Raw genomic sequence first — 111414 nt, 5'->3', positions numbered from 1 at the left:
GTACCAACGGGACTTGAAGTCCGTGGTAATGCCGAGCCGGAACCCGTGCGGGTTTACCTTCTGGCCCATTACCGGGTTCCTTCCTTGCTGCTGACGACCACGGTGATGTGGCTGGTCCGCTTACGGATCCGGTAGGCACGGCCCTGTGCACGCGGACGGAACCGCTTCAGGGTCGGGCCCTCGTCCACGTACGCCTCGCTGATGACCAGCGAAGAAGCGTCCGGGTGGTCGTAGTTGTGTGCAGCGTTGGCGATGGCGCTGTCAAGCACCTTGCCAACCGGCACGCTCGCGGCCTGCGGGGCGAAACGCAGGACCGCCTGAGCCTCCGTGGCATCCATGCCACGGATAAGGTCCACCACTCGGCGGGCCTTCATGGGCGTGACGCGGATGTACCGCGCCTGGGCCCTGGCTTCCATGGTTGTCCCTTCGGTGTCGTTCATAGTCTTCGCACCCCGCCTTAGCGGCGCTTCGACTTGCGGTCGTCCTTGACGTGGCCGCGGAAGGTGCGGGTCGGCGCAAACTCGCCGAGCTTGTGGCCGACCATCGACTCGGTGACGAACACCGGGACGTGGATCTTGCCGTTGTGCACCGCGATGGTGTGACCCAGCATGCTGGGGATGATCATCGAGCGCCGGGACCAGGTCTTGATGACGTTCTTGGAGCCTGCCTCGTTCTGTACGTCCACCTTCTTGACAAGGTGTCCGTCGACGAAAGGCCCCTTCTTGAGACTGCGCGGCATCTAAACCCGCTCCTAGCGCTTCTTGTTCGACTTGCGGCGGCGGACGATGTACTTGCTCGAAGCCTTCTTCGGCGAGCGAGTACGACCTTCCTTCTGACCCCACGGGGAGACCGGGTGGCGACCACCGGAGGTCTTACCCTCACCACCACCGTGCGGGTGGTCGACCGGGTTCATCGCAACACCGCGAACGGTCGGGCGAACGCCCTTCCAGCGCATGCGGCCGGCCTTGCCCCAGTTGATGTTCGACTGCTCGGCGTTGCCGACCTCGCCAATCGTGGCGCGGCAGCGGGCGTCGACCAGGCGGATTTCGCCGGAAGGCATACGAAGGTGGGCCATGACGCCCTCCTTCGCCAGCAGCTGCACGGAGGTACCGGCGGAGCGTGCGAACTTCGCACCGCCACCGGGACGCAGCTCGATGTTGTGGATGGTGGTACCCACCGGGATGTTGCGCAGCGCGAGGTTGTTGCCCGGCTTGATGTCGGCCCCGGGGCCGTTCTCAATCCGGTCACCCTGCGACAGGCCACGCGGGGCGAGGATGTAACGCTTCTCGCCGTCCGCGTAGTGCAGCAGCGCGATGCGCGCGGTGCGGTTCGGGTCGTACTCGATGTGCGCGACCTTGGCCGGCACGCCGTCCTTGTCGTGACGACGGAAGTCGATCACGCGGTAGGCGCGCTTGTGGCCACCACCCTGGTGGCGAACGGTCACACGACCGGCGTTGTTACGGCCGCCCTTGCTGTGCAGAGGGCGGACCAGCGACTTCTCCGGCGTGGACCGCGTGATCTCGACGAAGTCGGCTACGGAGGAGCCACGGCGGCCCGGCGTAGTCGGCTTGTACTTGCGGATTCCCATTTCTCAGTCCTCGTCCGATTTCGGACGATCCAGACCGCCGTCAGGCGGTCGGACCGCCGAAGATGTCGATACGGTCGCCCTCGGCGAGGGTCACGATGGCGCGCTTGGTGTCAGCGCGCTTGCCGAAACCGGTCTTGGTCCGCTTGCGCTTCCCCTGCCGGTTGATCGTGTTGACCCCCGTGACCTTGACCGAGAAGACCGCTTCCACGGCCTGCTTGATCTGGGTCTTGTTGGAGCCGGGCGCGACGATGAACGTGTACTTGTTCTCGTCGAGCAGCGCGTAGCTCTTCTCGGAGACAACCGGCTTGACAAGAATGTCGCGGTGGTCCGTGAAGGTCTTGCTGGTAACGATCGCGGTCATCAGGCGTCGCTCCCTTCGGTCTCATCGGCCTTGGGGCCAGACACGAAGGACTCGAAGGCGGCCTTGGTGAAGACCAGGTCGTCCGAGACGAGCACGTCGTACGTGTTCAGCTGGCCCGGCTCCAGGATGTGCACCTGGGGCAGGTTGCGGGCGGAGAGCCACGCGGCCTCGTCCGAACGCTCGGCAACCAGGAGCACGTGCTTGCGCTCGCTGACCTTGCCCAGCAGGGACTTGGCGGCCTTCGTGGAAACCGCACCGTCGACCACGCCGGTGACGACGTGGATGCGCGCGTTGCGGGCCCGGTCGGTGAGGGCACCGCGCAGAGCGGCGGCCTTCATCTTCTTCGGGGTCCGCTGCGAGTAGTCACGCGGCTGCGGGCCGTGGACGACGCCACCGCCTGCGAACTGCGGGGCGCGGGTCGAACCCTGACGGGCGCGGCCGGTGCCCTTCTGGCGGTACGGCTTGCGACCGCCACCGCGGACTTCGCCGCGACGCTTGGTCTTGTGCGTGCCCTGGCGGGCAGCGGCCAGCTGAGCGACTACGACCTGGTGGATCAGCGGAATGCTGACCTTGGCGTCGAAGATCTCCGAAGGGAGTTCGACGGTCCCGGCCTTGTCACCTGCCGGCGAAAGGATGTCAATGGTGCTCATCGGTTCCTCAAACCCCCTTGGCCGCGGTGCGGACCAGGACGAGGCCACCGTTGGGGCCGGGGACGGCGCCCTTGATGAGCAGCAGACCCTTCTCGGCGTCAACGGCGTGGACGGTCAGGTTCTGGGTGGTGACCCGGTCGTGACCCATGCGACCCGCCATGCGCATGCCCTTGAAGACACGGCCGGGGGTGGCACAGCCACCGATGGAACCAGGCTTGCGGTGCACGCGGTGGGCACCGTGCGAGGCCTTGCCACCGGCGAAGTTGTGACGCTTCATCACACCGGCGAAGCCCTTGCCCTTGCTCGTGCCCGTGACGTCAACCTTGACGCCGGACTCGAACACCTGGGCAGTGATCTCCTGGCCCAGCGTGTACTCGCTGGCATCCGGGGTGCGCAGCTCCACGAGGTGGCGGCGCGGGGTCACGTCGGCCTTGGCGAAGTGACCCTTGAGGGGCTTGTTCACCTTGCGCGGGTCAATCTCGCCGAAGGCGATCTGGACCGACTCGTAGCCGTCGTTGTCGTTCGTACGTACCTGCGTCACGACGCACGGACCGGCCTTGACGACGGTCACCGGGACAACCCGGTTGTTCTCGTCCCAGACCTGGGTCATGCCGAGCTTCTCGCCCAGGACGCCCTTGATGTTCTTGCTCATCTCGGCCCGTCCCTTCAGAGCTTGATCTCGATGTCGACGCCCGCCGGCAGGTCGAGACGCATCAGCGAGTCAACCGTCTTCGGAGTGGGGTCGAGGATGTCGATGAGGCGCTTGTGCGTGCGCATCTCGAAGTGCTCGCGAGAATCCTTGTACTTGTGCGGCGACTTGATGACGCAGTACACGTTCTTCTCAGTGGGCAGCGGCACCGGGCCTGCGACCGACGCACCAGTGCGGGTCACCGTCTCGACGATCTTCTTCGCCGAGGAGTCGATGACCTCGTGGTCGTAGGCCTTGAGCCGGATGCGGATCTTCTGTCCCGCCATGGCTACTAGTAGTCCTGTCTCTCATAACGCTCTGGAACCCGGGAAGCTGCGCTCTGCATGCTCAGCACCGCTCTCCTCCGACCCACGCGGTCGGGCGTGTCGCATCCTCGCCAGCATGAAATCCCATAGGAATTCCCTGCTTGTAAGGGATGCGGTCCGCAACCGCAAATCGGGGGAGAACACCCACCGGGTGCCTGGTCAGCACCGCACTAACACTTCCCGAAAGATTCCCGTACGTCCGCTCCAGCGCTGCCCAGGGGGCAGTTGGGGCGACGAGTACTGTGGGACTCGCTTCCGGTCCTCCCGGCGGGAGGCGTGCAGCATCGATACTCAACCGAGCAACCCCGACAGTCTGCCATACGGGGCACGGGGCGCGCCAATCGGGCGGAAGAGATTACCCCGAGGGTGACGAAGGTCAAACCCGGCGCACGTTTCCGGGGGCGCCGGGGGCGGGGTGGCCTCCCTGCGGGTCCGCCGTGGCTGGTCGCGCAGTTCCCCGCGCCCCTAATGGGGCGCCGACGAGCGTGGGGGCGGTCAGCGGGCGTACGGGGCCTGCGCGAGGAAGCCGGCCCAGGCGGCGGGGGTGAGGGTGAGGCGGGGGCCGTCGGGGGCCTTGGAGTCGCGGACGTGAACCGCGTCCGAGGTGGCGGCCACCTCGACACACTCGTTGCTGTTGCTGCTGTCGCTGTAGCTGCTCTTGAACCACTCCAGTCCGGAGGCATCTCCGGCAGAGGTCTTGCGGGTCATGTTTCTCCCAGCACTTGCTCGATGAAGGCCAGCGACTCCCCCGGCGTGAGGGCCTGCGCCCGGATGATGGCACACCGCAGCTCGATGATCCTGAGGTGCTTGAGGTCAGTGACTGGACGGCTTCCGAAGGCCCCCTCGGAACGTCCCACGGCCGAGCCGTCTGCGAACTTCAACACCTGCATCTCCCCTCCCATCCCGGCGTGATCCTCGCGGGCCGTCGGCATCACTTGAATCTCGACGTTCCGCAACTTCCCCAACTCCAGGAGTCGTTCGAGCTGCCTCTGCAAAACCATTCTGCCCCCGAGGCAGCGGCGCAGTGTCACCTCCTCCTGAATGAAGCTGAGCTCCGGTGCGGGCATACGGTCGAAGATGGACTGGCGAGCCACTCGCGCAGCTACCAGTCGCTCAACCTCGTCCGAGGAGAACGCGGGCCGCCTCATCCCGAACAGTGCGCGTGCGTACTCCTCCGTCTGCAACAGCCCATGGATGTTGTGGGTGCCGTACGCGGAGAGCTCCACCGCCCGCGCCTCCAGCTTCGCCAGGTCCCGCACCTTCTTCGGGTACCTGACCTCCGCAACGTCGTCCTTCATCGCGGAGACCTTGCCGCCCGCTCCCACCGCCTCGTCGACCTTGTCCAGGTACTCCGGCCTCGGAATCCGTCGACCGCCCTCCACCTTGTAGACCAGGTCCTCGCCGTACCCGATCGCCACCCCGAGCTCCCCTGCCCGCAGCCCCGCCGCCTCACGCCACAGCTTCAGCTGTCGGCCGACGGTCGCGACCACTGCCGCGCCCTGTTCGTCGTCCGGGTCGACGTCCCAGCCGGGCTCGTCCACGTTCTCGGTCATCCGCGTGCCACCTCCGACATGCCGTTCTTCGTCAACGGGACCTGTCCCCCACCGGGCACCCCGGACATCCGGGACAGGACTGGACAGCGTCGGGACAGTCTCCGTACGCAAGGGCGATCTCCCTGTTCACCGTACGCACGCACCACCACGCTGAGTGACGTGAACCAAGAAACCCGCACGCTCACCCAACCCCCCGCTCCCGTACGGCAGTTCGCCGTTCAGCTGTCCGCCACCCGGCGCGGTGCCCGCCTCGCCCGGCTGCTCGCCGTGGAGCAGTTGCGCTCCTGGGGGCTGCCCCTGGACGACCCGGCGCACATCGTCGCCGAGCTCGCGGCCAACGCCGTCACGCACGGTCGCGTACAGGGCAGGGACTTCCGGCTCGTCCTGACCGTGGACGCCACCGAAACGCTGCGTATCGAAGTGACCGACGCCCGCGCCGACCGCCTGCCCGTACCGGCGACGGAGGGCGCGGAGGCGGAGTCCGGGCGGGGGCTGCTGCTGGTCGGGGTGCTCGCGGACCGGTGGGGCGTCGTCCCCGGCCCGTACCCCTGCAAGACGGTGTGGGCGGAGATCGACGGTCCGGGAAATGCGCTGGTCAGGTAGGTGAGGGCGGCGGAATACTCCACCCGTGGCGATCTTTGGGTGCGTGGGGTGCGGGGAGCCGCTGACCGCGCCCGTGTCGGAGGTGGTGCTGCCTGCCGGGGCGCGCAGCCAGGTGGGGAACGGGATTCTGCTGCCCGTGCTGATGGTGGCGGGGACGTTCGCCGTCGATCCGGAGCCCTCTGGACCGCCGTGGCGGGTGTGGGAGGAGATCGACGCGGCGAAGGCGGCGGCCCGTGGGGTGTTCGCGCCGGTGTACCACCTGTCGTTCGGTGCGCCCGGAGCGATCGTCATCGCGCCGGGTGACACGCGCGGCACCGTCCTGGTCCCGGAGTGGTGCGAGGGCTACTGCTGCGGGCTGACCGAGGGCGCCACCCCGAACATGGCGTGCGCGCGGTGCGGGCGGCCGGTGGCGACCCGGGTCGACGACTGTTCGCTGTGGCAGGCGGTGTGGCTCGATCCGGGCGCGGTGCGCCGGCTGCCGGGCGGGGCGGGTGACGAGCCGGTCGTCGACTGGGACACGTGGGTACGAGAACGGGGGCGCGACCCGCAGCCGGACCCGGTCGCCCGGTCGTACTGGCGATGGGGCGCGGCGGCCGGGGCGGCGCTGGCTCATCTGCTGGTGGCCTCCGGGGGCGCCCCGCTGGAGCTGCCCGAAGGCCCCGCCGCAAGGGCGTTCGCGCCCGCGCTGCGTGCCCTGCTTCCCGCCGGGCCGCCGTCCAAGAGGGTGGTTCTGGCAGGCCCCGGGCTGCCCCGGTACGACTCCGCCGACCTCGCACTCGTACCGCAGCACCCGCAGACGGGGGAGGTCTGGCAGCCGCACGACGACACCACGGCGGTCCCGCTGGCCGCCGACGCCTGGCTGTACCTGGCCTTTCCGGACCCGCACCAGGTGCCACCCGCGACCGGTGGACTCCCGCCTGGGGTGTGGCGCGATGATCCTGCGCTGCCGCACCCGGGCGCGCTCTGTCCCGACCGGGGGATATTTCTCCGCACGCTCGCCCGCCTGCCCGCCGTGCGGGAACCCTGGCTGCGCAAGATCCACGGACTCGGCTGGAGGGCCTGGTAGGCGCATTCGGGCTGGTCGGACCGGGTCGCGGTGTACCGGGTTCTGGTGCACCAGCGCTTGGCGACACCGGACGCTTAAACACTTCAAGTACTGCGGGAGCTAAAGACCCCACCCAACCCCACCAGCCTCCCGCCGTGAGCACCGCAAGCACCGCAAGCGCCGCTCATGCCGCGAAGCGGCTCGTCACCCACACGGGTGATTCGGGCCAACTGGGCTGGATTTGCTGGTGCTTGGGTGGCATATGCTCGCCCCGATCCGTTCATGGATCACCCCACAACTCCAGACATACGTCGGCCCCCGGCCGGGACTGCGAATCCCGATCGAGGGCCTGACCATAAGAGGAAGCAAGACCTTCCCTATGGATACGAACGAGCTTAACGCGCCCCCGCGCGCCAAGTCCCGCGTACGGCGCTCTGCCACCCGATCCGGTGGCGGTGTCACCCACGAGAAGTCCCGCCACCGCGACCGTTTCACCGTCGTAGGCAACCACCTGTCCCAGCACCCCGAGCTGAGCCTGATTGCCATCGGCCTGGGACTGCACATCCAGTCGCTGCCGGACGGAAAGAACATCGGGATCAAGTTCCTGAGAGTCCGCTTCCCGGAGGACAGCGAGGCGCGGATCGCCGCCGGGCTGCGGGAGCTGGAGGCCGCCGGGTACCTCTCGCGGGACCGCGTACGGCTGCCGAACGGGCGGATCGTCACCCACACGGTGTACCGCGAGCGGCCCGGAGCCGCGCCGCTGGAGGATCAAACCCCCAGGACATCCCGGGCGCCGCGAGCCCCGCAGTCGCCGCGCAAGGCTCCCTCCCCGCGCCCGGCCGTGCGGCTCCCCAGACCGGTGCGGGCCGCCGCCGTGACACCACCGCCGCACCCCGGCCACGTACCCCCGCAGGAGGAGCGGCCTCAGCCACTGCCGTACGGCGAACTGCCCCCACTCTGGGCCGAGTTCGAGGACGCACCCCCGCCCTCGGAAGCCGAAGCGGTGGACACCCTCCCCACACCACCCCGCCCCAGGCCGGTCGAGGCCCCCGTACCGCCCAAGGCCGAGTCGAAACGCCCTCTGCCGACCCCACAGACCTTCGATCCCGAGCGCGACCAGGCCGCCCGCGACCTCCTCGTCTCCCTACGCGCCGACGACACCCGGCTCACCCTCGCCGACCGGGACGTACATCAGCTGGCACCCGGTGTGGCCGCCTGGCTGGAGCGGCAGGTCACCCCGGACGCCGTACGCCAGGCGCTCACCGTTCGCCTCCCCGAGACACCCGCCAACGCCCGCGCGCTGCTCGCCTACCGGCTCGCGCAGAACATGCCGGGGCCGCTCCCGGCCGCGCCCGTCGCCGAACGGCCGGACCCCTGGCAGGACTGCGAAGGACCGTGCGGCCGCCCGTTCCGCGCACCGGAGCCGGGGCACTGCAGAGACTGCCGGACCGGAGACACCGGTCCGGGAGCGGTGAACGAGGAGGCCGGCCATGGAACAGAACACAGCGCGGCAGAAGGCAAGCATCCGGTATCGGATGATGCGCGACTTCGTCGAGTCGGCTGACGACCGTCTGCCGGGCAAGCTGGAATCGGCCGGAACGGGCTCGTGCACGACCTGATCGCACCGAACGGCAAGCACGAACTCACCGTGGCGAAGCTCAGCAGGCGCCTCGAAGCGCTCCTCCCGGAAGGACTGCTGGCGCACACGGGACGGCCCGACGTGGAGAACGAGGCCGAGGAGATCCTGCGCCGACCGGATGTACTCGACCCCCGCACGGGCACCGGCGCCGTCCTCACCGACATCCGCTCTGGAGGGAAATCATGGCCGTCGACCTCTCCTTCTTCCGCTCGGAGACCGCACAGAAATTGCGTGCGGAGGGCCGCGTGGAGGGTGAAGCACGGGGCGAAGTGAAGAGCCTGTTGCTCATCCTCGGCCAGCGCGGCATCGCCGTCCCCGACGACGTCCGCGAACACATCCAGGCCTGCACCGACCACGACGTCCTCACCACCTGGACCATCCGCGCCCTCACCGCCACCACGGTCGGCGACCTCTTCGACGAGTCGGAGAACGAGCCCGAGAACGAGCCGGAGAGCGCGGGCGGAGCCGGGGTGTAAGGCATTCCCTCCAGCCCCCGAGCAACCCCCCGCCGCCGCCCTCCGTCTAGCTGAACGCAGCGGGCCGGCTGTGGCGTGGACACGTCGCTCGCCGCCCGGAACGACCTTGACGCAGCGAGGAACGATCGCCCGCTGCCGGGGAAGCGGACGGAGAACCACCACTCATGAGCCCAGTGCCCGGACCCCGGCTGCCGAGACGCACCCTCCTCGCTGCCGCCGCGAGCGGGGCAGGGGCGCTCGCCCTGGGCGCCTGCACCGTTCCCCCGCCCCGCCGCCGCGACCCGGTGGCCGATCCCGCCCCCGGGCAGCCCATCGCGCACACCGATCGGTCGCTGCTGCTGCAGTTCCTCGCGCACCCGGACGACGACCTGTACTTCATGAACCCGGACACCCGGCGGATGCTGGAGGCCGGCACCCCCGTCGTCTCCGTGTACGTCACCGCGGGCGAGGCCAACGGGGTCAACCACGCGCCGGGCCACCCGCGCCCCGAGCCCGACAAGAACGCGTACGTCTCCGCCCGCCAGCAGGGCCTGCGGCAGGCGTACGCCACCCTGCTGGGGCTGCCGAAGTTCACGCGGTGGACGCGGACCGTGCTGGAGCTGCGCGGCGGCAAGCAGGCCGAGCTGAACACCCTCGCGCACGGCGCACGCCGGGCCGACCTCGTCTTCCTCGACATCTCCGTGAACTCCTCCCGCGAACGGCCCGCCCTGCCCGCCCTGTGGGCCGACCGGGGAATGCGGCAGCGGACCGTGGTGGCCGACAACTCCCCCGTAAAGAAGGCGAGTTCGTACGACTACGACGAGCTCGTGGACGCGCTGACCGGGCTGCTCGACCACTACCGGCCCACCGTCGTGCAGACCCTCGACCCCGATCCGGACATCCAGCACAGCACCGAGCACGTACGCCGCAAGGACAGCGAGCAGCGCGGCTACTCCGACCATCCCGACCACACGGCCGTCGCCTGCTTCAGCTGGGCGGCACTGATCCGCTGGGTCGCGGAGAACGCCGAGCAGCACAGGCCCCTCCCGCGCTTCACCACCACCGCCTTCCGCGGCTACTACAACCGGCACTGGCCCAAGAACCTGCCGCCCGCCGTACTGAAGAAGAAAGCCGAACCCCTCGTCGAGTACGGCGGCGACCCCGACTGGGAGTGCGGCAATCCGGCCGGCTGCGGGGACTACAGCGTGGGCCAGGGCCGCCCGCTGACGAACTGGAAGGGCTGGGTGCGGTCGACCAACTACCGTTATCCGGGGCCTCAGTTGGTGACGCACGAGCAGGCGGGCGGCCTCTTCGCGTACGGCGTGCTCGGGTTGCGTCTGGCCCGCTGGCGGGCCGCCCCCGACGGCACCTTCGGCGCACCCGAGGACCTCGGCGGCGGGCCTCTCGCCCCCGTACTCGGGCAAGCGGCCCCCAAGGACGGCGGCCTGCTCCTCTTCGCCCTGCGGATCGCCGCGCTCGGCGGGCACGGCGGTGCCAACACCCGCGAGATCGTCCAGCACGACGGCCGCGCCTGGACCAGCCTGGGGAACCCGGAGAGGATCGCGGACCGCGGGCGCAGGATCGGTGTCCCGGTGGCGGTTACGGCGGGCGACGGACAGATTCATCTCTTCGTACGGAACGCGGCGAAGAGCGTCAGCACGCGCCTGCGGGACGCGAGGGGCCACTGGGGCCCGTGGCGCGACCTGGAGGGCCCCGACGGGGACGGCAGGGGCGACGGCGACGGCATCCAGGACGGACTGTCGGCGGTCATCGACGGCCGGGGCCTGGTCCACCTCTTCGCCGCGGCCCGCAAGACCGTGCGGCACTGGGCCCAGGCGTCCCCCGGCTCACCCGTCGCGCTGCGGGACGGTGGACACATGCCCGCGCCGGGCGACGTCCCGCGCGCCCTCGCGTACCGGGACGGCTCGCTCGGCGTGCTCTACCGCGGCCCGCACTCCGCCGACCTCACCGCCGTCCGCCCGGACGGCACGCCGCTCCCCCGTACGTCCTTCCAGGGGTACGGCCCGGTGGCCGCGGCAGCGGGCCCGGCGGGGCCCGTCCTGGCGGGCCGCGACGAGCACGGGGCCGTCCAACTCCGCGACGGCAAAGGGCAGTTGAAGCGGTACCGCGTGGTCTGCGTCGGAGCGCCGACCCTGACCCGTACGACAGGACAGCGCCCGGCGGTCGTCGGCCTGGGCCCGGACGCGGCACCCTGGCTCTGGCGGCCGTAGGCCCCGTACCGGACTCGCGGCCGTAGGCCCCGTACCGGAACAGGCACAGAAACAGAAAGGGCCCCGGCACCCACCGCTTGCGCGGCAGGGCCGGGGCCCTTCCCTTTGAACTTGGAGCCCACTGAGTGAGCCACCAGGTCAAACCATCAAGTAATTACTTGATGATCTTGGTGACCTGGCCGGCGCCCACGGTCCGGCCACCCTCACGGATGGCGAACTTCAGGCCCTCTTCCATGGCGACCGGCTGGATCAGCGCGACGTCCATGAGGGTGTTGTCACCCGGCATGACCATCTCGGTGCCCTCGGGAAGGGTCACAACGCCCGTTACGTCCGTGGTACGGAAGTAGAACTGCGGGCGGTAGTTGTTGAAGAACGGGGTGTGACGGCCACCCTCGTCCTTCGACAGGATGTAGGCCTGGGCCTGGAACTCGGTGTGCGGCGTGACCGAACCCGGCTTGATGATGACCTGGCCGCGCTCGACGTCCTCGCGCTTGATGCCACGAAGCAGCAGACCGACGTTCTCACCGGCCTGGCCCTCGTCGAGCAGCTTGCGGAACATCTCGATGCCGGTGACCGTGGTGGTGACCTTCTCGGTCTTGATACCGACGATGTCGACGGTCTCGTTGACCTTGAGGACACCACGCTCGATACGACCGGTGACGACCGTGCCACGACCGGTGATCGTGAAGACGTCCTCGATCGGCATCAGGAACGGCTTCTCGACGTCACGCTCGGGCTGCGGGATCGACTCGTCGACGGCGGCCATCAGGTTCAGGACCGACTGGCCCCACTCCTTGTCGCCCTCAAGAGCCTTGAGCGCCGAGACCTTGACGACCGGAAGGTCGTCGCCCGGGAACTCGTACTCGGAGAGGAGCTCACGAACCTCGAGCTCGACGAGCTCCAGGATCTCCTCGTCGTCCACCATGTCGGCCTTGTTCAGGGCGACGACGATGTACGGAACGCCGACCTGGCGGGCCAGGAGCACGTGCTCCTTGGTCTGCGGCATCGGGCCGTCGGTCGCGGCGACGACGAGGATGGCGCCGTCCATCTGCGCCGCACCCGTGATCATGTTCTTGATGTAGTCAGCGTGACCCGGGCAGTCGACGTGCGCGTAGTGACGCGACTCCGTCTGGTACTCGACGTGCGCGATGGAGATGGTGATACCACGCTGACGCTCTTCCGGCGCCTTGTCGATCTGGTCGAAGGCCGAGGCCTCGTTCAGGTCCGGGTACGCGTCGTGCAGCACCTTGGTAATGGCGGCCGTGAGGGTCGTCTTACCGTGGTCAATGTGACCGATGGTGCCGATGTTGACGTGCGGCTTAGTCCGCTCGAACTTTGCCTTCGCCACTGGGTCCTCCTGCGGAGTGGTTCTGTACGCCTTGCTTCATCGGCGCCAGGTGATCTTTGCTGGGATGCCGGCGCCCGGGGCACTCAGCACGGATTGCGCTGAATGCCCCAGTGGCTCCGGTGATAAGCCTAAAGCGTGTGCTCATACGGGTCGGAACCCGCACTCGCGATGAGCAACTCGGTGAGAGTCGCCCGGTTGAGTGACTCGGGGAGTTACTCGCCCTTGGCCTTCGCGATGATCTCCTCGGCGACGTTCCGCGGAACCTCGGCGTAGGAGTCGAACTGCATCGAGTAGCTTGCGCGACCCGAAGTCTTGCTGCGGAGGTCTCCGACGTAGCCGAACATCTCCGAGAGGGGCACGAGGCCCTTCACGACGCGAGCGCCGCTGCGCTCCTCCATGGCCTGAATCTGGCCACGGCGGGAGTTCAGGTCGCCGATCACATCGCCCATGTAGTCCTCGGGCGTGGTGACCTCGACGGCCATCATCGGCTCAAGGATCACGGGAGAGGCCTTGCGGGCACCCTCCTTGAACGCCTGCGAACCGGCGATCTTGAAGGCGAGCTCCGAGGAGTCGACCTCGTGGTAACCACCGTCGAGAAGGGTGACGCGGACGCCGACCATCTCGTAACCGGCCAGGATGCCGAACTGCATGGCTTCCTGGGCGCCCGCGTCCACCGACGGGATGTACTCCCGGGGGATGCGGCCACCGGTGACCTTGTTGACGAACTCGTACGACGCGTCGCCACCCTCGATGGGCTCAAGGGCGATCTGCACCTTCGCGAACTGGCCGGTACCACCAGTCTGCTTCTTGTGCGTGTAGTCGATGCGCTCGACGGCCTTGCGGATCGTCTCGCGGTACGCGACCTGGGGCTTGCCGACGTTCGCCTCGACGCGGAATTCGCGCTTCATGCGGTCGACGAGCACCTCAAGGTGAAGCTCGCCCATACCACCGATGATGGTCTGGCCGGTCTCCTCGTCCGAGTGGACCTGGAAGGACGGGTCCTCCTCCGAGAGACGCTGGATGGCTACACCCAGCTTCTCCTGGTCACCCTTGGACTTCGGCTCGATGGCGACCTCGATGACCGGGGCCGGGAAGTCCATCGACTCCAGGATGACCGGGGCCTTCTCGTCGCACAGCGTCTCACCGGTGGTGGTCTGCTTGAGACCCATGACGGCGACGATGTCACCGGCACCCACCGTGGGGATCTCCTCACGCTTGTTCGCGTGCATGCGGTAGATCTTGCCGATGCGCTCCTTCTTGCCCTTGACCGAGTTCAGCACGGAGCTGCCGGCCTCGAGGCGGCCCGAATAAATCCGGACGAAGGTGAGCTTGCCCAGGTGCGGGTCGCTCATGATCTTGAACGCGAGGCCCGAGAAGGGCTCCTCGTCCGACGGCTTGCGCAGAACGACCTTCTCCGGGTCCTTCACGTCGTGGCCTTCGACAGCCTCGACGTCCAGGGGAGAGGGCAGGTAGCGCACGACGGCGTCGAGCAGGGGCTGGACGCCCTTGTTCTTGAACGCCGTACCGCAGAACACGGGGCTGACGGTGACGGAGTCGGCGCTGCCCTTCGACGCGAGGGTGATGCGACGGATAGCCGCCATCAGCTGGTCCTCGGAGGGCTCCTGGCCCTCGAGGTACAGCTCCATCATCTCTTCGTCGTGCTCGGCGACCGTCTCAAGCAGCTTCCCGCGCCACTCGTCGGCAGCCTCGGTGTGCGTGTCCGGGATGTCGACCGTGTCGTACATCTCGCCCTTGGCGGCCTCGGCGGACCACACGAGCGCCTTCATCGACACGAGGTCGACGACGCCCTTGAAGTCGGCCTCTGCGCCGATGGGGAGCTGCATGACGAGCGGGACCGCACCGAGGCGGTCGACGATCATGTCGACGCAGCGGTGGAACTCGGCACCCGTACGGTCGAGCTTGTTGACGAAGCAGATACGCGGCACGCCGTAGCGGTCCGCCTGACGCCAGACAGTCTCGGACTGGGGCTCGACGCCGGCCACACCGTCGAACACGGTGACAGCGCCGTCGAGGACGCGGAGCGAACGCTCCACCTCGACGGTGAAGTCGACGTGACCGGGGGTGTCGATGATGTTGATCGTGTGATCGACATCATTGAGCGGCCAGTGGCAGGTCGTCGCGGCAGACGTGATCGTGATGCCGCGCTCCTGCTCCTGCTCCATCCAGTCCATCGTGGCAGCGCCGTCGTGGACTTCACCGATCTTGTAAGACACACCGGTGTAGAAGAGGATCCGCTCGGTGGTGGTCGTCTTGCCCGCGTCGATGTGGGCCATGATCCCGATGTTGCGGACCTTGGCCAGGTCAAGCGAAGTGGTGGCCATAAGGCTCAATCTTCTCTCGGTCTCGAAGTGGGTAACGACTACCAGCGGTAGTGCGCGAAGGCCTTGTTGGACTCGGCCATCTTGTGCGTGTCCTCGCGCTTCTTGACAGCAGCGCCAAGACCGTTGGAGGCGTCGAGCAGCTCGTTCATGAGGCGCTCGGTCATCGTCTTCTCGCGGCGGGCGCGGGAGTAACCCACGATCCAGCGGAGCGAGAGGGTGGCGGCGCGACCGGGCTTGACCTCGATCGGCACCTGGTAGGTGGCGCCACCGACACGGCGGGACTTGACCTCGAGCGAGGGCTTGACGTTCTCAAGCGCGCGCTTCAGCGTGATGACCGGGTCCGCGTTGGTCTTCTCGCGGAGGCCCTCCATCGCGCCGTACACGATGCGCTCGGCGGTGGAACGCTTGCCGTCGAGCAGGATCTTGTTGATCAGCGACGTGACAAGAGGAGATGCGTAGACCGGGTCAATGATGACCGGGCGCTTCGGGGCGGGGCCCTTACGAGGCATTCTTACTTCTCCTTCTTGGCGCCGTAGCGGCTACGAGCCTGCTTACGGTTCTTGACGCCCTGCGTGTCGAGGGAACCGCGGATGATCTTGTAACGAACACCCGGAAGGTCCTTCACACGGCCGCCACGCACGAGCACGATCGAGTGCTCCTGCAGGTTGTGGCCCTCACCCGGGATGTAGGCCGTGACCTCGATGCCCGAGGTCAGACGCACACGCGCGACCTTACGGAGCGCCGAGTTCGGCTTCTTCGGGGTGGTCGTGAACACACGCGTGCAGACGCCACGGCGCTGGGGCGAACCCTCAAGCGCGGGCGTCTTGTTCTTCTCGACCTTGTCCTGTCGGCCCTTTCGGACCAGCTGCTGGATCGTAGGCACTACTTCTCCGTTTTCTGTGTGCCGATCACTGTGAAACTAACCTGGAACAACCCCCGACCCACGCGGTCGGGTGTGTCGGACCCGGCACACTCCAACGGAAGCGGAGGATGACGCGGATCACGGTGGCCCACATAAAGACGGGCTCGCGTTGCGGCTATAGACACGCACACGAGCCCAGGCACACCCCAGGCACAGGTCCGAGCGTACCTACCTCATCGACCTGGGTCAAAACAAATGCTGACCGCCCCTGGGAGAGCCGCCTTTCAGAGCTCCGTCCTCCGCCTGGAAGGCAGCCGGGGGATCGTGGGGACCTTGGATCCGGGGTTCTTGGCGACCAGGCCCGGCGCGGCGCCGGCGTCCTGCCCGGACCGCTGTTCGGCGGCGTCCTGGCGCGGCGGGCGCTGCCCCCGTTCGGGGCGCGGCTTGCGACGGCGGGTGCGGCGATCCGCGGTTTCGGGCCGAGAGGGCGGGGCGGCCCGGTCCGGCTGCTCGGAGGGGGAGGCGCCTTCCGTTGCCGCCGCGGCATCCGGCTCCTCGCGGGCGGGCCGGGCCCGGGGGGAGGGGGGCTCGCCCGCGGGGAAGGGGATGACGGCAGCCTGTTCCTGCGCACGGGAGACCAGGGAGAGCCGGTGCGCCCGCGCGGTCCGCCACTGGTCGGGGTCGTAGGCGCGGTCCGGCGTGCACGCGTCGCCCTTGTCGTACGCGTGGTCCTCTTCGTACGCGGCGACGGCATCCCCCCAGCCGCTCGCGTACGCGCGCAGTTCGCGTCGCTCCAGCTCCGCGCGCAGCAGGACGACGACTTCCTGGGGCATGTGCTGCTCCAGATACCTGCCGAGGGATCCGAGCAGTTCGGGGAGGTCCTGCCGGTCGGGCCGGAGCGGATCCGCCGACTGACCGTGCCGGCCGTGCCGTTCGCCGTCGTGGCCCTGGGGGGTGGCATCCGGCTCGCCGTCGGGCCGGGAGCACTCGCCGCCCTCGCCCATGCGCTTCTCCCCTTCCTCCGCGTACCGCCGTTTCCCGGCGCGTGGGCCTACGGCGGGCGGTGCCACCTGCGCGCACAAGGAGGTCGGGGCGTGCCGAAGCAGCTTACTCGTCGCCCCGTCGGCTACTCGGCCGCCTGCCGCCGCCCCCGCTGCTGGGCGGCCCGGGGGAGGAACTGCCCGGCCACCCTCATGAACATCTCCCGCTGGTCGTCCGGGACGCCCAGCCCGGCCGCCGCCTCCTCCAGGGTCAGCCGGTGTGCCCCGCCGTCCGCGGCTGCGGCGCGGGGCCGCTCGGGGAGGGGGAGGTCCTCCTCCGTCAGCCGTCCGGACCGGATGAGCATGTCCCGTACTGGGACGCCCAGGACGTGGGCGAGCCGACGGGTGGTCTCCAGATCGGGCATGCTCTGGCGCTGCAGAAGTCTCGTGATGGCGGCGCGATGCACGCCCGCCTCGTCCGCGAGGCGGGACTTGCCCCCGCCGCGTGGGCTGTCGATGTCGTATCCGCGCTGCCGGATCAGGTCCTCGACCCAGTTCGCGAAGTGTTCGATCTCACCGTTGGTCATGACATGCGCCCCCTTCCGAAGCAGGCAACATCCTAACGCTCTCGCACGCACGGAAGGATGTTGGGCGCACAGGACTCCTGGACCCCTGAGATCGTCTGGCATCCCGACTGAAGAGTCGATACCCCTTGTGGTTGCAGCGTGTCACCCACACACCACCATCCGCATCGGGCGCAGACACTCCTGTTTTTAATTGCGCGCTCGCGCGCAACATGTCAGGGTGTCGCCATGACCTCACCGATCTCTCAGCCGCCCGGGGGCCGCGATACGTGGACGCCGTGGTGGCGAGCCGCCGCGTGCTCCGGGCTTCCGCCGGAAGTCGTCTTCGCCCGTCGGGAGAGGGAAGCGGCGCCCGCGCTGCGCGCCTGCGCCCGCTGCCCCGTCGCACGCCGCTGCGAGGAGACGGTCGCACCGGCCGACAGCTGGTTCGACGGGGTCTGTGCGGGACGGCTCTGGCGCAACGGTCGCGCCGTCACCCGCACTCCCCACACCCGGCACCGAAGGGAACGTCGATGACCCTCCCCCTTTCCGCCCCCACCCGCGACACCGCGCTCTGGCTCGGCCTCCTGGTCCGTCAGCTTCCGGACCTGCACGCCGAGTTGGCCCCGGGAACGGGCGCCCGTGCGTGCGACAGGCCGGCACCCGACGCCGCCGAGCTCGCCTCCCGCGACGCCCTGATCCGGCAGGAGCGCGGTGAGGCCCTTCGCAACGAAGGGGCACACGGCCTCACCGCACCCGGCCACTCCGCCGCACCGCTGCGCCTGCACGTCTCGGACGCGCTGCGGGACATCGGTGACGGCGTGCGGGAACTCGACGAGGCCGTACACGACAAACTGGGCATCGGCCGTCCGCGCCGGGCAAGCGTGCCCCAACGACTGAGGCGGATCGGCGGGCTGCTGCCCCGCATCGAGGCCCACCCGGTGTTGGCGGCCCACGTTCGCGACGAGGCCCGGCGGATGGCCAGGCGCTGCGGGCGCGCGCTCGGCGACACGGAGACCCTGGTCCGGGTCGGCGGCCGGTGCCCGTGGTGCGATTCGGTCTCGCTGCGTGCGTTCCCCGCCCGGCGCGCCGTGCTGTGCGTGAACCCCGGCTGCCGCTGCTCCGGGGCGGAGTGCGACTGCCGTACGGATCCCGCCTTCCGCCACGTCTGGCGCGAGGAGGCCTGGGTGGCGCTGGCGAGCGGCGGTGCCGACACCGAGGAGTTGGGCGCGGCGATGGAGGAGAGCGCGCCCCGAGAGCCTCTGGCGAGGGAGGGCCGATGAGCCGCGCCCGCACGTCGCCACTGATCACGGGGGCGTTGGCCGCGCAGGAGGTGGCGGTGACACCGGCGACGATCCGCAAGTGGGTGCAGCTGGGCCACCTGTCCCCCGCAGGGCGGCAGGGGCGGACCCAGCTCTTCCTCCTGGAGGACGTGTTCGCGGCCGAGCGTGCCGCGCACCGGCGCTGAACGCACGAAGAGCGAGACGGCCGCACCCCGGTGGAAGGGGTGCGGCCGCCTCGCGTGCGCTCGCGGCGCGGGGGGATGAACGTATGGGCATCGTGGGCGTGGGGGGGCGGGCGCCCGCGGGCCTTGTTGTTCCTCCCAGGGCGGGGCCGGCCGGTCCTGGCCGGTGCGACCGGGCCCGTCGAGTCCGGTGCGCTCGTGCAGGGCGCGTGCTGTTCAACCGGACAGGTCGCGTCCTGTCCGCCCGGGCCAGTCCTCGTCGGGGTGCTGCTTGAGCTCGAGCGACACCGGATCGGGCGACGCGTCGGCCGAGGCGGCCGGGGCCGCGACGCGCGCCGGCTTGTCGCCGTGCTCGCGGTCCGGGCACCGGCCCGTCCCGTCGACGCCCCGGCCCCTCCCCTCGCCCGCCCCGCGATCCGCCTCGCCCCCGGACGTCTCCCGCTCCGTCCACGCGTCCCCGGACGCTCCGTCCGCACGGCCCCGGACCTCGTACTCCCGCTCATCGCCTTCCGCCCGGTCCGCTTCTCGGGCCCCCGCCCGGCCCTCCGGCGTCGAGAGGCGGAGCAGCCTGGGCCGCCCGGGCTCCCGTCCGGATGCCACGTCCATCGCCTCGCGCCAGCCGCTGGAAAATCCGCGGACCTCCGCGTCGATGGCGACACGCACGGCGACCTTCCGCACCACCGCGGTCACGGCGTCCGCCACGTCCGCGTTGTACCGCCCGGTCTCCCCGGCCTCGGCGGCCGCCTCGACCGCCGCTGCCACCACGTCGGCGAGCCTTTCTCCGGCGCTGCTGACCATCACTCCTCCCCTTCTGCCGCACGCATCCGGTGCTGCGCCCGGAGTCGCCACACTCTCGAAAATACGTTCGATACAGGCAGGATAGCGCTGCGCGCCCGGGGCGCGCGGGCTCACAGCGACCCGGCCCCGAATTGCGGCCTCGCGCACCCTGATTGCGCGCTCGCGCGCTCAGTCGGCGCGGCCGGGCTCGCGGTGACCCCGAGGCGGCGACCCCGAGGCGGCGACCCCGAGAGTGGCGTCGTACCCCTGAAACCGGTACCCCACGCGCCGCGCACCGCCCCGCGTCTCAGCGCGCCGAGGCCTGCCACAGCGTGACGGCCAGGGCCGCGCACGACGTCAGCGCGGCCAGTGACGGCAGCGGCCACCGGTTGCGCTCCAGCGCGTCCAGCCGCTCCTCGTGCTCGCCGAGCACCTTGTCCGTCTGGTCGGCGCGCTGCAACAGCAGCGCCAAGTCACCCCGGGTCGTGGCGAATCCGACGTCCACCGACCGGCGCAGCCTTTCCAGTTCCACGACCACACCTCGTTCTTCGTACTCCCGCATCATCCGCGGGCCTCCTCCCGTTCGGTCGCGGTCCGCCCCGAAGGTCCGGACTGCCGCAGCCACGGCGGCAGCCAGCGCTGCACCGCCGGCGCGGACATCGCCCGGCTCAGCGCGGCCGCGAACGTGGCGGCACCGGCCAGGACGGGAACGTCCCGTACCGCGGGTTCCTCCGCCAGCAGCGGTGCGGCGGCGAGCAGGGCACAGCCGGCCTGCGCGAAGGTGCGCAGCGCGCGTCGTGTCGCATCGGTCATGGTGGAACACCTCATCTCTCGTTCCGGCCGTGTTTTCTCCGGCTCTTCCCCGCTCGTCCGCAAAGGCCCGGCTCAGCCACGCGGCACCCGGAGCTGCTCCCAGCTCCTGGCTCCCGGCGTGCCGTCCGCGTCCTTGCCCCGGTAGCCGAGCTTGCACTGCCAGGCGGCGTACGAATCCCGGTCGGCGGAGCCCCAGACGGGGCCGGGCCCGACCACGTACCGCCCGCAGCCCACCTGCACCAGACGCCGACCGACCTGCGTGAACAGCGGGTCGCGGCGCCCCGGTACGAAGAAGGCGCTGCCCGGGAACGGCATGGAGGCGCCGGGGACCGGCCAGCCCGGCGGCTCGGGTTCGGGGCGCGTGCCGAGCCGGGTGCCGATCCGGCCGCGCATGCCGTCCATCGGGAAGGAGGGGTCGATCTTGCGGCGGGTCCATTCCTTGTGTCCGACGACGCTCGCCGCCGACCAGCCGTGCGCCCGGCACATGGCGGCCGACAGCCGCTCGACCGCGTCGAGTTGCGCGGCCGGGTACAGGTCCCGGCCCGTGCCGAGGTTCTCGATCTCGAAGCCGTAGAACCGGGAGTTCCCGTCGACGGCGTCCTTGCCGGGCGCGGGCAGTGTCCGCTCCTCCCGGACCGCGTCCAGCACGGCCGAACTGCCGCTGCCGGCGTGGTTGGTGCGCCCGTATCCGACCAGGTGCACCGTGCCGTCCTTGGCGATCACGCCGATGCACAGCGGGCCGGGCAGGTCGGAGGTGCCCCGAAGACAGAAGTCGACGCTCCGGGATCCGGCGGTGTGGTGCAGCATCACACCGTGCACCGGGCCCCAGGCGCCCTTGTGGTTGCGGTTGTGGGTGGCCCAGCCGGGAGTCTCGGTGAGCCGGACGCCTTCGGCGCGGAGCGCTCTGGCGAAGTCGTGGGCGGACAGGGGTGCTGACATCGGTGCCTCCTGGGTTCGGTTCTTGCTGGGTTCGGTTCTTGCTGGGTTCGGTTCTTGCTGGGTTCGGTTTCTCCTGCGGTTCACGCCCGAAGGGCCCCGGCCCGCCGCGGGGGAGGCGGCGGACCGGGGCCCGGAACGCCTCAGGTGAGAGGCGGTGGGGTGAGCGGTGCGGTCAGTGCACGGGGTCGATCCGCAGGAAGCGGTTGGCGAAAGTGGCGGTGCTGGTGGTCGCCGACGAGCGATAGGCGGGCGTCATGGTGTAGGAGACCCCGCCGGTCAGACCGCTGACCTGGAACTGGGCGGAGACCGAGTTCTGCGCCGTGCCGCCTGAGATCGCCGCCCTGGCGTCCGCGGACGCCACGGTGACCGTGGTGCCCTGCTTGACCACGACCGACATGTACGCGGCGCCCGCCGCCACACTGGAGCTGACCCGGGCGCCGACCGTGACGATCGCTGTGCCGGACGGCGGTGTCAGGAAGCCGGTGACCATCGTCTCGCCTGTGGAGCCGGTGAGTGTCTCCGTGTAGGCGGCCGACGCGGTGGTGCCCGGGGTCGCGTTCTGCTTGAGGGCGGGGCGGGGGACGACCGGGCTCCAGTAGCTGCCGGTGTAGTAGTGGAGCTGCCCCGGGTTGAGCACGTGGGCGAGCATCCCCGCGGTCGGCGAGGCGATCGACGAGAGGGCGACGGCGTTCGCGACCCGCAGCACCGTACGGTTGTCGAGCGCGGTGGCCAGCGACTGAAGGTGGTAGGGCACGTTCGCCACGTCGGTGGGCTGCGGGTAGGGAAGGCTGCTGAGCGGGGTGAGCTGAACCATGGCTGGACTCTCCTGATACGGGAAGACTCTCCTGATACGGGAAACGCAAAGGGCCGGCGCCCGACGGGGCACCGGCCCGAAGGCCTCACGTCCGACGGGACGCCTCAGCCGAGCGGCGGCGGCAGGATGTCGAACGGCATGCCGCCGTCGTCCTCACGCGACGCCGGATCGTCGATCGGCACCGGAACCGGGGCGGGCCCCTCCGGAGCCGGACGGGTCGGGTCCAAGATCACGCCCCCGGAGTCCTCCCCCTCGCCCGGAAGTGCCTCATCCGGCAACGCCTCGCCCGGTAGTGCCTCGACCTGAAGCGCCTCGCCCGGATGTGCCTCATCCGCAAGCACCTCTTCCGGCGCCTCGGGGTCCTCTCCGCGTGCCGAGAGCTCCGCCGCGTCCACGGCCGTGCCCCACACATCCGCCTCCCGGTTCGTGGCGTTCATGCCGCGCCTCCCAGCGTGTCGATCAAGGTCCGGTAGGTGAGCTGCTCCGCCGTCAGGTCCGCGAGGGTCGCGTACTGCGCGGTCACCATCTGGTACGTCCGCTGCCTGCCGTACACCGGGTCCAGCGGCGTGTCGGGGACGAGCCCCTCGTCGAGCGGAACGCCGTTGTACCCGGTCCCGCGCAGGGTGAGGACCTGCTGCGGCACGGCTCCGGAGGTGTACGTGGTCCGCGTCCCGACCACCCAGGCCAGCGTGTCGAGCCTGGCCCCGGCCGAGTCCACCACCCGCACCACGTCGCCGAGCTGGAGCCGCGGATCGTGCAGCACCTCCACCTCTCCGAGCACCGGCACCGGATAGCGTCCGGCGTCGAGCATGGCCTGTGCGAGTTCGTACGCCGACAGCGCCGACTGCACCCACTCCGAGGCCGCCGCCAGGTACTGCTGCTTGCCGTAGTACGCCTGGCTGGCCGGACTCCAGCGGGCCCAGACCCGCTGCCGGGGGTCCGCGGACCGCTTGAGCGGGTCGATCTGCACGGACGGCTTGCCGTCCTTGGTGACCGTCCACGCGCTCTGCGTCCCGGTGTTCGTGAACCGGACGATGTACGCCGGCCCCTCCCGCCGGGAGCTCACCACGACCTGGCCCTTGACCGCGGTGCCGCCCGTGGCCGTACTGCCGAACCGCACCCGGTGGGTGGCGGTCGACGCGGTGGTGTCGTCCACGATCGTCAGCGGGCCGATGTCGCTCTCGTCGTCGGCGATCGCGTACGTCACCTCCACCGGGATGCCGGGCTTGATCTCCCGGATCTGGGTGTCGGGCTGCGGCGTGCCGTGCACCAGGCCGATCCCCGCCCAGTCCTGGTAGGGCTGCTCGCAGTGGTTGCGGCAGGCGTCGATCTCCTCGCTGACGGTCAGCGAGGAAATGTCCCGCACCGTGGTGACGGTGGCGTCCGGGCGGGCGGGCGCCCGGGTGAACCGGGAGGGGCCGCGCCAGCGGAAGACGCCCTGTTCGTCGAACTCGGCCGTGGACATCGACGCGCGGGCGATCTCCGTGATGGCCTCCCACTGGGACCCGGAGACCTTCGGGACGTCGTAGAGCGGCAGCGCGGCCTCGTCGAGCTCGGCGCCCTTGCGCCACTGGTCCTTCTGCTCCCACTCCGTGCGGGGGTAGGCGTCGACGGCGCCCGTCCACACCCGGTCGGTGACCTGGAGGCACTCCACCGGCATGTCGGTGACGAGGTCGATCTGCTGGAGCTCGGAGCGCGGGTGGGCGCCCGCCGGATCCACGTAGGTGGCCTGCGGGCCCAAGTGGTTGCCACCGTCGGGGCCGGTCATCCTCGGGGTCACGGTGGGCAGCACCGAGCCGCCCGCTCCCCGGGTGTCCACCATGAACCCCAGGTGCCAGTTGCCACGCAGGGCCGCCAGCTTGGTGAAGGTCCAGTCGAAGTTCCAGTACCCGCCGCCGACCGTCCCCGAGGTGATCCGCACCAGGCCGGTGGAGATGTCGAACAGCCCGCTCAGATAACCGGCGGCACCACCGCTGCGGTCGAAGACCGCCTTCAGCTCGATGGTGTTGCCCTTGGCCAGCGCGGTGTTCACCCAGCACTCGACCTGGAACACGCCGCCCGGCGTGACGAAGCGCGAGCGTGGCATCCAGGAGGCCCGCAGCCCCGGCTTCTCCGGCATCAGCGCCATCTCGAAGGGGGCGCCGTCTCGTATCCACCGGTAGTCGGCGGTGCTGGGCACCACCTCCGGCTGCCCGTACGACGCGTTGAAGCCGCCGTGCAGCGAGGCGTACAGCACCGTGAACGGTTCCACGTCCGAGGTGTCCGCCAGTGGTGCGCGCGGCGGCGGGCAGGTGTCGATGCCGCCCTGGCGCAGCAGTTCGTCGACGCACCAGGTGGCCGTGGCCACCGGCCGGCCGTAGTAGAAGCCGTGGTACGGACGCGGCAGCGACGCCGGGCCGCGCAGCCGCTCGGCGCCGTCCAGGGCCTGGACGGTGACGCTGTCGCTGCCGGACGCTGCGGAGCGGGACCTGACCGTGCCGCGGAAGGCGGGCAGCGTCCGCCCGTTGAGGCCCGCGGCGTGCACCACGGATTGGCCGGGACGCACTGTGTCCCCGGACGCGCGGTCGGCCCACGCCGAGTACAGGCGGGGCGCGGCCTCCCCCGCCGCCCCGCCCAGCAGGACCTCCAACTGGGCGGAAGCGCTGCCGGACACCGCGCGCATGGCTTCGGGCAGATCGGTGTTGTAAGCCCGTTCCACCTTCCAGGACTGGACCTGACCGCCGAGCTCGCGCCCGCCGAGGCGGGTGGAGTGCGCGGGCACCCGCTCCGGCGCGGCGAGCTCCGCGTCCAGCCGGTCGTCAGTTGGCTGCACCGCGCACCTCCACGAGATCGATTTGGATGTTGCGGTACGGCAGCCTGGCCGACGGCACGTCGGTCAGGCCGGTGACCGCCATCGACGGGCAGCCGTCGCCTAGCGCGTACGCGACGGGGTCCTCGCCCACCGTCAGGCAGGCCCCGGCCAGCGCGGTCGCGCCGAGCGCACCGGGCCGGCCGACCGGGGTGGCGAAGGCGGCACCGGCGGGCGCCGTCCCCGTGACCACCCGACCGGCTGCCGAACTGGACGCCAGGTAGGAGCCGTCCGCTGCCTTCCAGTCGACCTGTGCGGAGCACACGGCCGCGTCCCACTCCGGCGGGACCAGCCACGACACGCTCATCCCCGGAGCGACGGGCCAGCCCGGCCAGTTTCCGTGCGTCCAGCCGATCGAGGTGGTCACGTCCTTGCAGTCGCCGCCGAAGACGTCGCCGTAGGCCGGGCGCAGGGTGATGTCACCGCTGACCGTGAACCAGTGGTCGCCGCCGCTCGGCACGCGGCTCTGCCCGGCCGCCTGGAGCGGGTCGAGCAGGTTGACCGAGGCGGGGTCCAGCAGGACGACGGGGCCGCCTGCGTAGACGTTCTGTCCGAGCATGCCAGGGCCGTTGACCCGCCGGGCCAGCCGGACGAGGTGCTGGGCATCCGCCGGTTCCAGCCATTCGAAGGAGAGCTTCGTGCGGCGGGTGGTCCTGGTGGGGGCGACGAGGGTCACCTGCCCCTCCAGGGACCGGAATTCGCTGGTGTTCAGGTCCGTACTGCGGTCCCAGCTCTTCGCCGCCTGGGAGATCTCCCGCAGCAGACCGGGCTTGCCTATCCAGAGGTTCCTTGCCATGTCTGCCTACCTCCGGGCGAGTTGACGCTGTCCGACGAGGACGGCACGGGCGATGGTCTGGGAGTCCACCTGGACGTGGACGGGACGCTCGGCGAGCCGCTCGACGGCGTCCGCGAGCCGGGCGATCTGGGCGCGGCTCGCACCGGAGCTGATCATCCGGTCGAGCCTGCTGAGCGGGATGACGGCCTCGGACTCGCCGGCCTCGCCGACCAGGGCGAGGGTGCCGCCGTTGCGGGCGGGCACGACACCGCCCTTGGCCAGGTGCGGGACCGGGATCTTCGGCAGGTTGATGGAGAAGGACCGACCGCCGAAGACGGGCACCCAGCCGGGGATGCTGACCTTGAAGCCGTTCAGCGCACCGATGACGGTGTTGATGGCGCCCGCGAACCCGCGGAACGGGGCCAGCAGGATGTTGCCGATCCCGCGCAGGATCGGCCCGATCGCCTTCATCGCCGCCGAGGTCGCCGTGGAGATGGCCTTCATCCCCGCCTTGAAGCCCTTCTGGACGAAGGCGACGATCTTGTCAATCTTCACGAACTGGAGAATCAGCGGCGCGAGCAGGGCCATGATCAGGCCGAACGGATTGGCCGCCATGGCCAGGTTGAGCCCCTTCTGCGCGAGGCCCGCCCCCTTGAGCCCCTTGGCGAGCCCACCGCCCATGGCCTTGCCGGTCGTGTCCGCGCCCTTGCCTGCCTTGCCGACGGACTTCTCGACCGCGTCGGACTGCTGTTTGACGCCCTGGAGCGCGGACTTGGCCTTGTCGGCGGAGCCCTTGAGCTTGTCGAGGGCACTCTTGAGCTTGTCCGCCCCGCCCTTGGCCTTGCCGAGGGCGGTGTCGGTGTTCCTCAGTCCGGTACGCAGCTTGCCGACGGCGGTGTCGCCCTGCCCGGCGGACGTACGGAGCTTGCCGACGGCCGTACTCGCCCGGTCGGCACCGCCCCTGATGGCCGTGAGAGCCGTGCTTCCCTGGCCGACCGATGCTTTGAGCCGGTTCAACGGCGCGGTTCCTCCGGACACGGTCCGGTTGAAGCCCTGCATGGCGGAGCCGGCTGTTCTCAGACTTGCCGCGAGGGACATGTCCGTTCCTCCTCTTCCCTGGGTGTCCGGACACGAAGGCGCCGGTTCGCACTGGCCATCAGCTGTCGAGCGACCGGGACAGCGAGCGGACGTCGCGCTGGGTGCTCCGCAGGTTCGTCCTGAGCTCCTGGACCGCGGTCCTGGCCGTTGTCGCATTGGCGCGGGCTTCCTTGCCCGCCTTTTTCAATGCGTCTTCCTTCTGTTTGATTGTCTCCAGCCGGCCGTCCAGGCGGTCGTACTTCTTGGCCTGCTTCTCGATCCTGGCGATCTGCTGGTCGACCTTCTTTTCGATCTGTGCGCCTTTCCGTACCTCCTTGGAGATCTCGACAAGGCTGCCGCTGATCTCCCTCTTGGCCGCAGCGCGCTGCGCATTGCCACCGGCTCCCGACTGGACAGCGGTACGCGCGTCATCCCGAACCTGGTCGACCCGGTCTCGCATGGTTTCCAGCCTGGCAACCTTCTTCGCGAGTGAATCCTGTTTGTCTGCCACCTTTTCGTTCACGCGCTTGATGCGCTCTTCCAGCGCCTTCTTCTGATCCGCCCAGGGGAAGGTGACGAGCTGGCGCCCACGCAACGTGATGCCCTTTTCGTCCGCCTTGAGGAACGTGAAGTCCGCCTTGATGAGGGTGAACCCCAAGGCCAGACCGGCGAGTTCGTACTTGATCAGAGTGACGGAGTGGTTCAGGTCGCGATACAGTTCCTTTTGGTGCTCAAATTCTCCGTTCATCCACGGAGGTTTAATCCACGGTTCCGCCTTCGGTGCCGGTGCTGGTGCCGGAGAAGTCATTCATTGCTCCTCTGTTGAAAACAACATGCTGGTCGCTCCTCTGGAGTTCAGATGAAACTTCTCTCTTTCCCTTTCTGGGTCTCCTACGCAATACTCCTCACCCCGACAATCGCTCTCCTCCCCTTTGCGGCGATCCGCCTCTACCCGCACATCCGCCTTCGCTTCAACGGAACCAGGACGAAAGCCGTACAGAGCCGCTCGCACTACAACAACGGTGTCTTTTCGATGACGTACACATACCGCGATCACAAAAACACGCGGCACCATCGGAAACTCCGCACGAATTCCTTCGAACTCACGGACTTCGACGAGGGAGAAAGCATCCCTGTCGTCTATGACCCGGCCCGCCCCGGTCTCTCCCGGACACAGGGCGAACTACGACGCGTCCTGCCCTGGTCCACCCTCTCCACGGGAACCTGGTTGGTGCTTCAGACTGCCTGTGCCGCGCTGGCCGGCGCTCGCGGCTTCGGCTGAGCACACGGCGGGTGCACGGGGGCCCGCGGAGACCTGCATGCGCGCCGCGGCGGCTCATTGCAGGAGCGCGAGAATTCCCGAGACTTCCAGCCAGCCGAACACGACCAGCAGGGGGACGAGAGCCACCACGACCATCCGGCTCGTCCGCACACTGTCCGACAGGCAGTCGCCGAGTTCCGACACGTGGGGCGCGTCGGGGTCGTAGACCACCGTCACGGACGCCCCGGCCTCCACGCTGCCGCCCGGCATCCAGCCGGACGTGCCCTTGTACGCGCGTCCGTCCAACTCGTAGCCGTAGCTCGCCTCCACGTAGTCCTCGCGCCAGGTCACCCCGGTGCACTCCCCTGCCGTCCGCAGACCTGCCCGCCTCAACCTCAGCCCCACCCGGATCCTGCGCACCGCGTGAAGGGCGAATCCGGCCAGCACCGCGAAGAGGAGGCCGAAGAACACCGGGAGTGCGATCGCCCCTGTCATGCCGCTCCACCTCCAGAACCCTGTAGAACACGGCTGGTTGACCGTCGGCCCATCGTGGCCCAGCAGCCCCTCTCGTATCGACGGGCGCCGCGGGGCAGGGAACAACAGGCCCGTAACCCGTAGGACACGAGCGTCAGCCGAAGAACGCTGCCAGCCGGGCCGGCCCCGGGCCGGCCGGCTCCTCGACGGGCGCCGGACGCTCCCCGCGAACTGCCCCGGAATCCGCCTGCGCGCCGGGCTGACCCGGCCGCACGACGGGCTCCGGAAACTCCAGCCGCTCCGCGTCCTCGTCCTGGTTGACCGTGGCGAACATCCAGTTGGACTCGGCGAGTTGGTCCACCACGGACGCCAGCAGATGATCCGTGACCTCCCACTCGGCCGCCTCCCCGTGCAGCTCCCGGGCCACCGCGCTGTCCCGCGGCAGGTGTTTCACCAGCACCGCCAGCCGCCGCGAGGACAGCCCGCCCCGGTGCCAGTCGAGCAGGTCGAGGCCGTAGTGCCGGAGCAGATCGGCCTCCAGGGCCTCGGCGTGTTCGTCGACGAACACGCCGAGGCTCAGCCTTCCCCCAGGCCGAGCCCGGTCTCCTTGCCGTACGCCTCCAGGATGGCGGCGATGTCCTGCATGGTGATCTCGTGGCGGTCGAACCGCGCGTACTGCTTTTCGCCGAGCAGCAGCCGCAGCAGCCCGTCGACGTCGTCGTCGTCCAGGGCGCGCAGCTTGCGGGCGACCCCGCGGGTCAGCTCGGTGGGCAACTCGAAGACGTCGTCGTCGAGTTCGAAGGTCCAGGCACGGCCGAGCGCTTCGAGACGCTGGGCGCGGGCCGCATTGACGTTGAAGCCGGACATACGGGGGGCTCCTCTGCTGGAGTCGGAGGGATACGGCGGGGGAGGAACCCACTCCGGGCTCTCCCCCGCCACCGGTCACACCTGCGTCACGCGGCGAACGACTTGTCCTTCATCAGCCACGTCGCCAGCGTCGGGCTCCCCTCGGCCGCCAGCGCCGTGAACGTGACCCCGAGCTTCAGCGCACCGGTGCGCGTGAGCGCGATCTCCTCGGTCTCGGTGACCTGACCGCGCGGAATGATGAAGCGGTACGTGACGTCCGCCCCGTCCTTGAACTCGATGCCGAGCTGCCGCTCGTCCTGCTTCGGCTCGGACGCCAGCTTGTACTGGTAGGTGTCCGCGACACCGGTGCCGGTGACCGGGGTGACGGCGTCGCCGCCCATGAAGAACGGCAGGGTGTCCATGTTCAGCTGGAGCAGCTGGAACTTCACCGTCAGGTCGCGGTCGGAGTAGATGAACCGCGCCGGGCTCACCGACTGCCAGGTGTCCACCGGGTCGATCTTGTCCTTCTTGTTGAACTTGATGCCGTCGGTGGTGGTGTACCCCAGCTCGGTCCAGCCGGCCGCCCAGGCGTCGCCGGTGTGCGCCGGTGCGGCCGGGCCGGTCGCACCCGCCTTCGCGACCAGGATGCGGCCGGAACCGGCCACGCGGATCTGACTGCCGTTGTTGCCTGCCATGTCTGCTCCTCGGAGAGGTGTCTGGAACTGCTCGGAAATGACGAAGGCCCCGCCGGTGGCGGGGCCTTGGAAAAGCGCGTGCGGGCCGTACGAGCGGTGCGCTGCCGTACGGATCAGGAGGGCCGGACCGAGATCCGGACGGTGGCGAGGTACCGGTTGCCGGCCGGCCGGAGGTAGTCCGGCAGCCAGCGCGGCCCGTCCGCCTCGACGACGTCGGTGACGAAGGCGTTGCCGTACGACGTGCCGGCCAGTGTGAGGACTGCGGCACGGGCGGCGAGCGCCACCGTGTGCGCGGCCGTCTTGTCCGGCCCGTACACCTCCAGGTCGACCAGCGGCTGGTCGAGGTGGAGGTCGTCCACCCACGCGCCGCCGACACGGGAGACGAGGACGGCGCGCTGGGTGCCGTCGAAGCCGGCCGGAGGACGGTTGTCGACCACCACCCCGGCCAGCTCCGGCCGGTTCTTGAGGTGGTCGACGACCAGCCGTTCCGCGTCCGGGAAGGCGAGGGGACTCACATGGACACTCCCTTCGGGGGGCCTGTGCTGCGGGTGCTTCGGAGAACTGTGGGTCCTTCAGGACCGCGAGTCCTTCAGGAACTGCGGGAACGCAAAAGCGGCAGGTCTGCCACCCGGTCGCCCGGGCACAGCTCTGCCGCTGCGCCAACTGTGATCCATGAACGCCGAGTTCGCAACCCGATAGGAGACCGGGGCCCGGAAACGCCGAAGGGCGCCCACCCCGCACGAAGCCGGGTGGGCGCCCTTCAGTGACGTACGTACGCCTTACTGGTTGTACGGACCGTAGTCGTAGTCCTCCAGCGGAACGGCCTGGCCGGAGCCCGTGCCGAACGGCGAGTAGTCGATGTCGTCGTAGCCGACGGCCGAGTACATCGCGGCCTTGGCCTCTTCGGTCGGCTCGACCCGGATGTTGCGGTAGCGGGAGAGACCCGTACCGGCCGGGATGAGCTTACCGATGATGACGTTCTCCTTGAGGCCGATCAGGGAGTCGGACTTGGCGTTGATCGCCGCGTCCGTCAGGACCCTGGTCGTCTCCTGGAAGGAAGCCGCGGACAGCCACGACTCCGTCGCCAGCGAGGCCTTGGTGATACCCATCAGCTGCGGACGACCGGAGGCGGGGTGACCGCTCTCCTGGACCACACGACGGTTCTCGGTCTCGAACTTCGAGCGCTCGACGAGCTCGCCCGGCAGCAGTTCCGCGTCGCCGGACTCGATGATCGTCACGCGGCGGAGCATCTGCCGGATGATGATCTCGATGTGCTTGTCGTGGATCGACACGCCCTGGCTGTTGTAGACCTTCTGGACTTCGCCGACCAGGTGGACCTGGACCGCACGCTGACCGAGGATCCGGAGCACGTCGTGCGGGTTGGTCGCACCGACGGTGAGCTTCTGGCCCACCTCGACCGCGTCGCCCTCGCCGACCAGCAGACGGGCACGCTTGGAGATCGGGAAGGGCGTCTCCTCGCTGCCGTCGTCCGGCGTGACGACGATCTTCTTGGTCTTCTCGGTCTCCTCGATCCGCACGCGGCCCTTGGCCTCGGAGATCGGGGCGACACCCTTCGGCGTACGAGCCTCGAAGAGCTCGACGACACGGGGCAGACCCTGGGTGATGTCGTCACCGGCCACACCACCGGTGTGGAAGGTACGCATGGTGAGCTGCGTACCCGGCTCACCGATGGACTGGGCGGCGATGATGCCGACCGCCTCACCGATGTCGACGAGCTTGCCGGTGGCCAGCGAGCGTCCGTAGCAGAAGGCACAGGTGCCGACCGCGGACTCACAGGTCAGGACCGAGCGGGTCTTGACCTCCTCCACACCGTGCACGACCAGCTGGTCGATGAGCACGTCGCCGAGGTCGACGTTGGCAGGCGCGATGACCTTGCCGTCGATGACGACGTCCTCCGCCAGCATGCGGGCGTAGACGCTGGTCTCGACATCGTCCGTCTTGCGGAGGATGCCGTCGGCGCCCTTCTCCGCGATCTTCAGCTTGAGGCCGCGGTCGGTGCCGCAGTCCTCCTCGCGAATGATCACGTCCTGCGAGACGTCCACCAGACGACGGGTCAGGTAACCCGAGTCGGCGGTACGCAGGGCGGTGTCGGCGAGACCCTTACGGGCACCGTGGGTGGAGATGAAGTACTCCAGCACGGACAGGCCCTCGCGGAACGACGCCTTAATCGGACGAGGAATCGTCTCGTTCTTGGCGTTGGACACCAGACCACGCATACCGGCGATCTGACGCATCTGCATCATGTTTCCTCGGGCACCCGAGTCAACCATCATGAAGATGGGGTTCGTCTTGGGGAAGTTCGCGTTCATCGCCTCGGCAACCTCGTTGGTCGCCTTGGTCCAGATCGCGATGAGCTCCTGAGTGCGCTCTTCCTTGGTGATGAGACCGCGCTCGTACTGCTTCTGGACCTTCTCGTCCTGGTCCTCGTAGCCCTTGACGATGGCCCGCTTGGCCTCGGGCACGACGATGTCGGAGACGGCCACGGTGACGCCCGAACGGGTCGCCCAGTGGAAGCCGGCCGCCTTCAGGTTGTCGAGCGTCGCCGCCACGATGACCTTGGGGTAGCGCTCCGCCAGGTCGTTGACGATCTCGGAGAGCTGCTTCTTGCCCACCGAGTAGTCGACGAACGGGTAGTCCTCGGGCAGCAGCTCGTTGAAGAGCGCACGGCCCAGGGTCGTACGGAGACGGAACGAGTCGCCGGTCTGCCACTCGCCCGTGCCGAAGCCGTCGGCCTCTTCCGTCGCCGGCGGGGTCCAGCCACGCGGCGGGACGGTGCCTACGGGGAAGCGGATGTCGACCTTCGCCTGGAGCGAGAGCTCCCGGTTGTCGAACGCCATGGTCGCCTCGGCCGAGGAGCCGAAGGAACGGCCCTCACCGATGACCTTGCGCTCTTCCTCGTCGGTCGTGAGGAAGAACAGGCCCAGCACCATGTCCTGGGTCGGCATGGTGACGGGACGACCGTCGGCCGGCTTCAGGATGTTGTTCGAGGACAGCATCAGGATGCGGGCCTCGGCCTGCGCCTCTGCCGAAAGCGGCAGGTGCACGGCCATCTGGTCACCGTCGAAGTCCGCGTTGAACGCGGTGCAGACGAGCGGGTGGATCTGGATGGCCTTGCCCTCGACCAGCTGGGGCTCGAAGGCCTGGATGCCGAGGCGGTGCAGCGTGGGCGCACGGTTCAGGAGAACCGGGTGCTCCGCGATGACCTCTTCCAGCACGTCGTACACGACCGTGCGGCCGCGCTCGACCATGCGCTTGGCCGACTTGATGTTCTGCGCGTGGTTCAGGTCCACCAGGCGCTTCATCACGAACGGCTTGAAGAGCTCCAGCGCCATGGCCTTCGGCAGACCGCACTGGTGCAGCTTGAGCTGCGGGCCGACGACGATCACGGAACGCGCGGAGTAGTCCACACGCTTGCCGAGAAGGTTCTGACGGAATCGACCCTGCTTGCCCTTGAGCATGTCGGACAGCGACTTCAGCGGACGGTTGCCGGGGCCCGTGACCGGGCGACCACGACGGCCGTTGTCGAAGAGCGCGTCGACGGCCTCCTGAAGCATGCGCTTCTCGTTGTTCACGATGATCTCGGGGGCGCCGAGGTCAAGGAGTCGCTTCAGGCGGTTGTTGCGGTTGATCACGCGGCGGTACAGGTCGTTCAGGTCGGAGGTCGCGAAGCGGCCACCGTCCAGCTGCACCATCGGACGCAGGTCCGGCGGGATGACCGGCACGCAGTCGAGCACCATGCCCTTGGGGCTGTTGCTCGTCGACAGGAACGCGGAGACGACCTTGAGGCGCTTGAGCGCACGGGTCTTCTTCTGGCCCTTGCCGGTGCGGATGATCTCGCGGAGGCGCTCGGCCTCCTCCTCGAGGTCGAAGGACTCCAGGCGCTTCTGCAGTGCAGCAGCACCCATCGAACCGTCGAAGTACGTGCCGAAGCGGTCACGCAGCTCGCGGTAGAGGAGCTCGTCGCCCTCCAGGTCCTGGACCTTGAGGTTCTTGAAGCGGTTCCACACCTCGTCGAGGCGGTCGATCTCGCGCTGGGCGCGGTCACGGAGCTGCTTCATCTCGCGCTCGGCACCTTCGCGCACCTTGCGGCGCACGTCGGCCTTCGCACCCTCGGCCTCAAGCTCGGCCAGGTCGGTCTCGAGCTTCTTGGCGCGGGCCTCCAGGTCGGAGTCACGACGGTTCTCGACCTGCTGACGCTCGACGGAGACGTGTGCCTCCAGCGAGGGCAGGTCGCGCGTCCGGCGCTCCTCGTCCACGAAGGTGATCATGTACGCGGCGAAGTAGATGACCTTTTCGAGGTCCTTCGGCGCGAGGTCGAGCAGGTAGCCAAGGCGCGAGGGAACGCCCTTGAAGTACCAGATGTGCGTGACGGGTGCGGCCAGCTCAATGTGGCCCATCCGCTCACGACGCACCTTGGCGCGAGTGACCTCGACGCCGCAGCGCTCACAGATGATGCCCTTGAAGCGGACACGCTTGTACTTGCCGCAGTAGCACTCCCAGTCCCGGGTCGGACCGAAGATCTTCTCGCAGAAGAGTCCGTCCTTTTCGGGCTTGAGCGTGCGGTAGTTGATGGTCTCCGGCTTCTTCACTTCGCCGTGGGACCAGGTCCGGATGTCGTCCGCGGTGGCGAGGCCAATCCGCAGCTCGTCGAAGAAGTTGACGTCGAGCACTTGTCGTCAATCCCTCTTTCGGGGGTTCGAGCCCCTCGCGTGAGCGAGATTAATGGGCACTTCAAATGGTCTGAACGGGTCCGGGGAGGGCCGGGAGTCCTCTACTGGGAGGACTCCCGGCCGGCCCGTCAGACCTCTTCGACGCTGCTCGGCTCGCGCCGGGACAGGTCGATACCGAGTTCCTCCGCTGCGCGGAAGACGTCCTCGTCCGTGTCACGCATCTCGATGGACATGCCGTCCGAGGACAGCACCTCCACGTTGAGGCAGAGCGACTGCATTTCCTTGATGAGCACCTTGAAGGACTCGGGAATGCCGGGCTCCGGGATGTTCTCGCCCTTGACGATGGCCTCGTAGACTTTCACGCGGCCGGTCACGTCATCGGACTTGATCGTCAGCAGCTCCTGGAGGGCGTAAGCGGCGCCATAAGCCTCCAGCGCCCACACCTCCATCTCACCGAAGCGCTGACCACCGAACTGCGCCTTACCACCCAGCGGCTGCTGGGTGATCATCGAGTACGGGCCGGTCGAACGCGCGTGGAGCTTGTCGTCGACCAGGTGGTGGAGCTTGAGGATGTACATGTAGCCGACCGAGACCGGCTCAGGGAACGGCTCGCCGGAGCGGCCGTCGAACAGGTTGGCCTTGCCCGAGGGCTGGACCAGCCGGTCGCCGTCGCGGTTGGGGATCGTGGCCTCGAAGAGACCGGTGATCTCGTCCTCGCGCGCACCGTCGAACACCGGGGTGGCGACGTTGGTGCCGGGCTCGACGCGGTCGGCGCCGATGACCTGCAGGCGCTGCGCCCACTCGTCACCCAGTCCGGAGACGTCCCAGCCGCGGCTGGCGAGCCAGCCGAGGTGGATCTCCAGGACCTGTCCCGGGTTCATTCGGGACGGCACACCCAGGGGGTTGAGGATGATGTCGACCGGGGTGCCGTCCTCCAGGAACGGCATGTCCTCGATCGGCAGGATCTTCGAGATGACGCCCTTGTTGCCGTGACGGCCGGCGAGCTTGTCACCGTCGGTGATCTTGCGCTTCTGCGCCACGTAGACACGAACCAGCTGGTTCACGCCCGGCGGCAGCTCGTCGCCCTCTTCGCGGTCGAAGACGCGGACGCCGATGATCTTGCCGATCTCACCGTGCGGCACCTTCAGCGAGGTGTCGCGCACTTCGCGCGCCTTCTCGCCGAAGATCGCGCGGAGCAGGCGCTCCTCCGGCGTCAGCTCGGTCTCGCCCTTGGGCGTGACCTTGCCGACGAGGATGTCTCCGGCCGTGACCTCGGCACCGATACGGATGATGCCGCGCTCGTCGAGGTCCGCGAGGACCTCTTCGGAGACGTTCGGGATGTCCCGGGTGATCTCCTCCGGGCCGAGCTTGGTGTCACGGGCGTCGACCTCGTGCTCCTCGATGTGGATCGAGGAGAGGACGTCGTCCTGCACGAGGCGCTGCGACAGGATGATCGCGTCCTCGTAGTTGTGACCCTCCCACGGCATGAAGGCGACGAGGAGGTTCTTGCCGAGCGCCATCTCACCCTGCTGGGTGGCGGGACCGTCGGCGAGGACCTGGCCTTCGATGACCCGGGAACCCTCGTTGACGACAACCTTCTGGTTGACCGAGGTGCCCTGGTTGGAGCGGGAGAACTTGGCGATCCGGTACGTGGTGTACGTGCCGTCGTCGTTGGCGACGGTGACGTAGTCCGCGGAAACCTCCTGGACCACACCCGCCTTCTCCGCCTTGACCACGTCACCGGCGTCGACCGCACAGCGGTACTCCATGCCGGTGCCGACGAGCGGAGCCTCGGACGTGATCAGCGGCACGGCCTGACGCATCATGTTCGCGCCCATGAGCGCGCGGTTTGCGTCGTCGTGCTCGAGGAACGGGATCATCGCGGTCGCGACCGACACCATCTGGCGCGGCGAGACGTCCATGTAGTCGACGTCGTCGCCCGGGATGTAGTCGATCTCGCCGCCACGGCGGCGGACCAGGACGCGCGACTCGGTGAAGCGCATGTCCTCACCGAGGGTCGCGTTCGCCTGGGCGATCACGAAGCGGTCTTCCTCGTCGGCCGTCAGGTAGTCGACCTCGTCGGTGACGACACCTTCGGTGACGCGGCGGTACGGGGTCTCGACAAAGCCGAAGGCGTTGACGCGGCCGTACGAAGCCAGCGAACCGATCAGACCAATGTTCGGGCCTTCAGGCGTCTCAATCGGGCACATACGGCCGTAGTGGGACGGGTGCACGTCACGGACCTCGAAGCCGGCCCGCTCACGGGAGAGACCACCCGGGCCAAGCGCCGACAGACGGCGCTTGTGGGTGAGACCCGACAGCGGGTTGTTCTGGTCCATGAACTGCGACAGCTGGCTGGTGCCGAAGAACTCCTTGATGGAGGCGACGACCGGCCGGATGTTGATCAGGGTCTGCGGCGTGATCGCCTCGACGTCCTGAGTCGTCATGCGCTCACGCACGACGCGCTCCATACGAGCCAGACCCGTGCGGACCTGGTTCTGGATGAGCTCGCCGACGTTGCGCAGACGACGGTTGCCGAAGTGGTCGATGTCGTCGGTCTCGACGACGATGTTCCGACCCGACTCGCCGACCGTCTCGACCTCGCCGGCGTGCAGCCGGACCAGGTACTTGATGGTGGCGATGATGTCCTTGCTGGTGAGGACACCCGCGTTCAGCGGCTCGTCGGCGCCGAGCTTCTTGTTCACCTTGTAGCGGCCGACCTTCGCGAGGTCGTAGCGCTTCGGGTTGAAGTAGAGGTTCTCGAGCAGCGTCTGAGCAGCCTCGCGCGTGGGCGGCTCGCCCGGACGCAGCTTGCGGTAGATGTCGAGCAGTGCGTCGTCCTGGCCCTGGGTGTGGTCCTTCTCCAGGGTGGCGCGCATGGACTCGTACTCGCCGAACTCCTCAAGGATCTGCTCGGTCGTCCAACCGAGAGCCTTCAGGAGAACGGTGACGGACTGCTTGCGCTTGCGGTCGATGCGGACACCGACCATGTCGCGCTTGTCGATCTCCATCTCCAGCCAGGCACCCCGGGACGGGATGATCTTGGCGGAGAAGATGTCCTTGTCGGACGTCTTGTCGATCGACGAGTCGAAGTAGACACCCGGCGAGCGGACCAGCTGCGACACCACGACACGCTCGGTGCCGTTGATGACGAAGGTGCCCTTGTTGGTCATGAGCGGGAAATCGCCCATGAAGACCGTCTGGGACTTGATCTCGCCGGTCTCGTTGTTGGTGAACTCCGCGGTGACGAAGAGCGGGGCGGCGAACGTGAAGTCGCGCTCCTTGCACTCGTCGATGGAGTTCTTCGGCGGCTCGAAACGGTGGTCGCGGAACGTCAGCGACATCGACCCGGAAAAGTCCTCGATCGGGGAGATCTCTTCAAAGATCTCTTCCAGACCGGACTTGGTGGGGACGTCCTGTCCGCTCTCGAGAGCGGCCTCGACGCGACCCTTCCAAGCGGCGTTACCGAGCAGCCAGTCAAAGCTCTCGGTCTGCAGCGCGAGGAGGTTCGGAACCTCGAGGGGCTCCTTGATCTTTGCAAAGGAGATGCGCAGCGGGGCGGTGCTTGCGCCGTTGTTCGTATTGGAGGTCGAGGCGTTGCGCGAGGCGGCCAAGAGGGGGTCCTTCCGAGGGCTCGGACTCACTACGCGCGTACCGGTCCCACATTGGACACAGAGACAGAAAAGCCCAGAACAGGGCAGTTCATTCCTCAGTGCTCAAACAGTGGGCATGCCCCTGGTGACGGGCAGGAGGCAGCTAACAGGCAGCGCAAAGGGTCAGTGTAGCCACTTGGCCCACTGATGTCCAGAGCGGGTTTTTTGGGACCCTCATCGGCCTCTTTGTTCTTCTCAACGCCACTGTCACGACTGCTGTTGCGCCTGCCTGTTGTTCCACGCCACGGGCGAACCCTCGCGCCCTCGGAGCGCACCTCGATACTGCCCTCTTCGCCGTCGATCCATGCCTCGGAGCCGGATCGTTGTGACGACGCGTCCTGAGAATTGCGCGCTGCGTGCCGTTCGTCAAGGCCCCCCGCCCCCTCGGAGGCTTGTCACCCGCCCGGACCGCCTCAGCGGCTGTACAGCGGGCGCTCAGTGGGCCTGTGGGGGCGCACAACGAAGATCACCATACTCGCCGGGGAGCGATGAGCCCAGCCGCCGGAGGAACGCCGAAGGGCGACCACCCCATTGGGTGATCGCCCTTGGCTGTGCCGGCGTTACACGCCTTGCGGCGTTTCTCCGGCAAAAAGAGTCTTAAGACTCAGAAGGTCACTTGACCTCGACGGCCGCACCGGCGCCCTTGAGGGACTCGGCAGCCTTCTCGGCGGCCTCCTTGGTGACCTTCTCGAGGACCGGCTTCGGAGCGCCGTCGACGAGGTCCTTGGCCTCCTTCAGACCCAGCGAGGTGAGCTCACGCACGACCTTGATGACCTGGATCTTCTTGTCGCCGGCACCGGTGAGGATGACGTCGAACTCGTCCTGCTCCTCAGCGGCCTCGGCAGCCGGGCCGCCCTGGGCGGGGCCGGCAACGGCGACGGCCGCGGCGGCGGTGACGTCGAACTTCTCCTCGAAGGCCTTCACGAACTCGGAGAGCTCGATGAGGGTGAGCTCCTCGAACTGAGCGAGCAGGTCTTCCTGGCTGAGCTTCGCCATGATGGCGTCCTTCCACTAATTCGGCAGGTGCCGGAGTTAAATGTCGGCGGGCGTACTGTCGGCCCGCTGCGGCCGTCTCCCTACCGGGCTACGACCAATGCGCGAGCCGAGTTACTCGGCACCGCCCTGCTCTTCGAGCTTGACGCGAAGCGCTTCCGCAGTGCGGACGAACTTCGACGGAAGCGCCTGGAAGAGCTGCGCAGCCTGAGTCTGCTTGCCCTTCATGGCACCCGCCAGCTTGGCGAGCAGAACCTCGCGGGACTCGAGGTCCGCGAGCTTCTTGATCTCATCGGCGGTCAGCGCCTTACCGTCAAGGACACCGCCCTTGATGATGAGGTTCGGGTTCTCCTTGGCGAAGTCACGAAGACCCTTCGCCGACTCCACCGGGTCACCGGTGATGAAGGCAACCGCCGTCGGACCAGTGAACTGGTCGTCCAGCGAAGAGATCCCGGCCTCGTTGGCCGCAATCTTGGTCAGCGTGTTCTTCACCACGGCGTACTGGGCGTTCTCACCGAGCGAACGACGCAGCGTCTTGAGCTGCGCAACGGTGAGACCCCGGTACTCGGTCAGCACAGCGGCGTTCGAGCTGCGGAACTGGTCCGCGAGCTCGGCTACCGCGGCAGCCTTGTCGGGCCTTGCCATAGAGCGTCGGCCTCCTTCCGGGTGATGAGGACCGCTCAGAAGGGGCTGGAAATACGAAACGCCCCGGCGCAAGCGCACGGGGCTGAGCTCAACCAGAATGAACCGGGAACTTTCCACGAACACCTGCGCAGGTCGTCCGCGTCTTTCCAGCGGATCCTTCGGCCACCACGTCCTCTTACGAGCACGCGACAACGACCAGCGGTCTTTGGCTTCCTCGGAAGAGTACGCGACGGTGTCGAGGTCAGGCAAATCGGCCGGACGGCCCCCGGACCTGGGGCCGTCCGGCCGCATTCCGTCAGCCCTGCTGCTGCTGCTTCTGCTTCTGCTTCTTCATGAGCTCCTTGAAGTCGAGCGTCTCTCCCGCCGGCGGGGCCTCGGCGGTGACGTCCACGCCGTAGTCCGTGTAGAAGGCGGTGGTGTTGAACGGGCCGTTCTTCGTCGCGGAGCGCTCGGCCTTCTTCACCAGGAGGTCCTCCTTGTCGACCCAGATGTCGACGGTGCTGGTGGTGATGCCCGCCTGCTCCAGCTGGCTCTTGAGGCCCGCGAGGGTCTTCGCGTCGAGCCCCGAGTTGGCCTCGGCCATCTTCTGGACGTCGAGGGTGCCCGTGTAGTGCGTGGCCCGCACACCGCGGACGTCCTCCTTGCCGACCTCCTTGACCTGCCCGGAGGCCAGCAGCTGCTTCACGCCCTGCTCCGGGGTGGAGTTCTGCATCTGGTCCTTCAGCAGAGCGCCGCTGGGGCCCATCAGCTTGACCATGTCGTCGTACGAGTAACGGATCCAGGACTTGCCGCCCAAGTCCTTGGCGAAGGCGGGCCCCATGTCGAGGTAGTACGCGTCGGGGAGGTAGCGGGCCTCCATCTTGCCGTCGCTGCCGGATTTCTTCAGGTTCTCGGCCATCGGGCCGTTGGTGTACCTGAGGTCCATGACTCCGGTGACGCCGTTGTCCCAGCGGATCGCACCCTTGCTCTCGGTGCCCATCGTGCTGCCGACCGACATGGTGCTCTCGACCTTCGCGGACTTCGCGGCGCCGGCCTTCTTCTGGACGGACTGGAGCACGCTGAGGGCGCTGCGGGCGCTGTCCGTGCCGCCACCGGCCTGCTTGCCGCCGCTGCCCGCCTGCCTGCCGCCGCTGCCATCGCTGCCGCCCCCATTGCCTCCACCGTCCCCGTTACCGCCGCCACAGGCGGCCAGGCCGGTCAGCGCGACCACCGTCAGCACGGAGAGACCTGCACGACGTACGAGTGCCCTGTTCATATGTCCTCAATTCGGCGAGAAGGGACTGGAAAGCGAAAAGCCGGGCTGCACCCCTGCGGAGAGGGATGCAACCCGGCTTCGATGCGCGGAACCCGCGGCAGCCTTACGAGTCAGTCGACTCAGACGGCGGCCGGGTCCTCCTCGACGAGGAGGTTGCGGGTGCGGTTGGAGTCCAGCGGGATGCCGGGGCCCATCGTGGTGGCCAGCGTGGCCTTCTTGATGTAGCGGCCCTTGGCGGCGGACGGCTTCAGACGGAGGATCTCCTCCAGCGCCGCTGCGTAGTTCTCCACCAGCTTGGTCTCGTCGAAGGAGACCTTGCCGATGATGAAGTGCAGGTTCGAGTGCTTGTCGACGCGGAACTCGATCTTGCCGCCCTTGATGTCCGTGACAGCCTTCGCCACGTCCGGGGTGACCGTTCCGGTCTTCGGGTTCGGCATCAGACCACGCGGACCGAGCACGCGGCCGAGGCGGCCGACCTTGCCCATGAGGTCCGGGGTGGCGACGACGGCGTCGAAGTCCAGGCGGCCCTTGGCCACCTCGTCGATCAGTTCGTCGGAGCCGACGATGTCGGCGCCAGCGGCTTCCGCGGCCGCAGCACGGTCACCGGTCGCGAAGACCAGGACCCGGGCGGTCTTGCCGGTGCCGTGCGGAAGGTTGACGGTGCCGCGGACCATCTGGTCGGCCTTGCGCGGGTCGACACCCAGACGCATGGCGACCTCGACGGTGCCGTCGAACTTGACCGAGCTGGTGTCCTTGGCGATACGGACGGCCTCGAGGGGGGCGTACAGACGCTCCGAGTCGATCTTGGCGTCCGCAGCGCGGAGAGACTTGCTGCGCTTCACTGCTGCTCCTGTGTCAGGTATTCACCATGCGGCTTCCGCCGCGTGGCATGTGTGGAGTCGTGGTGCGGGCCGGCGCGTGGCCCTACCACTGGTCGTACGAGGGGGCTGTCAGCCCTCGACCGTGATGCCCATGGAACGGGCGGTGCCGGCAATGATCTTGTCGGCGGCGTCAAGGTCGTTGGCGTTCAGGTCGGGGAGCTTGACCGTCGAGATCTCGCGCACCTGAGCGGCGGTGAGCTTCGCGACCTTGGTCTTGTGGGGCTCGCCCGATCCCTTGTCCACACCTGCGGCCTTGAGGATCAGCTTGGCGGCCGGCGGGGTCTTCGTCACGAAGGTGAAGGAGCGGTCTTCGTAGACCGTGATCTCCACCGGCACGACCATGCCACGCTGCGACTCGGTCGCGGCGTTGTAGGCCTTGCAGAACTCCATGATGTTGACGCCGTGCTGACCGAGCGCCGGGCCGACCGGCGGGGCCGGGTTGGCGGCGCCCGCGTTGATCTGGAGCTTGATAAGCCCCGTGACCTTCTTCTTCTTGGGAGGCATTGCTCTCTCCGGGTCCTAGTGAGAGTTTCGGCCATCCATCCGATCATCCGGATGGAGGCATACCGCACAACGATAACGGGTATAGACGTGCGGCTAAAAACCGAGCAGGTCAGACCGGCTTTGGAAGCCCGATCTGACCTGTTCGGAAGCTCTTGTCAGAAGTGCCCCTGGGAGGGTCAGTTCTTCTGGATCTGGTCGAAGCTGAGCTCGACCGGAGTCTCACGGCCGAAGATCTCGACGAGACCCTTGACCTTCTTCGAGTCGGCGTTGATCTCGTTGATCGTGGCCTGAAGCGTGGCGAACGGACCGTCCGTGACGGTGACCGCGTCGCCGACCTCGAAGTCCAGGACCTCGACGGCGAGCTTACGGGCCGGCGCCGGCTTGCCCTCGGCCTCGGCGGCCTCGCGGGCTGCCTTCTCCTCGGCCTCCGGGGCGAGCATCTTGACGATCTCGTCCAGGGTCAGCGGGTACGGGTCGTAGGCGTTGCCCACGAAGCCGGTGACGCCGGGGGTGTTGCGGACGACGCCCCAGGACTCGTTGGTGAGGTCCATGCGCACCAGGACATAGCCCGGAAGCTTGTTCTGGCGGACGTTCTTGCGCTCGCCGTTCTTGATCTGAACGATTTCTTCTTCCGGCACTTCTGCCTGGTAGATGAACTCTTCGACGTTCAGGGAGACGGCGCGCTGCTCCAGGTTGGCCTTCACGCGCTTCTCGTACCCGGCGTAGGTGTGGATGACGTACCACTCGCCGGGCAGGGTGCGCAGCTCCTCGCGGAGCGCCACGATCGGGTCCACCGGCTCGGCGGGATCGACCTCGGCCGCTGCCTCGTCGGCCTCGACCTCGGCGGCTTCCGCGTCGACCTCGTCGGCCTCCGCAGCATCCTCGGCGGCAGCCTCGTCCTCGTCGGTCTCCGCGACCGCTACGGCCTCGTCCTCGACGTGCATGGCAGCTTCCTCGGCCGGCTCGCCAGCGGCGGCGTCGGCAGCTTCGGCCTGGTCGGGCTCCACAGCGTCCGCCGCCTCAACGATGGCGGTCTCGTCCTCAACGGACTCGAAGGAGCCCGCCGCCGGCTCGCCGGCATCGTTCAGGTTCGGGTCAGACACGGTGGCTGCTTCTTCCTGGATACACAAATGGGTGGAACGCGCGAAAGGGGCGCCCAATGGAGGCGCCCTACGCGAGTAGTGCTTAGCCGAAGACGTACTTCACAGCGGCCGAGAAGCCCTGGTCGATCACAGTCACGACGCCGATCATGATCACGACGAAGACGATGACGACAGTGGTGTACGTCGTCAGCTGACTGCGGGTGGGCCAGACGACCTTGCGCAGCTCCGCGACGATCTGGCGGTAGAACTGCGCGAGGCGGCCGAGCGGGCCCTTTTTGCCCCGCTTGCCGCCCTTTCGCGCCTTCTTCGGCACTTCGTCCTGGGCATCAGGCATGTCGATGGAGCCTACGGCGTCCGTCACGCTACTCACCTGATTCCGGGTCGTGGCCGTGCCGCGCCCGGTGGAGCCGCACGACAATGCAGAGAAGTACGTACATGCGCACACATCCCGGCGAAGGAGTGTGTAGCAGGGCCGGAGGGACTTGAACCCCCAACCGCTGGTTTTGGAGACCAGTGCTCTACCAATTGAGCTACGACCCTTTGTGGTTCCCCCAACCTACCGCATCCGACTGAGTGCACGGAGTGCGCTCGGTGGAGCGGGCTGCTGTGGGCCAACGACAGGTGAGTGTACGTGCTCCGCGGCCCGGCGTCGAACAGAAAGGGCTCCGACGTGCCCCGGACCAGTCTGTGAAACCCCTGTACGGGGGCGGTAGATGGTCTGGGACGATGGGTCGCATGAGCGCTGCTACTCCTCCGACCGAGCGCCGGGTATCCGCCCGCATCGGTGCCATTTCCGAGTCCGCCACCCTTGCCGTGGACGCGAAGGCGAAGGCCCTCAAGGCCGCCGGCCGGCCGGTCATCGGCTTCGGCGCGGGCGAGCCCGACTTCCCGACGCCGGACTACATCGTCCAGGCCGCGATCGAGGCCTGCTCGAACCCGAAGTACCACCGTTACACCCCGGCGGGCGGGCTCCCCGAGCTGAAGAACGCGATCGCCGCGAAGACGCTGCGCGACTCGGGCTACGAGGTCGACGCCTCGCAGGTCCTGGTCACCAACGGCGGCAAGCAGGCCATCTACCAGGCGTTCGCCGCGATCCTCGACCCGGGCGACGAGGTCATCGTCCCGGCTCCGTACTGGACGACCTACCCCGAGTCGATCCGGCTCGCGGGCGGTGTGCCGGTGGAGGTCATGTCCGACGAGACGACCGGTTACCGGGTCTCCGTCGAGCAGCTGGAGGCCGCGCGCACCGAGCGCACCAAGGTCGTCCTCTTCGTCTCGCCGTCGAACCCGACCGGCGCGGTCTACAGCGAGGCCGACGCCGAAGCGATCGGCCGCTGGGCGCACGAGCACGGGCTGTGGGTGCTGACCGACGAGATCTACGAGCACCTGGTCTACGGCGACGCGAAGTTCACCTCGCTGCCGGCGATCGTGCCCGAGCTGCGCGACAAGTGCATCGTGGTCAACGGCGTGGCGAAGACGTACGCGATGACCGGCTGGCGGGTCGGCTGGATCATCGGCCCGAAGGACGTGGTGAAGGCCGCGACGAACCTTCAGTCGCACGCCACGTCCAACGTGAGCAACGTGGCGCAGGTCGCCGCGCTCGCCGCCGTCTCCGGTCCGCTGGACGCGGTCGACGAGATGCGGGTCGCCTTCGACCGGCGCCGCCAGACGATCGTGCGGATGCTCGGCGAGATCGACGGCGTGATCTGCCCGACGCCCGAGGGCGCGTTCTACGTGTACCCGTCGGTGAAGGGGCTGCTCGGCAAGGAGATCCGCGGCAAGCGCCCGCAGACCTCGGTCGAGCTGGCCGCGCTGATCCTGGAGGAGGTGGAGGTCGCGGTCGTTCCGGGCGAGGCCTTCGGGACCCCGGGTTACCTGCGGCTTTCGTACGCGCTGGGTGACGAGGACCTCGTCGAGGGCGTGTCGCGGATGCAGAAGCTGCTTGCGGAGGCGCGCGACTGACGCCGCCCCCACCATGACGGTCCTCCGGCCCTGTGGCCGGAGGACCGTTTCTGCGTTCGGGGGTGCACCCGTTGGGGAAAAGACACTTCCGGGCGCGTCGCACGTACGGCAAGATCCTTGGATGCCCGTCCTTTCAGGGGGGAACCCCCCGAACCCCCCGCGTGTACGTGATCTGACCCTGCTCCCCAAGGCTCATCTGCACCTGCATTTCACCGGGTCGATGCGGCCCTCGACCCTGCTGGAACTGGCCGACCTGCACGGGGTCCATCTGCCCGATGCGCTGACCAGCGGTCAGCCGCCGAAGCTGCGGGCGACCGACGAGCGGGGCTGGTTCCGCTTCCAGCGGCTGTACGACGCGGCGCGGTCGTGTCTGCGTACGCCCGAGGACATCCAGCGGCTGGTGCGCGAGGCCGCCGAGGAGGATGTGCGGGACGGGTCGGGGTGGCTGGAGATCCAGGTCGATCCGACGTCGTACGCACCGCTGCTCGGCGGGCTGATTCCGGCGCTGGAGATCATCCTGGACGCGGTGGACAGCGCGTCGCGGGAGACCGGGCTCGGGATGCGGGTGCTGGTCGCGGCGAACCGGATGAAGCACCCTCTTGATGCGCGGACGCTGGCGCGGCTCGCGGTGCGGTACGCGGACCGCGGGATCGTCGGCTTCGGTCTTTCGAACGACGAACGGCGGGGAATGGCCCGGGACTTCGACCGCGCCTTCTCGATCGCCCGCGAGGGCGGGCTCCTTGCGGCTCCGCACGGCGGTGAGCTGACCGGGCCCGCTTCCGTACGGGACTGCCTGGACGACCTGCACGCTTCGCGGATCGGGCACGGGGTGCGGGCCGCCGAGGACCCGCGGCTGCTCAAGCGGCTCGCGGACCGGGGCATCACCTGCGAGGTGTGCCCCTCGTCGAACGTCGCGCTCGGGGTGTACGAAAAGCCCGAGGACGTGCCGCTGCGCACCCTCTTTGAGGCGGGGGTGCCGATGGCGCTGGGGGCGGACGACCCGCTGCTGTTCGGGTCGCGGCTGGCCGCGCAGTACGAACTGGCGCGGGAGCACCACGGGTTCACCGATGCCGAACTGGCCGAGCTGGCACGGCAGTCGGTGCGCGGGTCGGCCGCGCCCGCAGGCGTACGGGAGGAGCTGCTGAGCGGGATCGACGCGTGGCTGGCGGGGTGAGCACTGCCCGTCGGCGCGCGGCCGGCGGAGTGGGCGTCACCCGCTGATGCCCCCCAGGAGGGTGGCGGCGAGGGCCGCGGCGAAGTCGTCGACGTTCTGCGGGGGCTCCTTGCCGATCCTTCCCTCCGTGTCGTACGCGAAGGAGCGCTGCGCGCAGGCCCCCAGGAGCAGCGAGGCGGCCGCGAAGGTGTCGGCGGTGGGGGCGAGGCGGCCTGCGGCCTGTTCGGTGCGCAGATAGGCGTCCAGGCCCTCGATGGGCATGTGGGGTCCGGTGCCCATGTCCCGCATGGCGGTGTCGTGGCGGGCCTTGAGCCTGGTCTCGGCGTAGAGCGAGGCGGCGATCGGGAAGCTCTCGGCGTAGAAGAGGACGGCCTGGCGGGCGATCTCGGTGAGGTTCTCCCCGACGGAGCGCGCGCCGGGGTCGAGTGCGAGGCGGTGCAGCAGCGGGGTGAGCCTGGGCAGCCGCTCGGTCAGCACCGCGACGAAGAGGTCCTCCTTGCTCGCGAAGTACTTGTAGAGCGCGGCCTCCGAGCAGCCTGCCGCCTTCGCGATCTCCTTGGTGGTGGCGCGGGACAGGCCGAGGGTGCGCATCAGCTCGTGGGCGGCGTCGAGGATGCGTTCGCGGGTGGGCTTGTGCATGGGTGCTCCGGATGCTCCGAGATCAGGGCTTGACGGGTGAGTGAGCATTCACCCACTCTAGGGGTGAGTGAATACTTACCCACCCTGGGAGGGTGTGCGATGAAGGTCACGGTATTCGGTGCCACCGGCGGCATCGGGCAGGAGATCGTCAAGCAGGCGCTGGCCGCGGGGCACGAGGTGACGGCGGTGGTGCGCGACCCGGCGCGGTTCGCGGTGACCGGTGGGCGGCTCACCGTCTTCCGGGCGGACCTGAAGGACCCGGAGGGCCTGCGGAAGGCCGTGGCCGGGCGGGAGGCGGTCCTCTCCGGACTCGGGGCGCGCAGCCGCAAGGACGTGGGCGTGGCGGCGACGCTGACCCGCACGGTGCTGCGCGCGATGGAGGCCGAGGGCACCCGGCGCCTGGTGGTGGTGAGCGCGGCCCCGGTCGGCCCGCCGCCGGAGCGCCAGCCGCTCGTCGACCGGATCGTCGGGCGGGTGATCAGCGCGGTCCTGAAGGGCGTGTACGACGATCTGCGTGTCATGGAGGGCGAGCTGGCCCGCTCCGCGACGGACTGGACGTCGGTGCGGCCGCCGAAGCTGACGGACAAGCCGCTGACCGGGACGTACCGGAAGGTCGTCGGCGGCACCCCGCGCAGCGGCCGGACGATCGCGCGGGCCGACGTGGCCCACGCGATGCTGGCGGTGCTGGACGACCCGGCCGCGGTGAAGCAGGGGGTGGGGGTGGCGTACTGAAGGCCCCGCAGGGAACGGGGAGCTGAAGGGCTTCTAGAGGGAGCAGCCGACCGTCACGGGCTCGTTGACCAGGGTCACGCCGAACGCCTCGCGGACGCCCTCGACGACCTCGCGGGCCAGGGCGAGGAGGTCCTCGGTGGTGGCGTGGCCCCGGTTGGTGAGGGCGAGGGTGTGCTTGGTGGAGATGCGGGCGGGTCCGTCCCCGTACCCCTTGGTGAAGCCCGCGCGGTCGATCAGCCAGGCCGCCGACGTCTTGGTCAGCCCCTCCCCCGCCGGGAAGGCGGGCGGGGCGGTGTCGGGGCCGAGGCGGGTGTGGACGCGCGCGAGGAAGTCCGCGAGTTGGGCCTCGTCGAGGATCGGGTTGGTGAAGAAGGACCCCGCCGACCAGGTGTCGTGGTCCGCCTCGTCCAGGACCATGCCCTTGCCCGCGCGCAGGCCCAGCACGGTCTCGCGCGCGGTGGCGGCGGGGACGCGGTCGCCGGCCGAGACCCCCAGGCTGCGGGCGGTCTCCGGGTACTTGATCGGCGCGGAGAGCCCGCCCGCGTCCTCCAGCTCGAAGCGCACGCGCAGCACCACATAGCGGTGCGGGTCTTCCTTGAAGCGACTGTGGCGGTACGAGAAGGCGCAGTCGGCGTTGGCGAGGGTGACCCGCTCGCCCGTGCGCCGGTCGTACGCGTCGACCTCAGTGACGGTGCTGGAGACGTCCTGGCCGTACGCGCCGACGTTCTGGATGGGCGTCGCACCGGCGGAGCCGGGGATTCCGGCGAGGCACTCGATGCCTGCGAGGCCTGCTTCGACGGTGCGGGCGACGGCGTCGGTCCAGACCTCCCCCGCGGCCAGTTCCAGCTTCGTACCGTCGAGGTGGAAGCCCTTGGTGGCGATGCGCAGGGCGGTTCCGTCGAAGCCCTTGTCACCGATGATCAGGTTGCTGCCGCCGCCGACGATCAGCAGCGGAGTGCCTGCGGCGTCGGCCTCGCGGACGACGGCGATCACCTCGTCGTCGGTGGTGGCCGTGACCAGACGGGCCGCGGGGCCGCCGAGGCGGAAGGTGGTCAGGGGGGCGAGGGGGGCATCGTGGAGTTCCTGCACGGGGTCCAGCGTACGAGAGCGTGGGCGCGGCCCCCGCCGGCCGGACGCGGCCGCGGGGCGCGGGTCGGAGCGGGCTCGTCGTCGCCGCTCCTACGAAGTAAGGGGCGGCCTCCAGGAGACCGCCCCTTACTTTCGACCCTTTCGACCCTTTCGACCTGCCAGCCTGTGTCTCAGCCGAGCCGGACCACCGCGCGGGACATGCCCAGCACCTTCTGGCCGGCGCTCATCGCGACGAGGTCCACCCGGACCCGGTTGTCGTCCAGCAGGACGGCCACCTTGCCGCTCACCTCGATCAGCGCGCCCTCGTCGTCGTTCGGCACGACAACTGGCTTGGTGAAGCGCACCCCGTACTCGACGACGGCGGCCGGGTCGCCGGCCCAGTCGGTGACCACGCGGATCGCCTCGGCCATGGTGAACATGCCGTGCGCGATCACGTCGGGCAGCCCGACCCCGACCGCGAACTTCTCGTTCCAGTGGATCGGATTGAAGTCACCCGAGGCGCCCGCGTAGCGCACCAGTGTGGCGCGACTCACGGGGAAGGACTGCGCGGGCAGCTCGGTGCCGACCTCGACGTCCGCGTACGCGATCTTGGCAGCCATCTCACGCCTCCTCGGCGGCGGCACGCGCCACCAGCTTCGTCCAGGCGGTCACGACGTGCTCACCGCTCTCGTCGTGGACCTCACCACGGATGTCCAGGATGTCGTTGCCCGCCATCGACTTGATCGCCTCGATGGTCGAGGTGACCGACAGCCGGTCGCCCGCCCGCACCGGACGGGAGTAGGCGAACTTCTGGTCCCCGTGCACCACCCGGCTGTAGTCGAGCCCCAGCTGCGGGTCCTCGATCACCAGCCCGGCGGCCTTGAACGTGATCGCGAACACGAAGGTCGGCGGAGCGATCACATCGGGGTGTCCGAGCGCCTTGGCGGCTTCCTGATCGGTGTACGCGGGATTGCTGTCGCCGACGGCCTCGGCGAACTCGCGGATCTTCTCCCGGCCGACCTCGTACGCCGAGGTGGGCGGATAGGACCGCCCCACGAAGGACTGGTCGAGCGCCATGGACTCGTACCTCCTGAGTGAGTTCCGAAAGGGATCTTCGGGGATCTTCGGAAAAGGAAACAGTGCGTGACAAACGACACGAGGCCGCCCCCAGCAATCGGGGACGGCCTCGTGTACGAGCCTGTGCTTAGCGCGTTTCGCGGTGCGCCGTGTGCGAGTTGCAGCGCGGGCAGTGCTTCTTCATCTCCATGCGGTCCGGGTTGTTACGCCGGTTCTTCTTGGTGATGTAGTTCCGCTCCTTGCACTCCACGCAGGCCAGCGTGATCTTCGGGCGGACGTCGGTGGCAGCCACGTGAGTGCTCCTTGGACGGACGGATGTACGGATGAACGCAAAAAAGAGTAGCCGATCGGAGGACCGACCCTGCAATCGGCTACTACCCGTAGCGGTGACCGGACTTGAACCGGTGACACAGCGATTATGAGCCGCTTGCTCTACCGACTGAGCTACACCGCTTTGATGCCTGGATCACCTCCCCCGAGGGGGAGGATCTCCGAACACCAGAGCCCCAATGCGGAATCGAACCGCAGACCTTCTCCTTACCATGGAGACGCTCTACCGACTGAGCTATTGGGGCGAGCGATGAAGACATTACACGGGTGTGCGCCGATCCCCCAAATCCATATCCGGGCCCCTCCGAGACCCCCTCCAGGACCCGCTCCCACCACCTGTCACGTAGGCCACCGGAGGTCACTCCGGTACGACTATTCCGCTCTTCCCCGAAGCCGTGAACAGGGGCCCCTAGGCTCGATCGGACGCCGCGTGATCTTGGGTGCGGGACACTCCCCCGCCGCGCCCCTCTCCGCCCGAGCCCGCCAGGAGCGCGATGTCCGACAGTCAGCCGCAGCCGCCTCGCCACCGGGGGAACCCCTGCAGCTCCGGCGGCCCCGCCGCCGACGGTGCCGCCGCCACTTTGCTGTTGAGCGGCGCCCGCCTCACCGACGGCCGCACGGTCGACGTACGGCTCAGCGAGGGGCGCATCGAGGCGGTCGGGACGGCGGGGAGCCTTCCGGCGCACACCGCCTCCCGCGAGGACCTCTCCGGCTTCCTGCTGCTGCCCGCCCCCGCCGAGCCCCACGCGCACAGCGACACCGCGCTGACGGCCGACGCGGGCGGGCCCGTCTCGTACGCGGCCCAGGACGTCCAGCGGCGGACCACGGAGGCGGCGCTGCTGCAGCTCGGGCACGGCGCGACGGCGCTGCGCTCGCACGTGCGGATCGGGGACGTGCACGGGCTCGGCCCGATGAAGGCGGTCCTCCAGTCGCGGCGGTCGCTGCGCGGGCTCGTCGACCTGTCGGCGGTGGCCGTGCCTCGGCTGCTGACCGGAGTGGCCGGGGCGGACGGCCTGGCGATGCTGCGGGACGCGGTGAAGATGGGCGCCGCCGTGGTGGGCGGCTGCCCGGACCTGGACCCTGATCCGGCCGGCTACGTGGAGCGGGTGCTCGAAGTGGCCGCCGAGCACGGCTGCCCGGTCGACCTGCACACGGACGGTGACGACCCGGCACGGCTGGCTCGGCTCGCGGCGATGGCCGGCGGGCTGCGCCCGGGGGTCGCGATCGGTCCGTGCGGTGGGCTCTCGCGGCTGCCTCTTGAGGTGGCGACGCGGGCCGCCGACCAGCTCGCGGCGGCCGGGGTGAGCGTGGTGTGCCAGCCGCAGGGCGGGTGCGGCGGGGTGGACCAGCGGGGAGTGGCACCGGTACGGCTGCTGAGGGCGGCCGGTGTGCGGCTCGCGGCGGGCAGCGGGGCGCTGCGGGACCTGGCCAACCCGGTCGGGCGCGGGGACCCTCTTGAGGCGGCGTACCTGCTTGCCTCGCAGAGCGGGATGCGCCCGCAGGACGCGTACGACACGGTGGCGACGGCGGCGCGCGAGGCGATGGGACTGCCCGAGGTGCGGCTGGAGGCGGGGTTCCCGGCGGAGCTGGTGGCGGTCCGCGGCGAGCGGCTGTCGGGCGTGCTGTCGCTGGCGTACAGCCGGATCGTGGTGCACCGGGGGCGGGTGGTGGCGCGGACCAGCGCGGTGCGCGAGTACTGCGACATGGTGACGGCCGCGGAGCTCGAACTGCCGCGCCAGGGACGGGCGGGGACGGGAGCGGGGGCGTGAGGGGCGCCGGGGCGGGGTGCTGGGCGCCGTCGGGGCGGGGCACTGTCCGCGATTCCGGGGCGAGGCCCTGAGAGGGCCTGAGCGGGGCACTGAGTGCCGTCGAGCAGTGTGCTGGGCGCAGGCGAGCAGGGCTCTGGGCGCGGGCGAGCAGGGCACTGAGCGCCGTCGGCCGGGTGACCGTACAGCCGCTCGGAGGGTGGTGCGGGCGGCACTCTGAGCGGGGGCGGCCCGGTGGGCGTACGGTCGGAAACATGCGCACTGTCATCGCTGGTGGACACGGTCAGATCGCGCTGCGGCTGGAGCGTTTGCTCGCCGCACGCGGAGGTGAGGTCGCGGGCATCGTCCGTGACCCGAAGCAGAGCGACGACCTGCGGGCGGCGGGCGCCGAACCGGTCGTGCTCGACCTGGAGTCGGCGTCGGTCGAGGAGGTCGCCGCCGCCCTTGAGGGCGCCACCGCGGCCGTCTTCGCGGCCGGCGCGGGTCCGGGCAGCGGGGTCGCCCGCAAGGGCACCGTGGACCGCGACGCGGCCGTGCTGTTCGCGGACGCCGCCGAGCGGGCGGGCGTCCGCCGCTATGTGGTGGTGTCCTCGATGGGCGCCGACCCGGCGCACCCGGGCGACGAGATCTTCGACGCGTACCTGCGGGCCAAGGGGGCCGCGGACGCGGACGTACGGGCCAGGGACGGCCTGGACTGGACGGTCCTGCGGCCCGGACAGCTGACGAACGACGCGGGGACCGGGCTGGTGACGCTGGGCGCTTCCACGGGGCGCGGGCCGGTGACGCGGGACGACGTGGCGGCGGTGCTGGCGGACCTGCTGGAGACGCCGTCGACGGCGGGGCTGACGCTGGAGCTCATCGGGGGAAGCGTGCCGGTGTCGGTCGCGGTGAAGGACGTGGCCGGTAACTGAACGGCGGGAACGGCCGGGGAGGGAACTGCGCGGCGGGACCGATGAGTTCGGTGCCGCCGCGCGGTCGTCACCGTGCCGGATCCGAGCCTGAGCGAAGGAGTCACATGCACACGGAACCTGTGGTCGTGGAGCGGGACGAGCAGCCCTATGTGGCGTTCCGGGGGCGGGTTCGCATGGACAGTTTCCATCTGATCGCCGACCGGTTCCTGGAGCTCTTCGGCTGGCTCGCGGCGCGGGGAACGGAACCGCTCGGCGGACCGTTCTTCCGGTACAACCTGATCGGCGCGCAGGGGGAGTTGGAAGTCGAGGCGGGTGTTCCGGTTGCGGTGTCGCTCAAGCCGGAGGGCGACGTGCTGTCGGGCCTGCTGCCCGCGGGAAAGTACGCGACGGTGACGCATTTCGGCCACCCGGACGAGCTGATCGGCGTCACGGCGGAGCTGCTCGCCTGGGCCGAAGGGCGGGGCCTTGAATGGGACATGACGGCGACGGAGGACGGTGAGCGCTGGGTCGGCCGACTGGAGACGTACAAGACGGATCCGCGCGTGGAGCCGGACCTGAACAAGTGGGAGACGGAGCTGGCTTTCCGCCTGGCGTCCGGGTAGTGGCCGATTGAGGGATCCGGGCACTGGCCGGCCGGGAAAACCCGAAGGCCCCTGCTCCGCGTTTCCGCAGATCAGGGGCCTTCTTTTGTGGCGGCGCCAGGATTCGAACCTGGGTAGGCTAAGCCGACGGATTTACAGTCCGTTCCCATTGGCCACTCGGGCACACCGCCATGGGATGTCACCGTGGATTTTCGCCTCGCGGCGCTTTTCCCTGGGGACGACGTAAACGATACCTGATGACCAGGGGTGCTCCGCCACTCGATTGATCAGCGCCCGCCGTCCGTACGGGTGGCTAGGCTTTGTGCCGTACTCCGGGCCTTGCGCCCGGGGCTTGCACGCCGTACCCGTCACCCACATCAAGGAGCCACAGGACATGGCCGACTCCAGTTTCGACATCGTCTCGAAGGTCGAGCGGCAGGAGGTCGACAACGCCCTCAACCAGGCCGCGAAGGAGATCTCGCAGCGCTACGACTTCAAGAACGTCGGTGCCTCGATCTCGTGGTCCGGCGAGAAGATCCTGATGGAGGCGAACTCCGAGGAGCGCGTCAAGGCGATCCTCGACGTCTTCGAGACCAAGCTGGTCAAGCGCGGGATCTCGCTGAAGGTGCTGGACGCGGGCGAGCCCCAGCTGTCCGGCAAGGAGTACAAGATCTTCTCGTCCATCGAGGAGGGCATCTCCCAGGACAACGCGAAGAAGGTCGCCAAGATCATCCGCGACGAGGGGCCCAAGGGCGTCAAGGCGCAGGTGCAGGGCGACGAACTGCGGGTCAGCTCGAAGAGCCGCGACGACCTGCAGACCGTGCAGACGCTGCTCAAGGGCAAGGACTTCGAGTTCGCGATCCAGTTTGTGAACTACCGCTGAGGCGCTGTCGCCGGCAGCTGATGCGGTAGGCGGTCTCCGAACGGGGGCGGTGGGTGGCTTCGGGCCGGCTCCCGCCCCCTTCGCGTGCTTGCCCTTCGCGTACGTCCCCTTCCGTAGAGCCGTTTTTCGGAGGGCCGTTTCCGGATGGCCGTCTCCGGAGGGCCGTCTCCGCTGCGAGTGCCATGTCCGAATTCCGCCAGATCCGGTGCGGCCCGGGGCGCAGAATCGGAGGTGTGGAGCGTGGTGAGCACTGCGCGGAGAGGATGGGGTCATGACCGTTTTCGCGACCCTCGACAGCCCGTTGGGCGAGTTGCTGCTGGTGGGCGAGGAGTCCCGGACCGCGCCCGGCGGGATCGCGCTGGTGTCGCTGTCGGTGCCGGGGCAGAAGGGCGGGGCCGTCGTCCGGGAGGAGTGGCGGCACGCGCCGGAGCTGTTCGGCGCGGTGGCGGCGCAGCTGAAGGCGTACTTCGCCGGGGAGCTGACGCGGTTCGAGGTCACGTACGCGGACGGGGTGGGGACGGAGTTCCAGCGCCGCGTGTGGAGCGCGGTGGACGGCATTCCGTACGGGGAGACGACGTCGTACGGGAAGCTCGCCGAGTCGATCGGGGCGTCGCGGGCGGCGGTCCGGGCGGTCGGCACCGCGATCGGGCGCAATCCGCTGCTGGTGGTGCGGCCGTGCCACCGGGTCGTAGGGGCGGACGGTTCGCTGACGGGGTATGCGGGCGGGCTGGAGCGGAAGCAGCTGCTGCTGGACCTGGAATGCGGCCCGTTGGCGTGAGGGAGGTGGCGCCGTGACCGGATTGTTCGAGCTTCCCCGGGCGGAGGTGGCGCCGGGCGCGGTGCACGTACCGGGGTGGCTGTCGCTGGAGGAGCAGCGGGAGTTGGTCGTGGCGTGCCGTGCGTGGGCGCGCGGGCCGGTGCCGCTGCGGCACACGCGGCTGCCCGGTGGCGGGGTCATGTCGGTGCGCTCGGTGGGCCTGGGCTGGCACTGGGAGCCGTACCGCTATACGCGCACGGCGGGCGGTGCGGGTGGCGTGCGGGTGGCCGAATTCCCGGGCTGGCTCGGCGATTTGGGCCGTCGTGCGCTGGTCGACGCGTACGAGGACCAGAGCGCGGGCGACGGGTACGCGCCGGACGCCGGGCTGATCAACTTCTATGACGGCGACGCCCGGATGGGCATGCACCAGGACCGTGAGGAACGGTCGTCGGCGCCGGTGGTGTCGCTGAGCATCGGCGACAACTGCGTGTTCCGCTTCGGGAACACGCAGGGGCGTGGCCGGCCCTACACGGATGTGGAGTTGGGGTCGGGGGATCTCTTCGTCTTCGGCGGGGAGTCGCGGTTCGCGTACCACGGGGTGCCGAAGGTGCGGCCCGGCACGGGCGATCCGGCGACCGGACTGGCCGCCGGACGGCTGAACATCACGCTGCGGGTGACGGGGCTCGGTTGAGGCGGGGTCGGTCCCGCGTGGGGCCCGCGTCGGCTTTCGCTAGTGGCGCGAGCGTGAGTGGCCGAAGAGGACCCGGTACGCGACGAGCAGGACGAGCGAGCCGCCGATGGCCGCGAGCCAGGTCGGGCCGTCGAAGAACTGGTTGGTGATCTCGCGGTCCAGGAAGCGCGTCGAGATCCAGCCACCGGTGAAGGCGCCGGCGATGCCGATCAGGGTGGTGCCGATCAACCCGCCCGGGTCGCGTCCCGGCAGCAGGACCTTGGCTATGACTCCGGCGATCAGGCCGAGGACGATCCATCCGATGATGCTCATGAGGGTCCCCCCGTGGGTGCGTGCGTACGTGTGCGTGGCGCTTGTGGTCTGTTCTACGTACGGGAAGACGCACTCGGGGCGGCAGAGGTTGCGCAGGTCAGCGGGCGGCGAAGGGCTGGTCCGTGGGAACGATCTCCTTGCCGAGCGGCAGCAGGGACACCGGAATCAGCTTGAAGTTCGCGATGCCGAACGGAATTCCGATGATGGTGATGCACAGGGCGATGCCCGTGACGATGTGGCCGAGGGCGAGCCACCAGCCGGCGAGGATCAGCCACAGGACGTTGCCGACGCAGGACGGGGCGCCCGCGTCGCGGCGGTCGACGACGGTCTGGCCGAAGGGCCACAGGGCGTACAGGCCAATGCGGAACGAGGCCAGGCCGAACGGGATGCCGATGATCGTGATGCAGAGGATGAGGCCCGCGAGCAGGTAGCCCAGGAAGAGCCAGAAGCCGCTCAGGACCAGCCATATGAGATTGAGGATTGTCTTCACGGGCGGTGTCCTGCCATCTGTTCGAGTCGGGCGATACGTTCCGCCATGGGCGGGTGGGTCGAGAACAGCTTCGCGGTGCCGTCGCCGGGGCGGAAGGGGTTCGCGATCATCATGTGGCTCGCGGTCTCGATCCGGGGCTCGGGGGGCAGCGGGAGCCGCTTCGTACCCGCGTCGAGTTTGCGCAGTGCGCTGGCCAGGGCCAGGGGGTCGCCGGTGAGCTGGGCGCCGGACGCGTCCGCCTCGTACTCGCGGGAGCGGCTGACGGCGAGCTGGATGACGGAGGCCGCGAGCGGGCCCAGGATCATGATCAGCAGCATGCCGAAGATGCCGGGGCCCTCGTCGTCGTTGGATCTGCCGATGGGTATCAGCCAGGCGAAGTTGACCAGGAACATCACGACGGAGGCGAGGGCTCCGGCGACGGACGAGATCAGGATGTCGCGGTTGTAGACGTGGCTGAGCTCATGACCGATGACGCCACGGAGCTCGCGCGCGTCGAGGATCTGGAGGATCCCCTCGGTGCAGCAGACCGCCGCGTTGCGCGGGTTGCGGCCGGTGGCGAAGGCGTTGGGCGCCTGGGTGGGTGAGATGTAGAGGCGGGGCATGGGCTGGCGCGCGGCCGTGGAGAGCTCGCGGACCATGCGGTAGAGCTCGGGGGCCTCGAACTCGCTGACCGGCCGGGCGCGCATGGCGCGCAGGGCCAGCTTGTCGCTGTTCCAGTACGCGTACGCGTTCGTACCGAGCGCCACGAGGAGCGCGACGATCAGTCCCGTACGGCCGAAGAAGCCGCCGATGACGAGGATCAGTGCGGACAGTCCCCCGAGGAGTACGGCGGTCCTCAGCCCGTTGTGCCGGCGGTGCACGGTGCGCCCTCCAAATGGTGCGGCAGGGGAACTCCTGGCTCGGTGGTGCTTCCACGTTCAGTGGACCCTCCCTTACTGGTCAACGCCAGGCGGGGGGAGCTAGTTCCCTTGTGCACCGGGGAGGGCGGTTGGGCCGTCCGGGGTGGGTGTGCGCGATTACTGGAAGAGGTCGCCGGTGGCGAAGCGGAGGATGAGCTGGGGGACGCCGGAGAGGACGACTCCGGCGGTGAACGTCAGGCCGATGGCCGTGGCGAGGGGGGCGGGGGCGGGGACGGGGTGCCTGTTGCGGCGGGGCGCCACCGTGACCTCTTGAGGTGCCGGTGCGCCCTCTTGAGGCGTCGGCGCCGCCTCTTTCGACACCGCCTCTTGAGGTGCTGGTGCGCCCTCCGGTGTACGGAAGAGCAGGGCCGTCCACTGGAGGTAGTAGTAGAGCGCGATCACGACGTTCACGGCCATGACGACGGCGAGCCAGCCGAGGCCCGCGTCGACCGCCGCCGAGAAGACGGTGACCTTGGCGAAGAGGCCGATGATGCCCGGGGGCAGGCCGGCCAGGCAGAGCAGGAAGAAGCCGAGGGCGAGCGCTGCCAGGGGGTTGGTGGCGTACAGGCCGCGGTAGTCGGCGATGCGGTGCTGCGGCTTCGTACGGGCGACGAGTGCGGCGACGGCGAAGGCGCCGAGGTTCACGACGGCGTACATCAGGGCGTACGCGACGGTGGAGCCGATCTGGGTGTCGCTGGAGTACGCGGCGGCGGCGATCGGGACCAGGAGGTAGCCGGCCTGGCCGACGGACGACCAGGCGAGGAGGCGGACGGCGCTGCGCGCGCGCGTGACGGACTGGCGCAGCGCGGCGACGTTGCCGACTGTCATGGTGAGGGCGGCGAGGACGGCGAGCGCGGGACCCCAGACGTCGGCGTACGACGGGAAGGCGACGACGGTGACCAGGATGAGGCCGGAGAAGCCGACGGCCTTGCCGATGACGGACAGGTAGGCGGCAATCGGCAGGGGTGCGCCGACGTAGGTGTCCGGGACCCAGAAGTGGAAGGGCGCGGCGGCCGTCTTGAAGGCGAAGCCGACCAGGGTGAGGGCGACGCCCGCCTTGGCGAGGGTGTCCAGCTGGACGGGGACGTCGTCGAGGCGGGTGGCGATCTCGGTGAGGTGCATCGTGCCCGTCGTCGCGTACACGAAGCTGACGCCGAGGAGCATGACGGCGGTGGCGGTGACGGAGGACAGGAAGAACTTCAGGGCCGCCTCGGAGGACCGCTTGTCGCCGCGGCGCAGGCCGACGAGGGCGAAGGCGGGCAGGGACGCGACTTCGAGGGCGACGACGAGGGTGGCGAGGTCGCGGGAGGCGGGGAGGAGGGCCGCTCCGGCCGCGGAGGACAGCAGCAGGAACCAGTACTCGCCTGCGGGGAGCTTCTTGTCGTCCTTGGCCGCTGTCATGGACAGGAGCGCGGTGAGGAGGGCGCCGCCGAGCACAAGGGCCTGGATGACCAGGGCGAAGTAGTCGGCGGTGTAGCTGCACACAGCCGGGTCGTCGACCAGGCAGAAGGTCTTGCGGTCGCCCTTGCGCAAAGGCAGGAGCGCCGCGAGGGCGACGGCGAGGCCTGCGACGGCGGCGATGCCGAGGAGGTGCTTGCGGCTCTCTCGTACGAACAGGTCGGCGACCAGGATCGCCAGGGCGACGGCCGCGACGACGACGGGCGGGGCGATGGCGAGCCAGTCGACGGACTGGACGAGGCTGGCCGCGCCCTTGGCGCTCTCGGCGGCCATGGGGACGGCGTTCACGACTTGCCTCCTGCGAGGAGCTTCTGGACGGCCGGGTCGGTGAGGCCGAGGAGGACTGCGGGCCAGAGGCCGGCGAGGACGGTGAGGGCGACGAGCGGGGTCCAGGCGGCGAACTCGTAGCCCTGTACGTCGGCGACGGCGCTCTGCTCGGCGTTCTCGCGCCGCTCCCCCATGCAGACGCGGCGTACGACGATCAGCATGTACGCGGCGGTGAGCAGGGTGCCGAAGCCGGCGACCGCCATGAAGGTGAGGAAGGCGGGGCGGCTGAGGCCTTCGGCGGGGTCGAACGCGCCGAACATCGTCAGCATCTCGCCCCAGAAGCCCGCCAGCCCCGGCAGTCCGAGGGAGGCGACGGCGCCGAAGGCGAGGAGGGCGCCGAGGCGGGGGGCGCGGCCGTAGAGGGCGGCGCCGGTGGCACCGGCGAGGGTGTCGAGGTCGGCGGTGCCGTAACGGTCCTTGAGGGCGCCGACCAGGAAGAACAGCAGGCCGGTGATGAGGCCGTGGGCGATGTTGGCGAAGAGCGCGCCGTTGACGCCGGTGGGGGTCATCGAGGCGATGCCCAGGAGCACGAAGCCCATGTGGCCGACGGAGGAGTACGCGATCAGGCGCTTGAGGTCGCCCTTGTTGCCCTTGCGGGCGAGGGAGAGGCAGGCCAGGGATCCGTAGATGATGCCGACGACCGCGAAGGCGGCGAGGTACGGGGCGAAGGTCTGCATGCCGTCGGGGGCGATGGGCAGGGCGATGCGGACGAAGCCGTAGGTGCCCATCTTCAGCAGGACTCCGGCGAGGAGGACCGAGCCGACGGTGGGAGCGGCGGTGTGGGCGTCCGGGAGCCAGCTGTGCAGGGGCCACATCGGGGTCTTCACCGCGAGGCCGATCGCGATCGCCAGAACTGCCGTGACCTGCACGGATGTTGTCAGCCCACGGCCGTTGTCAGTGGCGAGTGCCACCATGTCGAATGTGCCGGATTTCATGCCGATGAGGAGGAGGCCGAGCAGCATCACGACGGAGCCGAGCAGGGTGTAGAGGATGAACTTCCAGGCCGCCTGGGCCTTTTGGGCTCCGCCCCAGCGGGCGATCAGGAAGTACATCGGGATGAGGACCATCTCGAAGGCCAGGAAGAACAGGACCAGGTCGAGGACGGCGAAGGTGGCGAGGGTGCCGGACTCCAGGACGAGGAGGAGGGCGACGAATGCCTTGGGGGACGGGCCCGTTGGCATTGTGAAGTAGCTGTAGAGCGCGCAGAGGAAGGTCAGCAGCGCGGTCAGTACGAGGAGGGGGAGCGAGATGCCGTCGGTGCCGAGATGGATCCGGATGTCGAGCGCCGGGATCCAGCTGATGTCGGTCGTGGCCTGCATCTTCGCGGGGTGGCTGTGGTCGAAGCCGAGCGCGAGGACGATCATCGCGAGGAGGACGATGCCTGTGACGACGACTCCGTGGCGCAGGACGGCCTGGTCGGGGCTGCGGCCCTTCAGTCCGGGCGGTGCCGGGAGGAGGGCTGCGACGGCGCCGATGAGCGGGCCGACGACGATCAATGCGAGAAGGAACTGCATGACGGATGCACTGATATCGATCACGGCTCACGCTCCGGCGGCGACGAGGACGGCGGCGATTGCCAGGACGACGGAGCCTGCGATCAGGGCACCGAGGTAGGTCTGCACGTTGCCGGTCTGGGAGCGGCGGACCGCGAAGCCGAGCCAGCGCGGGAGAGCGCCGGCGGCCCGGACGTACGTGTCGACGACCTCGCGGTCCAGGAAGCGGACCAGTTCGGCGGCTGCCTGGACGGGGCGGACGAACAGGGTGCGGTAGAGGGCGTCCAGGTGGAAGCCGGTGGCCGCGTGACGGTGGAGCGGTCCCAGCAGGAGGCGGCCGGGGTCGCCGGGGTCGGGCGCTGAGGCGATGCTGCCGTAGACCGCTTCGTGGCTGGCGATGGCTTCCTCTTCGGAGGCGGCCGGGTCCGCGTCGGGGTGTGCGGCGACTGCTCCCAGGGGGATGTTGCTGCCCGCCCGGTAGCGGAGGGCGCGCCAGGACGCGTACGTCATGATCCCGCCAACGGCGGCGACACCGGTGCCGAGGACGGCGGTGGTGACGGTCGGGGTCAGGGCGTGGACGTCGAACCAGCCCGCGAGCTTGCCGACGGTCAGGCCGAGGGCGAGCGAGGGGACGGCCAGCACCCACAGGGTGGTGGTCATGGCAAGTGGCTGCTTGCCGTGGTGGGGGGCGGCGGGGCCGTGTCCGCGGAAGGCGAGGAGCCAGAGGCGGGTGGCGTACGCGGCGGTGAGGAGGGCGGTGAGGAGACCGGAGACCAGGACGATCCAGCCCGCGGTGACGGTGCTCGTGACGGAGTCGCCGAGGGCGGTGTGTTCGGCGGCGACCAGGACGGCTTCCTTGGAGAAGAAGCCGGCGAACGGCGGGATGGCGGCGAGCGCGAGGAGCGCGATCGTCATCGTCCAGTAGGCGTCCGGGATGCGCTTGGTGAGGCCGCCCGTGCGGGACATGGCGGCCAGGGAGTTGGTGCCGGCGGCGTGGATGATCACGCCGGCGCCGAGGAAGAGGAGGGCCTTGAAGGCACCGTGCGAGAGGAGGTGGAAGACGGCGGCACCGCGGTCGCCGACCGCGAGGGCGCCGGTCATGTAGCCGAGCTGGCCGATGGTCGAGTAGGCGAGGACCCGCTTGATGTCGTCCTGGGCGAGCGCGGCGAGGGCCGAGCCGACCATCGTGACCGCGGCCATCACGGCGAGGACGGTCATGGCCGCGGCGGAGGCCGCGAAGACGGGGAGGAGGCGGGCCACGAAGTAGACACCGGCGGCGACCATCGTCGCGGCGTGGATGAGCGCGGAGACGGGCGTGGGGCCGGCCATCGCGTCCGGGAGCCAGGTGTGCAGCGGGAACTGCGCGGACTTGCCCGCGACGCCGGCGACGAGCAGGAGCGCGATCAGGGTCGGGTGGTCGAGGCCGCCGGTGGCGACGGCGTCGAGGATGCCGGTAATCCGGAACGTACCGGCGTCGGCGGCGAGTGCGAACAGGCCGAACAGGAAGGGGACGTCGCCGAGTTTGGTGACCAGGAAGGCCTTGAGGGAGGCGGCGCGGGCTTCGGACGTCTCCCAGTAGTGGCCGACGAGGAAGTACGAGCAGATGCCCATGATCTCCCAGCCGACCAGCAGCACCATCAGGTCGCCGGAGTAGACGACGAGCAGCATCGCGGAGGTGAAGAGGGAGACGAGAGCGGCGTACGAGGCGTAGCGCGGGTCGTCGCGCAGGTAGGCCGTCGAGTAGACCTGGACGCAGGTCGCGACGACGGTCACCAGGACGGCGACCAGGGCCGCGAAGCCGTCGATGTGCAGGGCGAGGTCGATGGGGACCGAGCCGGTCGGGGTGAGCCGGGTGGCGGCGTCGATCGGTCTGCCCCCGCCCTGGTGCACGGCGACGGTGATCGCGAGCGCGAGTGCGGCGAGCGTCGGCAGGAGTGCCAGCGGGCGTACGAAGCCGGGGGCCGTGCGGCCGAGGTGCAGGCCGGCGGCGGCGCCCAGGAACGGGAGGAGGGGGACGAGGACGGCGAGGGTCGTGGTGGTCACGCGGCGGCCTCTGTCTTCTGTGCCGGGCCGTCGGCGGGTCCGTCCGCCTGGTCGCCCGCCGGGTCTGTCGGGTCGGCCGGGTCAGTCGTCTCGGCCGTCTCGGCGGTGTCGCGGAGCTTGTCGATGTCCGAGGTGCCGCGGTTGCGGTAGACCATCAGGACGATCGCCAGGCCGATGCCGATTTCGGCGGCGGCGATGGCGATGGTGAAGAGGGTGAGGGCCTGGCCGGTGTGCAGGGTGTCGCGGAGCCAGACGTCGAAGGCGACCAGGTTGAGGTTGACGGCGTTGAGCATCAGCTCGACGGACATCAGGACCAGGATCGCGTTGCGGCGGGCGAGGACTCCGTAGAGGCCGACGCAGAAGAGGAGGGCGGCGAGTACGGCCGGATAGGCGAGGTGCATCAGCGCTGCTCCTTCTTCTTCGGCTCGTTCGGCTTCTTCGGCTCGTTCGGCTTCTTCGGCTCGTTCGGCTTCTTCGGCTCGTTCGGCTTCTTCGGCGCGTTCGGCTCGTTCGGCTCGTTCGGCTTCTTCGGCGCGCTGTCGGAAGCCTCGGCCGTGGCCTCAGCCGCCGCGTCCTCTGCCGCCGTGTTCTTGCGGGAGAGGACGATCGCGCCGACCAGGGCGGCCAGGAGCAGGACCGAGAGTGCTTCGAAGGGGAGCACCCAGTGCTGGAAGAGGATTTCGCCGGACACCTTGGTGGAGCCCTGGACCGGTCCGTCCAGGTCGATCCAGGTGTTGCGGAACGCGTCGGCGACCACCCAGACCAGGGCTGCCGCCGCGGCGACGGCCACCGTGAGGGCTGCCGTGCGGTTGCCCGAGTCGGCGTCCGGGGAGCGGCCGATGGGGGCCCTGGTGAGCATGAGACCGAAGAGGAGGAGGACGACGACGGAGCCGACGTAGATCAGCACCTGGACCCAGGCGATGAACTCGGCGGTCAGGAGCAGGTACTCGACGGCGAGACCGCCGAGGGCGACGACCAGCCAGAGGGCGGCGTGCACCAGCTGCTTGGTGGTGACCGTGACGACGGCCGCGCCGAGGGTGACGACGCCGACCAGGAGGAAGGCGATCTCGACCCCGGTCGGGGAGAGGAAGCCGTGGCTGGCGGCGGAGAGGGTGGTCATCATGCCGACCCTTCCTGCTCTTGCGCTGCTGCCTGCTGGGCCGCTTCGAGTTTGTCGGCGGTCTTGCGGGCCGCCGCGATCTCCTTCGGTTCCTCCGCGCGCGGGTCGAGGGCGGGCGGCTGGGGCACGGTCCACATCCACTCGCGGAGCTTGTCCCGCTCGTGGGTCAGCTCGTGGATGTCGGTCTCCGCGTACTCGAACTCCGGCGACCAGAAGAGTGCGTCGAAGGGGCAGACCTCGATGCAGATCCCGCAGTACATGCAGAGCGAGAAGTCGATCGCGAAGCGGTCGAGGACGTTGCGGCTGCGCTCGCGCCCGCCGGGTGCGGCGGCCGGCACCGTCTCCTTGTGGGAGTCGATGTAGATGCACCAGTCGGGGCACTCGCGGGCGCACAGCATGCAGACCGTGCAGTTCTCCTCGAACAGGCCGATCACGCCGCGCGTACGGGGCGGGAGTTCGGGCTGCTTCTCGGGGTACTGCGCGGTGACGGTCTTCTTCGTCATCGTGCGGAGGGTGACGGCGAGGCCCTTGGCGAGGCCGCTCCCTGGGATGGGGGGTGCCATGACTACTGGATCGCCACCTTCACGATGCCGGTGAGCGCGATCTGCGCGAGTGCGAGCGGGATGAGCAGGGTCCAGGACAGCTTCTGGAGCTGGTCCTCGCGCAGTCGCGGATAGCTGACCCGGAGCCAGATCACGACGAAGGCGAGGACCGCGGTCTTGAGGAGCGTCCAGACCCAGCCGAGTCCTTGGGCGCCCCACGGGCCGTGCCAGCCGCCGAGGAACAGGACGGTGGTCAGGCCGCAGACGACGACGATGCCCGCGTACTCGGCGAGCAGGAACAGCGCGAAGCGCAGGCCCGTGTACTCGGTGTACGCGCCGAAGATGATCTCCGAGTCGGCGATCGGGGCGTCGAACGGCGGGCGTTGCAGCTCCGCGAGGCCGGCCGTGAAGAAGATGAACGCGCCGATGATCTGCCAGGGCAGCCACCACCACTCCCAGGCGTTCAGGATGCCGGGCAGCGAGACCGTGCCGGCCGCCATCGCCACCGAGGCGGCGGCGAGCAGCATGGGAAGTTCGTACGCGAGGAGCTGGGCGGCGGTGCGCAGACCGCCGAGCAGCGAGAATTTGTTCGCCGACGCCCAGCCCGCCATGAGCGAGCCGAGCACTCCGACGCCCATGACCGCGAGCACGTAGAAGATGCCTGCGTCGATCTGTTGGCCGACCGCGGATTCGCTCGGGCCGATCGGAATGACGAGGAGGACCAGGAGGTACGGGAGGAGGGCGACGGCGGGGGCGAGTTGGAAGATCCGGCGGTCGGCGCCCGTCGGAACCACGTCCTCCTTCTGCGCGAACTTCACACCGTCGGCGACGAGCTGGGCCCAGCCGTGGAAGCCGCCCGCGTACATGGGGCCGAGGCGGCCCTGCATGTGGGCCATCACCTTGTGCTCGGTCTGGCCGACCACCAGGGGCAGGACCAGGAAGAGGACGAAGACGAGGACCAGCCGGAGGGCGACGTCGAGTACGTCGTTCACGCGGTATCGCCTCCGGCGGGGTGGGTGGGGTCGTCGGGACCGTCAGGGTCGTGGGGACGGTCCGGTTCGCTCGGCCGGCCCGTGCGGGGCTCGGCTTCCGGCTCGGGCTCCGTCGGCGGTACGGGATCGGCCTCGGGATCGGCCTCGGGCTCGGCCTCGGACTCGTCAAAGGTGGGGCGGGCGTGGTGCCAGGGTGCGTCCGGTACGGGCGTGTCGGGCGCGGCAGAACCGGGCTGCGTACTCGGTGCCGGCCGGCTCGCCGAGCCTTCTGCAGCAGTGCGGTTGCGCCGGGGCGGCCTCGCCGTCGACGCGTGGGAGTCCTCGGCCCCCGAGGCCGGGGCCTCCGGGGTGGTGGCCTCCGGGGTGGTGGCCTCCGGTGCTGCCTGCGATGCGGAGCCCTGGCTCGCGCTGCGGGAGCGGCGGGCAGGGGCGGCCGGTTCAGGTGCGGCCGGTCCAGCCGGTTCCGGTGCGGCCGGTGCGGGTGCAGCCGGGGATTCCGGTGTCGCCGGTGAGTCCGGTGTGCCGGAGGTGGTCACCGGTGCTGCCTGCGATGCCGAGCCCTCGCTCACGCTGCGGCTGCGGCGGGGCGGGCGGTCGGCCGCAGCTGCGGCTCCGGCAGGTGCGGCGCCCCCACCTGCGCGGGCGCCGGCGCCTGCCCTCGCTCCCCGTGCCGGGCGGGCCGGAGCCGCCGGGAGTTGGCCCTTGAGGGGGCCCCATTCGTTGGGGTCGGGGACGCCGGGCGGGAGCATCTGGCGGCGCTTGGGGCCGCCATGCTCGGACTCGCCCGGTTCCTTGGCTCCGGGCCAGGCCTTGGCGACCCGCGCCGCCAGGACGAAGTCCTTGCGCAGGGGGTGGCCCTCGAAGGTGTCCGGAAGGAGGAGGGGCGCGAGGTGCGGGTGGTCGGTGAAGTCGATGCCGAACATCTCGTGCGTCTCGCGCTCGTGCCAGGCCGCTCCCGCGTAGACGTCCACCGCTGTGGGGAGGACCGGGGCGGAGTGCGGCACGGTCGTACGGACCAGGAGGCGGCGGACCGTACGGCCTTCGAGGGAGACGACGTGGGCGGACACGCGGAAGCCCGTGCCCGGCTCGTCGACCGCGCTCAGCCAGTCGAAGTAGGTGCAGGCGAGCTTGTCGCGGGCGATTTCGAGAGCGGAGATCCACGCACCGATGGGCACGTCGACCGTCAGCAGGTCGTACGCCCGCTCGGCCGTGGCCTCCTCGCCGAAGACCTCGGTGACGGTGTCGGGCAGGCTGTCGTACGCGCTCACCGGTCACCAACTCCCGGGGCGGGGAGGGACGAAGGCGCGGGCGGCGGGGTCACCAGATCGCTCTGCAATGCGGTAACGGACGGGCGCGGCGCCGAGTTCCCGTAACGCTCCGCCAGCGACTCGCGAGCGATCTTCTCCTGGAGCTTGAGGATGCCCTGGAGGAGGGCCTCGGGGCGGGGCGGGCAGCCCGGGACGTACACGTCGACCGGGATGATCTGGTCGACGCCCTTGGTGACGGAGTACGAGTCCCAGTACGGGCCGCCGCAGTTGGAGCAGGCGCCGAACGAGATCACGTACTTGGGCTCGGGCATCTGCTCGTAGAGCCGCTTCACGGCCGGTGCCATCTTGTCCGTGACCGTTCCGGACACGACCATCAGGTCGGCCTGGCGCGGGCCGGGCGCGAAGGGGATCACGCCGAGCCGGATGAAGTCGTGACGGGCCATGGAGGCCGCGATGAACTCGATGGCGCAGCAGGCCAGGCCGAAGTTGAAGACCCAGAGGCTGTAGCGGCGGCCCCAGTTCAGGACCACCTTCATCGGCTCGGGCGCGAGGCGGGAGAGGACGCCGAGGCGCTGCGGAGTGGGCAGGTCCACCGGAGCGGTCACCGGCGCGGTCACCGGGGCCGTCTCCGAAGCAGTCTGCGGAGTGGGGGTCACGTCCATTCGAGGACGCCCTTCTTGTATGCGTACAGCAGACCCACGGCCAGGAAGCCGAGGAAGATGAACATCTCGGCCAGCGTCGTGGCGCCGTATCCGGGTGCGGCGAACACCGTCGCCCACGGGAACAGGAAGATCGAGTCGACGGCGAAGATCACGTACAGGAACGCGTAGACGTAGTAGCGAACCTGGGTGTGCGCCCAGCCCTCGCCGACGGGGTCGACTCCGCACTCGTACGTCAGGAGCTTCTCCGGCGTCGGCACCACCGGGCGCAGCAGGCGCCCGGCGCCGAAGGCCACGGCGACGAAGAGCACGCCGACGACGGCGAGCAGGCCGACGACCGAGTAGCTCTGGAAGTAGCTCGCGACCGACACGGTAGGGGCGGAGTGTCCCACCGCCACGGTGTGTTCTGCCGCCAAGAAGTGTTCCGCCGCCAACTCGATCGGCACGGTCGGTTCCGGCACGTCCCGTCCCTCGCTCCCCGGCCTCTCGGCGCCCTGTCGTCCGCCGGTCGGCGGTCGTTGATCCGTACGCACGGGAGTCTAGGGCCTGGGTGGGGTCTCCCCTGTTCGAGCGAAGCCGAGAACTTGGGGAAGACACAGTAGGCAGTCGCGTCGCGTCCACAACCGGTCGTTGGTGGGGTTGTCCCTACCTCCCGCACCCCGCCCACCCCATGGCGTACGGGTGGTGGGACCGGCAGTCTTGACCACATGACCGCAAGCTCCGGTGCGCACTCGCCCGGCTCCGACCTGCTGCCTCCTCCCGTCGCCTTCGCCTATGGCCGTCACACGTGGAAGGAGGTCGTGCATCTGCTGCTCGACCTCCCCGCGGCCCTGCTCGGGTTCCTGTACGCGGTGATCTCCGTCGTGCTGGGCGCCGGTCTCGCCGTGACCGTGATCGGGCTGCCGCTGCTGGCGGCGGGGCTGATGGGGGCGCGCCGGATCGGCAGCTGGGAGCGGGCACGCGCGCGCGTGCTGCTCGGGGTGCAGGTGGAGGAGCCGAGTCCGCTGCGGGCGGGACGGCGGCAGGACGGCTTCTTCCCGTGGCTGTGGACGACGCTGAAGGATCCGGTGGGCTGGCGTTCGGTGCTGTATTCGGTGATCCGGCTGCCGTGGGGCGTGCTGACGTTCACGCTGACGCTGGTGAGCCTGTTCGTGCTGTGGCCTGTGCTGGGATACCTCGTACGGGGGCTGGCCAACGTGGACCGGGCGATGGTGCGCGGGCTGCTGTCGCCGTCCGGCGAACTGGAGCGCCGTATCGCCGAGCTGGAGTCCGACCGGGGCGTGGTCGTCGACACGGCCGCCGCCGACCTGCGGCGCATCGAACGCGACCTGCACGACGGCGCACAGGCCCGGCTCGTCGCGTTGGCGATGGGGCTCGGGCTGGCGAAGGAGAAGCTGCTCGACGACCCGGAGACCGCCGCGCTGATGGTCGGCGAGGCGCACGGCGAGGTGAAGCTGGCACTGCAGGAGCTGCGCGACCTGGCGCGGGGCATCCATCCCGCGGTGCTGACCGACCGGGGCCTGGACGCGGCGCTGTCGGCGATCGCGTCGCGGTGCACGGTGCCGGTGAAGGTGAACGCCGATCTGGACGAGCGGCCGGCGGAGGCGATCGAGGGCATCGCGTACTTCACGGTCTCCGAGCTGCTGCAGAACGTCAGCAAGCACAGCGGGGCCCGGACGGCGACGGTCGAGGTGTGGCGGTCCGGTGCGAGGCTGCTGATTCAGGTACGGGACGACGGGCGCGGTGGCGCGCGGCTGGACGGCGGCACCGGCATGGCGGGGCTGGCGGACCGACTCGGAGCGGTCGACGGGCTGTTCACGGTGGACTCGCCGCCGGGTGCGGGGACGACGGTGACGGCGGAACTGCCCTGGCGGGAGCGGGCGTCGGCGGGCGGCGGCGCACCGGCGGGGCGTGGCAGGTCTGCGGGAAAGCGCAGTACTGGGGCTGGGGAAAACCCCAGGAAAAGACGGTGAATTACCTCATGGTCCGGGGCTCCCTGCTCCCGCAGTCTTGAACCAACGCACCAGCTGAGCCCCATGGAAGAAACGGACAGGATCATGGCCACGGATTACGCACCTCTCACCCGGGAAAACCGGCCCCGGGGGCACCGCGTCCCGCCGGTGCTGCGCGCACCGTTCGAGGGCCGCGCCTGGCGCGAACTCGGCTATGTGCTGATCGGTCTGCCGATCAGCATCGCGGCCTTCGTTCTCGCGATGCTGACCCTCTCGCTGGGGGCCGGTCTGCTGGTGACCTTCCTCGGCATACCGGTGCTCGCGGCGGGGCTCGCCCTGTTCCGAGGCTTCGGCGTGCTGGAGCGGGCGCGGGCACGGGGCCTGCTCGGGCTGGACGTGCCGGATCCCCGGCCGCTGCGCGCCGCCAAGCCCGGTCTGATGGGCTGGGTCGGGGCGGTCCTCAAGAGCGGGGTGTCCTGGCGTCATCTGCTGTACGGAATCCTGCACATGCCGTGGGCGGTCTTCGCGTTCGGCGTCTCGGTGGTCTTCTGGATGTACGGCCTGATGGCCTTCACGTACCCGCTGTACGGATGGGCCATCACGAGCAACGGCATGCCGGGCATCCAGCTCTTCGGCGGCATGGACAACGAGATCCACCTGGACGCGCCCCTGGAGTCCGCCCTGGCCAGTGCGACCGGTCTGGTCGTGCTGCTGGTCTGCCCGTGGATCACCCGGGCCCTGGTCTCCGTGGACCGGCTGATGGTGGCCACGCTGCTCAGCGCGTCCGCCCTCGACGACCGGGTCACCGAGCTGGAGTCGGACCGGGGCGTGGTCGTCGACACGGCCGCCGCCGACCTGCGGCGCATCGAACGCGATCTGCACGACGGCGCACAGGCCCGGCTTGTCGCCCTGGCCATGGACCTGGGCCTGGCGAAGGAGAAGCTGACCGATGACCCCGAGGCGGCGGCCCGGATGGTGGACGAGGCGCACGGCGAGGTGAAGGTGGCGCTGCAGGAGCTGCGCGATCTGGCCCGCGGTATCCACCCCGCGGTGCTGACCGACCGGGGTCTGGACGCGGCGCTGTCCGCGGTGGCCTCCCGGTGCACGGTGCCGGTGCAGGTCGAGGTGGATCTGCCGGCCCGGCCGGCCGCGGCCATCGAGGGCATCGCGTACTTCACGGTCTCCGAGCTGCTGCAGAACGTCAGCAAGCACGCTCGGGCCACCCGGGCCTCGGTCGAGGTGTGGGAGACCGGCGGGCGGCTGATGCTCCAGGTGACCGACGACGGCCGGGGCGGCGCGAGCACCGGCGGCGGTTCGGGCCTGGCGGGTCTGGCGGAGCGGCTGGACGCGGTGGACGGAATCCTGGTGGTGGACTCCCCCACCGGCGGCCCGACGACGATCACGGCAGAACTGCCCTGGCGCGGCTGAGCACCTGGGCGACGAGCGGCCCCGGCCGGCTGAACGACCGGTCGACGAGCTGGCCCGGGCAGGCGGAACACCGGCCGGCGAGCCGACGGGCCGCTCTGGGGCAGCCGAGTACCGGCCGCCGACGGGCCGCTCTGGGGCAACCGAGTACCGGCCGGAAGAGCGGCCCCGGGGCTGTTCAAAGCACCGGGGCCGCCGAGCTGCCCGGGAGCGGCTGAAAGTGGGCCCGGCGGGCTGCCCGGTGCCGCTGGTCCGTGGCCGGGCGGACCGGCCGGGGCTGCCCCGGTTCAGCTGGTTGCCGGGTCCTGCGGAGCGGCCGGGCTCCGGGGCCCGGCTCCCCTCTTCCCGTCGGCTGGGCGCACCCCGGTCCGGATGCTGGGATGCTGGGGGCAGTTGAGTGCGGTACACAGCCGTACCCGCCAGAACTGGGGGCAGGAAAAGTCGTGGGAGACAGGGTGCGCGTGGTCATCGCCGAGGATTCGGTTCTGCTTCGGGAGGGCCTGACCCGGTTGCTGACCGACCTCGGGCACGACGTGGTCGCGGGCGTCGGGGACGGGGAGGCGCTGGTCAAGATCGTTGGTGAACTGGCCGCGCAGGGGGAACTGCCGGACGTGGTGGTGGCGGACGTACGGATGCCGCCGACCCACACCGACGAGGGGGTGCGGGCCGCGGTGCGGCTGCGCCGGGACCATCCCGGGATAGGGGTGCTGGTGCTGTCCCAGTACGTGGAGGAGCAGTACGCCACCGAGCTGCTGGCCGGGTCCAGTACGGGCGTGGGCTATCTGCTCAAGGACCGGGTGGCGGAGGTCAGGGAGTTCGTGGACGCCGTGGTGCGGGTGGCCAGGGGCGGTACCGCCCTGGACCCCGAGGTGGTGGCCCAGCTGCTCGGCCGCAGCCGCAAGCAGGACGTCCTCGCCGGGCTCACCCCGCGCGAGCGGGAGGTCCTGGGTCTGATGGCCGAGGGCCGGACGAACTCGGCGGTCGCCAAGCAGCTGGTGGTGAGCGACGGTGCGGTCGAGAAGCACGTCAGCAACATCTTCCTGAAGCTGGGTCTTTCGCCGAGCGTCGGTGACCACCGGCGGGTGCTGGCGGTGCTGACCTATCTGAACTCCTGAACGCGTGAACTCCTGAACGCGTGAACTCCTGAACTCATGGGTGTGGGCCAGGACTTCGGGGGCCAGGGCCCCGGTTGCGGACCACGCCCCGGGCCGGGTTTCCGGGCCGCGTTTCCGGGTCGGGGCTCCGGGCCGCCGGAAGCGCGGCTCGGGGTCCCGGGTACTGGATTTCTGATGGGGTGTCAGCTAACAAGGTCGAGCGTGCCTTGATCGGGGCCGTAGGACCAGAACCAAAGGATGAGCACGGAGCGTCTTCAGCACAGGGGCCAGGGGGCGGATCAACCGTGACGAATCACGACAGCCAGGTGTCTGAAAAGCGGTTTCGTCTTTGGGGAGGGCCGGGGCACGCGACCCTTGCGGACGTAGGGTTGCCCCGGGACGACCGGTCGTCCGGCCGTTCCCGAACAGCCGCCTCTGAGGGAGGTCCAGTTCAGTGACCAGCCAGGTCAGTAGCCCGGCCGAACAGGCCGACGGAGCCCATACGGCCCCGGAGAAAGAGGTCCGCCGCCTGGACCGGGTGATCATCCGTTTCGCGGGCGACTCCGGTGACGGCATGCAGCTCACCGGAGACCGGTTCACTTCGGAAACCGCGTCGTTCGGCAACGACCTGTCGACCCTGCCGAACTTCCCGGCCGAGATTCGCGCCCCCGCAGGCACCCTGCCGGGCGTCTCCAGTTTCCAGCTGCATTTCGCGGACCACGACATCCTCACCCCCGGCGACGCCCCGAACGTACTGGTGGCGATGAACCCGGCGGCGCTCAGGGCGAACATCGCCGATGTGCCGCGCGGGGCCGAAATCATCATCAACACCGATGAGTTCACCAAGCGGCCGATGGCCAAGGTGGGGTACGAGACGTCCCCGCTGGAGGACGGTTCGCTGGACGCCTACAGCGTGCACCCGGTGCCGCTGACCACGCTGACCGTGGAGGCGCTCAAGGACTACGGGCTGTCCCGCAAGGACGCCGGCCGGTCCAAGAACATGTTCGCGCTGGGTCTGCTCAGCTGGATGTACCACCGGCCCACCGAGGGCACGGAGGCGTTCCTTCGGCAGAAGTTCGCGAAGAAGCCCGACATCGCCGAGGCCAATGTGGCCGCTTTCCGGGCGGGTTGGAACTTCGGCGAGACGACCGAGGACTTCGCGGTGAGTTACGAGGTGGCCCCGGCCACCGCCGCGTTCCCCCCGGGCACGTACCGGAACATCTCCGGGAACCTGGCTCTCTCGTACGGGCTGGTCGCGGCCGGGCAGCAGGCGGACCTGCCGCTCTACCTGGGCTCGTACCCGATCACCCCGGCGTCCGACATCCTGCACGAGCTCAGCAAGCACAAGAACTTCGGCGTACGGACCTTCCAGGCCGAGGACGAGATCGCGGCGATCGGCGCCGCCCTCGGGGCGGCATTCGGCGGGCAGCTCGCCGTGACCACCACCTCGGGTCCCGGTGTCGCGCTGAAGTCGGAGACGATCGGGCTCGCGGTGAGCCTGGAGCTTCCGCTGCTGATCGTGGCGATCCAGCGCGGCGGCCCGTCCACCGGGCTGCCGACCAAGACCGAGCAGGCGGACCTGCTGCAGGCGATGTACGGGCGCAACGGCGAGGCCCCGGTGCCCGTGGTGGCACCCCGGACACCCGCCGACTGCTTCGACGCGGCAATCGAAGCGGCGAGGATCGCACTGACCTACCGCACCCCGGTCTTCCTGCTGAGCGACGGCTACCTGGCCAACGGTTCGGAGCCATGGCGGGTTCCCGACCTCGACGAACTTCCCGATCTGCGCGTGCAGTTCGCAACCGGACCCAACCACGAGCTGGCGGACGGCACCGAGGTGTTCTGGCCGTACAAGCGCGATCCGGAGACCCTGGCCCGCCCGTGGGCGGTGCCCGGCACGCCGGGTCTGGAGCACCGTATCGGCGGCATCGAGAAGCAGGACGGCACGGGCAACATCTCGTACGACCCGTCCAACCACGACTTCATGGTCCGCACCCGGCAGGCCAAGATCGACGGCATCGCGGTCCCTGACCTGGAGGTCGACGACCCGGACGGCGCCCGCACGCTGGTGCTCGGCTGGGGCTCGACGTACGGGCCGATCACGGCGGCGGTCCGGCGGCTGCGCACCGAAGGCGTGGCCATCGCACAGGCGCATCTGCGCCATCTCAACCCCTTCCCGAGGAATCTCGAAGAGGCGTTGAAGCGTTACGACAAGGTGGTCGTCCCGGAGATGAACCTGGGTCAGCTCGCGACGCTGATCCGGGCGAAGTACCTCGTGGACGCGCTCTCGTACAACCAGGTCAACGGAATGCCGTTCAAGGCCGAGCAGCTGGCCACGGCCCTCAAGGAGGCCATCAATGACTGAGACGGTCACTTCTTCGAGCGACACCTCGCACGCGCCCGCGCACCCGTCGGCGCACCCGCCCGTGCCCTCGCCCGCGCACACCCTGCTGTCCCTCGTGCCCAAGGCCGAAGCGAAGCAGTCCATGAAGGACTTCAAGTCCGACCAGGAAGTGCGCTGGTGCCCCGGCTGCGGCGACTACGCGGTGCTCGCCGCCGTGCAGGGCTTCATGCCGGAGCTGGGGCTGGCGAAGGAGAACATCGTCTTCGTCTCCGGAATCGGCTGCTCCTCCCGCTTCCCGTACTACATGAACACCTACGGGATGCACTCCATCCACGGCCGCGCCCCGGCCATCGCGACCGGGCTCGCCTCCTCCAGGCGGGACCTGAGCGTCTGGGTGGTCACCGGTGACGGCGACGCGCTGTCCATCGGCGGCAACCACCTGATCCATGCACTACGCCGCAATGTGAACCTCAAGATCCTCCTCTTCAACAACCGGATCTACGGGCTCACCAAGGGCCAGTACAGCCCGACGAGCGAGGTCGGCAAGATCACCAAGTCGACGCCGATGGGTTCCCTCGACGCGCCCTTCAACCCGGTTTCCCTGGCCATCGGCGCCGAGGCGTCCTTCGTCGCGCGCACCGTCGACTCCGACCGCAAGCACCTCACCGAGGTCCTGCGCCAGGCCGCCGACCACCCGGGCACGGCGCTCGTCGAGATCTACCAGAACTGCAACATCTTCAACGACGGCGCCTTCGAGGTCCTGAAGGACAAGCAGCAGGCCGAGGAGGCGGTGATCCGCCTCACTCACGGGGAGCAGATCCGCTTCGGGGCGGACGGCGCGAAGGGTGTCGTGCGGGATCCGCTGACCGGCGACCTCAAGGTGGTGGCCGTCACCGACGAGAACCAGTCGCAGATCCTCGTCCACGACGCGCACAGCTCCTCGCCGACCACCGCGTTCGCACTGTCGCGCCTCGCCGACCCGGACACACTGCACCACACCCCGATCGGAGTGTTCCGCTCCGTGGACCGGCCGGTGTACGACACGTTGATGGCCGACCAGCTGGACACCGCGATCGAGCGGGACGGCAAGGGCGATCTGGGTGCGCTGCTGGCGGGCAAGGACACCTGGACCGTCGTCGGCTGAGTTTCTCTTCGACACCTCCGAGAGGGGCGCCCGAGCCGTGCAGGCCGGGCGCCCCTCTCGTGCTTCCGGGCGCGGGCCGGGTGTCATGACCGTATTGCGGAACGGACATGACACGCGGGGCGGGGCGGGCTTACCGTCGAGCGCAACGGGTGTGTGCAGGGTGCATGTTCCGGGCGGGAGGCCAGGCCGGTGTCGGTGTCGATGTCGTTGTCGTTGGAGAGCAAGAAGGATCAGCGGGCGGGATTGCTGTACGGCATCGGGGCGTACGGAATGTGGGGCGTCGTCCCGCTCTTCTGGCCGCTGCTGAAGCCGGCCGGGGCGATCGAGATCCTGGCCCACCGGATGGTGTGGTCGCTGGCCGTGGTGGCCGTCGCGCTGCTGGTGGTACGGCGCTGGGGCTGGGTCCGCGAACTCGTCAGGCAGCCCAAGAAGCTCGGTCTGATAGCCGTCGCCGCGGCCGTCATCACCGTCAACTGGGGCCTGTACATCTGGTCGGTGAACTCCGGCCACGTGGTGGAGGCGTCCCTCGGCTACTTCATCAACCCGCTGGTCACCATCGCCATGGGCGTCCTGCTGCTCGGCGAGCGGATGCGGCCGGTGCAGTGGGCGGCGGTCGGGGTCGGTGCGGCGGCGGTCGTGGTGCTGGCGGTGGGGTACGGGCAGCCGCCGTGGATCTCGCTCGTCCTGGCGTTCTCGTTCGCCACGTACGGGCTGGTGAAGAAGAAGGTCAACCTGGGCGGGCTCGAGTCGCTGGCCGCCGAGACCGCGATCCAGTTCCTGCCCGCGATGGCGTACTTGGTGTGGCTGGGAACGTCCGGCTCCGCCGCGTTCGGCGCGCACGGGACGGGGCATGCGGCGCTGCTCGCGGCGACGGGTGTCGTGACCGCGATACCGCTGGTGTGCTTCGGGGCGGCGGCGATACGGGTGCCGTTGTCGACGCTGGGGCTGCTGCAGTACCTGGCGCCCGTGTTCCAGTTCGTGCTGGGGATCTTGTACTTCCACGAGGCGATGCCGGTGGAAAGGTGGGCCGGGTTCGGGCTGGTGTGGGTGGCGTTGACGTTGCTGACCTGGGATGCGGTGAGGACGGCTCGGGGGGCGGCGGTGGCTCGGGGGGCGGCGGCAGTAGCGGCGGCGGCAGCAGGGGTTGCGATTCCGGTTGCCGAGCCGGAGGCGGTGGCCGGGGCGGAGGGGAAGTAGGGCGGGGGGCGGCCCCGCTGCCCAAGAGGGCTAGCGGGGTAAGGGGCAGGCATTTAGGGGCGCGGGGAACTGCGCGACCAGCCACGATGCACCCGCACGACGACCACCCGCCCCGCAGCCCCCCGTAATTGGCGAGACGGCACGGTTCGGGGCGGGTTAGGGTCGGGGCATGGGTAGGCACTACTTCTTTCTGTGATTCTCCGCGCGGACGCGGCGTGTGTGCGAGTGGCTGAGGCCCCCGCCCCGCCGGACGTTCGCGCGCCCTCAGGTCCGCAGAAGCGTGCAGAACTTCGTACCCAGGGGAATCACCATGCGCCGCACCCACCGCGCCCAGCTCAACCTCCGCAACGTCTCCAAGGCCTTCGGCGACCGTGTCGTCCTCGATCAGGTCTCCCTCTCCCTCCGCCCCGGTGAGAAGGCCGGTGTGGTCGGGGAGAACGGGTCAGGCAAGTCCACCCTGCTGCGGCTGATCGCCGGCACCGAGCAGCCCGACGACGGCGAAGTGACCGTCGTCTTCCCCGGCGGCGTCGGGCACCTCGCGCAGACCCTGGACCTCGCCCCGCACCTCACTGTCCAGGACGCCGTCGACTCCGCGCTCGCCGAGCTGCGCGCGCTGGAGGCCGCGATCCGGGATGCCGAGGCCCTGCTCGGCGATGCCACGCCCGCCGGGCTCGACGCGTACGGCGAGCTGCTCGCCGCGTACCAGGACCGGGGCGGCTACGAGGCCGACGCCCGCGTCGACGCCGCCCTGCACGGGCTCGGGCTCGCGCGGATCACCCGGGACCGCGTCCTCGGCTCGCTCTCCGGCGGCGAACAGTCCCGGCTCGCCCTCGCCTGCGTACTCGCGGCGGCTCCCGAGCTGCTGCTGCTCGACGAGCCGACGAACCACCTCGACCGGCATGCCACCGCCTGGCTTGAGGACCAGCTGCGCGCCCACCGAGGGACCGTCGTCGCCGTCACGCACGACCGCGCTTTCCTGGAGCGGGTGACGGACACCGTCCTGGAGGTGGACCGCGACCTGCGGGCGGTGAGCCGGTACGGCGACGGGTGGGAGGGCTACCGCACCGCGAAGGCCGCCGCCCGGCGCCGGTGGGTACAGGAACACCAGGAATGGGTCGACGAGCTGGCACACACCGAGGCGCTGGTCGAGGCGTCCGGGCAGCGGCTCGCCGCCACCGGCAAGGACCCGGGGCAGGGCTTCGGCAAGCACCGCAGGTCCAGCGAGGCCAAGCTTTCGGGGCGGGTGCGGGCGGCCCGCCAGCGGCTGGAGGTGCTGCGGGCCTCGCCCGTACCGGCTCCGCCCGTACCGCTTCGGTTTCACGTGAAACTGAGCGTGACCGACGGGCAGAGCGAACAGCCGGACGTTCTCGCCGAGTTGAAGGACGTCGCGGTCGGCGGTCGGCTGCACGTACCGGAGTTGAGCATCAAGGCCGGGGAACGGCTGCTGGTCTCCGGTCCGAACGGTGCGGGCAAGTCCACGCTGCTGCGCGTACTGGCCGGTGATCTGGCTCCCGACACCGGCACCGTCGTACGGCCGGAGCGGCTCGGCCATCTCCGGCAGGAGCTGGCCGCGACCACCGACCGGCGAACCCTCCTGGCGGGGTTCGCGGCCGGACGGCCCGGCTTCCCCGAGGAGTACGAGGACGAACTGCTCGGACTCGGGCTGTTCCGGGCGGCCGACCTGGGGGTTCCGGTGGCCGCGCTGTCCATCGGGCAGCGGCGGCGGCTGGAGCTGGCCCGGCTGGTGTCCCGGCCCGCCGACCTCCTCGTGCTCGACGAGCCGACGAACCACATCGCGCTCAGCCTGGTGGAGGAACTGGAGGAGGCCCTCTCCGACTACCCGGGGACGGTGGTGGTCGTCTCGCACGACCGGCGGTTCCGGAGCGGATTCGCGGGGACGAGGCTGGAGTTGGAGGCGGGGCGAGTGGTGGCCACGGGCTGAGACGAGGCCGTCGTGCAGGTGCGGCGTGGGGCGGGCGCGGCCGTCGTGCGGGTGCGGCGTGGGGCGGGCGCGGTCGTCGTGCGGGTGCAACATGAGGCGGGCGTGGGCGTCGTGCGGGTGCAACATGAGGCGGGCGTGGGCGTCGTGCGGGTGCGGCGTGGCTGGTCGCGCCCGCGCGGCGGAGCCGCATATCGATTCAGCCCCGCACCCCTATCGGAGCGTCCGTATAGCGGCCGGTGACCGTCTTTGACGGATCAAGTCCGCTATCCGAACGGCCCTGACCGGATTACGCCCTTGACTGTGAGGCGAACTCTCGCTGAACATCAGGCACGCACAGCGCACGCGTCACTGCTCAAAGCCTGGCGAGTCATACCCGTTCGGCCATTTCCCGCACGTTCCGTCCCGTCCCCGTTCGGAAATCCGGAGCCCCCACATGACGCTTTCCCACCGCAGCAGAACCACCCGGGTCGCGGCCGTCGCCGCTCTCGCCGTGGCCGGACTGCTCGCGACCACCGCCGGTGCCACCGCCGCCGCTCCCGTACGTACGACGGCCGCGGCGGCCGCGCCCGACATACCTCTCGCCAACGTCAAGGCCCACCTCAGCCAGCTCTCCTCCATAGCCGCCGCCAACGGCGGCAACCGGGCGCACGGCCGCCCCGGTTACAAGGCCTCCATCGACTACGTGAAGGCCAAGCTGGACGCGGCCGGGTTCACCACCTCGCTCCAGACCTTCACGGCGAGCGGCGCCACCGGCTACAACCTGATCGCCGACTGGCCGGGCGGCAACCCCGACAAGGTCCTGATGGCGGGCGCACACCTCGACTCCGTGACCTCCGGGGCCGGGATCAACGACAACGGGTCGGGCTCGGCCGCCGTACTGGAGACCGCGCTCGCGGTGTCCAGGGCGCAGCTGAAGCCGGACAAGCACCTGCGGTTCGGCTGGTGGGGCGCGGAGGAGCTGGGGCTGCTCGGCTCCAAGAACTACGTCTCCAAACTGACCGCGACCGACCGTGCGAAGTTCGCCGGCTACCTCAACTTCGACATGATCGGCTCGCCGAACCCCGGCTACTTCGTCTACGACGACGACCCGACCATCGAGAAGACCTTCAAGGACTACTACGCGGGCCTCGGCATACCGACCGAGATCGAGACCGAGGGCGACGGCCGCTCCGACCACGCCCCGTTCAAGAACGTCGGGATACCGGTCGGCGGCCTGTTCTCCGGCGCCGACTACACCAAGACCGCCGCGCAGGCCCAGAAGTGGGGTGGCACCTCCGGTCAGGCCTTCGACCGCTGCTACCACTCGTCGTGCGACAGCCTGACGAACATCAACGACACCGCTCTCGACCGCAACAGCGACGCCGTCGCGTACGCACTGTGGACGCTGTCCGCCGGCGGCACGACTCCCCCGACCGGCACGGACTACGAGAGCACCACCGCCGTCGCGATTCCCGACGCCGGCGCCGCCGTGACCTCGCCGATCACCGTCGCGGGCCGTACGGGCAACGCGCCCGCCGCGCTCAAAGTGTCGGTGAACGCCACGCACACCTGGCGCGGCGACGTCGTCATCGACCTGCTGGCCCCGGACGGAACCGCGTACCGGCTGAAGAACTCCAGCAGCAACGACTCGGCGGACAACATCGTCGAGACGTACACGGTGGATGCGTCGAGCGAGGCCGCGAACGGGGTGTGGAAGCTGCGCGTCCAGGACGTTGCCGCCCAGGACTCCGGCACGCTGAACAGCTGGAAGCTCACGTTCTAGCAGCAGCCGCAGAAGCACCGTCCCGCTGAAGAACCGCTGAAGAACCGCTGAAGACCCTGCCGCCCCCGACACGCGCCGACTACCGCGTCAGGGGCGGCAGTCCAGCGTCCGCAGCACATGGCCTACCAGCTCCGCCATGCGGTCGGGGGTGTACATGGGCTTGCGCAGGACGACCCGGTAGTAGAGCGGGCCGTAGAGCAGCTCCACCGCCAGTTCCAGGTCGGCGTCCTCGGACAGCGCGCCCTGGCGCTGCGCGCTCCTGAGCCGCTCGACCGCGGCGTTGAAGCGCGGGTTGATGAACTTTTCGTGGACCGCCCGGGTGAGCTCCTCGTCGTGGTGCAGCTCGGAGAGGATGCCGATGTACGCGGGGCCGAAGGGCGGCGTCGTGAGCTGTCGCACCGCCCCGGTCATCTGGGTGTACATGTCGGCGACGAGGTCCCCGGTGTCCGGGAACGGCGCGTGGGTGTCGGTCCCCTGCCCGACGGCCTCCATCAGCACGGCACCCTTGGACGTCCACCAGCGGTAGATCGTCTTCTTGCTGACGCCGGCTCGGGCCGCGATCGCTTCCACGGTGACGCCCCCGTACCCCTTTTCGGTGCACAGGCCGATGGCGGCCGCGAGGATCGCCTGCCGGGACTTCTCGCTGCGTCGCTGCGGGTTGGGCGTCGCGCTCACGCGGGGAGTGTAGCCGTCGCCGTTCCTCGCGTGTTGACAGCGGAACGGCAGGCTCCAACAATAGCCACCCGAGGGGGAACGGTCCGTGTCGTGTCGAGTCGCATCGGGGGACGGCTCGACACGACGCAGGCTCAGGGCCGGTCCCGCGCGCCGGAGGGGGATGTGCGGGCCCGGCCCGTACGTCCCCCTTCAGGCATTCAGGCCGTGATGTCCCTCGTGGTGAACCGCGCCCAGGCCGCCGAGCCGAACACCGCCGCGTACACACCCTGCAGGCCGAGGTTCTTCCACAGCTCGTCCCAGTAGACGGGCTCGCGCAGCAGGTCCGCGAAGGACAGCCAGTAGTGCGGGAAGAGATACGGGTGGACCGCGTCGAGCTGCGGAATCGTGTCCAGGATCTGCACGGTGATCAGCAGGCCGACGGTCGCCGCCATCGCCGCGATGCCACTGTGGGTGAGCGTCGAGACGAAGAGGCCGAGGGCCGCGAACCCGACCAATGACGCGGCGACCGCGACGGCGATCGCCCCCACCCGTATCAGCCCGTCACCGAAGCTGATCGGGACGCCGGAGATCGTCATGACCTCCCCGACCGGGAACAGCAGCGCCCCGGCCGCGAGCGCCGACGCCGCCACGACGAGGGTGGCGACCAGGCAGAAGGCGAGCGTGGTCGCGTACTTGGCGAGCAGCAGGCGGGTGCGTCCGGCGGGCGCGACCAGCAGGTAGCGCAGTGTCCCGGCGCTCGCCTCGCCCGCGATCGCGTCGCCCGCGACGACGGCGACGGCCATGGGGAGGAACACCGGGAGGGTGGCGGCGAGTGCCGCGAAGACCAGGAAGAGCCCATTGTTGGTGATCTGGGAGAGGAAGGCGGGGCTGCTGCCGCCACCGTCGATCTCCGACGACCCGTCGCCGGTCTCGATCTTCACGGCGATGCCGATGAGTACGGGTACGCCGGCGAGCACCACCAGCAGCGCGAGCGTGCGCCAGCGCCGGAAGGTGACCGTCAGCTCGGACCTGAGCAGCCCCAGCGTCCAGAGCCGGTGAACGGCCCGCACGGGAACGCTCGAAGGCGCTGCACCCTCAGCCCGTGACACCTCACCCTCCCCCCGCGCCGGAATGTCCCGAACCGCTTCGCCCTCGGCCCGAACCACTTCGTCCTCAGTCCGAACCGCTTCGCCCTCAGCCCGTGACATCGAAGCCCTCCCCCGTCAGCGCCACGAACGCGTCCTCCAGCGAGGCCCGTTCGACCCCGAAGCCGGTGACCCGGACCCCGGCGTGGACCAGCGCCGCGTTGAGGTCGGCGAGGTCCGGGCCCGGAGCGTCCACGGGCGGCGCGCTGCCGGTGACCCGGCCCTCGCCGGCCTCCACGTCGCTGACGCCCTGCTCCTTGAGGACGCGGGCCGCGTCGCCCGGGTCCGGGGTGGTCACGACGAGACGGCCCCGAGCGCCCGCCGCCAGTTCGGCGACCGGGCCCTGGGCGACCAGGCTGCCCCTGGTCATCACCGCCGCGTGCGTGCAGACCTGCTCGATCTCGTCCAGGAGGTGGGAGGAGAGGAAGACCGTGGTGCCGTCGTCCGCCAGCTCCCGCACCAGCGTGCGGATTTCGCGCATCCCCTGCGGATCGAGACCGTTCGTCGGCTCGTCCAGGACGAGCAGTTCTCGGGGCTGCGGAAGCGCCGCCGCAAGGCCCAGCCGCTGCTTCATGCCCAGGGAGTACGCCCGCGCCTTCTTGGCCCCTGCGGGGGCAAGACCGACCCGGTCGAGCGCCGCCGCCACCCGGGCCCGCCGGGTGTGCGGGTCGGCGGTGGGGTCCGCGGCGTCGTACCGCGCGAGGTTGTCGCGGCCGGACAGGAATCCGTACAGCGCGGGGCCCTCGATGAGGGCTCCCACCCGTGGCAGTACGGTCCGGGCGGCGCGCGGCATCGGCTCGCCGAGCACCTGCGCCGAGCCGGAAGTCGGCTCGATCAGGCCCATCAGCATCCGGATGGTGGTCGTCTTCCCCGAGCCGTTGGGCCCGAGGAAGCCGAACACGCTCCCGGCCGGGACGTACAGGTCGAGGCCGTCGACGGCGAGCTGCCCGCCGCGGAACCGCTTGGTGAGCCCGCGCGCGACAATCACAGGCGTCACCGGCGATCTGTCCGCCACGGACGGCTCGTCCCCCATCCGGCCCCCACTCCTCTGCCCGTCGTCCGCTCGTCCTACTTGGCCGAGTCGGCCGCCTTCACCAGTGCGTCCTTGGTGACCGCGCCGACGTACACCTTGCCGTCGTCCGTCATCAGGACGTTGATCAGGCGGGTCGAGAAGACCCGGCCCTCGCCGAACTTGCCGGTCACCTTGTCGCCCAGCGAGTCGAGGATCCCCTGCGCCTCGGCGGGCAGCTGGTCCTTCTTCTGCCCGGCACCCGCACCGGACTTGGCGCCCTCGGCTCCGCCGTTGATCTGCGCGACCGAGGTCCAGCCCTCGCCGATGACCTTGACGCCACCGGCTCCGCCCTTGCCGAAGCCCCCGCCGAACTGCTTCTCCAGGTCCTTGCCGAACTCCTTGCCGAGGTCCTTGTCGTTCTTGCCCCCGGGGCCCTTCAGCTTGTCGGCCTCGGTCACCTTCGCGCCCTTGGGCGGGGCGAAGTCGAAGGTGCTCGCGGCCGGCTTGGCGAAGTCGACCTTGGTGAAGCCCGCGTCGACAACGGCCTTGCCGCCCGCGCTCGGCAGCAGCGTGAACTTCAGCGGCGTACCCGTCTCGGCGTCGACCGCCACACGGATCTCACCGACCGTCGAGCCGGTCTGCTTGGGCTTGATGAGCAGCTGGTACGCGTCCCGGCCGGCCACCTGCGCCGAGCCGTCGACGGTCACCGAGGTGTCCTTCTCGGCCACCTTCAGCGCCTGCTCGGCGAACTCCTTCGGCGTGGTCGGCAGACCCTCGGGCAGCTTCTGCCGCTTGCCGTGCTGCTTGCCGCCGTCCTTGCCCGCGTCCTGCGGCGCCTTCGCGTGGAACGCCTCGTTCGAGGCGCTGTCGTACGCCCAGACCTCGTCGCCGTTGTGGATCAGGCTGTACTCGGCGGCGTCGTCCAGCAGCGAGACCTTCTGCCGGTCGGGACCGTCGGCCGCGACGCGCAGCGTGTGCGTACCGGAAGCGAGCTGCATCAGCTTGGCCTGCGGGTCGGCGCCAGAGCCGCCTTCGCCGCCGCCCTTGGCACCGCCGAGGCTTCCGGCCAGTCCGTCGAGGGAAGGCAGCCCCAGGTCCGTACTGATCTTGATCGTGCCGGACAGCTGCTGGGTGTCCGAGGCGGCCATCTTCTCGATGAGCTGCTGCGCGGTGATCTTCGGCAGGTCCGGGTCCCCTGCGCTCGCCAGGGCCGGGACGAGACCGATGGTCGCCGCGGCCACCCCCGCCACCGCGACCGGGACGACGTAACGCGCGGCCTTGCGGCGGCGCACGGGGCCGGTCCCGTCGGTGCTGGTGTTCTGTGCCGTGCCGTTCGGTGCCATGTGTGCCCTACCTCCGTGGTTGGCGGCCATCTGCACTCATCCACCCTGCGCCGCCATTCTCGCCCGTATTGGTCAGGAGTGGTGAGGTCAATCTGACCAAAAAGGCGCACACAAAGCGTCAGCCCTCGGCAGCAACCTCATCTACACCCACGGGATGACAGAAGTCACCTGTCCCTCCCCCCACTGGTGGGCGGGAAGGGCAAGTGGCTCCTACATCGACTTCTCACGGCACCCGGCGGGCTCAACCCCGCAGGCTCAGCGGGCGGGCTCGGCGGGCAGGCTCGGCGGGCGGGACTCAGCCCGCCCGGTGCACCACCGCGTCGCACAGCTCCGCCATCGCCGACTTCGCGTAGCAGTCCGGCAGCGGGGCGAGGGTGGCCCGCGCCTCCTCCGCGTACCGCACGGTGTCGCGCCGCGCCTGCTCAAGGGCGCGGTGCGCGCGCAGCCTGTGCAGCGCCTCGGACAGCTCCGCGTCGCCCGACAGGTCGCCGTCGAGCATCGCGCACAGCTCGATGTCCTCCGGCCGCTGCTCGGCCTCGGCCATCGCGCGCAGGTGCAGCACCGGCAGCGTGGGGATGCCCTCGCGCAGGTCGGTGCCGGGCGTCTTGCCCGACTCGTGGCTGTCGCTGGCGATGTCGAGGACGTCGTCGGCGAGCTGGAAGGCGGTGCCCAGGCGCTCGCCGTACTGCGTGAGGATGTCGACGACGCTCTCGTCCGCACCGGAGATCATCGCGCCGAACCGGCAGGCGACGGCGATCAGCGACCCGGTCTTGCCCGACATCACGTCGAGGTAGTGGTCGATCGGGTCGCGCCCGTCGCGCGGCCCCGCGGTCTCCAGGATCTGGCCCGTGACCAGGCGCTCGAACGCCTCCGCCTGGATCCGCACGGCCTCGGGACCCAGGTCCGCAAGGATGTGCGAGGCGCGTGCGAACAGGAAGTCCCCGGTGAGCACGGCGACCGAGTTGCCCCAGCGCGAGTTCGCGCTCGGCACTCCGCGCCGTACGTCCGCCTCGTCCATCACGTCGTCGTGGTACAGCGTCGCCAGATGGGTCAGCTCCACGACCACCGCCGAGGGCACCACACCCGGCGCGTACGGATCGCCGAACTGCGAGGACAGCATCACAAGGAGCGGCCGGAAACGCTTGCCACCTGCGCGTACGAGGTGCTGCGCGGCCTCCGTGATGAAGGGGACCTCGCTCTTGGTCGCGTCGAGCAGTCCCTCCTCGACGGCTGCCAGTCCGGTCTGGACATCGGTCTCAAGAGCCTGGTCCCGCACGCTCAGTCCGAACGGCCCGACGACGGTCACGAGGGTTACTCCTGTCTGCTGACGATCAAACGGATTGTCGATCTGTCGCTGGCATCACTCAACAAGTCAGCCTATCCCGTCGACTTTCGATCACCGAGGCCCCCGCCCCGGCAGCGCCCCTCTCTCGGCCGCCACCGGCCCACTCCCCCTGCGCGCCGTCCGAATCACACCGGTATGTTCGTGGTGAGCTGATACGACCAGGAGTAAGCCCTTTGTCACTCACAGAGCCCGACCCTCAGCCCGACGAGTCCCCGAAGTCCGGTGCGACGGCCGAACTCGTCGACCCCGGTCGGCCGCCGCCCGGCGACGACACCGCCTTCCTCGGCCAGCCCATGGGTCTGATGACCCTGTCGGGCCTGGAGGTGTGGGAGCGGTTCTCGTTCCTGGGCATGCAGGCGATCCTGGTGCTGTTCTTCGCGGCCACGGTCGCCGACGGCGGCATGGGGATGGACGCGGGCAACGCGGCCTCCCTGGGCGCCGCGTACGGCACGCTCGTCTACCTGGTCTCGGTGGCCGGCGGCTGGCTCGCCGACCGCATTCTCGGCTCGTACCGCGCCGTGCTCTACGGCGGCGTCCTCATCGCCTGCGGCCACTATGCGATGGCCGTGCCCACCGACGTCTTCACCTGGGTCGGCCTCGGCCTGATCAGCGCCGGCACCGGCCTGCTCAAGCCCAACGTCGCCAACATGGTCGGCAAGCTCTACAAGACCGCCGACGAACGCCGGGACGCCGGATTCGCCCTCTACTACATGGGCATCAACATCGGCGCCTTCCTCGGCCCGCTGGTCACCGGCTGGCTCGCCGACCACAAGGGCTGGCACTGGGGCTTCTCGGCCGCCGCGCTCGGCATGACGCTGGGCCTGATCCAGTACGTCGTCGGGCGCCGCCACCTGGCCGGGCGCAAGAACCGCGCCGAGTTCGCGCTGCCGCCGGAGAAGATGCGCCGCACCGTAGGGGCGATCGTCGGCGGACTGGTCGTGGTGGCCGCCCTGGCCACGGTGCTCGCGCTGGCCGGCTGGCTGACCATGGGCCGCTTCGTCGACGTACTGACGCTGATCTCGGTGATCGCGCCGGTCGTCTACTTCGCGGTGATGTTCAGCAGCCCCCGGGTGACCGCCCCCGAGCGCGCGCACCTGCGGCCGTACATCGTGCTGTTCCTGGCCTCGGTCGCCTTCAACTTCATCCTGTTCCAGGCGTACTCGACGATGATGCTGCTCGCGTCGACGAACACCGAGACGCACATCCTCGGCTTCGACTTCCCGGTCAGCTGGTACGCGTCCGCGCTCGGCGCCTTCGAGGTGCTGCTCGCACCCGTCGTCGCCGCCCTGTGGGTACGGATGGGCAAGCGGCAGCCGCACGCGTCCAACAAGATCGCGCTGGGCGTGGTGCTGGGAGGGCTGTCGTTCCTGCTGATGGCGCTGCCCACGTCCGGGCACACCGGCGACACGTACAAGATGGCGGCCTGGTGGATCGTCGGCTCGTACCTGCTGCTCGGGCTCGGCGACATCCTGCTCCAGACGTCGGGCATGTCGGCCACCACCAAGCTGGCCCCGAAGGCTTTCGCCAGCCAGACCATGGCTCTCTGGTTCCTGTCCCTCGCGCTCGCCAACGGCATCCAGGCGCAGACCGTAAAGCTCTACGGGAACGTCTCCCACCCCGTGTACTTCGGCGTCAACGGAGCCATCGCGGTCGCGGCCGGCCTCGCCGTCATCGCCGCCGCTCCCTGGCTCAAGCGCACCATGCACCCCGTCCACTGAGCTTCACGTCCGCCGAGTTCCACGCTCACCGAGTCCCACGTTCGCCGAGTCCCACGTTCACTGAGCTTCACCGAGGTGACTTCCCATGCAGATCCGCACCGAATTCCCGTACGTGACGACCTGCGAGGACGTGACGATCCCGCTCCCGGACGGCACGCGCCTGTACGCACGGATCTGGCTGCCGGTGACCGACGAGCCCGTCCCGGCGCTCCTCGAGTACCTCCCGTACCGGCTGAGCGACTGGACCGCGCCCCGGGACCGGCAGCGTCACCCCTGGTACGCGGGGCACGGCTACGCCTCGGTGCGGGTGGACGTGCGCGGGCACGGCAACAGCGAGGGCATGCCGGGCGACGAGTACGACGCACAGGAGCTGGCCGACGGCGTCGCGGTCGTGAACTGGCTCGCCGAGCAGCCCTGGTGCACCGGCAGGGTCGGCATGTTCGGGATCTCCTGGGGCGGCTTCAACTCCCTCCAGATCGCGGCCCTCGCGCCCGAGCCGCTCAAGGCGATCGTCACGGTCTGCTCCGCGGACGATCGCTATGACAACGACGTGCACTACATGGGTGGTTCCCTGCTCGCGGTGGACATGCACGCCTGGGCTGCCACCATGCTCGCCTTCGTGTCCAGGCCGCCGGACCCGGCGCAGGTCGGCGACGGGTGGAAGGACATGTGGCTGAAGCGGCTGGACGCCGTGGACCCCTTCATCCACACCTGGCTGGCCCATCAGACCCGCGACGGCTACTGGCGGCACGGCAGCGTCTGCGAGGACTACTCGGCGATCGACGCGGCGGTCCTGGCGGTCGGCGGCTGGCACGACCCGTACCGGGACACCGTGCTGCGACTGGTCGAGCACCTGGACCCGTCGAAGGTACGGGGGGTGATCGGGCCGTGGTCGCACCAGTATCCGGACCGAGGGCTTCCGCCGGGCCCGGCGATCGGCTTCCTGCAGGAGACCCTGCGCTGGTGGGACCAGCACCTCAAAGAGGAGACGACGGGCGTCATGGAGGAGCCCCTCCTCCGCTCCTGGATCAGCGAGTCGCACCCGCCCGCGACGACCTACCCGGAGCTTCCCGGCCGCTGGGTCGGCGACACCACATGGCCGTCACCGCTGGTCGACCCGGTCTCGTACGGGCTCCAGGGCGCGCCGGTCGTCGTCGACTCGCCCATGCACACGGGGCTGGACGCGGGCCGCTTCTTCCCGTTCGGGAACGACTCCGACCTGCCCCCGGACCAGCGGGACGAGGACGCCAAGTCGGCGAGCTTCGACTTCCCGGTGACGGACGCGCCCATCGAGATCCTGGGCCGGGCGAAGGTCCGCCTCCGCCTGACCATGGACGCGCCGAAGGGGCAGGCGATCGCACGGCTCTGCGACGTGGCACCCGACGGATCGTCGACCCTCGTCACCCGGGGCGTCCTCAACCTCTCGGCCCGCAACGGCCGCGACCGGGCGGACGCGTGGCAGCCGGGCACGACCCAGGACGTCGAGTTCGAGCTGAACGGCGTCGGGCACACCTTCCCGCCGGGCCACCGCGTCCGGCTCGCCGTCTCCTCCGCGTACTGGCCGTGGATCTGGCCGCAGGCACAGTCCGCGGGCTTCGTCCTCGACCCGCCGGGCTCGTCCCTTGAGCTGCCGGTGCGGGCGCACACGGAGGACCCGGGGATCGTGTTCGAGGCACCGGAACAGTCGCCTCCGCTGGATGTGAAGTACCCCGCCGACCCCGACCAGCGACCCGAGCGCCTGGTCGTACGGGACGTGGCCAAGGGCGAGTGGAAGCTGGAGGTGGACCCGCGCTACGGCGGTACGCGGATCTACCCGGACGGCCTCGAATTCACCGAGGACGCACTGGAGACGTACACGATCAACGAACGGGACCCGCTGTCCGCGCACACCCGGTCGGACTGGACGATCCGCCTCCGCCGCCCCGAGAGGGACTGGGACGTGGAGATCACGACCCGTTCCGAAATCACCTGCGACGCGGCGGACTTCCTCACGTACAACGAGGTGACCTGCAAGGACGGCACCGAAACCGTCTTCCACCGAGTCTGGGAACACCGCATCCCCCGAACAGCGAGCTAGCCCGTACCTCCACCCTGTGGGCAGCTGGGCCGCCCACAGGGCAGCCCCACTCCCGCAAGTCGGCAGACGGCCCGCTCAGCCCCCACCCTGCGCCGCCGCCTTCTCCCCCGCGACCGCCCCATGCACCGCCTTCGCCGTCCACTCCCGACGGCCGAAGTCCCGCATCCGCGCCCGTGCCTGACGTGCCGCGTTCCCGCGGAAGTGCTTGTTCGCCAGGTCGGTGGCCCACAGAAACGCCGCCAGGAGCTGGTCACCGCGGTCGGGGAACCCGGACTTCGCAGCGCCCTGCAGCCGCTGCTGGAGCGGAGCGGACCAGTCCGTTCCGGCTGCCGGGTGGCGGACCACCGGGAACAGCCCCATGATCCGCTTCGACTCCCGTCGCAGCGCGCCCCGTTCGACCAGCCGGTCCAGGTACTGCCCCGTCACTTCGCGCCGGGCGCGCCGTACGAAGGACGAGGTGCGGACACCGCCGTGCCGCCCCTTCCCCGGCCCCGGCAGGCCCGCCAGTACCTGCACGGCCACCGGGTCCGCCGTCGGTCCTGTCACCAGGGCGGGCGGCGGAACCGGGGTGCGGACCTGCACCCGCCCCCGGTCCTGCTCGATGCAGCCGGCCAGTTCGAGTTCCGCGAGTACGGCGCCGGCGACGCCGTACTCCACGTAACTCACCTTGACGCGCATGCCGCCGCGCTCGGGCTGCAGCCCAAGCAGGAGGAGTTCCTCCGGCAGCGACAGGTGCGGCAGGGGTGACAGGGGGGACATCAGAGCATCAGCCTCCAGGAGTCGACTGCGGTCAGACTCCCCATTCCCCGAAGCGGACTCTTCAGACGCCTCCGGCCAGCCCTCGACCACGATCAGCCCGCGGCCACGATCAGCCCACGCTTCAGCCCGCAGCCACGATCCGTCCCGTGACCTCGCCAAGACCGACCCGCGTTCCGTCAGGACCCGGGGCCCACGCCGTCAGCGTGACCTCGTCGCCGTCCTCCAGGAACGTCCGCTTGCCGGAAGAGAGTTCCAGCGGCTCGCTGCCGTTCCAGGTGAGCTCCAGGAGCGAGCCCCGCTGCCCGGCCTCCGCGCCGCTGACCGTGCCCGATCCGTACAGGTCGCCGGTGCGCAGCGACGCGCCGTTGACCGTCATGTGGGCCAGCATCTGCGCCGCCGACCAGTACATGGTCGAGAACGGCGGCTCGGAGACGACCTGTCCGTTGATCGTCACGGAGATACGGAGGTCGAAGCCGCCGGGCTCCTCCTCGTCCTCGTCGTCCAGGTACGGCAGCACCGGGAGGTCGCGCTCCGGCAGGGCGACCCTGGCCGCCTCCAGAGCCTCCAGCGGAGTCACCCAGGCCGACACCGACGTGGTGAAGGACTTGCCGAGGAAGGGGCCAAGCGGCACGTACTCCCAGGCCTGGACGTCGCGCGCCGACCAGTCGTTGAGCAGCGACAGACCGAAGACGTGGTCACGGAAGTCGGCCAGCGGGACGGGCCTGCCCCGCTCCGACGGCGTGCCGACGACGAAGCCGACCTCGGCCTCGATGTCGAGTTTCACCGAAGGGCCGAAGACCGGCGCGGCGTCCGCCGGGGTCTTGCGCTGGCCCGAGGGGCGCACCACGTCCGTTCCGGAGACCACCACGGTGCCGGACCGGCCGTGGTAACCGATCGGCAGGTGCTTCCAGTTGGGGGTGAGCGCGTCACCGTCCGGGCGGAAGATCCGGCCGACGTTCGTCGCGTGGTGCTCGCTCGCGTAGAAGTCGACATAGTCGGCGACCTCGTACGGAAGGTGCAGCGTGACGGCACCGAGCGGGTGCAGCAGCGGCTCTATGTCCTCGCGGTGCGCGGGGCTGGTGACCCATGCGGTGAGCGCGCGGCGCACATCGCGCCAGGCGGTGCGGCCCGCCGCGAGCAGCGGGTTCAGCGAGGGCTGCGCCAGGAGTTGGGCGTACGGGGAGCCGAGTGCCAGCGCGGCAGCACCCGCGTCCAGCACATGGCCGCCGATACGGACTCCGACGCGGCGCCGCTCGGGGGCGTCCGCGGTGGAGAACACACCGTACGGGAGGTTGTGCGGGCCGAAGGGGTCACCTTCGGCGACGTCGAGCGGGGACTGCTCGGGCATGGGTGCTGCCTCGCTTTCCAGGTCGTTGGAACACACGTTACGTGGGGGAGGCCAGGGACGGCAGTGGCTAAAGAGTTCGTAATGTCCGGAAAGACCTGCGTGGAGGCGGCAATTCCGGCTTAGCGTCCTTGGGGGCGGGGCTGGGGCGGAGTGGGGGAACGGGTAGGGGCGGGCGGGGACGAAGCGGGGATTTCCAGGTTTTCTTCGAGGTTTCCAGAGGTGGGAAGCATCCGGAAAAGTCCTAGGGGGGACTTGTGCGGGGACTTTTACGCGGAACGGTACGGGGAACGGGAGCGCGGGGCGGCACACCGAGGGGCAGCGGCGGCACGCCGAAGGGCCGCGGCGGCACTCCGGGGATCATGGCGGACCGGAGCGTTCCGGCCTTGATCGTGAAATTCGGCAACTATCCGCTGCACCACGGCGGCGTCGGCGCGATCCGCAGTCTGGGCCGGCTCGGCATCCCCATGTACGCGATCACCGAGGACCGGTGGACCCCGGCCGCGCTCTCCCGCCATCTGGAGCGGGCGTACGTCTGGCCCACCACCGGCACCGAGGACCCCGGCCGCCTCATAGAGGGCATGCTGCGCGTCGGCCGCCTGATCGGCCGCCCGACCGTCCTCGTCCCCACCGACGAGGAGGCCGCCGTACTGATCGCGGAGCACCAGGACGTGCTCTCCGGTCCCTTCCTCTTCCCGCGCACCGAGGGCGAGTTGCCGCGCCGGCTCGCCAGCAAGCAGGGTCTGCACGAGCTGTGCACGGAGCACGGGGTGGCGACCCCGCAGGCCTCGTTCCCGTCCTCGTACGCGGACGTGGTGGCCTTCGCCGAGCAGGCCGTCTTCCCGGTCGTCGCCAAGAACCGGGAGGCGTTCGTACGCCGCCACCGCCCCGCCGTACGCGGCACCACGCGCATCGAGGGCCCCGACCAGCTCCTCGCCCTGGCCCGCGGCTGGGGCGACGAACCGGGGGTGATCCTCCAGGAGTACCTGCCGCGCGAACAGGCCGAGGACTGGATCGTGCACGCCTACTTCGACGCGCACAGCGAGCCGCGGGCGATGTTCACCGGCGTGAAGGTGCGGTCCTGGCCCCCGCACGCGGGCATGACGGCGTGCGCGTACGTCGTGGACAACCCGGAACTCGCGCTGCTTGCCGGTCAGTTCATCAAGCGGATCGGCTTCAGCGGAATCGTCGACCTCGATCTGCGCTACGACCGGCGCGACGGGCAGTACAAGCTGCTCGACTTCAACCCCCGGATGGGCGCCCAGTTCCGCCTCTTCGAGAACGAGGCGGGCGTCGACGTCGTACGGGCGCAGCATCTGGATCTGACGGGGCGTGCGGTCCCGGAGGGGGAACAGCGCGCCGGTCACCGCTATGTGGTCGAAAACATCGACCTTCCCGCCCTCCTCGCCTACCGCCGCAGCGGCTACACGACGCCGCACGCGCCCGCCCGTGCGGACTCCACCGAACTGGCGTGGTTCGCGGCGGACGACGTGCGGCCCGCACTGATGATGCTGGCGCGGATGGTGCGGCCGGGGGCACGGCACCTGTACGAGATGTACGGGGCGCGGCGGGGCGGCAGTTGAGGGGTCCGCCGCGGTTGAGGGACGACCGCGGTTGAGGGACGGCCGCAGTTGGGGGCGGGGCCCGGTGGTCCGGTCCGACTTCATGTTTCACCCTGGGGAGGGGAACTTCACGTGATTCTTCCGGCAGTTGTCATCGGGGCGGGTCCTTACGGCCTGTCCACCGCCGCCCATCTGCGGGCGCGCGGCATCCCGGTACGGGTCTTCGGCGATCCGATGGTGGCCTGGCGCACCCACATGCCCGCCGGGATGCTGCTCAAATCGACCCCGGTCGCCTCGAACATCGACGCGCCGCAGCCCGGCCACGACCTGATCGACTTCTGCGCGGAGGCGGGGGTACGGCGCTACGAGTCGGACTGGGACCTGATCCCGGTGGAGGACTTCGCCGCGTACGGGCAGTGGTTCGCGAACCGGCTCGTCCCGGAACTGGAGCAGGTGCGGGTCGTCTCCGTCGACCGCGACAAGGACGGCGCCTTCTCCCTCAAGCTGGACTCCGGCGAACAGTTCAGGGCGCGGGCGGTCGTCGTGGCCACCGGTCTGTCCGGCCTGGCCCGGATGCCGCGCGAACTGGCGGCGGCCGTCCCGGACGGCCCGTCCGCGAGCGGCCCGGTCTCGCACGCGGCCCAGCACCGCGACCTCTCCGCCTTCGCGGGCAAGGACGTGGTCGTCGTCGGCGCGGGCCAGTCCGCCCTGGAGAACGCCGTCCTGATGGCGGAGGCAGGTGCTTCGTCGGTACGCATCGTGGCGCGGCGGCGCGGCTCGGTGTCCTTCGGGGACGCCCCTGACCGGCAGCCGCGACTGCGCCCCGAGTCCCCCTTCGGCCGGGCATGGTCCCTGTACGGCCTCAGCTACCACGCCTCGCACGTACGCCGGCTCCCCGCGCCCGCACGGCATTACCTGGTCCGACGCGTGCTCGGCCCGCTCGGTGCGTGGTGGCTGCGGGACCGCTTCACGGGGCGGGTCCAGGTGACGGACGGACGCCGCATCGTACGGGCCCGGGTGGAGGGCGGCCGTCCCACCCTCACTCTCGGCGGCGAAGGCCCCTCCGCCGAACTCGCCGCCGACCACGTCATGGCGGCAACCGGCTACCAGGTCGACGTCGCCTCGATGCCGTTCCTGGGCGACGGTATGCGCACGGCCCTCGCCACGACCCGCGGCGCCCCGGTCCTGGACGCGGGCTACGGCTCCTCCGTCCCCGGCCTCCACTTCACCGGCCTGCCGTCGGCATCGTCCTTCGGCCCGGTCATGCGCTTCGTGTGCGGCACGGAGTACGCGTCACCGCGGGTGGCGGAGGCGGTGTCGAGACTGCACTGAAGGGGCCCGCCTGGTCGCAAGGTCATGCGGTCGTGAGGGGGCATGCTCCGCGTGGGGCCGCCCCCTTGCCCACCCGTCCCGCCCCCGTGGGGCGGCCCCGCTGCCCAAGAGGGCTAGGGAGCGGAGGGTCGAGGGGCGGCCCGGCTGCGCGAGGAGGATCGGGGCTAAGTGGCAATCTTTTAGGGGCGCGGGGAACTGCGCGATCAGCCACGACGCACCCGCACATCAGAACCCCCAGCCCCAGAGCCCCACCCCCGCCCCCACCCCCACCTAGTCCTCCGGCGGCGGCTCCATCCCCCACTCCCCCTCCGGCTCCGCATCCCAGTCCCACTCAGGCTCCGAAGAAGCCCTCCCCCGATCCGGCCCGGAAGCCGAAACCGGAACCGGAGCGGGAGCCGGCACGCGAGCCGGCACGGAAACCGAAGCCGGCACGGAAGCCGGCGCCCCCACACCCCCCACCCCCGCCAGGACCCCCAGCACGCCCTCCCCATACGTAGCCAGCTTCTTCTCCCCCAGCCCCCCAATCGCTCCCAGCTCCGCCATCGACCCCGGCCGCACCGTGGCGATCTCCTGCAACGTCGCATTGTGGAAGATCACGTACGGCGGCACCCCCTGCTCCTTCGCGAGCGCGGTCCGCCAGGCCCGCAGCGCCTCGAAGACCGGTGCCGCCTCCGTCGGCAGATCCGCCACGGCGGCCGCCGCCTTCGCCTTCCGCTCACCCCGCTCGGCCCGCGCCACAGCGACCCGCTTGGGCTCCTTCCGCAGCCGGACCTCGCGCTCGCCGCCCAGTACCGTCCCGCTCGCGTCGGTCAGTACCAGCGTCCCGTACTCACCCTCCACCGCCAGCAGCCCCTGCGCCAGCAACTGCCGCACCACGCCCCGCCATTCGGCCTCGGCGAAGTCCTGCCCGATGCCGAAAACGGACAGCTGGTCATGGTCGAACTGAATGACCTTCGCGGACTTCTTGCCGAGCAGGATGTCGATGATCTGGCCCGCCCCGAACTTCTGCCTGCGCTCCCGCTTCAGCCGCCACACCGTCGACAGCACCTTCTGCGCGTGCACCGTTCCGTCGATGGTCTCCGGCGGGTTGAGGCAGCAGTCGCAGTTGCCGCACTTCTCGGGCGCACCCTCCTGCCCGAAGTACGCGAGGAGCTGGCCGCGCCGGCAGTCGGCCGTCTCGCAGAGCGCCAGCATCGCGTCCAGGTGGGCGGCGGCCCGCCGCCGGAAGGCCTCGTCGCCGTCCCCGCTCTGGATCATCTTCCGCTGCTGCACGACGTCCTGGAGTCCGTACGCCATCCAGGCCGTGGACGGTGCCCCGTCACGCCCGGCACGCCCGGTCTCCTGGTAGTAGCCCTCCACGGACTTCGGCAGATCCAGGTGGGCGACGAACCGCACGTCCGGCTTGTCGATGCCCATGCCGAAGGCGATGGTCGCCACGACGACCAGGCCCTCCTCGCGCAGGAACCGCGCCTGGTTGCGCGCCCGCGTCCCTCCGTCGAGCCCCGCGTGGTAGGGCACGGCCTCGATGCCCTGCTTGCACAGGAACTCCGCGGTGGCGTCCACCGACTTCCGCGACAGGCAGTAGACGATGCCCGCGTCGCCCGCGTGCTCCTCCTTGAGGAAGGCGAGCAGCTGCTTCTTCGGGTCGATCTTCGGCACGATCCGGTACTGGATGTTCGGCCGGTCGAAGCTGGCGACGAAGTGCCGGGCGTCCGGCATGCCGAGCCGCTCGGTGATCTCCTTGTGCGTGGCGGCCGTGGCCGTCGCGGTCAGGGCGATCCGGGGCACGTCGGGCCAGCGCTCGCCCAGTACGGACAGGGCCAGGTAATCCGGCCGGAAATCGTGCCCCCACGAAGCCACACAGTGCGCCTCGTCGATCGCGAAGACCGAGATCTTGCCCCGCGACAGCAGCCCCAGCGTCGAGTCGAGCCGCAGCCGCTCCGGCGCCAGGTACAGCAGGTCGATCTCGCCCGCCAGGAACTCCGCCTCGACCGTCCGCCGCTCGTCGAAGTCCTGCGTGGAGTTCATGAACCCGGCGCGCACACCGAGCGCCCGCAGCGCGTCCACCTGGTCCTGCATCAGCGCGATCAGCGGCGAGATCACCACACCGACACCGGGCCTGACCAGGGACGGGATCTGATAGCAGAGGGACTTTCCGCCACCGGTCGGCATGAGGACGACCGCGTCGCCGCCGCTCACCACCTGCTCGATGATCTCCGCCTGCTCGCCGCGGAAGGCGTCGTACCCGAAGATCCGGTGCAGCGTGCGCAGCGCATCACTCTCCGCGACGCCCGCAACCTTCTCCGTATCGGCTGTACCGACCGTCCCGTCCACGTCCACCATTCCGCTCGTCCCGTCCATCGCGCTGTCCCCCGTATCCGATCTGCACCCTCCCACCACGGTAGGGGTACACACTGACAACCCGGACCAAAACCCGACGCCCGGCACCCCTGGTGAGGGCGCCGGGCGTCGGTCTTTCCGTACGTGTCCAGGGCTAGCGGACGAACGTGCCCGCCTGTCCCGCCAGATCCAGGAAGTACTGCGGGGCGACGCCGAGCACCAGCGTCACCGCCACTCCCACGCCGATCGCGGTCATCGTCAGCGGCGACGGCACGGCGACCGTGGGGCCGTCCGCCTTCGGCTCGCTGAAGAACATCAGCACGATGACCCGGATGTAGAAGAACGCGGCGATCGCCGACGACAGCACACCGACCACGACCAGCACCCCGGCCCCGCCTTCGGCCGCCGCCTTGAAGACCGCGAACTTCCCCGAGAACCCGGAGGTCAGCGGAATGCCCGCGAAGGCGAGCAGGAAGACCGCGAAGACCGCGGCGACCAGCGGCGAGCGCCGGCCGAGCCCCGCCCACTTCGACAGGTGCGTCGCCTCGCCGCCCGCGTCGCGCACCAGCGTGACGACGGCGAAGGCGCCGATCGTGACGAAGGAGTACGCGAGCAGGTAGAAGAGGACGGACGAGATGCCGTCGGGGGTGGCCGCGATGACACCGGCCAGGATGAACCCGCCGTGTGCGATCGAGGAGTACGCGAGCAGCCTCTTGATGTCGGTCTGGGTGATCGCGACGACCGCGCCGCCCAGCATGGTGACGATCGCGATGCCCCACATGACCGGCCGCCAGTCCCAGGTGAGACCCGGCAGTACCACGTACAGCAGCCGCAGCAGGGCGCCGAACGCCGCGACCTTCGTCGCCGCCGCCATGAAGCCGGTGACCGGCGTCGGGGCGCCCTGGTAGACGTCCGGGGTCCACATGTGGAACGGGACCGCGCCGACCTTGAAGAGCAGACCCATCAGGATCATCGCCATGCCGATGAGCAGCAGTGCGTCGTTGCCCATGGTGTCGGCGAGCGCCGGGTCGATCTGCTGGACGGTGCCGTCCACGATGTCGGCGATCTTCGCGTACGAGACCGAGCCCGCGTAGCCGTAGAGCAGGGCGATGCCGAACAGCAGGAACGCCGAGGAGAACGCGCCGAGCAGGAAGTACTTCACGGCAGCCTCCTGTGACATCAGCCGCTTGCGGCGGGCGACGGCGCACAGGAGGTAGAGCGGCAGCGAGAAGACTTCGAGCGCGATGAACAGGGTCAGCAGGTCGTTGGCCGCCGGGAAGGCGAGCAGCCCCGCCACCGCGAACATCACCAGCGGGAAGACCTCGGTGGTGGTGAACCCGGCCTTGACCGCGGCCTTTTCGGCATCGCTGCCGGGTACGGCCGCGGCGTCCGCCGCGAAGGAGTCGATCCGGTTTCCGTGTGCCTCCGGGTCGAGCCGTCGCTCGGCGAAGGTGAAGACGGCGACCAGTGAGGCCAGCAGGATGGTGCCCTGGAGGAACAGTGCCGGGCCGTCGACCGCGATCGCGCCCTCGGCCGCGATGTGCGCCTCGGTGGTGCCGTACCCGCTCGCTGCGAGCCCGACGATCGCGGCGAAGGCCGCCGCGATCGCGACCACCGCGATGAACAACTGGACGTAATATCGCCCTTTTCGGGGCACGAAGGCTTCCGCCAGGACACCGAGGACGGCGGCGCCGACGACGATGAGGATCGGCGACAGCTGCGCGTACTCGATGGTCGGCGCCTCGAAGGTCGACCCCGGGGTGCCAGGAGGAGTCGCCGCCGCCAGATTCGTCCACAGGCTGTGGACAGTTGGTGCGCTCACTTCGCGGCCTCCACTTCAGGCTTGGGGTCCTGCTTGTTCACGTCGTGCATGGTGTGGGTGACCGCCGGGTTGACGATGTCGGTCAGCGGCTTCGGGTAGACGCCGAGTCCGATCAGCATCACGATCAGCGGAACGACCACCGCCAGTTCCCGTGCCTTGAGGTCCGGCATGCCTGTGACCTCGGCCTTCACCGGGCCGGTCATCGTGCGCTGGTAGAGCACGAGGACGTACAGCGCGGCGAGGACGATGCCGGTGGTGGCGATGATGCCGACCACCGGGTACGCGGCGAACACCCCGACCAGGACCAGGAATTCACTGACGAACGGCGCGAGGCCCGGCAGCGACAGCGTGGCCAGACCGCCGATCAGGAAGGTGCCGGCGAGCACCGGGGCGACCTTCTGCACCCCGCCGTAGTCGGCGATGAGCCGCGAGCCGCGCCGCGAGATCAGGAAGCCCGCGACCAGCATCAGCGCGGCCGTCGAGATCCCGTGGTTGACCATGTAGAGCGTCGCGCCGGACTGGCCCTGGCTGGTCATCGCGAAGATGCCCAGGATGATGAACCCGAAGTGCGAGATCGAGGCGTACGCGACGAGCCTCTTGATGTCGCGCTGGCCGACGGCGAGCAGCGCCCCGTACACGATGCTGATCAGCGCCAGTACGAGGACGACGGGCGTCGCCCACTTGCTGGCCTCCGGGAAGAGCTGGAGGCAGAAGCGGAGCATCGCGAAGGTGCCGACCTTGTCGACGACCGCGGTGATGAGGACGGCGACCGGGGCGGTCGCCTCTCCCATCGCGTTCGGCAGCCAGGTGTGCAGCGGCCACAGTGGGGCCTTCACCGCGAAGGCGAAGAAGAACCCGAGGAACAGCAGCCGTTCGATGTTGGTCGACATCTCCAGGGTGCCGGCCGCGCGCATCTCGGCGATCTCCGAGAGCGAGAACGTCCCGGTGACCGTGTAGAGCCCGATGACGGCGGCCAGCATGAGGAGGCCGCCGACCAGGTTGTAGAGCAGGAACTTGACCGCCGCGTACGACCGTTGGGTGGCCGCCCGCTCGTCCGTGCCCGCGTGTGCCCGGTCCCCGAAGCCGCCGATGAGGAAGTACATCGGGATGAGCATGGCTTCGAAGAAGATGTAGAAGAGGAAGACGTCGGTGGCCTCGAAGGAGATGATCACCATCGCTTCGACCATCAGGATCAGCGCGAAGAAGCCCTGGGTGGGGCGCCAGCGCTTCGACTTCGTTTCGAGCGGATCGGCGTCGTTCCAGCCGGCGACGATCACGAACGGGATCAGCAGCGCGGTCAGCGCGACCAGCGCCACTCCGATGCCGTCGACGCCCAGTTCGTAACGGACTCCGAAGTCCTTGATCCAGGCGTGCGACTCGGTCAGTTGGTACCGGTCGCCGCCCGGATCGAACCGTACGAGGACGATCGCGGCCAGCACCAGGGTGCCGAGCGAGACCAGCAGCGCGAGCCACTTGGCGGCCGTGCGACGGGCGGCGGGCACGGCGGCGGTGAGGATGGCACCGGCCGCCGGGAGGACCGCCACCGCGGTGAGCAGGGGAAAGGACATCGTGATCAGACCGCCCTCATCAGCAGGGTCGCGGCGATGAGGATCGCCGTACCGCCGAACATCGAGACCGCGTACGAGCGGGCGTAGCCGTTCTGGAGCTTGCGCAGCCGGCCCGAGAGGCCGCCGACCGAGGCGGCGGTGCCGTTGACCACGCCGTCGACCACGCTGTGGTCGAGGTAGACGAGCGAGCGGGTGAGATGCTCGCCGCCGCGGACCAGGACCACGTGGTTGAAGTCGTCCTGGAGGAGGTCGCGGCGGGCGGCCCTGGTGAGCAGCGAGCCGCGCGGGGCGACCACCGGGACGGCCTTGCGGCCGTACTGGAAGTACGCGCCGACCACACCGAGCAGCAGGACCGCGATGGTCGCGCCGGTGATGACCGGGACGCTGATCGGCGGGTGCGGATGCTCGAACTTGGTCACCGGCTCCAGCCAGTTGACGAACCTGTCGCCGATGCTGAAGAACCCACCGGCGAAGACCGACCCGAAGGCGAGCACGATCATGGGGATCGTCATCGACCTGGGCGACTCGTGCGGATGCGGCGCGTTGCCCTCCGCGTCCGGCTGCCAGCGCTTCTCGCCGAAGAAGGTCATCAGCATCACGCGCGTCATGTAGAACGCGGTGAGCCCGGCGCCGAGCAGGGTGGCTCCGCCGAGGATCCAGCCCTGGACGCCGCCCGCGGCGAACGCCGCCTCGATGATCTTGTCCTTGGAGAAGAAGCCGGACAGGCCGGGGAAGCCGATGATCGCGAGGTAGCCGAGGCCGAAGGTGATGAAGGTGACCGGCATGTACTTGCGCAGGCCGCCGTACTTCCGCATGTCGACCTCGTCGTTCATGCCGTGCATGACGGATCCGGCGCCGAGGAAGAGGCCCGCCTTGAAGAAGCCGTGCGTCACCAGGTGCATGATCGCGAAGGCGTAGCCGATCGGGCCGAGTCCGGCCGCGAGGATCATGTAGCCGATCTGCGACATCGTCGATCCGGCGAGCGCCTTCTTGATGTCGTCCTTGGCGCAACCGACGATCGCTCCGAAGAGCAGCGTGACCGCTCCGACGACGGTGACCACCAGTTGGGCGTCGGGCGCGGCATCAAAGATGGCACCGGACCTGACGATCAGATACACGCCCGCGGTCACCATGGTCGCCGCGTGGATGAGGGCCGAGACCGGGGTCGGGCCCTCCATCGCGTCACCGAGCCAGGACTGCAGCGGCACCTGCGCCGACTTGCCGCACGCCGCGAGCAGCAGCATCAGGCCGATCGCGGTGAGCTTGCCCTCGCTCGCGCCTTCCGTCGCCCCCAGGACCGGCCCGAAGGCGAAGGTCCCGAAGGTGGTGAACATCAGCATGATCGCGATGGACAGACCGATGTCGCCGACGCGGTTGACGAGGAACGCCTTCTTGGCCGCCGTCGCCGCACTCGGCTTGTGCTGCCAGAACCCGATGAGCAGGTACGAGGCGAGGCCGACGCCCTCCCAGCCGAAGTACAGCAGGAGGTAGTTGTCGGCGACGACGAGCAGGAGCATCGCCGCGAGGAAGAGGTTCAGGTAGCCGAAGAAGCGCCGGCGGCGCTCGTCGTGCTCCATGTACCCGATCGAGTAGAGGTGGATCAGGGTGCCCACACCGGTGATCAGCAGGACGAAGGTCATCGACAGCTGGTCGAGCTGGAAGGCGATGTCCGCCTGGAAGCCCTCGACCGGGACCCAGCTGAACAGCTTCTGGTGCAGGGCCCGGTCGTCCGCGCCCTTGCCGATCATGTCGAGGAAGAGCACGGCGCCGATGACGAACGATCCGGCGGCGAGCAGGGTGCCCAGCCAGTGTCCGACCTTGTCCAACCGGCGGCCGCCGCACAGCAGTACGGCCGCTCCGAGCAGTGGCGCCGCGACGAGCAGCGCGATCAAGTTCTCCACGATTCTTTACGACCCCTTACAGCTTCATCAGGCTGGCGTCGTCGACCGAGGCCGAGTGGCGGGACCGGAACAGCGACACGATGATCGCCAGGCCGACCACGACCTCGGCGGCGGCGACGACCATCGTGAAGAAGGCGATGATCTGACCGTCGAGATTGCCGTGCATCCGGGAGAACGCGACGAATGCCAGGTTGCAGGCGTTGAGCATCAGCTCGACGCACATGAACACGACGATGGCATTGCGCCGGATCAGCACTCCTGCCGCGCCGATGGTGAACAACAGGGCGGCCAGATAGAGGTAGTTGACCGGATTCACTTGGCTGCCTCCTCTTCTCGCTGCGACGTGTGCGGCTCCGCCTCGTGGCGACCGGCACTCTCAGGGCCGCCGGCGCGGCCGAGGCGCTCCTCGGAGCGCTGCTCCAGGGCCTTGAGGTTGTCCATCGCCTCGGCCGACACGTCGCGGATCTGGCCGCGCTCGCGCAGCGTCTTCATGACGGTCAGCTCGGACGGGGTGCCGTCGGGGAGCAGACCGGCGATGTCCACCGCGTTGTGCCGGGCGTAGACGCCGGGGGCGGGCAGCGGCGGCAGGTGCTTGCCTTCGCGTACGCGCTGCTCGGACAGCTCGCGCTGGGTCTTGGCGCGCTCGGTGCGCTCACGGTTGGTGAGGACCATCGCGCCGACTGTCGCGGTGATCAGCAGGGCGCCGGTGATCTCGAAGGCGAAGACGTACTTGGTGAAGATCAGCTCCGCCAGGCCCTCGACGTTGCCTCCCGCGTTGGCCTTGGCCAGCCCGTTGAACTCCTTCAACCGGGCGTTGCGGATGCCCGCGACGAGCAGGATGCCGAAGCCGAGCCCGCATCCGGCGGCCAGCCAGCGCTGTCCCTTCAGCGTCTCCTTCAGGGAGTCCGCCGCGGTGACGCCGACGAGCATGACCACGAACAGGAAGAGCATCATGATCGCGCCGGTGTAGACGACGATCTGGACGATGCCCAGGAAGTACGCCCCGTTGGCGAGGTAGAAGACCGCCAGGATGATCATGGTTCCGGCGAGGCACAGCGCGCTGTGCACGGCCTTCCTCATCAGGATCGTGCACAGGGCGCCGACGACGGCGACCGTGCCGAGGATCCAGAACTGGAAGGCCTCGCCGGTCGATGCGGCAGCAGCAAGCGTGCTCACGCTCCCACCGTCCTCTTCGACGCGGGCTCGTCCTCACCGAAGGTGGACGCGCCCTCTTGAGGCCGCTCCCCCTTGCTGAGCGCCACCTGTCGCTCGGTCCCGGGCGCGGCCTCGGTGACCAGCCCCCGGTAGTAGTCCTGTTCGTCGGTGCCGGGGAAGATCGAGTGCGGGGACTCGACCATGCCCTCGGTCAGCCCGGCGAGGAGCTGGTCCTTGGTGTAGATGAGGTTCTCGCGGCTGCTGTCGGCCAGTTCGAACTCGTTGGTCATCGTCAGCGCGCGCGTGGGGCACGCCTCGATGCACAGCCCGCACAGGATGCAGCGGGCGTAGTTGATCTGGTAGACGCGGCCGTAGCGCTCGCCCGGGGAGTAGCGCTCCTCCTCGGTGTTGTCCGCGCCCTCCACGTAGATCGCGTCGGCCGGACAGGCCCAGGCGCAGAGCTCGCACCCGATGCACTTCTCCAGGCCGTCCGGGTGCCGGTTGAGCTGGTGCCGGCCGTGGAAGCGCGGCGCCGTCACCTTCGGCGTCTCCGGATACTGCTCGGTCAGCCGCTTCTTGAACATGGCCTTGAAGGTCACGCCGAAGCCGGCCACGGGGTTCTGCCAGGGGGCCCGGGGGTCCTCGCCCCGGGAAGATGCCTCAGACACCGTCAGCCTCCTTTCCGTCACTCTGAGTAACAGTGCTGTCAGTATTGCCGCCGCCACTGACAACGAGCTCCCGCTCCTGCCTGGACCGCCTGCGCGGTACCGGTGGCAGGGTCTGTCCGGGCAGCGGAGGCACCGGGAATCCACCGGCCATCGGGTCGAACGCGGGCGTCTCCTCCGGCTCTTCGGACTTGCTGCGCCGGAAGGCGTCGTACACGAACGACAGCAGCAGCACACCGATGACGGCCCCGGCGACGTACAGCACGATCTGCTGGTACTCGACGTGGGCGTTGCGCAGCGCCCGTACGGTCGCCACCAGCATCAGCCAGACCACCGAGAGCGGGATCAGGACCTTCCAGCCGAGCTTCATCAGCTGGTCGTAGCGCACGCGTGGCAGCGTGCCGCGCAGCCAGATGAAGAAGAACAGCAGCAGCTGCACCTTGAGGACGAACCAGAGCATCGGCCACCAGCCGTGGTTCGCGCCCTCCCAGAACGTGCTGATCGGGTACGGGGCCCGCCAGCCGCCCAGGAAGAGGGTGACCGAGACCGCCGAGACGGTGACCATGTTGACGTACTCGGCCAGCATGAACAGCGCGAACTTGATCGACGAGTACTCGGTGTTGAAGCCGCCGACGAGGTCGCCCTCGGACTCCGGCATGTCGAACGGTGCGCGGTTGGTCTCGCCGACCATCGTCACGATGTAGATGATGAACGACACCGGCAGCAGCAGGATGTACCACCGGTCCGCCTGCGCCTCCACGATCGCCGAGGTCGACATCGACCCGGAGTAGAGGAAGACCGAGGCGAACGCGGCGCCCATCGCGATCTCGTACGAGATCATCTGCGCGCAGGAGCGGAGACCGCCGAGCAGCGGGTACGTGGATCCGGAGGACCAGCCGGCCAGCACGATGCCGTAGATGCCGACCGAGGCGCACGCGAGGACGTAGAGCATCGCGATGGGCAGGTCGGTGAGCTGCATCGAGGTGCGCTGGCCGAAGATCGAGACCTCGTTGCCGGCCGGCCCGAAGGGGATGACCGCGATCGCCATGAAGGCGGGGATCGCGGCGATGATCGGTGCGAGGACGTAGACGACCTTGTCCGCGCGCTTGACGATCACATCCTCTTTGAGCATGAGCTTGATGCCGTCGGCGAGGGACTGGAGCATGCCCCAGGGGCCGTGCCGGTTGGGGCCGATGCGCAGCTGCATCCAGGCGACGACCTTGCGCTCCCACACGATGGAGAAGAGCACGGTGACCATCAGGAACGCGAAGCAGAAGACGGCCTTGATCGCGACGAGCCACCAGGGGTCCGTGCCGAACATGGACAGGTCTTCCGCGGCGAGTGTGTACGTCGTCATGACGTCACCTCCGTCGGAACGCTTGGCAGGATCGTTGCGGGCGCGAGGGTGACCAACTGGCCGGGGCGGGCCCCGGTGTCGGAGAGGACGCCGCCGCCGGTCGAGTTCATCGGCAGCCAGACCACGCGGTCGGGCATCTCGCCGACCTGGAGCGGCAGTTCGACCGTCCCTGCGGGCCCCGTGACGGCGAGTACGTCGCCGTTCTTGACGCCGGTCTCGGCGGCGGTGGCCGCGGAGAGCCGGGCCACCGCCGCGTGCCGGGTGCCCGCGAGGGCCTCGTCGCCGTCCTGGAGGCGGCCCTGGTCGAGCAGCATGCGGTGGCCCGCGAGGACGGCCTCTCCGGCGCCCGCGCGGGGCAGCGGCCGTGAGGTCTCCAGCGGGGCCGACGCGTACGGCCCGTCCCAGGCGCCGAGCCGGTCCAGCTCGCTGCGTACGGCCTTCAGGTCCGGCAGCGCGAAGCTGCCGTGTCCGTCGGCGCCCGCTGCGAGGGCCAACTCGTCGGCCAGCATGTGCAGTACGCGCGCGTCGCTCGGGGCGAGCCGGCGCGTCATCTGCTCGGGCTTCAGCGCGGCCTCGAACATCCGCGCCCTGCCCTCCCAGTTGAGGAAGGTGCCGGGCTTCTCGGCGACCGCGGCCACCGGGAAGACGACGTCCGCGTGGTCGGTGACCTCGCTGGGCCTCAGCTCCAGCGACACCAGGAAGCGGACCTCGTCCAGCGCCACGCGCGCGCGCGACGGATCCGGCAGGTCGGCGGTCTCCACTCCGGCGACGACCAGGGCGAGGAGTTCGCCGGTCGCGGCCGCCTCGACGATCTGGCCGGTGTCGCGACCGTAGCGGTGCGGCAGTTCGGCGACGCCCCAAGCTGCGGCGACCTCCTCGCGTGCACGGGGGTCGGTCGCGGGGCGGCCGCCCGGCAGCAGCGACGGGATCGCGCCTGCCTCGACGGCGCCGCGCTCTCCTGCCCTGCGCGGGATCCACACCAGCTCGGCGCCGGTCGCGGTAGCCGCCCGTACGGCAGCGGTGAGAGCACCCGGCACACCGGCCAGGCGCTCGCCGACGACGATGACGGCGCCGCTCTCGCGCAGCGCGTCGGCCGCCTTCGCCCCGTCGCCGTCCAGGCCCGCGTGGCCCGCGAGGGCGTCGAGCCATTCGGTCTCGGTGCCGGGGGCGGCGGGGAGCAGGGTGCCGCCCGCCTTCGTCAGACCGCGGGTGGCGTGCGACGCGACAGCAAAGGTGCGCTGGCCGTACTTGCGGTGGGCCTTGCGCAGCCGCAGGAAGACGCCGGGCGCCTCCTCCTCGGACTCGAACCCGGCGAGCAGTACCGCCGGGGCCTTCTCCAGGGTGGTGTACGTCGTCCCGGCCCCGTCGAGGTCCCGGCCGCGTCCGGCGATGCGGGAGGCCAGGAAGTCGGCCTCCTCGCTGCTGTGCACACGGGCCCGGAAGTCGATGTCGTTGGTGTCGAGGGCGACGCGGGCGAACTTGCTGTACGCGTACGCGTCCTCGACCGTCAGCCGGCCACCGGTGAGGACACCGGCACGGCCCCTTGCCGCCGACAACCCCTTTGCTGCCGCGGCGAGCGCCTCGGGCCAGCTGGTGGGCTCCAGTTCACCGGTTTCGGTGTTCCGTACGAGCGGAGTGGTCAGCCGGTCGGGGCGCTGGGCGTAGCGGAAGCCGAAGCGCCCCTTGTCGCACAGCCACTCCTCGTTGACCTCCGGGTCCTCGGCTGCCATCCGCCGCATGACCTTGCCGCGCCGGTGGTCGGTACGGGTCGCACAGCCGCCGGCACAGTGCTCGCAGACGGACGGAGTCGACACCAGGTCGAAGGGCCGGGACCGGAAGCGGTACGCGGCCGAGGTCAGCGCGCCCACCGGGCAGATCTGGATGGTGTTGCCGGAGAAGTACGACTCGAAGGGGTCGCCCTCGCCGATGCCGACCTGCTGGAGCGCGCCGCGCTCGATCAGCTCGATCATCGGGTCGCCCGCCACCTGGTTGGAGAACCGGGTGCAGCGTGCGCAGAGCACGCACCGCTCGCGGTCCAGGAGCACCTGGGTGGAGATCGGGACGGGCTTCTCGTACGTCCGCTTCCTGCCGTCGAAGCGGGAGTCGGCGTCGCCGTGCGACATGGCCTGGTTCTGCAGGGGGCACTCGCCGCCCTTGTCGCAGACCGGGCAGTCCAACGGGTGGTTGATCAGGAGGAGTTCCATCACTCCGCGCTGCGCCTTGTCGGCGACCGGCGAGGTGAGCTGGGACTTCACCACCATGCCGTCGGTGCAGGTGATGGTGCAGGACGCCATCGGCTTGCGCTGGCCCTCGACCTCGACGATGCACTGGCGGCAGGCGCCGGCCGGGTCGAGGAGGGGGTGGTCGCAGAAGCGGGGGATCTCGATGCCGAGGAGTTCGGCGGCTCGGATCACCAGCGTGCCCTTGGGGACGCTGATGTCGATGCCGTCGATCGTGAGCGAAATGAGGCCCTCCGGGGGGACCGCCGCCTCGCCGCCCCCGGAGGGAGCGCTGCTCGTGGTCACTGTCATGCGTTCACCTCCAGGTGCTTGTCGGCCCACAGGGTCGACTTGGCGGGGTCGAAGGGGCAGCCCTTGCCGGTGATGTGCTGCTCGTACTCCTCGCGGAAGTACTTGAGCGAGGAGAAGATCGGCGAGGCCGCTCCGTCTCCCAGCGCGCAGAAGGACTTGCCGTTGATGTTGTCGGCGATGTCGTTGAGCTTGTCGAGGTCGGACATCTGCCCCTTGCCGTCCTCGATGTCACGCAGCAACTGGACGAGCCAGTAGGTGCCTTCGCGGCAGGGTGTGCACTTGCCGCAGGACTCGTGGGCGTAGAACTCGGTCCAGCGGGTCACGGCCCGCACGACGCACGTCGTCTCGTCGAAGCACTGCAGCGCCTTGGTGCCGAGCATGGATCCGGCGGCGCCCACCCCTTCGTAGTCGAGGGGCACGTCGAGGTGCTCCTCGGTGAACATCGGGGTCGATGAGCCGCCCGGGGTCCAGAACTTGAGCCGGTGCCCGGCGCGCATTCCACCGCTCATGTCGAGCAGTTGGCGCAGGGTGATTCCCAACGGGGCCTCGAACTGGCCGGGGTTGGTGACGTGCCCGCTCAGCGAGTACAGCGTGAAGCCCGGGGACTTCTCGCTGCCCATCGAACGGAACCAGTCCTTGCCCCGATTCAGAATTGCGGGAACCGATGCGATCGACTCGACGTTATTGACAACAGTGGGACAGGCATAAAGCCCGGCGACCGCAGGGAAAGGAGGACGCAGCCGGGGCTGGCCACGACGGCCTTCGAGCGAGTCGAGCAGCGCGGTCTCTTCTCCGCAGATGTACGCACCCGCCCCTGCGTGCACGGTGAGTTCGAGATCGAGCCCGCTGCCGAGGATGTTCTTTCCGAGGTAGCCGGCGTCGTACGCCTCCCGCACGGCCTCGTGCAGCCTGCGCAGCACGGGGACGGTCTCTCCGCGCAGATAGATGAACGCGTGATTCGACCGGATCGCGTAACACGCAATGACAATGCCCTCGACGAGGCTATGCGGGTTCGCGAAGAGGAGCGGGATGTCCTTGCAGGTCCCCGGCTCCGATTCGTCGGCGTTGACAACTAGATAGTGCGGCTTTCCGTCGCCCTGCGGAATGAACTGCCACTTCATTCCGGTGGGGAATCCGGCGCCGCCGCGACCGCGCAGACCGGAGTCCTTCACGTACGCGATGAGGTCGTCCGGAGTCATGGCGAGGGCCTTGCGCAGACCCTCGTACCCCTCGTGCCTCCGGTAGGTCTCCAGCGTCCACGACCGGGGGTCGTCCCAGAAGGCGGACAGGACGGGCGAGAGCAGCTTCTCCGGGCTGTCCCCATTGCCGTTGCCCTTGCCGTTGCCGGTCATCTCGGTGGCCAAGGTCATCACTCACCCTCCTCGGAGGCGGGGCCTGCCGGGTGCTGCTCGGGGGCAGAGGCCGGGTCGGAGGCCGAGGTCTGCTGCGGGGCGTCGTGCGAGCTGAGGTGCTCGGAGCCCGGCTGCGGGGAGTCCTGCGACGCCGCCCCGCTGCGGGTCTCGGCACGCGGCGATACGACGCGGGCCTGGCCGGGTGCCTCGCCCTTGGCGAGCTTGAGGCCGATCAGCGAGGCGTGCCCGGCGCCTCCGGATGCCTCGACCGCACCCGGGCGCTCGTCCGGGAAACCGGCCAGGATGCGGGCGGTCTCCTTGTACGTGCAGAGAGGAGCGCCGCGGGTGGGCTCGACGGGGCGGCCGGAGCGGAGGTCGTCGACGAGCTGCTTGGCCGACTCGGGGGTCTGGTTGTCAAAGAACTCCCAGTTGACCATCACCACGGGGGCGTAGTCGCAGGCGGCGTTGCACTCGATGTGTTCGAGGGTGACCTTGCCGTCGCCGGTGGTCTCGTTGTTGCCCACGCCCAGGTACGTCTTGAGCTCGTCGAAGATGGCGTCCCCGCCCATCACCGCGCACAGGGTGTTGGTGCAGACGCCGACCTGGTAGTCGCCGGAGGCCTTGCGCCGGTACATGGTGTAGAAGGTGGCGACGGCGGTGACCTCGGCGGTGGTCAGGTCGAGGACCTCGGCGCAGAACCGGATGCCGGTGCGGGAGACGTACCCCTCCTGCGACTGCACGAGGTGCAGCAGCGGCAGCAGCGCGGAGCGGCTGTCGGGGTAGCGGCCGATCACCTCCTTCGCGTCCGCTTCGAGACGCGCCCTGACCTCGTCCGGGTAGGCGGGGGCGGGCAGTTGGGGCATGCCCAGTGACACATCGGTCATCGGTCGACGCCTCCCATCACGGGGTCGATGGACGCGACGGCGACGATGACGTCGGCGACCTGGCCGCCCTCGCACATCGCCGCCATGGCCTGGAGGTTGGTGAAGGACGGGTCGCGGAAGTGGACCCGGTAGGGGCGGGTGCCGCCGTCGGAGACGACGTGCACGCCGAGTTCGCCCTTGGGGGACTCGACGGCCGCGTAGGCCTGGCCTGCCGGGACCCGGAAGCCCTCGGTGACCAGCTTGAAGTGGTGGATCAGGGCCTCCATGGAGGTGCCCATGATCTTCTTGATGTGGTCGAGCGAGTTGCCGAGACCGTCGGCGCCGATGGCCAGTTGGGCGGGCCAGGCGATCTTCTTGTCCGCGACCATGACGTCACCGGGCTTCTTGAGGCGCTCCAGGCACTGCTCGACGATGTCGAGGGACTGGCGCATCTCTTCGAGCCGGATCAGGAAGCGGCCGTAGGAGTCGCAGGTGTCGGCGGTGGGGACCTCGAAGTCGTACGTCTCGTATCCGCAGTACGGGTCGGTCTTGCGCAGGTCGTGCGGCAGGCCGGCCGAGCGGAGCACGGGCCCGGTGGCGCCCAGCGCCATGCAGCCGGTGAGGTCGAGGTAGCCGACGTCCTGCATGCGGGCCTTGAAGATGGGGTTGCCGGTGGCGAGCTTGTCGTACTCCGGCAGGTTCTTGCGCATGGTCTTCAGGAGCTCGGCGAGCTTGTCCATGGCCCCGGGCGGGAGGTCCTGGGCGAGGCCGCCGGGACGGACGAACGCGTG

Annotated in this window: 107 protein-coding genes and 4 tRNA genes (2 of these 111 running past the window's edge); 30 read left to right on the top strand and 81 right to left on the bottom strand. The window is 69.6% G+C overall.

Annotation, left to right across the window (positions count from 1 at the left end):
* The 10 genes from rpsC to AB0D18_RS15315 all read right to left on the bottom strand — a co-directional run.
* Nucleotides 1-69: the beginning of a 30S ribosomal protein S3 gene (gene rpsC / locus AB0D18_RS15360; RefSeq protein ID WP_362417301.1), read on the bottom strand. It extends 774 nt beyond the left edge of the window; only the first 69 of its 843 coding nucleotides appear in the window; it begins with the start codon at nt 67-69; its stop codon lies beyond the left edge, outside the window.
* Complete coding sequence (gene rplV, locus AB0D18_RS15355; protein ID WP_026290933.1) at nt 69-416, bottom strand: 50S ribosomal protein L22; 348 nt, start codon at nt 414-416, stop codon at nt 69-71. Before rplV ends, rpsC begins: the two co-directional genes overlap by 1 nt.
* Before the next feature lie 41 nt (nt 417-457).
* A complete protein-coding gene (rpsS, locus tag AB0D18_RS15350; protein WP_329118635.1) occupies nt 458-739 on the bottom strand; it encodes a 30S ribosomal protein S19 in 282 nt (93 codons plus the stop codon).
* 12 nt (nt 740-751) lie between these two features.
* Nucleotides 752-1588 carry a 50S ribosomal protein L2 gene (gene rplB / locus AB0D18_RS15345; protein WP_362417298.1) on the bottom strand — a complete coding sequence of 279 codons (837 nt, stop codon included), beginning with the start codon at nt 1586-1588 and terminating at the stop codon, nt 752-754.
* 40 nt (nt 1589-1628) lie between these two features.
* Entirely contained in the window at nt 1629-1952 is a 324-nt protein-coding gene (gene rplW, locus AB0D18_RS15340) for a 50S ribosomal protein L23 (protein WP_266660492.1), read from the bottom strand.
* Complete coding sequence (gene rplD, locus AB0D18_RS15335; RefSeq protein WP_362417295.1) at nt 1949-2599, bottom strand: 50S ribosomal protein L4; 651 nt, start codon at nt 2597-2599, stop codon at nt 1949-1951. Before rplD ends, rplW begins: the two co-directional genes overlap by 4 nt.
* 7 nt (nt 2600-2606) lie before the next feature.
* A complete protein-coding gene (gene rplC / locus AB0D18_RS15330) occupies nt 2607-3251 on the bottom strand; it encodes a 50S ribosomal protein L3 (protein WP_362417292.1) in 645 nt (214 codons plus the stop codon).
* Between the two features lie 14 nt (nt 3252-3265).
* Nucleotides 3266-3574: a 30S ribosomal protein S10 gene (gene rpsJ, locus AB0D18_RS15325; protein WP_003948644.1), complete on the bottom strand. Its 309-nt coding sequence runs from the start codon at nt 3572-3574 to the stop codon at nt 3266-3268.
* A 534-nt stretch (nt 3575-4108) separates the two neighbouring features.
* Entirely contained in the window at nt 4109-4321 is a 213-nt protein-coding gene (locus AB0D18_RS15320; RefSeq protein WP_362417289.1) for a DUF397 domain-containing protein, read from the bottom strand.
* On the bottom strand, nt 4318-5166 hold the full coding sequence (locus AB0D18_RS15315; RefSeq protein ID WP_362417286.1) for a helix-turn-helix transcriptional regulator: 849 nt from the start codon (nt 5164-5166) through the stop codon (nt 4318-4320). Before AB0D18_RS15315 ends, AB0D18_RS15320 begins: the two co-directional genes overlap by 4 nt.
* Nucleotides 5167-5325: 159 nt before the next feature.
* Here AB0D18_RS15315 and AB0D18_RS15310 point away from each other — a divergent pair, with 159 nt between their 5' ends.
* The 5 genes from AB0D18_RS15310 to AB0D18_RS15290 all read left to right on the top strand — a co-directional run bounded on the left by AB0D18_RS15310 (nt 5326) and on the right by AB0D18_RS15290 (nt 11139).
* Nucleotides 5326-5769, top strand: a complete 444-nt coding sequence (locus AB0D18_RS15310; protein ID WP_362417283.1) for an ATP-binding protein — start codon at nt 5326-5328, stop codon at nt 5767-5769.
* A 25-nt stretch (nt 5770-5794) separates the two neighbouring features.
* Nucleotides 5795-6835 (top strand): hypothetical protein, encoded by a 1041-nt coding sequence (locus AB0D18_RS15305; RefSeq protein ID WP_362417280.1) that lies wholly within the window; start codon nt 5795-5797, stop codon nt 6833-6835.
* 358 nt (nt 6836-7193) lie between these two features.
* Entirely contained in the window at nt 7194-8378 is a 1185-nt protein-coding gene (locus tag AB0D18_RS15300; protein ID WP_362417278.1) for a hypothetical protein, read from the top strand.
* A gap of 257 nt (nt 8379-8635) precedes the next feature.
* Entirely contained in the window at nt 8636-8929 is a 294-nt protein-coding gene (locus AB0D18_RS15295) for a hypothetical protein (protein ID WP_362417275.1), read from the top strand.
* A gap of 164 nt (nt 8930-9093) precedes the next feature.
* Nucleotides 9094-11139, top strand: coding sequence for a PIG-L family deacetylase (locus tag AB0D18_RS15290; protein WP_362417272.1), 2046 nt, complete (start codon nt 9094-9096; stop codon nt 11137-11139).
* Between the two features lie 154 nt (nt 11140-11293).
* Here AB0D18_RS15290 and tuf read toward each other — a convergent pair whose 3' ends face one another.
* The 6 genes from tuf to AB0D18_RS15260 all read right to left on the bottom strand — a co-directional run bounded on the left by tuf (nt 11294) and on the right by AB0D18_RS15260 (nt 17258).
* Nucleotides 11294-12487: an elongation factor Tu gene (tuf, locus tag AB0D18_RS15285; protein ID WP_362417270.1), complete on the bottom strand. Its 1194-nt coding sequence runs from the start codon at nt 12485-12487 to the stop codon at nt 11294-11296.
* Nucleotides 12488-12699: 212 nt separating this feature from the next.
* The gene (gene fusA, locus AB0D18_RS15280; protein WP_362417267.1) at nt 12700-14829 is read right to left on the bottom strand and encodes an elongation factor G; all 2130 of its coding nucleotides are present in this window, start codon (nt 14827-14829) and stop codon (nt 12700-12702) included.
* Between the two features lie 38 nt (nt 14830-14867).
* Nucleotides 14868-15338, bottom strand: coding sequence for a 30S ribosomal protein S7 (gene rpsG / locus AB0D18_RS15275; RefSeq protein ID WP_362417264.1), 471 nt, complete (start codon nt 15336-15338; stop codon nt 14868-14870).
* A 2-nt stretch (nt 15339-15340) separates the two neighbouring features.
* Nucleotides 15341-15712 (bottom strand): 30S ribosomal protein S12, encoded by a 372-nt coding sequence (gene rpsL / locus AB0D18_RS15270; protein WP_003948652.1) that lies wholly within the window; start codon nt 15710-15712, stop codon nt 15341-15343.
* A gap of 263 nt (nt 15713-15975) precedes the next feature.
* On the bottom strand, nt 15976-16695 hold the full coding sequence (locus tag AB0D18_RS15265; RefSeq protein ID WP_362417261.1) for a hypothetical protein: 720 nt from the start codon (nt 16693-16695) through the stop codon (nt 15976-15978).
* Nucleotides 16696-16817: 122 nt separating this feature from the next.
* Entirely contained in the window at nt 16818-17258 is a 441-nt protein-coding gene (locus tag AB0D18_RS15260) for a helix-turn-helix transcriptional regulator (RefSeq protein WP_362417258.1), read from the bottom strand.
* 225 nt (nt 17259-17483) lie between these two features.
* Between AB0D18_RS15260 and AB0D18_RS15255 the strand changes: the two genes are divergently transcribed.
* Genes AB0D18_RS15255 through AB0D18_RS15245 form a run of 3 tightly spaced genes read left to right on the top strand, consistent with a single transcriptional unit; the run spans nt 17484 to nt 18702 of the window.
* Nucleotides 17484-17771, top strand: coding sequence for a WhiB family transcriptional regulator (locus AB0D18_RS15255; protein WP_362417255.1), 288 nt, complete (start codon nt 17484-17486; stop codon nt 17769-17771).
* Entirely contained in the window at nt 17768-18517 is a 750-nt protein-coding gene (locus AB0D18_RS15250) for a hypothetical protein (RefSeq protein ID WP_362417252.1), read from the top strand. Before AB0D18_RS15255 ends, AB0D18_RS15250 begins: the two co-directional genes overlap by 4 nt.
* Nucleotides 18514-18702 (top strand): hypothetical protein, encoded by a 189-nt coding sequence (locus tag AB0D18_RS15245; RefSeq protein WP_362417249.1) that lies wholly within the window; start codon nt 18514-18516, stop codon nt 18700-18702. Before AB0D18_RS15250 ends, AB0D18_RS15245 begins: the two co-directional genes overlap by 4 nt.
* A 213-nt stretch (nt 18703-18915) precedes the next feature.
* On the opposite strand, the gene AB0D18_RS15240 is transcribed toward AB0D18_RS15245, so the two are convergent.
* The 10 genes from AB0D18_RS15240 to AB0D18_RS15195 all read right to left on the bottom strand — a co-directional run bounded on the left by AB0D18_RS15240 (nt 18916) and on the right by AB0D18_RS15195 (nt 27490).
* Nucleotides 18916-19497, bottom strand: a complete 582-nt coding sequence (locus AB0D18_RS15240; RefSeq protein WP_362417246.1) for a hypothetical protein — start codon at nt 19495-19497, stop codon at nt 18916-18918.
* A gap of 286 nt (nt 19498-19783) precedes the next feature.
* Nucleotides 19784-20041, bottom strand: coding sequence for a hypothetical protein (locus tag AB0D18_RS15235; protein ID WP_362417243.1), 258 nt, complete (start codon nt 20039-20041; stop codon nt 19784-19786).
* Nucleotides 20038-20289, bottom strand: a complete 252-nt coding sequence (locus tag AB0D18_RS15230; RefSeq protein ID WP_362417240.1) for a hypothetical protein — start codon at nt 20287-20289, stop codon at nt 20038-20040. Before AB0D18_RS15230 ends, AB0D18_RS15235 begins: the two co-directional genes overlap by 4 nt.
* A 72-nt stretch (nt 20290-20361) precedes the next feature.
* Nucleotides 20362-21228, bottom strand: coding sequence for a peptidoglycan-binding protein (locus tag AB0D18_RS15225; RefSeq protein ID WP_362417237.1), 867 nt, complete (start codon nt 21226-21228; stop codon nt 20362-20364).
* A gap of 172 nt (nt 21229-21400) precedes the next feature.
* A complete protein-coding gene (locus AB0D18_RS15220) occupies nt 21401-22042 on the bottom strand; it encodes a hypothetical protein (protein WP_362417234.1) in 642 nt (213 codons plus the stop codon).
* A 104-nt stretch (nt 22043-22146) separates the two neighbouring features.
* A complete protein-coding gene (locus AB0D18_RS15215; RefSeq protein WP_362417232.1) occupies nt 22147-22479 on the bottom strand; it encodes a hypothetical protein in 333 nt (110 codons plus the stop codon).
* Nucleotides 22476-24854, bottom strand: a complete 2379-nt coding sequence (locus AB0D18_RS15210) for a hypothetical protein (RefSeq protein ID WP_362417229.1) — start codon at nt 24852-24854, stop codon at nt 22476-22478. The genes AB0D18_RS15215 and AB0D18_RS15210 overlap by 4 nt, the downstream gene beginning before the upstream one ends.
* Nucleotides 24841-25686: a hypothetical protein gene (locus AB0D18_RS15205; RefSeq protein ID WP_362417226.1), complete on the bottom strand. Its 846-nt coding sequence runs from the start codon at nt 25684-25686 to the stop codon at nt 24841-24843. The genes AB0D18_RS15210 and AB0D18_RS15205 overlap by 14 nt, the downstream gene beginning before the upstream one ends.
* Before the next feature lie 6 nt (nt 25687-25692).
* Nucleotides 25693-26763, bottom strand: coding sequence for a hypothetical protein (locus AB0D18_RS15200; RefSeq protein ID WP_362417223.1), 1071 nt, complete (start codon nt 26761-26763; stop codon nt 25693-25695).
* Nucleotides 26764-26821: 58 nt separating this feature from the next.
* Complete coding sequence (locus tag AB0D18_RS15195; protein WP_362417220.1) at nt 26822-27490, bottom strand: hypothetical protein; 669 nt, start codon at nt 27488-27490, stop codon at nt 26822-26824.
* Nucleotides 27491-27601: 111 nt separating this feature from the next.
* Between AB0D18_RS15195 and AB0D18_RS15190 the strand changes: the two genes are divergently transcribed.
* Entirely contained in the window at nt 27602-28024 is a 423-nt protein-coding gene (locus tag AB0D18_RS15190; RefSeq protein WP_362417217.1) for a hypothetical protein, read from the top strand.
* Nucleotides 28025-28078: 54 nt separating this feature from the next.
* Here the strand turns inward: AB0D18_RS15190 and AB0D18_RS15185 are convergent, their stop codons facing one another.
* The 15 genes from AB0D18_RS15185 to AB0D18_RS15115 all read right to left on the bottom strand — a co-directional run bounded on the left by AB0D18_RS15185 (nt 28079) and on the right by AB0D18_RS15115 (nt 44283).
* Nucleotides 28079-28498, bottom strand: coding sequence for a DUF3592 domain-containing protein (locus AB0D18_RS15185; RefSeq protein WP_362417214.1), 420 nt, complete (start codon nt 28496-28498; stop codon nt 28079-28081).
* Nucleotides 28499-28631: 133 nt separating this feature from the next.
* The gene (locus tag AB0D18_RS15180; RefSeq protein ID WP_362417211.1) at nt 28632-29045 is read right to left on the bottom strand and encodes a hypothetical protein; all 414 of its coding nucleotides are present in this window, start codon (nt 29043-29045) and stop codon (nt 28632-28634) included.
* 8 nt (nt 29046-29053) lie between these two features.
* Nucleotides 29054-29344 (bottom strand): hypothetical protein, encoded by a 291-nt coding sequence (locus tag AB0D18_RS15175; protein ID WP_362417208.1) that lies wholly within the window; start codon nt 29342-29344, stop codon nt 29054-29056.
* Nucleotides 29345-29430: 86 nt separating this feature from the next.
* Nucleotides 29431-30018, bottom strand: coding sequence for a phage tail protein (locus AB0D18_RS15170; RefSeq protein WP_362417205.1), 588 nt, complete (start codon nt 30016-30018; stop codon nt 29431-29433).
* 113 nt (nt 30019-30131) lie between these two features.
* Nucleotides 30132-30533, bottom strand: a complete 402-nt coding sequence (locus AB0D18_RS15165) for a hypothetical protein (protein ID WP_362417202.1) — start codon at nt 30531-30533, stop codon at nt 30132-30134.
* Between the two features lie 264 nt (nt 30534-30797).
* The gene (locus AB0D18_RS15160; protein WP_362417199.1) at nt 30798-34709 is read right to left on the bottom strand and encodes a DNA-directed RNA polymerase subunit beta'; all 3912 of its coding nucleotides are present in this window, start codon (nt 34707-34709) and stop codon (nt 30798-30800) included.
* A gap of 128 nt (nt 34710-34837) precedes the next feature.
* Complete coding sequence (gene rpoB, locus AB0D18_RS15155; RefSeq protein ID WP_362417196.1) at nt 34838-38323, bottom strand: DNA-directed RNA polymerase subunit beta; 3486 nt, start codon at nt 38321-38323, stop codon at nt 34838-34840.
* A gap of 651 nt (nt 38324-38974) precedes the next feature.
* Complete coding sequence (gene rplL, locus AB0D18_RS15150; protein WP_362417193.1) at nt 38975-39358, bottom strand: 50S ribosomal protein L7/L12; 384 nt, start codon at nt 39356-39358, stop codon at nt 38975-38977.
* Between the two features lie 111 nt (nt 39359-39469).
* The gene (gene rplJ / locus AB0D18_RS15145) at nt 39470-40000 is read right to left on the bottom strand and encodes a 50S ribosomal protein L10 (RefSeq protein WP_362417190.1); all 531 of its coding nucleotides are present in this window, start codon (nt 39998-40000) and stop codon (nt 39470-39472) included.
* 295 nt (nt 40001-40295) lie between these two features.
* Nucleotides 40296-41255, bottom strand: a complete 960-nt coding sequence (locus tag AB0D18_RS15140; RefSeq protein ID WP_362417188.1) for a hypothetical protein — start codon at nt 41253-41255, stop codon at nt 40296-40298.
* A gap of 119 nt (nt 41256-41374) precedes the next feature.
* Entirely contained in the window at nt 41375-42097 is a 723-nt protein-coding gene (rplA, locus tag AB0D18_RS15135) for a 50S ribosomal protein L1 (protein ID WP_362417185.1), read from the bottom strand.
* Nucleotides 42098-42205: 108 nt separating this feature from the next.
* Nucleotides 42206-42640, bottom strand: a complete 435-nt coding sequence (gene rplK / locus AB0D18_RS15130; protein WP_214974378.1) for a 50S ribosomal protein L11 — start codon at nt 42638-42640, stop codon at nt 42206-42208.
* 176 nt (nt 42641-42816) lie between these two features.
* Nucleotides 42817-43743, bottom strand: coding sequence for a transcription termination/antitermination protein NusG (nusG, locus tag AB0D18_RS15125; RefSeq protein WP_362417181.1), 927 nt, complete (start codon nt 43741-43743; stop codon nt 42817-42819).
* A gap of 82 nt (nt 43744-43825) precedes the next feature.
* Nucleotides 43826-44104: a preprotein translocase subunit SecE gene (gene secE / locus AB0D18_RS15120; RefSeq protein ID WP_362417178.1), complete on the bottom strand. Its 279-nt coding sequence runs from the start codon at nt 44102-44104 to the stop codon at nt 43826-43828.
* Between the two features lie 106 nt (nt 44105-44210).
* Nucleotides 44211-44283, bottom strand: a tRNA-Trp gene (locus AB0D18_RS15115).
* A 195-nt stretch (nt 44284-44478) separates the two neighbouring features.
* On the opposite strand from AB0D18_RS15115, the gene AB0D18_RS15110 reads away from it, so the two are divergent.
* Entirely contained in the window at nt 44479-45705 is a 1227-nt protein-coding gene (locus AB0D18_RS15110) for a pyridoxal phosphate-dependent aminotransferase (RefSeq protein WP_362417176.1), read from the top strand.
* A 121-nt stretch (nt 45706-45826) separates the two neighbouring features.
* Entirely contained in the window at nt 45827-46879 is a 1053-nt protein-coding gene (locus tag AB0D18_RS15105; RefSeq protein WP_362417173.1) for an adenosine deaminase, read from the top strand.
* A 36-nt stretch (nt 46880-46915) separates the two neighbouring features.
* On the opposite strand, the gene AB0D18_RS15100 is transcribed toward AB0D18_RS15105, so the two are convergent.
* Complete coding sequence (locus AB0D18_RS15100; protein WP_362417170.1) at nt 46916-47518, bottom strand: TetR/AcrR family transcriptional regulator; 603 nt, start codon at nt 47516-47518, stop codon at nt 46916-46918.
* A 99-nt stretch (nt 47519-47617) separates the two neighbouring features.
* Here AB0D18_RS15100 and AB0D18_RS15095 point away from each other — a divergent pair, with 99 nt between their 5' ends.
* Nucleotides 47618-48250, top strand: coding sequence for an NAD(P)H-binding protein (locus tag AB0D18_RS15095; RefSeq protein WP_362417167.1), 633 nt, complete (start codon nt 47618-47620; stop codon nt 48248-48250).
* Between the two features lie 33 nt (nt 48251-48283).
* Here AB0D18_RS15095 and AB0D18_RS15090 read toward each other — a convergent pair whose 3' ends face one another.
* The 6 genes from AB0D18_RS15090 to AB0D18_RS15065 all read right to left on the bottom strand — a co-directional run bounded on the left by AB0D18_RS15090 (nt 48284) and on the right by AB0D18_RS15065 (nt 50970).
* Nucleotides 48284-49339 carry a UDP-N-acetylmuramate dehydrogenase gene (locus AB0D18_RS15090; RefSeq protein ID WP_362417164.1) on the bottom strand — a complete coding sequence of 352 codons (1056 nt, stop codon included), beginning with the start codon at nt 49337-49339 and terminating at the stop codon, nt 48284-48286.
* A gap of 170 nt (nt 49340-49509) precedes the next feature.
* Nucleotides 49510-49938 (bottom strand): MaoC family dehydratase, encoded by a 429-nt coding sequence (locus AB0D18_RS15085; RefSeq protein WP_362417162.1) that lies wholly within the window; start codon nt 49936-49938, stop codon nt 49510-49512.
* Between the two features lies 1 nt (nt 49939).
* Nucleotides 49940-50395 carry a MaoC family dehydratase N-terminal domain-containing protein gene (locus AB0D18_RS15080; protein WP_362417159.1) on the bottom strand — a complete coding sequence of 152 codons (456 nt, stop codon included), beginning with the start codon at nt 50393-50395 and terminating at the stop codon, nt 49940-49942.
* A 127-nt stretch (nt 50396-50522) separates the two neighbouring features.
* Nucleotides 50523-50687, bottom strand: coding sequence for a 50S ribosomal protein L33 (gene rpmG, locus AB0D18_RS15075; protein WP_007265873.1), 165 nt, complete (start codon nt 50685-50687; stop codon nt 50523-50525).
* Between the two features lie 89 nt (nt 50688-50776).
* Nucleotides 50777-50849 (bottom strand) — tRNA-Met (locus AB0D18_RS15070).
* A gap of 48 nt (nt 50850-50897) precedes the next feature.
* Nucleotides 50898-50970: transfer RNA gene (locus AB0D18_RS15065), tRNA-Thr, on the bottom strand.
* A gap of 249 nt (nt 50971-51219) precedes the next feature.
* On the opposite strand from AB0D18_RS15065, the gene AB0D18_RS15060 reads away from it, so the two are divergent.
* The 3 genes from AB0D18_RS15060 to AB0D18_RS15050 all read left to right on the top strand — a co-directional run bounded on the left by AB0D18_RS15060 (nt 51220) and on the right by AB0D18_RS15050 (nt 54004).
* Nucleotides 51220-52494 carry an amidohydrolase family protein gene (locus tag AB0D18_RS15060; RefSeq protein ID WP_362417156.1) on the top strand — a complete coding sequence of 425 codons (1275 nt, stop codon included), beginning with the start codon at nt 51220-51222 and terminating at the stop codon, nt 52492-52494.
* Between the two features lie 251 nt (nt 52495-52745).
* Nucleotides 52746-53402 (top strand): SDR family oxidoreductase, encoded by a 657-nt coding sequence (locus AB0D18_RS15055; RefSeq protein ID WP_362417153.1) that lies wholly within the window; start codon nt 52746-52748, stop codon nt 53400-53402.
* Nucleotides 53403-53506: 104 nt separating this feature from the next.
* Complete coding sequence (locus AB0D18_RS15050; protein ID WP_362417151.1) at nt 53507-54004, top strand: GyrI-like domain-containing protein; 498 nt, start codon at nt 53507-53509, stop codon at nt 54002-54004.
* Between the two features lie 88 nt (nt 54005-54092).
* Here the strand turns inward: AB0D18_RS15050 and AB0D18_RS15045 are convergent.
* Nucleotides 54093-54174, bottom strand: a tRNA-Tyr gene (locus tag AB0D18_RS15045).
* 203 nt (nt 54175-54377) lie between these two features.
* Between AB0D18_RS15045 and AB0D18_RS15040 the strand changes: the two genes are divergently transcribed.
* From AB0D18_RS15040 to AB0D18_RS15030, 3 genes are all read left to right on the top strand, one after another.
* Nucleotides 54378-54866, top strand: coding sequence for a YajQ family cyclic di-GMP-binding protein (locus AB0D18_RS15040; RefSeq protein WP_362417148.1), 489 nt, complete (start codon nt 54378-54380; stop codon nt 54864-54866).
* A gap of 271 nt (nt 54867-55137) precedes the next feature.
* Nucleotides 55138-55644, top strand: a complete 507-nt coding sequence (locus AB0D18_RS15035; protein WP_362417145.1) for a methylated-DNA--[protein]-cysteine S-methyltransferase — start codon at nt 55138-55140, stop codon at nt 55642-55644.
* A gap of 13 nt (nt 55645-55657) precedes the next feature.
* Nucleotides 55658-56314 carry an alpha-ketoglutarate-dependent dioxygenase AlkB gene (locus tag AB0D18_RS15030; RefSeq protein ID WP_362417142.1) on the top strand — a complete coding sequence of 219 codons (657 nt, stop codon included), beginning with the start codon at nt 55658-55660 and terminating at the stop codon, nt 56312-56314.
* Between the two features lie 39 nt (nt 56315-56353).
* On the opposite strand, the gene AB0D18_RS15025 is transcribed toward AB0D18_RS15030, so the two are convergent.
* From AB0D18_RS15025 to AB0D18_RS14965, 13 genes are all read right to left on the bottom strand, one after another.
* Nucleotides 56354-56626, bottom strand: coding sequence for a GlsB/YeaQ/YmgE family stress response membrane protein (locus AB0D18_RS15025; RefSeq protein ID WP_362417139.1), 273 nt, complete (start codon nt 56624-56626; stop codon nt 56354-56356).
* A 97-nt stretch (nt 56627-56723) separates the two neighbouring features.
* Entirely contained in the window at nt 56724-57116 is a 393-nt protein-coding gene (locus AB0D18_RS15020) for a YccF domain-containing protein (protein ID WP_362417136.1), read from the bottom strand.
* A complete protein-coding gene (gene htpX / locus AB0D18_RS15015) occupies nt 57113-57976 on the bottom strand; it encodes a zinc metalloprotease HtpX (protein ID WP_362417133.1) in 864 nt (287 codons plus the stop codon). Before htpX ends, AB0D18_RS15020 begins: the two co-directional genes overlap by 4 nt.
* A 156-nt stretch (nt 57977-58132) precedes the next feature.
* A complete protein-coding gene (locus tag AB0D18_RS15010) occupies nt 58133-59746 on the bottom strand; it encodes an NADH-quinone oxidoreductase subunit N (protein ID WP_362417585.1) in 1614 nt (537 codons plus the stop codon).
* A gap of 11 nt (nt 59747-59757) precedes the next feature.
* On the bottom strand, nt 59758-61314 hold the full coding sequence (locus tag AB0D18_RS15005) for an NADH-quinone oxidoreductase subunit M (RefSeq protein WP_362417582.1): 1557 nt from the start codon (nt 61312-61314) through the stop codon (nt 59758-59760).
* A 27-nt stretch (nt 61315-61341) separates the two neighbouring features.
* Nucleotides 61342-63336: an NADH-quinone oxidoreductase subunit L gene (locus AB0D18_RS15000; RefSeq protein WP_362417130.1), complete on the bottom strand. Its 1995-nt coding sequence runs from the start codon at nt 63334-63336 to the stop codon at nt 61342-61344.
* Nucleotides 63333-63737, bottom strand: a complete 405-nt coding sequence (gene nuoK, locus AB0D18_RS14995; RefSeq protein WP_362417127.1) for an NADH-quinone oxidoreductase subunit NuoK — start codon at nt 63735-63737, stop codon at nt 63333-63335. Before nuoK (AB0D18_RS14995) ends, AB0D18_RS15000 begins: the two co-directional genes overlap by 4 nt.
* The gene (locus AB0D18_RS14990) at nt 63737-64456 is read right to left on the bottom strand and encodes an NADH-quinone oxidoreductase subunit J (protein WP_362417579.1); all 720 of its coding nucleotides are present in this window, start codon (nt 64454-64456) and stop codon (nt 63737-63739) included. Before AB0D18_RS14990 ends, nuoK (AB0D18_RS14995) begins: the two co-directional genes overlap by 1 nt.
* A complete protein-coding gene (locus AB0D18_RS14985; RefSeq protein WP_362417124.1) occupies nt 64456-65019 on the bottom strand; it encodes an NADH-quinone oxidoreductase subunit I in 564 nt (187 codons plus the stop codon). The genes AB0D18_RS14990 and AB0D18_RS14985 overlap by 1 nt, the downstream gene beginning before the upstream one ends.
* Nucleotides 65020-65021: 2 nt before the next feature.
* Nucleotides 65022-65990, bottom strand: coding sequence for a complex I subunit 1 family protein (locus AB0D18_RS14980; protein ID WP_362417121.1), 969 nt, complete (start codon nt 65988-65990; stop codon nt 65022-65024).
* Nucleotides 65987-67258, bottom strand: a complete 1272-nt coding sequence (locus AB0D18_RS14975) for an NADH-quinone oxidoreductase subunit C (protein WP_362417118.1) — start codon at nt 67256-67258, stop codon at nt 65987-65989. Before AB0D18_RS14975 ends, AB0D18_RS14980 begins: the two co-directional genes overlap by 4 nt.
* The gene (locus AB0D18_RS14970) at nt 67255-67920 is read right to left on the bottom strand and encodes an NADH-quinone oxidoreductase subunit B family protein (protein WP_362417115.1); all 666 of its coding nucleotides are present in this window, start codon (nt 67918-67920) and stop codon (nt 67255-67257) included. Before AB0D18_RS14970 ends, AB0D18_RS14975 begins: the two co-directional genes overlap by 4 nt.
* On the bottom strand, nt 67911-68333 hold the full coding sequence (locus AB0D18_RS14965; protein WP_362417576.1) for an NADH-quinone oxidoreductase subunit A: 423 nt from the start codon (nt 68331-68333) through the stop codon (nt 67911-67913). Before AB0D18_RS14965 ends, AB0D18_RS14970 begins: the two co-directional genes overlap by 10 nt.
* Nucleotides 68334-68624: 291 nt before the next feature.
* Here AB0D18_RS14965 and AB0D18_RS14960 point away from each other — a divergent pair, with 291 nt between their 5' ends.
* From AB0D18_RS14960 to AB0D18_RS14925, 8 genes are all read left to right on the top strand, one after another.
* The gene (locus AB0D18_RS14960; protein WP_362417112.1) at nt 68625-69890 is read left to right on the top strand and encodes a sensor domain-containing protein; all 1266 of its coding nucleotides are present in this window, start codon (nt 68625-68627) and stop codon (nt 69888-69890) included.
* Between the two features lie 84 nt (nt 69891-69974).
* Nucleotides 69975-71297: a sensor domain-containing protein gene (locus AB0D18_RS14955; protein WP_362417109.1), complete on the top strand. Its 1323-nt coding sequence runs from the start codon at nt 69975-69977 to the stop codon at nt 71295-71297.
* Nucleotides 71298-71749: 452 nt separating this feature from the next.
* Nucleotides 71750-72409 carry a response regulator transcription factor gene (locus tag AB0D18_RS14950; RefSeq protein ID WP_362417573.1) on the top strand — a complete coding sequence of 220 codons (660 nt, stop codon included), beginning with the start codon at nt 71750-71752 and terminating at the stop codon, nt 72407-72409.
* A 433-nt stretch (nt 72410-72842) separates the two neighbouring features.
* The gene (locus AB0D18_RS14945; RefSeq protein WP_362417106.1) at nt 72843-74753 is read left to right on the top strand and encodes a 2-oxoacid:acceptor oxidoreductase subunit alpha; all 1911 of its coding nucleotides are present in this window, start codon (nt 72843-72845) and stop codon (nt 74751-74753) included.
* 121 nt (nt 74754-74874) lie between these two features.
* Nucleotides 74875-75876 (top strand): 2-oxoacid:ferredoxin oxidoreductase subunit beta, encoded by a 1002-nt coding sequence (locus tag AB0D18_RS14940; protein ID WP_362417570.1) that lies wholly within the window; start codon nt 74875-74877, stop codon nt 75874-75876.
* 213 nt (nt 75877-76089) lie between these two features.
* Entirely contained in the window at nt 76090-77073 is a 984-nt protein-coding gene (rarD, locus tag AB0D18_RS14935; protein WP_362417567.1) for an EamA family transporter RarD, read from the top strand.
* Nucleotides 77074-77383: 310 nt separating this feature from the next.
* A complete protein-coding gene (gene abc-f, locus AB0D18_RS14930) occupies nt 77384-79015 on the top strand; it encodes a ribosomal protection-like ABC-F family protein (protein WP_362417103.1) in 1632 nt (543 codons plus the stop codon).
* Nucleotides 79016-79448: 433 nt separating this feature from the next.
* On the top strand, nt 79449-80777 hold the full coding sequence (locus AB0D18_RS14925; protein ID WP_362417100.1) for a M28 family metallopeptidase: 1329 nt from the start codon (nt 79449-79451) through the stop codon (nt 80775-80777).
* 87 nt (nt 80778-80864) lie between these two features.
* On the opposite strand, the gene AB0D18_RS14920 is transcribed toward AB0D18_RS14925, so the two are convergent.
* The 5 genes from AB0D18_RS14920 to AB0D18_RS14900 form a co-directional block, all read right to left on the bottom strand.
* Entirely contained in the window at nt 80865-81452 is a 588-nt protein-coding gene (locus tag AB0D18_RS14920; RefSeq protein WP_362417097.1) for a TetR/AcrR family transcriptional regulator, read from the bottom strand.
* Nucleotides 81453-81649: 197 nt separating this feature from the next.
* Nucleotides 81650-82540 carry an ABC transporter permease gene (locus tag AB0D18_RS14915; RefSeq protein ID WP_362417095.1) on the bottom strand — a complete coding sequence of 297 codons (891 nt, stop codon included), beginning with the start codon at nt 82538-82540 and terminating at the stop codon, nt 81650-81652.
* An 85-nt stretch (nt 82541-82625) separates the two neighbouring features.
* Nucleotides 82626-83573 carry an ABC transporter ATP-binding protein gene (locus tag AB0D18_RS14910; protein ID WP_362417092.1) on the bottom strand — a complete coding sequence of 316 codons (948 nt, stop codon included), beginning with the start codon at nt 83571-83573 and terminating at the stop codon, nt 82626-82628.
* A gap of 71 nt (nt 83574-83644) precedes the next feature.
* Complete coding sequence (locus AB0D18_RS14905; RefSeq protein WP_362417089.1) at nt 83645-84931, bottom strand: DUF2092 domain-containing protein; 1287 nt, start codon at nt 84929-84931, stop codon at nt 83645-83647.
* 295 nt (nt 84932-85226) lie between these two features.
* Complete coding sequence (locus AB0D18_RS14900) at nt 85227-86237, bottom strand: polyprenyl synthetase family protein (RefSeq protein ID WP_362417086.1); 1011 nt, start codon at nt 86235-86237, stop codon at nt 85227-85229.
* 212 nt (nt 86238-86449) lie between these two features.
* On the opposite strand from AB0D18_RS14900, the gene AB0D18_RS14895 reads away from it, so the two are divergent.
* A complete protein-coding gene (locus AB0D18_RS14895) occupies nt 86450-87994 on the top strand; it encodes a peptide MFS transporter (RefSeq protein WP_362417083.1) in 1545 nt (514 codons plus the stop codon).
* 85 nt (nt 87995-88079) lie between these two features.
* Nucleotides 88080-90071: a CocE/NonD family hydrolase gene (locus AB0D18_RS14890; protein ID WP_362417080.1), complete on the top strand. Its 1992-nt coding sequence runs from the start codon at nt 88080-88082 to the stop codon at nt 90069-90071.
* 75 nt (nt 90072-90146) lie between these two features.
* Here AB0D18_RS14890 and AB0D18_RS14885 read toward each other — a convergent pair whose 3' ends face one another.
* Nucleotides 90147-90830: a GPP34 family phosphoprotein gene (locus AB0D18_RS14885; protein ID WP_362417077.1), complete on the bottom strand. Its 684-nt coding sequence runs from the start codon at nt 90828-90830 to the stop codon at nt 90147-90149.
* A 121-nt stretch (nt 90831-90951) separates the two neighbouring features.
* On the bottom strand, nt 90952-92178 hold the full coding sequence (gene fahA / locus AB0D18_RS14880; RefSeq protein WP_362417074.1) for a fumarylacetoacetase: 1227 nt from the start codon (nt 92176-92178) through the stop codon (nt 90952-90954).
* Nucleotides 92179-92537: 359 nt separating this feature from the next.
* Here fahA and AB0D18_RS14875 point away from each other — a divergent pair, with 359 nt between their 5' ends.
* Both AB0D18_RS14875 and AB0D18_RS14870 read left to right on the top strand, forming a co-directional pair.
* Nucleotides 92538-93758 carry an ATP-grasp domain-containing protein gene (locus AB0D18_RS14875; protein WP_362417071.1) on the top strand — a complete coding sequence of 407 codons (1221 nt, stop codon included), beginning with the start codon at nt 92538-92540 and terminating at the stop codon, nt 93756-93758.
* Between the two features lie 111 nt (nt 93759-93869).
* Nucleotides 93870-95069, top strand: a complete 1200-nt coding sequence (locus tag AB0D18_RS14870; protein WP_362417069.1) for an FAD-dependent oxidoreductase — start codon at nt 93870-93872, stop codon at nt 95067-95069.
* 270 nt (nt 95070-95339) lie between these two features.
* Here AB0D18_RS14870 and recQ read toward each other — a convergent pair whose 3' ends face one another.
* From recQ to AB0D18_RS14810, 12 genes are all read right to left on the bottom strand, one after another.
* A complete protein-coding gene (gene recQ / locus AB0D18_RS14865; RefSeq protein WP_362417564.1) occupies nt 95340-97412 on the bottom strand; it encodes a DNA helicase RecQ in 2073 nt (690 codons plus the stop codon).
* 151 nt (nt 97413-97563) lie between these two features.
* Nucleotides 97564-99231: an NADH-quinone oxidoreductase subunit NuoN gene (gene nuoN, locus AB0D18_RS14860; RefSeq protein WP_362417066.1), complete on the bottom strand. Its 1668-nt coding sequence runs from the start codon at nt 99229-99231 to the stop codon at nt 97564-97566.
* Entirely contained in the window at nt 99228-100799 is a 1572-nt protein-coding gene (locus tag AB0D18_RS14855) for an NADH-quinone oxidoreductase subunit M (RefSeq protein ID WP_362417063.1), read from the bottom strand. Before AB0D18_RS14855 ends, nuoN begins: the two co-directional genes overlap by 4 nt.
* Nucleotides 100800-100804: 5 nt before the next feature.
* Nucleotides 100805-102700 carry an NADH-quinone oxidoreductase subunit L gene (gene nuoL / locus AB0D18_RS14850; protein ID WP_362417060.1) on the bottom strand — a complete coding sequence of 632 codons (1896 nt, stop codon included), beginning with the start codon at nt 102698-102700 and terminating at the stop codon, nt 100805-100807.
* A gap of 16 nt (nt 102701-102716) precedes the next feature.
* Nucleotides 102717-103016, bottom strand: a complete 300-nt coding sequence (nuoK, locus tag AB0D18_RS14845) for an NADH-quinone oxidoreductase subunit NuoK (RefSeq protein ID WP_069927518.1) — start codon at nt 103014-103016, stop codon at nt 102717-102719.
* Nucleotides 103013-103876 (bottom strand): NADH-quinone oxidoreductase subunit J, encoded by an 864-nt coding sequence (locus AB0D18_RS14840; protein WP_362417057.1) that lies wholly within the window; start codon nt 103874-103876, stop codon nt 103013-103015. The genes nuoK (AB0D18_RS14845) and AB0D18_RS14840 overlap by 4 nt, the downstream gene beginning before the upstream one ends.
* Complete coding sequence (nuoI, locus tag AB0D18_RS14835) at nt 103873-104523, bottom strand: NADH-quinone oxidoreductase subunit NuoI (protein ID WP_362417054.1); 651 nt, start codon at nt 104521-104523, stop codon at nt 103873-103875. Before nuoI ends, AB0D18_RS14840 begins: the two co-directional genes overlap by 4 nt.
* The gene (gene nuoH / locus AB0D18_RS14830; protein ID WP_362417051.1) at nt 104516-105877 is read right to left on the bottom strand and encodes an NADH-quinone oxidoreductase subunit NuoH; all 1362 of its coding nucleotides are present in this window, start codon (nt 105875-105877) and stop codon (nt 104516-104518) included. Before nuoH ends, nuoI begins: the two co-directional genes overlap by 8 nt.
* Nucleotides 105874-108408, bottom strand: a complete 2535-nt coding sequence (locus AB0D18_RS14825) for an NADH-quinone oxidoreductase subunit G (protein WP_362417048.1) — start codon at nt 108406-108408, stop codon at nt 105874-105876. Before AB0D18_RS14825 ends, nuoH begins: the two co-directional genes overlap by 4 nt.
* A complete protein-coding gene (gene nuoF, locus AB0D18_RS14820; protein WP_362417045.1) occupies nt 108405-109778 on the bottom strand; it encodes an NADH-quinone oxidoreductase subunit NuoF in 1374 nt (457 codons plus the stop codon). Before nuoF ends, AB0D18_RS14825 begins: the two co-directional genes overlap by 4 nt.
* Complete coding sequence (gene nuoE / locus AB0D18_RS14815; RefSeq protein WP_362417561.1) at nt 109778-110623, bottom strand: NADH-quinone oxidoreductase subunit NuoE; 846 nt, start codon at nt 110621-110623, stop codon at nt 109778-109780. The genes nuoF and nuoE overlap by 1 nt, the downstream gene beginning before the upstream one ends.
* Nucleotides 110624-110640: 17 nt before the next feature.
* On the bottom strand, nt 110641-111414 hold the 3' portion of the coding sequence (locus AB0D18_RS14810) for an NADH-quinone oxidoreductase subunit D (protein WP_362417042.1). It continues 567 nt past the right edge of the window; the window shows 774 of its 1341 coding nt (coding positions 568-1341); its start codon lies off the right edge, out of view; the stop codon is at nt 110641-110643.

The sequence above is a fragment of the Streptomyces sp. NPDC048442 genome (assembly GCF_040651475.1).
Classification (GTDB): Bacteria; Actinomycetota; Actinomycetes; order Streptomycetales; family Streptomycetaceae; genus Streptomyces.
The sequence above is the reverse complement of the archived record's forward strand: the minus strand, read 5'-3'. Positions and strand labels throughout refer to the sequence as shown.

Excerpts from the sequence above, each read along its gene's own strand:
- AB0D18_RS15190 (WP_362417217.1), top strand. The coding sequence starts at position 27,602 with ATGAAACTTCTCTCTTTCCCTTTCTGGGTCTCCTACGCAATACTCCTC.
- AB0D18_RS14925 (WP_362417100.1), top strand. The coding sequence starts at position 79,449 with ATGACGCTTTCCCACCGCAGCAGAACCACCCGGGTCGCGGCCGTCGCC.
- AB0D18_RS15095 (WP_362417167.1), top strand. The coding sequence starts at position 47,618 with ATGAAGGTCACGGTATTCGGTGCCACCGGCGGCATCGGGCAGGAGATC.
- rpsJ (WP_003948644.1), bottom strand. The coding sequence starts at position 3,574 with ATGGCGGGACAGAAGATCCGCATCCGGCTCAAGGCCTACGACCACGAG.
- nuoE (WP_362417561.1), bottom strand. The coding sequence starts at position 110,623 with ATGCCCCAACTGCCCGCCCCCGCCTACCCGGACGAGGTCAGGGCGCGT.
- AB0D18_RS15295 (WP_362417275.1), top strand. The coding sequence starts at position 8,636 with ATGGCCGTCGACCTCTCCTTCTTCCGCTCGGAGACCGCACAGAAATTG.
- AB0D18_RS14825 (WP_362417048.1), bottom strand. The coding sequence starts at position 108,408 with ATGACAGTGACCACGAGCAGCGCTCCCTCCGGGGGCGGCGAGGCGGCG.
- rplC (WP_362417292.1), bottom strand. The coding sequence starts at position 3,251 with ATGAGCAAGAACATCAAGGGCGTCCTGGGCGAGAAGCTCGGCATGACC.
- recQ (WP_362417564.1), bottom strand. The coding sequence starts at position 97,412 with ATGGTGGACGTGGACGGGACGGTCGGTACAGCCGATACGGAGAAGGTT.
- AB0D18_RS15260 (WP_362417258.1), bottom strand. The coding sequence starts at position 17,258 with ATGACCAACGGTGAGATCGAACACTTCGCGAACTGGGTCGAGGACCTG.
- AB0D18_RS15290 (WP_362417272.1), top strand. The coding sequence starts at position 9,094 with ATGAGCCCAGTGCCCGGACCCCGGCTGCCGAGACGCACCCTCCTCGCT.
- nuoK (WP_362417127.1), bottom strand. The coding sequence starts at position 63,737 with ATGCACCTCGCCTATCCGGCCGTACTCGCCGCCCTCCTCTTCTGCGTC.
- nuoF (WP_362417045.1), bottom strand. The coding sequence starts at position 109,778 with ATGACCTTGGCCACCGAGATGACCGGCAACGGCAAGGGCAACGGCAAT.
- AB0D18_RS15195 (WP_362417220.1), bottom strand. The coding sequence starts at position 27,490 with ATGAACGGAGAATTTGAGCACCAAAAGGAACTGTATCGCGACCTGAAC.
- AB0D18_RS15100 (WP_362417170.1), bottom strand. The coding sequence starts at position 47,518 with ATGCACAAGCCCACCCGCGAACGCATCCTCGACGCCGCCCACGAGCTG.
- rplV (WP_026290933.1), bottom strand. The coding sequence starts at position 416 with ATGGAAGCCAGGGCCCAGGCGCGGTACATCCGCGTCACGCCCATGAAG.
- AB0D18_RS15050 (WP_362417151.1), top strand. The coding sequence starts at position 53,507 with ATGCACACGGAACCTGTGGTCGTGGAGCGGGACGAGCAGCCCTATGTG.
- AB0D18_RS15080 (WP_362417159.1), bottom strand. The coding sequence starts at position 50,395 with ATGGCGCTCGACCAGTCCTTCGTGGGGCGGTCCTATCCGCCCACCTCG.
- abc-f (WP_362417103.1), top strand. The coding sequence starts at position 77,384 with ATGCGCCGCACCCACCGCGCCCAGCTCAACCTCCGCAACGTCTCCAAG.
- rplD (WP_362417295.1), bottom strand. The coding sequence starts at position 2,599 with ATGAGCACCATTGACATCCTTTCGCCGGCAGGTGACAAGGCCGGGACC.
- AB0D18_RS15320 (WP_362417289.1), bottom strand. The coding sequence starts at position 4,321 with ATGACCCGCAAGACCTCTGCCGGAGATGCCTCCGGACTGGAGTGGTTC.
- AB0D18_RS15060 (WP_362417156.1), top strand. The coding sequence starts at position 51,220 with ATGTCCGACAGTCAGCCGCAGCCGCCTCGCCACCGGGGGAACCCCTGC.
- AB0D18_RS15250 (WP_362417252.1), top strand. The coding sequence starts at position 17,768 with ATGACCCTCCCCCTTTCCGCCCCCACCCGCGACACCGCGCTCTGGCTC.
- rplJ (WP_362417190.1), bottom strand. The coding sequence starts at position 40,000 with ATGGCAAGGCCCGACAAGGCTGCCGCGGTAGCCGAGCTCGCGGACCAG.
- AB0D18_RS15170 (WP_362417205.1), bottom strand. The coding sequence starts at position 30,018 with ATGGCAGGCAACAACGGCAGTCAGATCCGCGTGGCCGGTTCCGGCCGC.
- AB0D18_RS14940 (WP_362417570.1), top strand. The coding sequence starts at position 74,875 with ATGAAGGACTTCAAGTCCGACCAGGAAGTGCGCTGGTGCCCCGGCTGC.
- AB0D18_RS15215 (WP_362417232.1), bottom strand. The coding sequence starts at position 22,479 with ATGAACGCCACGAACCGGGAGGCGGATGTGTGGGGCACGGCCGTGGAC.
- AB0D18_RS14905 (WP_362417089.1), bottom strand. The coding sequence starts at position 84,931 with ATGGCACCGAACGGCACGGCACAGAACACCAGCACCGACGGGACCGGC.
- AB0D18_RS14960 (WP_362417112.1), top strand. The coding sequence starts at position 68,625 with ATGACCGCAAGCTCCGGTGCGCACTCGCCCGGCTCCGACCTGCTGCCT.
- AB0D18_RS15005 (WP_362417582.1), bottom strand. The coding sequence starts at position 61,314 with ATGCAGTTCCTTCTCGCATTGATCGTCGTCGGCCCGCTCATCGGCGCC.
- AB0D18_RS15055 (WP_362417153.1), top strand. The coding sequence starts at position 52,746 with ATGCGCACTGTCATCGCTGGTGGACACGGTCAGATCGCGCTGCGGCTG.
- AB0D18_RS15225 (WP_362417237.1), bottom strand. The coding sequence starts at position 21,228 with ATGTCAGCACCCCTGTCCGCCCACGACTTCGCCAGAGCGCTCCGCGCC.
- AB0D18_RS15240 (WP_362417246.1), bottom strand. The coding sequence starts at position 19,497 with ATGGTCAGCAGCGCCGGAGAAAGGCTCGCCGACGTGGTGGCAGCGGCG.
- AB0D18_RS14875 (WP_362417071.1), top strand. The coding sequence starts at position 92,538 with ATGGCGGACCGGAGCGTTCCGGCCTTGATCGTGAAATTCGGCAACTAT.
- AB0D18_RS15200 (WP_362417223.1), bottom strand. The coding sequence starts at position 26,763 with ATGTCCCTCGCGGCAAGTCTGAGAACAGCCGGCTCCGCCATGCAGGGC.
- rpsS (WP_329118635.1), bottom strand. The coding sequence starts at position 739 with ATGCCGCGCAGTCTCAAGAAGGGGCCTTTCGTCGACGGACACCTTGTC.
- AB0D18_RS14890 (WP_362417080.1), top strand. The coding sequence starts at position 88,080 with ATGCAGATCCGCACCGAATTCCCGTACGTGACGACCTGCGAGGACGTG.
- AB0D18_RS15085 (WP_362417162.1), bottom strand. The coding sequence starts at position 49,938 with ATGGCTGCCAAGATCGCGTACGCGGACGTCGAGGTCGGCACCGAGCTG.
- AB0D18_RS15205 (WP_362417226.1), bottom strand. The coding sequence starts at position 25,686 with ATGGCAAGGAACCTCTGGATAGGCAAGCCCGGTCTGCTGCGGGAGATC.
- fahA (WP_362417074.1), bottom strand. The coding sequence starts at position 92,178 with ATGCCCGAGCAGTCCCCGCTCGACGTCGCCGAAGGTGACCCCTTCGGC.
- AB0D18_RS15010 (WP_362417585.1), bottom strand. The coding sequence starts at position 59,746 with ATGGCCGCCGAGAGCGCCAAGGGCGCGGCCAGCCTCGTCCAGTCCGTC.
- AB0D18_RS14985 (WP_362417124.1), bottom strand. The coding sequence starts at position 65,019 with ATGGCACCCCCCATCCCAGGGAGCGGCCTCGCCAAGGGCCTCGCCGTC.
- AB0D18_RS15040 (WP_362417148.1), top strand. The coding sequence starts at position 54,378 with ATGGCCGACTCCAGTTTCGACATCGTCTCGAAGGTCGAGCGGCAGGAG.
- nuoH (WP_362417051.1), bottom strand. The coding sequence starts at position 105,877 with ATGACGACGTACACACTCGCCGCGGAAGACCTGTCCATGTTCGGCACG.
- rplB (WP_362417298.1), bottom strand. The coding sequence starts at position 1,588 with ATGGGAATCCGCAAGTACAAGCCGACTACGCCGGGCCGCCGTGGCTCC.
- AB0D18_RS15300 (WP_362417278.1), top strand. The coding sequence starts at position 7,194 with ATGGATACGAACGAGCTTAACGCGCCCCCGCGCGCCAAGTCCCGCGTA.
- AB0D18_RS15140 (WP_362417188.1), bottom strand. The coding sequence starts at position 41,255 with ATGAACAGGGCACTCGTACGTCGTGCAGGTCTCTCCGTGCTGACGGTG.
- rplL (WP_362417193.1), bottom strand. The coding sequence starts at position 39,358 with ATGGCGAAGCTCAGCCAGGAAGACCTGCTCGCTCAGTTCGAGGAGCTC.
- AB0D18_RS15025 (WP_362417139.1), bottom strand. The coding sequence starts at position 56,626 with ATGAGCATCATCGGATGGATCGTCCTCGGCCTGATCGCCGGAGTCATA.
- AB0D18_RS14885 (WP_362417077.1), bottom strand. The coding sequence starts at position 90,830 with ATGTCCCCCCTGTCACCCCTGCCGCACCTGTCGCTGCCGGAGGAACTC.
- AB0D18_RS15175 (WP_362417208.1), bottom strand. The coding sequence starts at position 29,344 with ATGTCCGGCTTCAACGTCAATGCGGCCCGCGCCCAGCGTCTCGAAGCG.
- AB0D18_RS15235 (WP_362417243.1), bottom strand. The coding sequence starts at position 20,041 with ATGATGCGGGAGTACGAAGAACGAGGTGTGGTCGTGGAACTGGAAAGG.
- AB0D18_RS14955 (WP_362417109.1), top strand. The coding sequence starts at position 69,975 with ATGGCCACGGATTACGCACCTCTCACCCGGGAAAACCGGCCCCGGGGG.
- AB0D18_RS15185 (WP_362417214.1), bottom strand. The coding sequence starts at position 28,498 with ATGACAGGGGCGATCGCACTCCCGGTGTTCTTCGGCCTCCTCTTCGCG.
- AB0D18_RS15265 (WP_362417261.1), bottom strand. The coding sequence starts at position 16,695 with ATGGGCGAGGGCGGCGAGTGCTCCCGGCCCGACGGCGAGCCGGATGCC.
- AB0D18_RS15245 (WP_362417249.1), top strand. The coding sequence starts at position 18,514 with ATGAGCCGCGCCCGCACGTCGCCACTGATCACGGGGGCGTTGGCCGCG.
- AB0D18_RS15105 (WP_362417173.1), top strand. The coding sequence starts at position 45,827 with ATGCCCGTCCTTTCAGGGGGGAACCCCCCGAACCCCCCGCGTGTACGT.
- rpsG (WP_362417264.1), bottom strand. The coding sequence starts at position 15,338 with ATGCCTCGTAAGGGCCCCGCCCCGAAGCGCCCGGTCATCATTGACCCG.
- AB0D18_RS14855 (WP_362417063.1), bottom strand. The coding sequence starts at position 100,799 with ATGTCCTTTCCCCTGCTCACCGCGGTGGCGGTCCTCCCGGCGGCCGGT.
- AB0D18_RS14990 (WP_362417579.1), bottom strand. The coding sequence starts at position 64,456 with ATGACCACCCTCTCCGCCGCCAGCCACGGCTTCCTCTCCCCGACCGGG.
- AB0D18_RS15220 (WP_362417234.1), bottom strand. The coding sequence starts at position 22,042 with ATGGTTCAGCTCACCCCGCTCAGCAGCCTTCCCTACCCGCAGCCCACC.
- fusA (WP_362417267.1), bottom strand. The coding sequence starts at position 14,829 with ATGGCCACCACTTCGCTTGACCTGGCCAAGGTCCGCAACATCGGGATC.
- AB0D18_RS15035 (WP_362417145.1), top strand. The coding sequence starts at position 55,138 with ATGACCGTTTTCGCGACCCTCGACAGCCCGTTGGGCGAGTTGCTGCTG.
- AB0D18_RS14970 (WP_362417115.1), bottom strand. The coding sequence starts at position 67,920 with ATGGACGTGACCCCCACTCCGCAGACTGCTTCGGAGACGGCCCCGGTG.
- AB0D18_RS15230 (WP_362417240.1), bottom strand. The coding sequence starts at position 20,289 with ATGACCGATGCGACACGACGCGCGCTGCGCACCTTCGCGCAGGCCGGC.
- rplK (WP_214974378.1), bottom strand. The coding sequence starts at position 42,640 with ATGCCTCCCAAGAAGAAGAAGGTCACGGGGCTTATCAAGCTCCAGATC.
- AB0D18_RS15315 (WP_362417286.1), bottom strand. The coding sequence starts at position 5,166 with ATGACCGAGAACGTGGACGAGCCCGGCTGGGACGTCGACCCGGACGAC.
- AB0D18_RS15110 (WP_362417176.1), top strand. The coding sequence starts at position 44,479 with ATGAGCGCTGCTACTCCTCCGACCGAGCGCCGGGTATCCGCCCGCATC.
- AB0D18_RS15255 (WP_362417255.1), top strand. The coding sequence starts at position 17,484 with ATGACCTCACCGATCTCTCAGCCGCCCGGGGGCCGCGATACGTGGACG.